Below are 112,425 nucleotides of genomic sequence, written 5' to 3' on the forward strand. Positions count from 1 at the left end.
TACCTGCCGGTGGGCGGGGCGATCGTGGCGGTGGTACTGGCCCGGCGGCCCACCGGGCAGACCCCGCACATGGTCTTCGTCGGCATGATGGCGCTGCTCGGCGTCCTGGCGCTGCGGCAGGGGCTGGCCGCCAACGAGAACCTCCGGCTGGTCGCCCGGCTGCGCGATCTCGCCTACACCGACCAGCTCACCGGCCTGCCGAACCGGCTGATGTTCAACCGCCGGCTGCGCGAGGCGCTGCGCGACGAGGCCCCGGTCGCCGTGCTGTTGCTGGACCTGGACAGCTTCAAGCAGGTCAACGACCGGTTCGGGCACAGCGCCGGTGACACCCTGCTGACCAGCATCGCCGGCCGGATGGCGCGGGCCGTGGCCGACGACGGGAGCATCGCCAGGCTGGGCGGCGACGAGTTCGCCGTCCTCGTCGACGGCGACCGGCAGGTCCGGCCGGAGCGGGTGGCCGAGCGGCTGCTCGCCGCCCTGCAACCCTCCCCCGGGGAGGAGGAGGCGGGCGTGCACCCCTCGGCCAGCATCGGCATCGCCGAGTACGGCCCACAGCACACCTCCCACATCGACCTGCTCCGCGACGCCGACATCGCCATGTACGCCGCCAAGGCGGGCGGCAAGTCCGTGTACCGCACCTGCACCCCGGCCCTGCGGGAGGCGGCGGTGAGCCGGGCCGAGCTGATCGCCGACCTGCGCCGCGTCGTCGACGAGGGGCAACTGCACCTGGAGTACCAGCCGATCGTCGACCTGGCCACCGGCGAGGTGCGCAGCGCCGAGGCGCTGGTGCGCTGGCGGCACCCCCGGCTGGGGCTGCTCCCCCCGGCGCGTTTCCTGCCGCTGGCCGAGGAGACCGGGCTGATCCTGCCCATCGACCGGTGGGTGATCCACGAGGCCTGCCGGGCCGCCGCCACCTGGCGGAACCGCGCCCCGGAGGCGACCGTCGCGGTGAACATCGCCGCCGCGCACCTGCGCCGGCCGGACCTGATCGCCACCGTCACCGCGGCCACCGCCGGCGCCGGCCTGGCCCCCCGCGCGCTGACCCTGGAGCTGACCGAGTCGGCGCTGATCGACGGCAGCGACACGGTGCTGGAGCGGCTGCGTCAGCTCCGCGAGCTGGGCATCCGGATCGCCATCGACGACTTCGGCACGGGCTACTCCTCGCTGAGCTACCTGCACCACATCCCGGCCACCGAGCTGAAGATCGACCGGTCGTTCGTGGCCCGGCTCGGCGAGGACGCCCGGGCATACGCGACGGTGGAGATGGTGACCCGGCTGGCCGGGGCGTTCGACCTGACCGTGGTCGCCGAGGGGGTGGAGACCGACGAGCAGCACGCGGCGGTCACCGCGATCGGCTGCGTCCACGGCCAGGGCTGGCGTTACGGTCGCCCCACCAACCTCGCCGACCTGCGCGCCGCGCTGATCCCGGCGGTACGACCCCGGGGTTGACCCTCACGCGACGGGAGGCGGCAGGCTCGTCACCGGAAGGGAGGGAACCATGGCGTACGCGGTGGGAGAGGTGGCGAAGGCCGCCGGGGTGACGGTGCGGACGCTGCACCACTACGACGAGATCGGCCTGCTCTCGCCGAGCGGGCGCACCCCGGCCGGCTACCGCCGCTACGACGACGCGGACCTGGAGCGGTTGCAGCTCGTCCGCTACTACCGCGAGCTGGGGTTCCCGCTGGAGGAGATCACCGCGATCCTCGACGACCCGGCCGCCGACCCGAAGGCGCACCTGCGCCGGCAGCACGAGCTGCTCACCGGGCGGATCGGGAAGCTCCAGGAGATGGTCGTGGCGATCGAGCTCGCGTTGGAGGCGAGAAGGATGGACATCAGACTGACCCCGCAGGAGCGGTTCGAGGTCTTCGGCGACGCCGACCCCGAGGCGTACGCCGAGGAGGCGGAGCGGCGCTGGGGCGACGGCGAGGCGTACCGGGAGTCGAGCCGACGCACCGCCGGCTACTCGAAGGACGACTGGCTGCGCAACAAGGCCGAGAACGAGGAGTGGGGGCGGCGGATCGGCGCGCTGCTGGACTCCGGCGCGCCGGCCGACGGCCCGGAGGCCATGGCGCTGGCCGAGGAGCACCGGCAGTTGATCAGCCGCTGGTTCTACGACTGCACGTACGAGATCCACACCGGGCTGGCCGACATGTACGTGGCCGACGAGCGGTTCACCGCGCACTTCGAGAACATCCGCCCCGGGCTGGCCGCCTACGTCGCCGAGGCGATCCACGCCAACGCGATCACCCGGGCCTGAACGGGGGCCGGCCTGTCGGCCCCCGACGAGCGGGACCGACGGGCCGGCGGCTGCCCGGTCAGTGCGTCACAACAGCAGGTCGATCAGCAGGACGCCGGCAAAGCCGACCACCGAGATGATCGTCTCCATCACCGACCAGCTCTTGATGGTCTGCCCGACGGTCAGCCCGAAGTACTCCTTCACCAGCCAGAAGCCGGCGTCGTTGACGTGCGAGAAGAACAGCGAGCCGCAGCCGACGGCCAGGGCCAGCAGCGCCACCCCGGGCCGGTCCAGGGTCGCCGCCAGCGGGGCGACGATGCCGGCCGCGGTGATCGTGGCGACCGTCGCCGAGCCGGTGGCGACCCGGATGCCGACCGCGACCAGCCAGCCCAGCAGCAGCGGGGACAGGTTGGCGTTCTCCGCCGCGTCGGCGACCAGGTTGCCCACCCCGGCGTCCACCAGCACCTGCTTGAACCCGCCGCCCGCCGCGACGATCAGCAGGATGCCCGCGATCGGCGGCAGCGAGCCGCCGAGCACCGACGAGACCTGCTTGCGGCCGAACCCGGCCTGGAAGCCGAGGGTGAACATGGCCACGATCACCCCGGCCAGCAGCGCCACGATCGGGGCGCCGACGATGTCCAGGGCCTTGCGGCCGGTGCTGTCCTCGGCCAGGACCAGTTCGCCGACGGCCCGCAGCAGCATCAGCGCCACCGGCAGCAGCACGGTGATCACCGCCGCCCAGAAATTCGGGGCCCGGCGGGCGGTCTCGGTGCCGGAGTCGTCGACCGGCGCGCCGGGGCGGCCGGTGCCGGGGTTGACCAGGTCGTCGTCGGTGAGCAGTTCGCCGTCCACGCCGGCCTGTTGGCGGCCGGCCGGCCCCTGGTCGCGCCCGCTGCTCCCGGCGCCGGGGACGCCGGCCGGCGTGCGGGTCGGCAGCAGCCCCTCGGGGACCGTCGCGGGGACGTACCGGGAGATGATGTTGCCGAAGACCGGCCCGGCGATGATCACGGTCGGGATGGCGATCAGCAGGCCCAGCCCCAGCGTCAGGCCCAGGTCCGCGTTGAGCGAGGAGATCGCCACCAGCGGGCCGGGGTGCGGCGGGACCAGGCCGTGCAGCACCGACAGGCCGGCCAGCGCCGGGATGCCGACCTTCATCAGCGGCACGTCGGTGCGCTTCGCGACCAGCAGCACGATCGGCACCAGCAGCACCACGCCGACCTCGAAGAACAGCGGCAGGCCGATCAGCGCGGCCACCCCGGCCATCGCCCAGGGCAGGGCCGACCCGGAGACCTTGTTGACGATCCGGGTGACGATGCCGTCCGCGCCGCCGGACTCGGCGAGCAGGCCGCCGATCATCGCCCCGAGGGCGATGAGCAGACCGACCCCGCCGACGGTGGAGCCGACGCCGCCGGTGAACGACGTGACGATGGCGTCGGGCGCCACCCCCGCGACGACGCCGAGCACCGCCGCGCCGAGGATCAGTGACAGGAACGGGTGGACCTTGCCCCAGGCGATCAGGACCACCACCGCGGCGATGCCCAGCAGGGCCGCGACGATCAGTTGAGCGTTACCGGCGTCGGTGAGTGGTTCCGCCGGTGCGGCGAGCAGTGTGACCACGGCTATCACGACCTTCGGACGGCGTCCGTGCCAGGAGGGTACGGGCGATCACATGGGTGGGGAGGTTGGCGGTGGCTCCGGCGGCAGGCTCGGGGCCAGCCGTCGCAGCGACGTGAACGTCGGGATGAGCGCGTCGTACAGCTCGGAGAAGAGCGGAAGCAGGGCGGCGTAGACGGCGGCGGCGGTCGGGTCGGGGTGCACGGTCTCGTCGATCTTTACGAGGTCGGCGGCGACGTCGACGGACGCGATCAGGTCGAGGGCCTGCATGCCCAGCAGCGCCGCGCCGAAGCTGGACCCCTCGTGGCCGGCCGGGAACCGCACCGGCATGCCGAGCGCGTCGGCGAGCATCTGCCGCCACAGCGGGCTGCGGGCGAAGCCCCCGCTGGCCCGCACCTCCCGCACCTCGTTGCCGGCGGCCCGCACCGACGACAGCACCAGGGCGAGCTGCTGGCAGACCCCCTCCAGCGCCGCCCGCACCAGGTGCTCGCGGCGGTGGCCGTGGGTCAACCCGACGTACGCCCCGCGCGGCAGCGCGCTCCAGTGCGGGGCGCGCTCGCTGAGCAGGTACGGCAGCATGATCAGCCCGCCGGAGCCGACGGGCGCGTGGGCGGCCAGGTCGAGCAGGTTCTCCTCGAACTCCTCGCCGAGCTCGGGGGCGAGCGCGTCGCCGGCCCACTGCAACACGATCCCGCCGTTGTTGATCGCGCCGCCGACCACCCAGCGGTCCTCGGTCAGCGCGTAGCAGAACACCCCGCCGAGCGGGTCGACGGCGGGGCGTTCCACCATCACCCGCATCGCTCCGCTGGTGCCGATCGAGCAGGCCACCACGCCGGGGTGCACCGCGCCGAGGCCCAGGTTGGCCAGCGGGCCGTCGCCGGCGCCGACCACGATCGGGGTGTCCGCCGGCAGGCCGGTCGCGGCGGCGGCCTCCGCGGTGAGCCCCGGCAGCACGGTGGTGGTCGGAACGAGCTGCGGGAGCTGCTCCTCGGTGATCCCGGCGACGCGCAGCGCCTCGGCGTCCCAGGCGAGCCTCCGGATGTCCATCAGGCCGCTGGCGGAGGCGACGGAGTGGTCGGTGACCAGCGTCTCGCACAGCCGCAGCAGCACATAGTCCTTGATGCTGACCCAGTGGGCGACCCGCTCGAACAGTTTCGGCTCCTGCTCGGCGAACCAGACCAGCTTCGGCAGCGGCGCCATCGGGTGCACCGGGGTGCCGGTTCGCCGGTGCAGCGCCAGCCCCGACGGGACCGCCCGCAGCCGCTCTGCCTGCCGGCTGGCGCGGGAGTCCGCCCAGGTCACCGACGCGGTCAGCGGCTTACCGTCCGGGTCGAGCCCGATCAGGCTGTGCATCGCGGTGCTGAACGACAGCCCGGCGATCGGCCCGGGCAGCTCCGCCACCACCGCGCGGACCGTCTCCACCACCGCGTCGAAGATCAGCAGGGGGTCCTGCTCGGCGTAGCCGGGGTGCGGCTCGTCCAACGGGTAGCCGACGGAGTGGGTGGCGAGCTGCCGGCCGTCCGTGTCGAACGCGACGCTCTTGGTGCTGGTGGTGCCGATGTCGACCCCGATCACGACACGCGGGCGCTGGTCCGGGCCGGTCACGGGTCCCCCCTTCGCGTTGGTGCTGCCGGCGCGGCATCGCGGCCCGGCTGCGGCTGACGTTACCCAGTGATCCACCGATCCACACGGCGTCGCCGAGGACCGCCGAAAGAACGTGAATCGACGCGGCGTCATCCGCTTCTCGTCCGCTCTTGTCCACCGATCAGGTGATTCGCCCGCTTCGCCGGGTCCGTTCGGTCGGTCGGCGCCGTTGATCCGGATGACACCCCGGTTGGCGGCTCGCGCGGCTAAGGAGTCGGCGTGGCGAAGACTGATTCGACGGGTTCCACGTGGCGGTACCGGTGGGCGTACCGGCAGAACGAACGACGACAGCGGACGTACCGCGGCGCCGAGCAGGCGTGGCGGCGGCGCGACGAGGAGCTGCGGCGGCTGCGCGCGGTGGCGGTCGACTTCGGCCGGCGCGCGACGGCAGGCATCGGCCTGCCCCTGGAACTCGCCCCCGGCGAGCTGGTCCACTGGGCGCTGCCCGCCGCGCAACTGGTCGAGCTGCGGCACACCGCCGTGCTCCCCGCCCCCGACCTCAGCGTCGACCCGGCCCGGCCGGCGCTGCACCACCGACGCCCCGACGGGGTCAAGGTCACCGACGCCGGGATCGCCGTGCTCACCGACCGCCGGCTGGTCCTGCTCGGCGGGCGCGGCCGGCGCGACTGGGCGTACGGGAAGATGACCGGGCTGGCCCACGACCCGGCGGCGCCGGTCACGCTGATCCAGGTCCTCGACCGGCGGCGCACCTCTGGGCTGCTGCTGCCCGCCGAGGCCGCCGCCGAGTTCCGGTTCACCCTCGCCCTGGCCTTCGCCGACGCCATCGAGCAGCGGGGAGCCGTGCTCGCCCAGCTCGACGAGCTGATCGCCGAACACGACCAGACCCGGCCGTTCCGCCCTGCCATCGCCACCCCCGGCCAGGCCCGGATCACCGCCGCCGTGCCGGGCGGCCGGCGTACCGTCGCGGTGGCCGCCGCCGCGGCGCTGCTGCTGCCCGCGGTGCTCTTCGAGTCGGACCCGCCGGTGCGGCCCGGCTCGGACGTCGCCGCCGCCGCGACCGCAGCCCTCACCCCGACCCCCGCCCCCGCCACCACCCCGCCCGCGCGCGCGAGCTCCCGTGCCGCCGCCGTCGGCCGGGCCGCCCCCAAGCAGCCCCGGCGCGGCACCGCGTCACCCACCCCGGTGCGCGACGGGTTCTGCGGCGCCCCGGCCAACCCGTTCGGGTACGACTACTGCGGCGGCTCCCGCATCCGCAAGCCGGACGTGCGGGTGTGCGACTACTTCGACTGCGGGCAGGACTTCTGGGCCGGCCGGGGGTACCTGGTGCAGTGCCGCGACGGGGCGCTCAGCCTCACCGGGGGGCGTGCCGACGCGTGCGCCACCCACGACGGGCTCCGCCGCACGGTCTGGACCTGAGCCCGCCCCCGCCCTGCCCCGGCCCGGCGGGGTGGCGCGGGTGTCGCACCATCGGCGACGTGATCAATCTGAAGCGGAACCACCACCGCAAGAAGAAGCGTCGGGGCGACTCCTGCACCGACTGCGACTGCGATGGCCCGGACTGCTGCGACTTCGGGCTGTTCTCGTTCATGCTGACCCTCGGCTCGGTGGCCGCCGGGGCGACCCGCGCGCCCGTCGTCGACCGGGTCGGCCGGGCCGCGATCCTCGGCTACCGGCGCTGGCTGTCGCACCGCTGGCCGGGCCAGTGCCGCTACACCCCGACGTGCAGCGCGTACGGGCTGGCCGCCGTCGAGCGGCACGGCCTTGCGATGGGCGGGCGGATGGCCGCCGAGCGGCTGCGCCGCTGCAAGCCCCACGTGCCCCGGGGCACCCACGACCCGGTCCACTGACCGCCCCGAGCCGCCCTGCCCTGCGCCCCGCGCCGCCCTTTACCGGCCCGCGCCGCCCTCTACCGGCCCGCGCCGCCCTCTACCGGCCCGCGCCGCCTCCACCGCCCCGAGCCGCTCCGGCCGTTTCGGCGGCCGGGGCGGCGTCAGGCGGTGCCGAAGTCGGGGACGGTCAGGGTGCCGTCGGCGGCGAGCGGGAAGCCCGGGTTCCAGGCGATCTCCCACAGGTGCCCGTCCGGGTCGGCGAAGTAGCCGGCGTACCCGCCGTAGAAGGTCTCCCGGGCGGGCCTGGTGACCGTCGCGCCGGCCTCGACCGCCGCCCCGATCACCTCGTCGACCTCCTCGCGGGACCGGACGTTCTGCGCCAGGCTCAGGCCGCCGAAGCCGCCCGCGCCCGCGTCGCCGATGCCGGCGTCGGCGGCCAGCTCGTCCCGCGCCCACAGCACGACGGCGAGGCCGCCGGCCTGGAAGAAGACGGTCTGCTCGACCTCCTGACCGCGCCAGCCGAGCCGCTCGTAGAAGGCACGGGCGCGGGGCAGGTCGGCGACGCCGAGGGTGACGAGGCTGATCCGCTGTTCCATCCCCGCACCGTACCGCCGGCCTGGGGCCGGCTCACTCGGGCTGGTTCGGTCGGGGGACGCCCTCCCAACGCCAGTGGGTGAGTACGGGACGGCCTGGCAGCTCGCCCCGACCGGTGGCCCAGAGCAGCGTCGCCCACGGGTCGGCCCCGCCGGGTCGGCCCCGCCGGGTCGGCCCCGCCGGGTCGGCCCCGCCGGGTCGGCCCCGCCGGGTCGGCCTACCCTCCGTTGGCCCCTATGGAGCTGCCCCGTTTGTGCTACCGATGGAGCGGGCGCGTAGACGGGGCAGCTCCATAGGGGCCGAAGGGCAGGTCCCGACCGGATGCGGGGCGCGATCGTCCGGCCGCCACCCGACTGCCCGGTGCGCGGGGCGGCACGGGGCAGCACGGGGCGACATAGCGGCGACCCTCCCAGGACTTCGCGGGGGAGGAGGCTGGTCATTTCACGTCCAACAAATCGCGTCCATGGTCCGATGGACGTCCCGGCCCTCGGCCGCGACGAGGTCGGTGAGCAACTCGATCACCGTCGTCTTGTCGACGCCGCTCAGGCCGCCGACGCCGCTCAGGCCGCCGGCGAGGACGAACCAGTGGTCAGCGGCCGAACAGCCGCTCGTGCTGGGCCCGGGCCAGCTCCACCAGCCGGCGGCGCACGTGCGGCCACCCGACCTCCCCGAACCGGAGGCTGGCCGGGAAGTCGAACTCGTCGCCGGTCCGCATCGCCTCGTCCAACCCGTCGGCGGTCAGCTCCCCGGCGCTGTGGTCCAGCAGCCGCGCCGGGTCGTACCGGCCCGTGGCCAGCAGCCGGCGCCACTGCGGGGTGCCGGGGTAGGGGCGGAACTCGAAGATGCTCGCCCGGAAGGTGCCGGGCGCGTTCTCGGTCAGGTCCCACAGCTCGCGTACGTGCCGGACGGTCGCCTCCAGCTCGGCGCGCGTCTCGGTGGGCAGGCCGAGGACGAAGTGGCCCCTGACGTTGATGCCCCGGCGGGTGAGCCGGCTGACCACGTCCCGGGTCAGCTCGGGCCTGATCCGCCTGCCGAGGTGGCCGAGCACCCGCTCGCTGCCGGACTCGATGCCGAGCGCGACCTCCCGGCAACCGTTCGCCGCGAGCGTCTCCAGCAGGGCGTCGTCGGCGCGGGCGAGGATGTTGATCCGGCCGGTGGCGTCCCAGACGTACCGGCCGCCGACGTCGGCCTCGGTGAACGCGGGCATGCAGTGCCGGACGAACCGCTCGTAGCCGAGGAAGAGTTCGTCGACGAACCGGAACGCCCGCACGCCGTACCGGACGTTGAGTTCGTCCATCTCCGCGATGATGTTGGCCGGCTCCCGGGTGCGGATGGCGGCGTCCAGGTTGGCGCTGACGGCCGCGCCGCAGAACGAACACTCGTACGGGCAGCCGCGGGCGCCCACCATCGCCGCCTCCCATGGCCCGTCACCCGGTCGGTACGGGTCGGCGGCGAAGAACCGCCGGTCGACGAACGGCAGGGCGTTGACGTCCGGGGTCAGGTGCCAGGCCGTGCCTGGTACGCCGCCCGTGACCGGCGTACCCAGGATCGGGTCCCGCCACATCACGCCCGGAAGCCGTACCCGCTGTTGGTGGTCGTTCAGCAGCTCGACGAGCCGGGTCTCGGCCTCGCCGACGATCAGCGCCTCCAGGCGGGCGAACCGCGGGTCCGCGATGACCGCCTCCGGCCTTGCCTTCGCCTGGTGACCGCCGACCATGATCTGGATCTCGGGGTCGAGGCCGGCGGCGATGCGGGCGCTCAGCTCGTACGTCGGCGCCAGCAGGTTGAACCCCACCCAGCGGGGCGCGGCCTCGTTGACGATGCCCTGGATCTCCTCGACGCTGAGGCCGAGGGACTCCCCGTCGAGGACGCCCACGCTGAAGCCCTGCACGGTGGCGTAGGTGGCGAGGTAGCCCAAGCCGAGCACCGGCAGTGGGGAGTTGTTGACCCGGGGGCGGAGCGTGTAGTCGCGCAGCGGCGCGTTGACCAGCAGCAGGTCGAGCGGCGTGCCCGGCTCGACGCCGAGGATGGGCTGCTGCTCCGACGGCTGCGGACGGCCGGCAGGGGAGGGCGAGGGCGAGGGCGGTGTACCTGCCCAGGTGCTCACCGGTCACTCGCCGTGGGCGAGGAAGGCGGTGACGGCGTACCGGGGTGGCCTGCGCCCGATCGCCATGCCACTCTCGGTGTAGTCATCATCGCTCAGGGTTAGCACACGTTTTGTGGATGGAGAAGGGTGAATGTCCTTCTCATCGGATGGTGCGACCCCGTCCCCGAGAGCGTCGGGCGGGAAGCACGATCAGGCGGCGATCGTCCGGGCGGCGGAGTACATGTCGGCGGGTAGCGGATGGGCCAGCTCCCAGACGATCCGCATCGGCCGGTCCCCGCTGTGCTCCTGGTACGCCATCGGCCCGGCGTACAGGTAGGCCGGCGCACCGAGGTCCCGGTCCGGCACCCGGGTCTCCCGGACGAACAGGTGCACCGTCGACCCCTGCTTCTCGTGGTTGACGTACCGCTGCCCGGTCGTCGACACCGACGACGTGGTGCTCTGCGACTCCCACTGGAACAGCCGGTCCGTGATCGCCCGGTCCGCGTACATGGTGGTGGGGGAGTAGTGCTGCTCCGACTTGACCAGCGTGACGAAGAACAGGTCCGCCCGCTCGGACTCAAGCCACTTCACGCCCTCGCGCAGCGACCCCGGGTTCGGCATCCCGAACGCCGCGCACGCCTCGTTGCGGCTGTACCGGGCGTGCACCCGCAGCGCCCCCGCCCGCGTGGTAACCCGGTGGATCCGCTCTCGTAGCACCTCGGCGACCTGGCGCAGCTCGACGCAGCGCGCCGGCTCCGCCCACAGCCGCGCCACCCGTTCGTCCCGCGAGGCCAGCGACGCGTTCGGCCCCCACAGGTCGAAGTGCAGCATGTTCCAGAGCCGGCCGGCTGCGGGCCGTTCACCGGCCGCGACCCGGGCCAGCAGGTCCAGCCGGTCGGTGTCGTCGAGGTGCAGCATCCGCCCGACCGCCCGCCCCAGCTCGCGGTCGTCCGAGCCGGGCGTCGACGCCTCAAGGCCGGCGAGCCGCCGCAGCCCGGTCCACCCGCCGACCGACGCCGACCGGTACACGTCCTCGATCTCCAGCCCGGTCTCGCGCAGGAACCCGGCCAGGCTGACGTCCCCGAGCTGCCGCAGCTCCGCGACCAGGCCCTTCTTCGAGGTGGGCATGGCGCTCTTGAGGTTGCTCAGCACCACCTCCTTCGCCACCCGGTCCAGCTCGACGTGGCAGCCGCTCGGCAGGGAGGGGAAGCCCTGCTCGACGGCGTCCCTGATCGCCCGCCGGGTCACCCCGGTCAGCGCCCGCCAACGCAGGTCGAAGCGGAAGTTGGCGTGCTGCCCGCCGATGAAGTCCAGCACCGTGAGGCAGGGCTTGTCGTCGTCCAGCCGCAGGCCCCGGCCGAGCTGCTGAAGGAAGATCGTCGCGCTCTCGGTGGGCCGCAGCATCAGGATCGTGTCGACCATCGGCAGGTCGACCCCCTCGTTGAACAGGTCCACCGTGAACAGCACGCGCAGCTTCCCGGCCTTGAACTCCCGAAGCAGCTCGTCCCGCGACCGTCCGGCGCGGTCCGCCCGGGAGGTCACCGCAGCCGACGGTACGCCCCGGCGGGTGAACCAGTCCGCCATGAACTCGGCGTGCCCGATTCCCACGCAGAACCCGAGTGCCCGCATCCGGTCCACGTCGACCTTGTCCCGCACGGCCTTGAGGATGAGCCGAGCCCGCGCCTCGTTGCCGGTGTAGACGCCGCCGAGGTCGCCCAGGTCGTATCCCAGGCCGCGCTTCCACCGCAGGTGCGACAGGTCCACGTCGTCGTGCAGCCCGAAATACTGGAACGGGGCCAGCAACTGCCGCTCAAGGGCCTCCCACAGGTGCAGCTCCACGGCGGCGTGGCCGTCGAACCACCGCCGAACATCGCCGCCGTCGGCCCGGTCGGGGGTCGCCGTCAGCCCGAGCAGTACGCGCGGCTCCAACCGATCCAGCAGTTGGGCGTACGTCGGCGCCTCCGCGTGGTGGAACTCGTCGACGATCACCATGTCGTACGCCTCGGGGTTGATTTCTCGTCGGTGCAGCGACTGGATCGAGGCGAAGACGTGCCGCCAGTCGGTCGGCTCCTTGCCGCCGACCAACAACTCGCCGAAGCTACCGTCGCCCATCACCTGGCGGAACGTCGCGAGGCTCTGCTTGAGGATCTGCTCCTGGTGGGCGACGAAGAGCAGCGAGTCGACGGTCTTGCCGCGATGTAGCCGGCGGTAGTCCAGCGCCGCCACGACCGTCTTGCCGGTGCCGGTCGCCATCACCACCAGGTTCCGGTGCCGGCCGTGCACCTGCCGCTCGGCGTCCAGGTCGGCCAGGATCTCCGCCTGGTACGGGTACGGCCGCACGTCCAGATTCGAGATCTGGGTGACGCCGTCGTCCGACCGCTCGCCGCGCAGCGCCTGCCGCAGCCGCTCGGCGTCCCTGCCCGGCTCGTACGACTCGAACGCGGGGTCGTTCCAGTAGTCCTCGAACGTGGCGGTGAACGTGTCGATGACGTGCGGCTGCTCGATGTTCGAGATCCGGACGTTCCACTCCACCCCGTCGACGAGCGCGGCCTTGGACAGGTTCGACGAGCCGACGTACGCCGTGGTGGTGCCGTTGCCCCGGCGGAACAGCCATGCCTTGGCGTGCAGCCGGGTGGTCCTGGTCTCGTAGGAGACCTTGACGTCGGCGCCCAGCTCGGCGAGCCGGTCCAGCGCCCGCTGGTCGGTGGCGCCCAGGTACGTGGTGGTGATGACCCGCAGCTTGCCGCCTCGGCCGATCAGCTCGCGGATGGCCGGCTCGACGATGCGCAGGCCGTGCCACTTGATGAACGCGCAGAGCAGGTCGACGTGGCCGGCCGACGCCATCTCGTGGGTGACCTCGTGGCCGATCCGGGGCTGGTGGCGGCCGTTGACCAGGAGCGCTCCGGTGGAGAGCGGGGTGGTGGGGCGCTGCGGAAAGGCAGGCTGTGCGGGTGGGGTGGGTGGGGCGGCGATGGCGTGCAGGAGGTTCCGGGCGTCGGCGACCTGATCGTTGGGGCCGGCGGCGTCGGAGTTGAGATCCGCGATGGCGGTGGCGAGGCGGTTGGCCAGGTCGACCTGGCGGTGGATCTTGTCGTCGCCGTTGGGAACGGCTTGCAGGGCGCGGCTGATGAGGGTGGCGAGGTGACGGGTCAGGTGCTCGTAGGAGTCGGCGGGGTCCAGGGGGCGGTGCTGGACGAGGGCAGGATCGAGGTGGTGGAGCTGGCCGCCGAGCTGGTGGGTGATCAGGTGCTCGTAGATGCCCCGCTCAAGATCCGTCACTCCGGCAACCTAACGAGCGAAGACGAGTCGTGCTGTCCCTCCAGCGCTACACACCAGCGGCGAGTCGTCAGGGCCGGGAGTAGTACCGGGTTCGGCAGCTCGCTGATCCGCGCTGCCCGGTCGGTCGGGGTCTGACCCCGTCAAGCCGAGGACGTCACCGTGCTCGGTAAGAGACCGGCCGACGCCAACCGTTCGTAGGCCGTCGTGACGTGTGCTGGAGTGAAGAGGCGGGCCTTGCGTCCGCTCCACGCCCTAACCCGCTCGATCAACACCTCGATCTCGTGCGTGGGCGGATGCGCCTGCGCGGCGTAGTGCACGGTGGCGAGTAGCTCAAGGCTGTACGGTGCCTCAAACCCCTGGACAAGTACGGCAAGTCGTTCGGGAGCGGCCGAGATCGGCTGGCCGGGCACGTCGAACCACGCGTTGACGGCCTCGCTCGTCCCTCCGGTTAAGTGAATAGGACGTAGCTCCTCGACCCGGGATGAACGGTCACCGAACCCAACCAGGTAGTGCCCCTCCAGGCGGTCAAGGACGTGATTCAGGCTCTCCGCGTAGGGTCCGTACCGCCCGCGAGTAAAGGAGAGACGGAACGGCTCTCCAAACACCTGGAGAAAGTAGGCGATCTTCTGGATCTCCAGGGTCGTGATGCCTTCTCGCGGTTCCAGCGCACAGGACTGGTCGAGATACCGCTCGATGGCCCGTAGCAAGGTGGCGCGTCCAGGGGTCAGCGGAGGCTTCGGAGTAGCGACTGGCATATCGGACGGCTCGGGGGCGCCCTCCGGGGGGAACAACAGCACCCGGACGTTGGGCAGCTCGACGAAGGCTTGCTCGATCATCGGTCGGATTTGCTCCCAGTCGAGCCCACCGTTACCGCAGCCGAGTGCGGGCACCGCGACCGAGGAGATTTGGCGTTCACGCACCACACGGACGAGGTCGGTGAGGCCGGCCTCGATGTCCTCCAGCTTCGAGGTTGCCCGCCAGTGGCCCTTGGTAGGGAAGTTGATCACATACCGGCGAGGGCCGAGGCGGGTGGAGTCGAACAGGAACATCTCGCCCAACTGGACTCTTTTTGCAGCACAAGCCGCCCGGTAGGCCGCGTAGTTAGCGGGGTAGGCGCGCTTGAACTGAAGAGCGATTCCCTTGCCCATCACGCCTACGGTGTTGACCGTGTTGACCAGCGCTTCGGCGTCAGCGGTCAGTAGGTTGCCGTGGCTGACGATGATCATTCGCGCACCTCCCTCCGTTGGTATCCGTAGTACCAGTCCGGTCTGACACCAACGTACGCGTCGATGATGCCAGCAGCGCGGAGGACCTGCGTCAACTGTTCCTGTCGTGCTGGCGTCCGTACGGCGTACCCGGTCAGCAGGCCGAGAGGAAACTCACGATGAATCAGGAACTCGGCCATCCTTCTGCGAACACGGTCCGGATCCTCCGGGGTGTTCCTCCAGATCCGCTCCTTGAGTAGCGGCCAGTCGACCAGGTCGGCCAGATCGTTGAGGGCGGGGGAGAACCGAGTGAGGGTGGCGGCGCAGTTGCCGTCGCTCGCGACCCATCCCAGCTCGGCGGCGTGAACCAGCTCCACCGAACTCACGAGATAGACCAACGGGTCGTCTCCGCCCGGATAGCAGCCCACCTTGCCGTCCCTGTGCTCGCAAGCGATCCGGAACATCATGGGTGACTGCGGGGCGAAGTAGAACGGCACGTAGTCAGCGACGACACCGCCGGGCGGGCAGGGGACCGGCCTCGCCCGCCGGCTTGCCTTGATGTCGATGGCACCAACGTTTGTGGCCAGCCAGCTGCCGACCCCGTTGTCGGCGAACAGCCGGCCGGCGGTGAGGACGGCCGGCAGATTGTCGATATGGGTGAAGTGCATGATCAGGTGCTGCTTCGCCGGCCTGGCCGTCCCCGCCATGACTTAGTCCAGGTCGCTTGGGTCGATCCGGGCCTTCACATCAGCGTGTTCGGCGAGGAGGTACAGCAGGTTGGAGCCGTCGATGAGCTCCAGTGGCTTTCCAGAAGCGAACTCGTACGAGGTAGGACCGTAGCCGCTCGTGGTAACCAGGATGCCCTTTGAGGCACCCTCGTTCTGCAGCGTGCCGAACAGGTCCCGCACGGAGGACACGTCGACCGTGTTGCGATAGCGCTTGGCCTGGATGACGACTTTGCCGCCAAAGATCGGCCGCGGGTCGAAGGCTACGCAGTCGACCCCGCCGTCCCGCGATGCCCGGGTCTGCTTGGTGTCGAGGCCCATCTTCGCGAAGAGGTTCTGGATCAGGCTCTCGAACTCGGTCGGGGTGAGCTTCAGCAGGTTCGGTCGTTGGTCGAGGTCGGCTAGCACGTCGACCTCATCGACGAACCGCTTGTCGACCATGTCGAACTCCAGCACTGGCCGAACCGGTGCCAGCTCGGCGGGGCGCTTCGATACCGAGGCGTTGAGGTGCGCCAGGCAGGCGAGGGGCTCGACCAGGCGCAGGTTCAGCTCGGTGAACACCTCACGCGTGGTCCGCAGGGTCACCAGGCACGGCTGCACGGATGCACCGGTCCGTGGATCGGTCGTATCGACGATGCCGTTGAACACCACCGTGTCGACGAGTCCGGACCGGTCAGCCTCGAACAGCTCGTGCACGGTCCTCAGGGTGACCTGCGCGACGAGCGTGGCGTACCGCTCTTTGATCTCCTTGGCAGGGCGGGCGGTAGTGGTGATTTCGTCGCGGGCCTCGACGTAGCGGTACTCGCGGACCGTCGGGATAACGTCCAGAGTCGGTAGGTGGTATTCCACCACCAACTGCCGCGACTCCGGCACGTACGCTAGGCGGTAGTGCTGCGGGAAGTCGTCCGGGTAGACGGAGTTGCCCAGCACCATGCCGAAGTATTCGACGACGACGGTGGGATCGGCAGCGGCGAAGGCCGCCGCGAAGCGGTCGATCTCCGCGTTGTGCGCACTGATCTCGGCGTCGACCTTGGCGCACTGCTGCTGGTAACGCTGGTGGGCTGCGGAGAGCCGCCGCTGCCGGTCGGCCTCGGCGGCGGCGTGCTGGGCCTGCGCCTGGGCGAACGCCTGCTGCGCTCCGGCGAGCTGCTGCTGGTGTCTTGCCTGACCACCGAACATCTTGCTGAGCCCGCTCGGGGCAGGCGGCTCGAATCGCCGCCAGTCGGGCGGCGCCAAGGGGGTGCCGAGTGTGCCGGGGGTGAACGGCCTGTGCTGTGCCGACTTCCGGAGCCTTCTGAGGTCGATGTGATCATCGACGTCGAGCGTGGCAACCAGCAGGGTGTCCAGCTCATCGAGATGGGCCTGGAGGCCCGAGTTGTCGACGGCGATCTCGGCGACACGTGCCTCGACGTACAACCGCTTGCGCTCACGCTCGTTGGCGAGTGCGGTGCGCTGTGCGGCCTTCATTGCGCGCTCGGCCTCTCGGCGAAGTTGCTGGTGGTGCCGGTATGCAGCGGCTTGAGCCTGCGTCTGGGCGCGCACCTGCCGTGCGTGCGCCCGCTGCATCTCCTTGAGGATGCCCACGTCAGTCCTATGTGTTGCGAGGGAAGGCGGAGCCGACACCATAGCCACTACGCGTCCAGTCGAACACCCTGCGCGACGGTGTCCGCGACTCTAGTCAACAGTCCAACGGCTGATTTGCCCCACTTGAGGACTTCTAAATGTCAGATCCCGGACTCAAGGCTCCAAGATGCATTGGGACGCAAGGTGTGGATCTCCCGAGCTACTCGACCTGCGATGAGGCAAGTCAGCCGGCTCGGAGGGCTCACTCGGTCGCCAAGTGGGCCATGGTCACCGGCGGCTCTTGGCCGTGGGCGATTGTGGATGAGGCCTACCAGATGCGGTCGGACGCCTTGTTGCGGGTGGAGGGCAGGTTCGAGCGGGCGTTGTTCGTGGGGGATCCTGGGCAGCTCGATCCGTTCTCGACGGTCGAGACCGCGCGGTGGACGGGGTTGACCTGGGATCCGATGCAGTCCGCGGTGGCGGTGCTGCTGCGGCACAATCCGGAGCTGCCGGTGTCGTGGCGGCTGCCCGCGTCGGCGGCGCCGGTGGTCGCGGCGCCGTTCTACCCGTTCACCGGGTTCCTCTTACGAGACGGATCAGGAATTTCCTCTGGCGCTGGCAGCGCGACCGGGCGCGAGCGCGACACGACGGACTACTGGGTGATCCCCGATAAAGGGGCCGGGCACCCGCCACCAGAGCGGTGACAGGTGCCCGGGGTTGTGCGGGTCAGGTCAGGCGGGGCCGCCCGGCTGGACCACTCCGTTGACCTTCAGCGTGTACGGCGCGTACTGGTTGACCTGCTCGGTCGGCTCGTCGTAGGCGACCACGGCGACGACCTTCGGGAACAGGCTGAGCAGGGCCAGCTGCGCCCGGCTCAGCGTCAGGCTCGACTTGCCGTCGAACTCGAACTGCGCGGCGATCGAGTGCTTCTCGTCGATGCCGATGAGCCGCAGGTTCCAGTTGTTGACGGTGATCGGCTTGATCTCCGTCGGCGAGTCGAACGGGGCGAGGCTGGTGCCGTCGCTGACCGCCGTGCCGCCGACGGTGATGTCGTCGACCAGCAGGCCGCCCTCGTTGACGCCGCCGTCGCTGACGTAGCGGAAGCCGAGCAGGATCGTCTTGCCGGCGTACGCGGACAGGTCGTACGAGTGCGCCTCGAACCCGTCGGTCGTCCCGTTGAGCGCCGGCCCGAACGGCCCGTCGATCGTCTTGTCGCCCGGGATGGCGGTGTAGCTCGCGCCGCCGTCGGTGGAGACGGTGACGTAGCCGTAGTCGAAGCCGAACTCCGCACCGTACTTGGCGGCGAAGCGCAGCGTCGGGTCGGCGGTCGGCACGGCGACCGACGTGACCGCCGCGGAGTCGGTGTTGTTGCCGTTCCCGGACCACAGGACCGGGTTGCCGGGGCGGTCCGGGTCGTTCGGCACGACGGTCCACGACAGCGGCAGCGGCGGCAGCGTCTTGGTGCCCGCGAACGACAGCGACCGCAGGTCACGGCCGCGCAGGAGCTGCCCGTCGGCCTTCTGCAGCGGCACGAAGTCGGCCCCGTTCGGCGCCGCCCCGGGGGTGGCGTTGGCGGCCGGGTTGGCCAGGTTGACCGTGGAGCGCAGGCTCGGCGTGGTCACCCGGCTCTTCGGTACGCCGAGCATGATCCCGCGCCGCGAGTCCCCGACGATCTTGTCGACCAGCGTCATCGTCTGGTAGTCGTGGATGACCTGGTACATCTTGTTGACGCCCTTGGCCTTCAGCGCCGCGTCCAGGCTGGCCAGCCCCTGACGTTCGCCGTCCTTGTGCAGCCGGGAGATGATGTCCGTGCCGTACCGGTCGTACAGGAACTGCATGAACGAGTACGCGTTGCCGTAGTCGGCGAGCACCGCGTTCGGGTTCGGGCTCTCGCCCCACAGGGTGAGCGAGTTCTCCGGGCCGCCGCAGTCCCGCGGGTTGACGTTGTACGGCGTCTGCACCGTGCCGAAGCCCTGGTAGCAGTAGAGGTGGCTGTCGGCGCCCCGGTCGAAGACGGTCGCCGTGGTGTCGACGTAGCCGGTCAGCGTCTGGGCGAAGTCGGCCAGGCCCTCGTTGATCCAGTTTCCCTCGAAGGGGTCGGTGTAGTAGTGCGCCAGGTGCTGCCACTCGTGGGCGAACGTGCCCTCGTAGTTGAAGGGGCGGGCCGGGCGGCTGGTGCACAGGTCGTCGGTGGGCTCGTTGGGCGGGTTCGCCCCGGTGCGGTGGGCCCAGTCGAACGCGTCGATGGTCATGACGTTGCGGTCGAACAGCTCGTTGAACTGGGCCGAGAAGAAGCCCGCGATGTAGGTCGGGCTGGCCGGGAACTGGTAGTAGTTGTCGTCCCGGACGTTGTCGATCAGGGTGACCGTCTTGTTGCCGCCGCCGGTGTAGTCGCCGCCGTTGCCGTTGGCGTCCGGCCCGAGCAGGGCGTTGGTGCCGTCACGGTCCGGCGGCGTGCTGAACGCGGCCGTCTCCTTCGGGTACATGTTGGTGTCGAACTCGTGGACGAAGCTCGCCACCTGCGCGTCGGTGATCTGCGTCGACGAGGGGATCTGGGTGCGGCAGTCGCCGGCCGGGAAGGCGATGTCGTTGGCGACCCACACCTCGACGTTGTTGCCCGAGCCCCGCAGCGTGTAGTCCTTGCGGTAGAGCTGGCCCTGGAGGTCGTCCATCCCGAGCCACTGCCGGACCGTGCCGACCGGCGGCGTCGTACCGGCGGACGTGGCCTTCGAACGCTCCTGCACGCGCGGCTGGTACCGGGCCGGCGTCTCGACCTTGCGGCCGTCCAGCGTGAAGTCCTTGCGGGTCAGCTCCCGGGTGTCGCTGGGCTGAGCCTGCTTCGCCACGGGCTTCGCGGGCGCGGCCGTCGCGGTGGACGCGGGAAGGACGCCCATAAGTGGTAGGACGAGTGTGATGGCTGCTGCACCGGCGATGCGGCTGCGTGCCATGGGCCCCCCTCTGGGGATGATGTGAGTCCGGTTGACGGGGTCGCCGTCACAATCCACCGGGATGACATCCATGTTTGTATTGGCATTGATTGCCTTTGGCAATCGTCCTACCGCGTGGTCCGTCTTCACCGAGTCGGCTCTCCCGCCCCGTGGACGCCGCGTCGTGAGCCGGTGCCCCGACTACTAGAAGAAATTCGGTGCGACCGTGGTGGGCGCCGCGAAGCCGAGGTCGGCGTGTCGCCTGATGCGGAAGGAGAGCCCCTCCGGGAGGAAGGTGACCTCGTTCTCCGTGTCGTTGGCGAAGAACGAGAGCTGGTGCCCGACGGACTTCGGCCGTGCCGTCAGGTAGAGCGCGAAGATGCGGTGGTGCGGCACCACGGCCTCCGTCACGACGTTGCCGTGGATCGTCTTGACCGTGTAGAGCGAGGACGACTCGAGCGCCCCCCGGGTGGCGGTCAGCGGCACGTCGTACACCTCCGAGGGGTTTCCGATCTGCTCGGCGGTCAGTGCAGCGCCGTTGTCGACCCGGCGAAAGTACTCAAGGGCCGCCGTGCTCTCGGTGCGGACCACGGTGAGGGTCTCGGCGACGCTGTTGTTCGCCGGGAACGTGGTGTGGCGCAGCAGCAGCTGGGTCAGGGCGTGCCAGGTGATGACGGCCTGGCGCAGGTGGCGTTCCCGTAGTGCCTCGTCGCCCCTCGGCGCGAGGCCGAGGTACTTAGCCCGCAGGGCGGCGATGTCGTCCTTGGCCACGCTCCAGGGCTTCGCCGTGTCGTTGAGCTGCTTCCAGAAGTAGCTGTCGGGCCCGGGAGCCGTCCGCTGCCGGACCAGGAACTCCTTGACGATCTGCACCATCGGCGCCCACGACGAGTTTTCCACCCCCGAGGCGTACCCGACGACCAGGGAGATGATGTCGTCGGCGTCGCCCGGGAAGGTCTCCCTGATGTAGGTCTCGTAGGCGGCGACCGCCGACCCTTCGCCCCGCAGGGAACCGAACGGACGCCCGTCCTCGCTCGTCAACAGGTACGCGTCGTGGGCTCCTCGCCCCAGCGTCTGGGTCAGCAGCCGGGCGATGCCGGCCCGCTCCATGCCGGTCATGTGCCCGGTGAGTTCGTCGATGTAGGCGGGGCTCCACCTGTCGTCAATCATCTTCTCCCGCAGCGGCATCCGCGACTCCCTCGGCTCGGCACCGGCACGTGCCGGCCCGGTCGAGGATGCGGCCCGTGCGTGCGGTGTGCTGTCGTGAAGTCGATTCGCCGTTGTCCGGATCGCGTCGGTGTCGCCTGTCCACGATTGTCGGGCTCGCCGACGGCGATTCGCGGTGCCGGTAGTGTCCCGGAGAGCGATGGTGGGAGGGGCGTCGATGCTCGGGCTGGAGTTGCCGCCCGCCGTGGAGGCGGAGCGGGTCATCACGTCGGTGCTGGCCGACCTGCGCTCCGGTGACCACCGGGGCGTGGTGGTCGATTCGCCGCCCGGCGCGGGCAAGTCGACGCTCGTGGTCCGCGCCGCCGCCGAGCTGGCCGCCGCCGGTGAGCCGCTGATCATCATCGCGCAGACCAACGAGCAGGTCGACGACCTCATCGACCGGCTCGCCCGTAAGGCCCCCGAGCTGCGGATCGGCCGCCTCTCGGCGACCGACTACAAGCCGACCGAGCGGGTGAAGGGCCACGACACGGTCAAGGTCGCCGCGAAGGTCGCCGACCTGGGTGGGCCGGCGGTCATCATCGGTACGGCAGCGAAGTGGGCCATGATCACCGAGGGTTCCTGGCCGTGGGCGATCGTCGACGAGGCGTACCAGATGCGCTCGGACGCCCTGTTGCGCGTGGCCGGCAGGTTCGAGCGGGCGCTGTTCGTGGGCGATCCTGGGCAGCTCGACCCGTTCTCCACGGTCGAGACCGCGCGGTGGACGGGCCTGACCTGGGATCCGATGCAGTCCGCGGTGGCGGTGCTGCTGCGGCACAACCCGCAGTTGCCGGTGCACCGGCTGCCGGTGTCGTGGCGGCTGCCCGCCTCGGCGGCGCCGGTGGTCGCGGCGGCGTTCTACCCGTTCACCGGGTTCCGCGCCGGCACGGGGCATGGTGAACGGGCGCTGGCGTTGACCGAGGCCGGGCCGGGGGACGCCGTCGACGCGGCGGTGGAGCTGGCGGCGTCGTCGGGCTGGGCGCTGTACGAGCTGCCGGAGCGGCACACCCTGCGTACCGATGGGGAGGCGGCTGCGGCGTGCGCCGCGCTGGCGCTGCGGGTGTTGCAGCGGGGAGCGGTCGCCGTCTCCGAGCACGCGCCGGCCGGCACGCCGGTCACCGCCGACCGGATCGCCGTCGGGGCCGCGCACCGCGACCAGGTCGCGGCCATCCGCGCGCACCTCGGCGAGGCCGGGGCGGGCATCACGGTGGACACCGCCAACAGGCTCCAGGGCCGCGAGTACGACGTGACGATCGTGCTGCACCCGCTGTCGGGGCGGCGGGACGCGACGGCGTTCCACCTGGAGTCGGGGCGGTTGTGCGTGCTGACGTCCCGGCACCGGCACGCGTGCGTGGTGGTGGCGCGGGCGGGGATCGCGGAGCTGCTGGACGCCCACCCGTCGACCGAGCGGGTGCACCTCGACGTCCCGGTCAAGTTCCCAGACGGCTGGCAGGCCAACCAGGCCATCCTCGCCTACCTGCACAGCTCGGAAGGGCCTTGACGTCCTTCGGTCTGTTGGGGGACTGGACGCTCCGGCCGTCCGCTTCCCACCCTGGCCTTTGCCTATCTGTCGGCGTCGGCGTCGGCGTTGGTGAGCAGTCGGGCGGCTAGGGCGCGTATCTCGTCCTTGAGCTTCTCCGGTCGGTCGATCGTGAATGGCCAGCCGAGCCCGGCGAGCAGCTGTGCCGCACCGTCGAGCCGTTCGGCCCGGGCGGTGAGGCGTACCCCGTCGGGCACCTCGGTAAGTGTGCCGACCGACGGCGGAATCCGTTGCTGCGCCCGCGCCAAGCTGGTGTGCAGCACCACGCAGATGTCGTGCTCGTACGGCACGGCTGCCAGACCGGCAAGTACCTGCGTGGCCGGATCGAAGCCGGCCGGGATGTCGAAACTGCCCGGAGTGGGACGGGCTGTTCCGATCCGGTCGAGCCGGAACGTCCGTACGGCCCGGCGGTTGTGGTCGTGACCGGTGACGTACCACCGGCCGGCGTGGAAGACCAGCCCGTACGGGTCGAGCCGCCGCTCGCCGGACCGGCCGCGCCAGTTGGTGTAGGTGATGCTCACCGGTTGCTGATGTCGGGCCGCCTCGGCGAGCACGAGCAGCACCTCGGTGCCGGGTGGGGCGGGCTGACGGACCGGTGTGGTGAAGTCCACGGTGGCCAGCAGCGAATCGATCCGCCGGGCGAGGACAGCCGGCAGTACGCGGCGGATCTTCGCGGTCGTGCTCTCGGTGGCCGCACCTTCGGCGGTGGACAGCCCTGCCCGGGCGGCGGCGATGAGCCCGAGCATGACGGCGACCGCCTCCTCGTCGGTGAGCATGAGTGGCGGCAGTTTGTATCCGGGTGCGAGCTGGTAGCCGCCGTAGCGACCGCGCCGGGCTTCGACAGGGATGCCGAGGTCGGCGAGGTGCGCGGCGTAGCGGCGGATCGTGCGCTCGTCGACGCCTAGCCGACCGGCCAGGTCGGCGAGGGTGAAGCTGCCACCGTTTTGGAGGATCTCCAGCAGCGCCAGTACTCGCGCGGTGGGCCGGGCCATTGATCCGACTCCTTAATCTGGGCGGAATGTGTCCGGTATTGACAGTAGCGTTCGGTGCATGACGACATTCGTACTGGTTCCGGGGTTCTGGCTCGGCGCGTGGGCCTGGCGTCCGGTCGCCGCCGCTCTGCGTGGGCTCGGCCACGAGGTGTACCCGCTGAGTCTGACCGGCCTGGGCGAGCGCGCCCACCTGGCCCGCCCGGACACCGACCTCGGCGTCCATGTCACCGACGTGGTCAACCTGCTGCGCTACGAGGACCTGCATGACGTGGTCCTCGTCGGGCACAGCTACGCCGGCGCGGTCGTGACGACCGCCGCCGCCGACCGCATGACCGACCGCATCGCCCAGCTCGTTTTCGTCGACACCGGCCCACTGCCCGACGGGACGGCCAACGAAGAGTTCAGCCCGCCCGAGGAACGTGAACGCAACGCGGCAATGGTCGCCGAACACGGCGACGGCTGGCGGCTGCCGCCCCCTCCGTGGGCCGAACTGGCGGCGGGAGCAGCAGATGTGGATGAATCGGTCGTCGCGCTGCTCCGTGAGCGGTCGGTAGCCCAACCTTGGGCGACCGCTACCACCCCGGTGCGGCTCACCGGGGCGTGGGAGAAGCTGCCTCGCCTCGGCGTGCTGTCGAGCTTCACCGCCGAGCAGGTACGCCAGATGGCCGCCACCATGCCGCTGTGCCAGCACCTGGCCGGCGACTCGTGGCGGTACGAGGAACTGCCGACATGGCATTGGCCGATGCTCAGCCGACCGGCCGAACTGGCCCAGATTCTGCACCAGGCCAGGCCGACGGCATAGACCCACGGTGCCCGGGTGAGCACACATCGAGGTCACCCGGGCATCGGTGATTCTGGGTAGGGGCGGGAGGCGAAACGCGTTCCTGAGCCCTTGTCGACTGCTTCACCGGCGTCGGCGCTACTTCGGCCCGCAGCTTTCCGTACGACGTGACTGCGCCACGCCGGAGGGAGGTGCCAGCTCAAGTCTTCAACGGACGGATCAGGACGTCGAAGGTCGGAGCGTGCTCCCAGTTCGGGCGGAGCTTGGTGACTCTCTGCCAGCCCCAGGAGCGGTACGCGGCTTGGGCGGGGGAGTTGTCCGGGTTGGCCAGGAGGGTGGCCCGTTCCTCCGTACGTTCGTTGAGTAGTTGTTCGTGCAGGCTCCTGGCGATGCCCCGGCGTCGCCAACCGGGCGTCACCATGAGTTCGCTGATGGCGAAGGTGCGCTTGCCGTCCTCGTGGGGTGAGCCCGGCCGGGACGGATTCCTGGATGCCGGTCCACCATCCGGTTTCGGCGGGCAGTGGGAAGCCGTAGATGTATCCGACCAACTCTTCGCCCATCATGGCAGTGACCAGATCCCACCCGTCTCTCTGCATGTGTCCGCTGAGCTGGCGGCGGTAGCGGTCCTCGTTGTGGAACTCGTCGCCGTCCGCGTACACCTTCAGGTAGAGGCCGACGAGCTGATCAACTAGCCCGGCCGCCTGCGCGGCGGTGTGGTGGCGGAGCTTCATGTTCTCGATCATCGGCCCACCGCCTGGTCGTAGGCATCGGTGAATTCGCGGGTGGCGGCCGTCGACCGTTGCGGCTGTCCCAGGCTCGACCGGACCTGCGCGAGATGACGACTCACCCGCCCGGAACTCACCTGTCCCATTGCGGGCAGAACACTCATGGCTGTGTGCGCTGCATCATCAAGGTCGCCCTGCCGACATTGCGCATCGGCGAGCTGAACCGTGTAGTAGATCTGGTTGCGCCGGAGTGTGGGGGAAGGGTTCTCCGTGATCGTGCGGAAGGCTTGGGCTGCGCGTTCCGGTCGGCCCAGGGCGAGATAGGACAGCCCCTCGATGCCCCTGAGTTCCTGCGGGGTCACGAAGTGCAGGAACGGCATGTCGTCCTCAGTCGTTCCGCGGTCAAATTCGCGGTGGGCCTTGGCCATCGCTCGACTGAAGCTGCTCATGTCCTTCAGGGTGGCGTAGGTGTGGGCGGCCCGCAGGTGCAGCAGGGTCGCCAGCCGAGAGGTTCCCCAGCCGGCGGAGGACCGCAGGGCGGCATCGGCGCTCCGTAGCGATTCGCCGGGGTGATCGTCCCGAATCAGCAGGGAGAGGCAGGCAAGAGCGCGGACTTCCATGCGCGGGTCGTCGGCGATGCGAGCCCGGGTGATCGCCTCGTTGAGGTACGGCCTCGACTCCGGCCGTCGCCCTGCGTCGATTGCGAGCCAGGCGGTCTCGATGGCGAGGTCCGCCAGGGCGGTTTGCAGGGCGTCGCCGACTTCTCGGCTGTAGGTGGCCTTGGTGGCCCAGGACGACAGGTGGGCGTGGACTCGGATGGCGATGTCGCAGAGCTGATCGGCTCCGACGGCCGCGTCGGCGCGGCGGAACTCGTCGACCAGGGAACTGGCGAATCGCACCTGCTCCATCCCGATGATTCTGGGTGCGTCGGTGGGTGTGGCGAGCAGGTCGAGGGAGCCGGTCGCGGCGATGCCCGCGAGGGCGGCCAAGGCGTGGAACTGTCGGCGGTCCGTGGTGCCACCTCCTTCATCCGATGCCGTGGTCGCGGCATCCGCCCGGCTGAGCTGCGCCTGCGTGATTCCGAGCCACCCGGCGACGGCGCTCTGCGGCAGTGGGTTCTGTCCGTGGAACGGGTGGCAGCGGAACGCCCGAATCACCCGCCCGAGGTGTCGCGCGGCCAGCGCTCGCCGCACCGGCTCGTGCTCCCAGAAGTGGGCCGGCACCATCGGCGGCTGGCTCAGTCGGTCCCGCTCGGCGGCCTGGCACGGGGTGCACCGCCCGCTGTCGTTGTCGCGGGCCAGCCGGCCGCCACACCGGGGGCAGTTCGCGTGTGTCACGGGAAACCTCGCCATTCGCGGGTGGCTCCGTCCGTAGCGCCTCGTCGAGCCTACCCATTCAAATCCGTTCCGTGGAGGACCGGTATACGTACCGTGCATATCGAAGCCGCGTTCGCGGACGCCTTCGGTGCGCCCATGACTGGCTGACCATCGCGCCCGCGTCATGGCGCGACGTTGCGTGGGATGCCAGGGAAATCCGTTACAGATGGTCGTGACATGTGTAGGGTTTCCGTGTGGGGTCAGCGGATGAGTCGGGAGCCGGGAGCGATCCGCTCAGCCTTCTCTCAGCCACCTTTAGCTACTCCGAAGCTCTTGCCGCTGGTATCTCTGAGTGGCAGCTGTACCGGCTGCGTGATCAAGGGCTTATCGAGCCTCTCGGACGGGGCCTGTACCGACGCCATGACGCTGGGACGGCGGATCTTGATCTCATTGAGGTTGCTCGCCGTGCGCCGTCGGCCACGCTTTGTCTGACTACTGCACTGGCTCGGCATGGCCTCGCCGACGAGATCCCCGCTCGCATCGATGTCGCACTGCCTCGCGGGCGGCATCGACCAGCCACCATCGCGCCGGTCGCCTGGCACGGGTTCGATCCAGCCACGTTCGAGATCGGGCGTACCGAGTTGCCCATCGAGTCCGAAACCTCGATCGGGCTCTACAACCCCGAACGCAGCATCATCGACGCCATCCGACTGCGGCATCGAGAAGGGCCGGATATGGCGTACGCGGCGCTCAGGCGGTGGCTGAGGCAGAGCGGCGCATCGCCGTCCAGGCTGCTGGGGATGGCACGGAAGTTTCCAAGGGCAGAGCGACCACTCCGAGAGGCGCTGGAGATCTTGCTGTGACCGTACGTCCGACGCGGGCCACTGTTGCCGGCCGCGCTTACCTCGACCTTCAGAGCCTTGCTCGCCGTACCGGTCGGCCCACGGACGAGCTGCACCAGATTTATGCGCTGGAGGGCTTCCTCGCCCGTCTGGTCCCATCCCAATATGCGAACAAGCTCGTCCTCAAGGGCGGGGTGCTGCTGGCTGCCTACGCCACTCGGCGGCCGACCCGGGACGTGGATCTCCAAGGCCGATGGATTTCGAACGACACTGATCAGGTGCTCGACATCGTCCGGCACATCGCGGCTGTGCACCTTGATGACGGTCTGGTGTTCGAGGCGGCGAATGCGACGGCCGACACGATCCGGGACGACGACACCTACTCCGGGGTGCGGGTCAGCCTCACTGGGAGTCTCTCCGCCGCGCGGCTGACCTTCCACGTCGATGTCAACGTTGGTGATCCAATCTGGCCCGAGCCGCAACCGATCAAGCTGCCGCGCCTGCTCGACGGAGAGATCGTGCTCACCGGCTACCCACTTCCCATGGTGTACGCCGAGAAATTGGTGACGGCGTTGCAGCGCGGCGTGGCCAACACCCGGTGGCGCGACTTCGCCGACGTCTACCTGCTCTCGGGTCGACACGATGTCGACGGCGGCGAGTTGGCGGCGGCCATCCAGCGGGTCGCGGAGTATCGGCAGGTGATACGCGAGCCGCTGAGTCGGGCCCTTGACGGCTATGCGGTGCTCGCGCAGTCGCGGTGGGCCTCGTGGCGGCGTAAGCACCGCCTCGACGGTCAGCTTCCCCAGGACTTCGAGGTGGTGTTGCGGCGAGCGTCCGCGCTTGCCGACCCTGCCTTGTCTGGGCTTTCGCAGGGTCAGGCCTGGAGCGCGACGGCCTCGGGCTGGACGGCTGTGTGACTCTCGCTGACGAGGTGCTGGCTAAGGGGGAGGCCGGTGGGCCCGCCTTCGCGGACGCCTACGGTGAGGGGTCGGTGTCGGGGAGGACGAAAGAGTCTTGGTCATCCCCCGGTGCATGATCGTGGCGGCGAAGCCGGACATCCCGGATGCGTGACCTGCTCAGCTTGGCGACGGGTAAGCGCCTGGATCTCGCGGAGTACGACGTCGACTTCTATGCGACCGTCGAAGCCGTCGACGGCCCGATCCTCAAGACCGAGCGGATCCAGACGTTCCGCGAGCCGGGCAGCCCGAGCTGTGAGGCGTACGCGGAGGGTCGGTGGCGGGAGGCGCTGCGCATAGCCGCCGAGCCCAACCCGGAGCTGGTGCGGTTCTTCCGGCAACTGGAGGAACGCGGCTCCGGGCTGCGGCGCCTGCGGATCGTCGAGCCGCCGCTCACCCCGTACCTGATCTGGGAGCTGCACTTCCTCCGCTACCGGGCCGATGCCGGCGAGCAGATCCGGGTGCTTGACGCCAGTCTCGTCGGGGAGATGGAGGAGGAACGCGGCACCGTGCCGGAGCTGATGGTCATCGGTGTACGAGGTCAGGTACGACGAAAGCGGTACCCCCGTCGGAGCGGACAAGTTCGTCGACCCGGCGGTAGTCGAAGACTGCCGAGCGCAGGTCACGGCGCTGCTGGACAAGGCCGAGCCGTTCGACTCGTTCTTCGCTCGCGAGGTCGACGGGACCCGGCCGCCAGCATTCGACGCTCAGTAGCTGCCCGACGCGATCTCACCTGGTGACGCCTGTTGGGAATCCGCCTTCGCGAGAAGGGTCAGCAGCGTGTCAGACAACGCGGGCGCTGCGGCGATCGTCATTGCCGAGAGCGCATCGTGGCTCGTGCCGTCGCGGTCGACCACCGAGGCTCCCGCCTCCCGCGCTATCGCCACTCCTGCGGCCATGTCCCAGGCATGGTTGGACAGGGTCAGCGCCGCGTCGATCCGGCCTTCGGCGAGCCATGCCAGGTCGAGGGCGGCTGACCCGGTCATCCGTACCCGTTGGGCCTTTTCGGCGAGCCGAGCCGTCAGTGCGAGACGCAGCCTGTTCTTTGCGGACGCGTCTGGTCCCACTGCATAGTCGCCGATGGCGACGATCGCCTCGCTCAGGTCCTCGACGGTGCTGGCCTTGATCGACTGGCCGTTGAGGCTCGCCCCATCGCCTCTGGCGGCGGCGTAACGGCTGCCGAGGAAGGGCAGTTCGATGACGCCAAGTACGGCGTCGTCACGGTGAACCAGCCCGAGCGAGACGGCGCACAGGGGGATTCCGCGTACGAAGTTGGCGGTGCCGTCGATGGGGTCGAGAACCCACTGCAACTCTGCTGAACCTGTGCTGCCCTCCTCCTCACCGAGGAAGCCGATGGCTGGTGTTGCGTGGCGGAGGAAGGCGCGCAACTCCCGCTCGATCGTGAAGTCCAACTCGGAGACAAGGTCCCGGTCGCCCTTGACGGTCAGCGATCCCGGTGAGCGTCCCCGCATGGCCTCCGCTCCTCGCCCGACCGCCTCGAAGGCAACCGGGAGCAGTTCGACGTAGCCGCTCACAGCCGCCGCCTTCGCTTCCACTGGACCGGCACCCCGATCAGGGCGGACAACGTCGTCGACCCCGACCTCATCGACGTCTGCTGGACGCAGGTGCTGACGCTGCTTGACGTTGCCGAGCCGATCGATTCCTGCTTCCGTCGGGAGGTCGACGGAGCGCGACCGTCGGTCATCGCCCCTGAGCGACTGCCCGAGGCGGCCTCGGGTGGCGACGTTTGAGGGAGTCCTCCACTTCGCTGACGGTGATGAGCTGCCCAGCCCCGATGAAGCGCCGGGCAACCAACAGACCCGCGTCGTGGGCTGCCTGCCCGCCGTGGCTGGCGGAGGCGTCGGTCACCAGCCAGGGGGTCAGATCCCGCTCGAAGGCGTCCACCGCCGACTTCAGGACACAGCTTTCCGTCGCCACCCCGCAGAAGATCAGGTCTGTCCAGCCCTCCTGCTCCGCCAGGTCAGCTCCTTCCGAGGAGAAGTACGAGTAGATCCGCTTGTCGATGACCGCACGTGCCCGGTCTGTATGCGCTGTCAGCTCCGGCACGATCTCAGTCGCTGGCGGGCCCTGCACGGCGGTCCAGTGGATCAGCCGCTCGAAGGGACTGCCTGGGTAGTTGTGGTAGCGGGTGAAGACCACCGGCCGCCCGGCTGCCTCCCAGCGCTCGACCAACTCCACGACCTTTGGGATGACGTGTCGGCTGCGATCGTTGATGAAGCCGTTCTGCATGTCGATGACGACCAGGGCTGCCCGCGTCGTACTCATGCGCTGACCCTCTCACTCAGGGCCTCGGTCTCCCTGAGCGCAGCCTGCGCCTGAACGAGCCGCTCCGACAAGCCGCTCGTGCGCAGAGCCGCCTGTCGCATCATGCAGTGCTGTGCGGTCTCGCGGACGCGGGCGGTGGCCAGGCGCGAGTGCGCCGCCCGCAGGAACCGCCAGCCGAACCTCGGGGGCATCATCGGGTCGTGGGTTTCCTCGACTGCGCGCTGGATTTGTCGGCAGTAGGCCCAGAGCATCTGGACGTCGATCTCGCAGGCCACCAGGTCATCGACCGGTAACGCACGCTCCGGGGAGAGCGCGTGGTATGCCAATCCGGACCAGCTCGCATAGCCGACCGATACTCCGTTGACGCCGAACGGCTCGACCGCAGCCTGCTCGAACCCCTCGGTCAGCAGCCTGCTCTCGATGTGATTCTCGACCGGTTGCGGTTCTGCGGCCGAATGTCGGTCGACCAGCACCGACGGCAGGCTCATCAACCGGAGCGCATTGTCCAGTTCGTCGCCGGTCCACGCGGATTCGCTAAGGACATACATCGACAGGACGTACTCCGGTTCGACGGCTTTATCAGCGAGGCCGGCGAGCAGGAAGCCGGTGATCTGTTCGGCCGCCCACGGCAGGTCGTCCTCGTAGCTCGTGTAACGCCACGTTGCCAGCGAGCTGAGTCCGGTGAGTTCGAGATCCTGCACCAGGTGCAACACCACCACACCGCAGGCGTACACGTGAGCGGTGCAGCTCCCTTCCGGAGACGGAATTTTGGTCGTCGACACGTCCAGCCACTGATGCGGGCGTGGCGTCAGGGCCGTCACGGAGGCAAGACGTTCCGCCGTTGCCGCGCCCAGGTATGCCGGGATGAACTTGTGGGACTGGACGCGATACCTGCCGGCGGTCTCTCCGCTCGGTTGAGGGCTGTGACCCAGGGTTGTGCTGAACCTGGCTACTGCCTCGTGTGAAGCCCTGCCAAGTGCCGTGTCGAGGGCGGCCTGCATCTCCGGGCGTGGGCAGACGGCGTCCTGCCCGGCCTCCCACTTCGACACGGTGCGCTCGGCCACGCCTAGGTGCGCGGCGAAGTCCCGGATGCTCATCCGCAGCGCATGCCGCAGAGCCCTGGTCTCCCGGCCGGTCCACCGCTGCACCGTCGTCATCGCGCCACCTTCGGTCACGTCGAGCCGCTTACGGGCAGCGTATCGGCAGTAGATGCAGCACGGTTACCGCCTAGGTGCAGTGCGTAGTCGTTCTGGCTGAGCCCGCTCCCGATGATGGTGGACACATGGCCCGGGGCGGGTGCTGGCTCCGGGGATGCGTCCTCCCCCGACGCGTCCCCGCCCCCGCCCGCCCCGGCGCCATTCCACCGATCAACCGGGGCCCTCCCCGCATCGAATCCGATGACGAGGGCTCCTCCTTTCAGCAGGGAGCGTGAGCGTGGCGTACTCGGACGAGGTCGTGCGGGAGGCCGTCTGGCGATGGCTGCGGCTCGTCGCGGCGGACGCGGAGCTGGAGCCGTACCTGGTCGGGGTCGATCTGGGCCGGTTCGCCGACCACCTGGCGGCGACCCTCGGCGCGGCGCTCGACGGGCGCGCGGCGGCGGAGGCCTGGCCGGGGCTCGGGCTGGGGGAGGAGCAGCACCGGCGGCTGGTCGACTACCTCGCCGGGGTGCTCTGGGCGCTCGACGTGCCGCAGGCCGCCATCGCCGCCGCCCGCGCCGTCTTCGCCGGGGAGGCACGTCCAACCGGGGCCGCCGGGAAGGCACATCAGACCGGGGCCGGCCGGTGAGGGACGTCGACCTCGCCGCCTCCTGGGCGGTCACCGTCGCCGGCATCGACCGGGCCGCCGACCACTTCTGGTGCGCCCTCGCCGACCGGATGCCCACCCTGCTGCCCGAACGCGACGCGCCGCTGTTCCTGGCGGCCCTCGGCCAGTTTGCCGCCGGCGACGACGACCGGGCCGGGCGGGCCGCGCTGCTGACCGTACTCGGCCGCGCCTGGCGCGACTGTCACCTCGGGCCGCACCACCAGGCGCTGGTCGGTGACGCCCTGGTCGCCACGGTGGCCCGCCACGCCCGCCCACAGTGGACGGCCGCGCTGGCCGCCGCCTGGGAGCACGCCGCCCGCCGCACGCTGACCGCCGTCCGGCACGCCGCCGCCCGTGTCGGCGACGGCCCGGCCTGGTGGCCGGTCGAGGTGCTCGACCACGACCGGCCCGCCGAGGGCGTCGCCATTCTCACCGTACGTCCCTGGCGGCGGCTGCCGTTTCGCCCCGGCCAGGCCGTCCCGGTCAGCGTGCCCGGCCTGCCCGGCCGGTGGCGCTGGTACTCACCCGCCAACGCGCCCCGCCCCGACGGCACTATCGAGCTGCACGTCCGCGCCGCCGGCACCGTCTCCCGCAGCCTCGTCGACCGGGTACGCCCCGGCGAGCTGCTCTGGCTCGGCCCGCCCCGGGGTGCCGGCCTCACGCTCGCCCCCGACTCGACCACCGACCTGCTCCTTGTCGCCGGGGGCACCGGCCTCGCCCCGCTACGCGCCCTGGTCGAGCAGGTCGCCGCCGAGCAGGTAGTCCCCGAGCAGCCGACCAGGGCCGGCCGGCGGGTGATCCTGGTCGTCGGCGTCCGCGCCTTCGCCGACCTGTACGACCCGATCAGCCTCGACAAGCTCCAGACCGCCCACGACTGGCTGACCGTCGTGCCCGCGTTCTCCCACGACGTGCACGCCGAGCCCGACGAGCGGGGCGACGCCCTCACCGTCGCGCTGCGGCACCACCGGCCGGGCCAGGAGGTGTACGCCTGCGGCCCGCCCGCGATGGTGGCCGGCACGCGGCTGCGGCTGCTCGCCGCCGGGGTGCCCGCCGCCCGCATCCACCTGCCCGACGACTGCGACCGCTGACCGCACCCGGCCGGCCGGGCCTGCCCGGAGTTTCCACAAGCGGCCAGTAACGGGTCAGCGTGTCCACACGCGATGAGTGGCGGGTCAGCGGTCCGGCGATCCGACGCCTACGCTGTGTGGGGGCGCCGGCCGACCGGGAACCTGCGGCGGGCCGGGGCCTTACCTGGCCGCACGAACGATGAGGATTCCCGTGGGTTCCGCAACCCCTCAGGACGACCACACCGCTCGGCTCTCGGACCGATTCGACACCAGCGTGCCCCACCCCGCCCGGCGCTACAACTACTGGCTCGGCGGCAAGGACAACTTCGCCGTGGACCGGGAGTCCGGCGACCGGATCGCGGCGGCGTACCCGGCCATCCGCACCCTCGCCAGGGAGAATCGGGCCTTCCTCCAGCGGGCGGTGCGATACCTGGCCGCCGAGGCCAACGTCCGGCAGTTCCTCGACATCGGCACCGGCATCCCGACGGCCGACAACACCCACGAGGTGGCCCAGGCCGTGGCCCCCGAGTCGCGGGTCCTGTACGCCGACAACGATCCGATGGTGCTGGCCCACGCGCGGGCGCTGCTGACCAGCTCCCCGGCCGGCGCGACGGCATACCTGGACGCCGACCTGCGCGACCCGGAGCGCATCCTGGCCGCCGACGAGCTGCGCCACACGCTGGACCTGTCCCGGCCGGTGGCGCTGCTCCTGGTCGCGGTCGCGCACTTCCTGACCGACGCCGATCGGCCGTACGAGGTGGTCGGCCGGCTGGTCGAGGCGCTGCCGTCGGGCAGCTACCTGGTGCTGAGCCACGTCACCATCGACCTCATGCCCGCCGAGGTCGTCGAGCGGATGAACGTTCAGCTGGCGGCGCGTACGGTCGAACGGGAAGCCGTCCCCCGGTCCCGGGCGGAGTTCGCCCGGTTCTTCGACGGCCTGGAGCTGGTCGAGCCGGGCGTCGTCCCGGTGACGCAGTGGCGTGCCGAGGTCCCCGAGTCCGAGCGCCCGCCGCTGGCCGAGGCGTCGATCTACGGCGCGGTCGCCCGCAAACCCTGACCTCCGGCGCGTCCGCCGTGCTGCCCGCTGCTGCGGTCTCGCCGGTCCTGCGCTGTGTCCCCTCTCCCGCGAATGCCCCGGGAGGTCGCGGTCCCGTGCCGCCCATGCCGCCCGTGCCGCCCGTGCCACCCAGCGCCGCCCGTGCCGCCCGTGCCACCCAGCGCCGCCCGTGCCGTCCCACGCACCGGGCAGTCGGGTGGCGGCCGGACGGTTGCGCCCCGCATCCGGTCGGGGACCTGCCCTTCGGCCCCTATGGAGCTGCCCCGTCTACGCGCCCGCTCCATCGGTAGCACAAACGGGGCAGCTCCATAGGGGCCAACGGAGGGTAGGCCGGTCCGGCCGGGGCCGGTCCGGCCGGGGCCGGTCCGGCCGGGGCCGGTCCGGCGAAGACCGATCAAGCGGGGGCCCATTTGGCGGCGGCACGGCGAGGGCTGAGGGTGTCGGCAGCGTGCGTATCCCTGGGGCCTGCCAAGCCGGAGATCCTTACGGCTCTGCCGGGGCCCTGGGTCGCGGCCTGCCCGATCGGGTCGTCGCGCTCGGCGATGTCACCCCAGGTAGGCCAGGGATTTGCTCAATCAGCATCAATGCGTGTGCGGCGGATCTCCGGTTCCGTGGGCATACACGGATCCGCGATTTCCGCCGCCAGCGAATCCCGTGATTACTGTCGTCGTCCCGATAGAGCGAGCGCTCTGGTGATCTATCCAGGTCGATAGAGTCCCCGGGCAAAGGCCGTCACCGAAAGGCGGGCCATGAAAGCCCTTCCTCCTTCCCTGTCCCGTCGGCGTCTCCTCGTCGGCGCGGCTGCCGCCTCGGCGCTCACCGCCGTTGCCGGGACCGCCGCCGAGGCAGCCCCGTCCAACCCGTCCACCGCGTCCACCGGGCTCGCCGGTGCGCCCGTCGCCCGTGACCGGATCGCCGCCGCCCGCCTTTTGGTGACCGGCGTCGGCCCCGCCACGGCCAACTTCCAGGCCGATCTTCACGACCGGCTCAGCGCCTGGCTGGCCTTCTGGTCGGCCAACTCGCCCCCGTCGTGGAGCGCCCCGGTGGAGGTGGTCGGCGAGCCGACCGTAGCCGGCGACGCCTTCACCCTGCACACCCTGCGCGTACGGCGGGGCGAGCACCTCGCCGACGGCTTCACCGCCGGCCGGCGGGACGCCGCCCACCTGGCCACCGAGGCCAGCCTGCACCACCACTTCCCCACCGTCCGGCGGCTGTCCGGCAGCGGGCTGCGGGTGACCGACGGGGCCGCCGCGTTCACCGGCTCACCCGAGCAGGTCGCCTTCGCCGCGGCGGCGTGCCGCGAGCTGTGGGGCTTCGCGGCGGCGGGCACCACCGACTGGCGGGACCACGCCAACCGGGCGCTGACCCGGGCCGGGCACCGCGCAGACGTCGCCTCCCGCGCCGGGTGGGCGGCCTTCACCAGGGCGAGCCTGCGGCTCGGCCTGGGCACCGAGTCCTACCAGTAGAGAAGAGACAGCAGATGGCACGCAGCGAGTTCCGGTTCGTCGTCGACGGGGTCGACCTCACCGCCGACCAGCAGAGCCTCATCTCCCGGGAGATCCAGAAGGCCGGCCTCAACGCCCTGAGCGTGGCCGGCAGCAAGCTCACCAACCCGCTCACCGTCGGGCACGGCAACATCAAGCTCCGGCCCGAGTGGTACGGGCTTTGGGTGATCAACGGGCCGTTCGCCGACGAGATCGGCCAGAAGATCAACGACCTCGGGTTCTGGATCCAGAAGTGACCCAGCCCCACCATCGGCCGGACCCGCCGGAGCGGATGTGCCCGAGTACGCCGGCGGCCAACGCCACCGTCTTCCTCGGCATGATCACTCCGGCGGGGCGGGTCGCCTACGTCACGCCGCAGCTCCCGGCCGAGGTCGCGCTCGCCACGGTCGCCGGGTCGCCGGAGCCGGTCGAGTCCCGGTACCGGCTCGCCGGCCCCTGCGTCACCTCGTCCTGCGGCTTCTGGACGGGCGACCACTGCGGCCTGGGCGCCCGCGTCGCCGAGTCGTACCGCGAGGTCACCGAGTCGACCGAGGCCGAGCTGCCGCGCTGCGCGATCCGGCACTCCTGCCGGTGGTACGCCGAGCAGGGCGCTGCCGCCTGCGCCGCCTGCTCCCACGTGATCACCGACGCCCGCTGAGAAACTGCCGGCGCACCCGCCGCGAGGCGACCCGCCATCGGGCGACCGCCCGCCGACCGGCCGCCGGAGTCAGGGGCGGGCCGCTCCCGCTGCGGCGACGCGACGTGCGGCCCCGTCCAGCCAGCGGCGGTACCACCCGGCGAAGCCCAGCGGCGTGCTGTCGTCGTCCAGCAGCGGCTCCAGCCCGCCCTCCTCGGCGGTGCCGTCGGCCCACATCGTGCCCCGGGCCGGCCCGGTGACCACCAGGACGTCCCGCAGCGCACAGCCCTTGTGACACAGGTACAGCAGGCCGACGAAGTGCGCCTCGTCGTACATGATCGCGTTGTGCTGCTCCCACCAGGACTCCTCGGCCGTGGCGTACTCCTCGGCCGAGGCGAAGTCGTCCTCCTCGGGCATCTCGGGCACGTCGTCCGCCTGGTTGAACGCCTCGGTGTAGGGGAACGGCCGGACCAGGGAGTCCGGGGTCGTCATGTCGGCGCCGTCGCCCTCCCACTGCCACCGACCGTCGACCCGCCTCGGCGGGAACAGCCCGTACGCCGGGCCCGCGCCGCCCCGGCCGGCCTGGAGCAGGAACGACCGGTACTCCGCCGGCAGCTCCACCTCGAACTGGCCCTCCAGCTCGGCCAACTCCGCCGGGGTCAGCGGCGGCTCCAGCTCCCAGCCGTGCCCGTCCGCCCCGAACACCTCGTCGGCCCCTGGCGCGGCGGCCAGGAGGCCCAGCTTCTGTCGTACGTCAGACCAGTCGTGTCCCGTCACGCCCGGGACCGTACCGGCCCCCACCGACGCTCCGGGTTGTCGGTGCTGTGGGGTTGACTGTGCGCACCGGTCGGCGGCGGGCGCCGATTATGGAGGAGGGCCGCATGGGCGGGGCATCGACGGGAGTGCGCATCGAGCGGTGGGCCGAGGACGACCTCGACCTGCTGCGCCGGCTTAACATCCACGAGGTCCGGGAGCACACCGGGGGCCCGGAGACCGAGGAACAAGTCGTCGCCCGGCACGCCCGCTACGTGGCCGGGCCCGGCCCTGGCAGCGGGAACATGTTCACCGTCGTGCTGCCCGAGCGCGTCAAGGTCGGCAGCGTCGGCTTCTGGGAGCGGGTCTGGCACGACGAGCCGGTGTACGAGATGGGTTGGGCGATCCTGCCCGCGTACCAGGGGCGCGGGCTGGCCACCGCGGCGGTGCGTGAGGCGCTGGCCCTGGCCCGCGCCGAGCGGACCCACCGGCACGCCCACGCGTACCCCTCGGTGGGCAACCCGCCGTCGAACGCCGTCTGCCGCAAGGCAGGCTTCGCGCTGCTCGGCGAGACCGAATTCGAGTACCCGCCGGGCCGGTGGATGCGCTGCAACGACTGGCGCATCGCGCTCACCGGCTGACCGCATCCGCTGACCGCCGGTCGCCCCCGCCGGTCGCCCCCGCCGGTCGGCGGCGCGGGGCGGCGGCGCGGGGCGGCCGGCGGCGTCCCACGCCGCCGGCCGGTGCCGCTACCAGGGCAGAATGCCGTACCCGCCGTCGCCGGTGGCGAGGTGTCCCCAGAGCACCCCGCTCGGGCCGTCGGCCGGCAGCGTCGCCAGGTGCACGCTCGCCTCGGCCCCCTCCTGCGGGCTGCGGGGCCCGGAGTGGCCGTTGAGGTCGGTGGCGCAGTAGCCCGGGTTGGCCGCGTTCACCTTGACCGGGGTGTTCCGCAGCTCCTTGGCGTACATCACGGTGATCATGTTCAGCGCAGTCTTCGACGACGGGTACGGCACCGAGGTCAGCGCGAAGAACGGCCCCGCCGGGTCGGTCATCGTGGCGAGCGAGCCGATCTCGCTGGACACGTTGACGATCCGGGCGGCCGGCGCGCGCAGCAGCAGCGGCAGCATGGCGTTGGTCACCGCCACCACCCCGAAGACGTTCGTCTCGTACACCCGGCGCAGGGTGCCGACGGTGGTGTCGCTGGGCCGCGACCGCTTCCCGTCGCCCAGCAGGATCCCCGCGTTGTTGACCAGCACGTCCAGCCTGTCGTACCGCTCGGCCACCCAGGCCGCGGCGGCGGCCACCGACGCCTCGTCGGTGACGTCCAGCGGCACGAAGGTCGCGTCCACCCCGTCGGCGCGCAGCTTCTGCTCGGCCTCCCGGCCCCGGTCGGCGTCCCGCGCGCCGATCAGCACGGTCATCCCCCGGGCGCCGAGCTGCCGCGCCGTTTCGTACCCAATTCCCTTGTTCGCCCCGGTGATCAGGGCCGTCATCGTCGTCATGCACCGAGCATGCCGCCGTCGGGGGCCGGCTGGGAGAGACCGCCTGACCCTGGGACCAGCAGTACCACCCTCGGCCCGTCCGGCCGGGGCAGACTGGGGGCATGACGACGAGCGGATTGCGACGCGACGAGCTGGCGGCATTCCTGCGCAGCCGGCGGACCCGGCTGCGGCCCGCCGAGGTCGGCCTGCCCGACGGGGTACGCCGACGCACCCCCGGCCTGCGCCGCCAGGAGGTCGCCCAGCTCGCCGGGATGTCCGTCGACTACTACGTCCGCCTCGAACAGGGGCGCGGCCCGTACCCGTCCCGGCAGGTGCTCGCCGCCCTGGCCCGGGCGCTGCTGCTCTCCCGGGACGAGCGGGAGTACCTGTTCCGGGTGGCCGGGGAGAGCCCGCCGCCGTCGCCGGGGCCCAGCCGGGAGGTGTCCGACGGGCTGCGCCACCTGCTCGACAGCATGACGCTGACCCCGGCGTACCTGGTCGACGCGAAGTACGACCTGCTCGCCGGCAACCGGCTGGCCACCTTCTTCGTCGGCGACGGCGTGACCGGGAAGCCGAACATGATCCGCTGGATGTTCGGCCGACCCGACGCGGACACGTCCTGGGACGATCCGGACGTCCGGCGGTTCGTCCGGACATCGGTGGCCGACCTGCGCGCGGCGTACGGCCGGTACCCGGGCGACCGAGGGCTGGCCGAGATGGTCACCGAGCTGCTCGGTGTCTCGCCGCGGTTCGCCGGGCTCTGGGCCGAGCACGACGTGGCCGAGCGCCGACCGGTGGTGAAGCGGGTGCCGCACCCCGAGCTGGGGCCGCTGGAGTTCGAGTGCCGGGTGCTGCACGTGCCCGACGCCGACCAACGTCTCATCGTCTACGTCGCCGCGCCGGGCTCGCCGACCGAGGCCGTGTTCCACCGGCTCGCCGAACGGGTCAGCTCCTGAGCGGCTGTCCCCGCACCACCGGGTGAATCCGCCGGGGCGGAAGGATCGACTGTCTCCCCCCGCCCCGACCCCCCGTGGTTGTCTCCTCAGCTTGTCCAATGGCGGCGAGCCGGCCCAACCTGCCACGGCCGGAGGTGCTGACCGCCTTCGTGCGCGCCTGCACGGGGAGCGAGGAACAGGTCACGAGCTGGTCGGCGGCTCGCGCCCGGTTGGCCGCGAGCAGTTCCCCGGCAACGGTTCCGCCGCCACCGGCACGCCCGGCGGTTCCGCCGGCCACGTGGCGACGTCGCGTGGGGATCGGGGTGGCCGTGCTGGTCGCCGTCGGCGCGATGGTCCTGCTCCGCGAAGAGGAACCGGCCGCGCCGCCGGGTGCGGCTGACGCGTCCACGCCCGCGCCCGCCGGCCCGCGCCTGGCCACCGGAGGAAGCGTGGTGCGGATCCGCCCGGTGGGCGTTCCCGGGTTGTGCCTGACCGAGGGCCGGGACAGCACGGGACAGTACGAACACGCCGTCGTGGTCCAGCGGGCCTGCGCGGGTGCGGAGCCGCCACAGACCATCCTGCAACTCGTGGCCGACGGCCTGCACCAGATGAAGTGGAACCACCCGACCCAGGGCATCGGGTGCCTGACGGTGCGCGATGCCGGCCCCGGGACGGGCCTGGTCGAGCCCTGGACGGACTGCGCGGCCGGCGGTTCCCGGCAACTGTTCCGGTTCGAGCCCGCCGGGGCGAGCGCCTACCGGCTGCGCTCGGTGGCGAACGACGCCTGTTTCGGCATCAAGGGAAACGCGAAGGCCAGCGGCGCGGAACTGGCCCGTCAGCAGTGCACAGCGTCAGACAGCCAGGTCTTCCTGGTCGATGTGGTCGCGCCGGCCTGAGGCGAGCGGCACGGGGCCCGGCCGGCTGCGGAAGCGGGCCCTCCCCACCGGCCGCGAGGGCGGTGACGAGGGCCCGACGCGTCCGCTCTCAGCCGGGGAGGTAGTCGAAGGTGTCCGGGTTCGGCCCCTGCCGGCCCGCCTCGCCCTTGTCCAGGCCGCTGATCCGGGCCATCGTCGCGTCGTCCAGCTCGAAGTCGAAGATCCGGAAGTTCTCCTCGACCCGGCTCGGGGTGGTCGACTTGGGGAAGACGATGTCGCCGCGCTGCACGTGCCAGCGCAGCACGACCTGGGCCACGGTCCGGCCGACCTGCTCGGCGATGTCGAGCAGGGTCGGGTCGTCGAGCACCTTGCCCTGCGCGATCGGGGCCCACGCCTCGGTGCGGATGTCGTGCGCGCTGTCGTACGCGCGCACCTCCTCGTTGCCCAGGTACGGGTGCACCTCGATCTGGTTCACCGCCGGCGTCACGGTCGCCTCGGCGGCCAGCCGCTCCAGGTGCGGCACCTGGAAGTTCGACACCCCGATGGAGCGGGCCCGGCCGTCGCGCTGGAACTCCTCCAGCACCTTCCACGTCGAGACGAAGTCGCCGTCGTAGCGGGTGGGCAGCGGCCAGTGGATCAGGAACAGGTCGATGTGGTCCATCTTCAGCGCCGCGAGCGTGGAGTCGAACGCCCTGCGGGCGTCGTCCGGGCGGTGGAAGCCGTTGTTCAGCTTGCTGGTGACGAAGACCTCGTCACGGCCCAGGCCGGAGGCGCGAACCGCCTGACCCACCTCGGCCTCGTTGCCGTACATCTCGGCGGTGTCGATGTGCCGGTAACCGATCTCCAGGGCCCGGCCGACCGCCTCGGCGGTGTCCTTCGGCTCGATCTGGAACACCCCGAAGCCGAGCTGCGGGATGGTGTTGCCGTCGTTGAGTGCGATGTCGGGAACCGTGTTCGCCATTCGCCTGCCTCTCCCATTCGTCCGGGGCCGGCCGGTGCGGGAGCGTTCCCGCCCGCCGTCCGGCCCGGCCGTGCCACCCGGTTGTCGTACCCCTTCCGGCCGTTCCCTCACGGCCCCGGGTAAGTGATGTGCGACAACCGGGCGGCCCCGGCGGCCGAACGAACGGGCGGGCGGTCAGTTCCAGATCGCGGCGGCCCACTCCGGGTGGTCGATGAACGGGTTGCGGTTGCCCTGCCAGCGGTCGTAGATGACCTGGTTGCGGCGCTGCTCGAAGGCGTCCGGCGGGTCGAGCTGGTTCCAGGAGAGCAGCACCGACAGCTTGCCCAGGTACGGCGCGCTGCCGTTGGACACGGAGTTGTTCATCTCCAGGTTCGGCCAGCCGTCGCCGCCCTCGTACCGGATCGCCATGTACATGATCATGCGGGCCACGTCGCCCTTGACGGCGTTGCGCGGCTCGAACGAGTCGGAGTCGGTGTAGCAGCCGGCGGCCTCCGAGACGGCGCTGCCGCCGTTGTCGAAGTCCTTGTTGCCGCGCGTCGAGTTGACCGAGACGTCCTCGGGGCGCAGGTGGTGCACGTCGGTGCCCGGCCCGGTGGCAGTGCCGAAGTCCCCGTGCGACTTGGCCCAGACGTGCTCCCGGTTCCAGTCGTTGACCCCGCCGCCGTTGGTGGTCTTGCTCTGCGACCGGCCGGTGTAGAGCAGCAGCACGTTGTTGGCGTTCGCCGGGTCCTGGTCGGTGTCCTTCAACGCCTCCCACACCTGGTCGTAGCTGAGCTTCGTCTGCGTACTGACGATGGTGTGCAGCGAGTTGCGCAGCGCGGTGCCGGTCTTGCCGACGGCGTTGAGGTAGTACGTCGAGTCGTACGGGCCGGAGCCGCCGGTCGGGCTGGGCGACGGGGTGGGCGTGGCGGTGGGCGACGCGGTCGGCGTCGGGCCGGGGGTGCTGCCGCCGCCGAGGCTCATCGCGGTCGGGTTCTTCAGCCCGCCGTGGCTGAAGTACGCGGTCAGCGCCCCGGTGGTGGTGACCTGTTTGCCCCGCAGCCCCGGGTTGGTCAGCAGCCCGAAGCCGCTCCGGTACGCGGCGGTCACCTGGACGTAGAGCATCCTGCTCGTGCTGGTCTCGGCGGCGGTGTCGGCGATGGCGATCGCCGTGTCCGCCGTGTATCCGGACGTGATCACCGTGGACGTCGCGGTCGGCTGACCGATGACGTACCCGGTGACGGTGGCCGCGCGGCCGTCCTGGGCGGCCAGCGCCTGAGCGACGGTCAGCGGGGCCGCCGCCGACGCGGAGGTGCTCGCCACGACGGGTGTCACCAGTGCCACGGCCAGTGCGAACGCCGTGATCAGCCGCCCGGACAGCGAGCGGGTGACGCTCTTTGTATTCATGCTCAGCGATGTTAACGGCGGAGGTGTGAACACCGGGAGAGCGCCGGGGAACTTTTACGGGGGTGAATCCGCCGATCGGGGTTCGAACAGCACCGGCCAGGGGCGCAGGCCAGGGGTGAGCGGGTCGGTCGGCGGCGTCGGGCCCGCGTCGGCCAGCACCCCGGCGGCCAGCTCCCCGAAGACCGGGGCGGCGGGGTGGCCGGCGCGCTGCGGCCAGGCCGCCGAGGTGCGCTTCACCAGCGGCGACCCCGCGACCGGCCGCCAGACGACGCGCGGCTCCCGCCGGGCCACCGCCGCCGGCTCGACGGCCACCGCCCCGCCGGCCAGCACCAACCCGAACAGGAACTCCGGGTTCCGGGCCGGCCGCACCCGCCCCGGCGTGAAGCCGTGCCGCCGGCACACGTCCAGGACGTGGTCGTGCCACTGGGGCGCCGTCGCCCGGGGCGCGGCGATCAGGTCCAGACCGGCCAGCGCCGCCAGCTCGACCTCCCGGGGCCGCGCCAGCGGCGACGCGCGGGGCAGCACCACCCCCAGCGGTACGGCCACCACAGGCCCGAACCGCAGCCCGTCGGCGCTGACCGGGTGGTGCAGCAGCCCCACGTCCAGCCGCCGCTGCGCGAGCATCCGGACCTGCTCGGCGCTGGTCAGCTCGTGCAGGTCGACGTCCAGCCCGGGGGCCCGCGCGGCGAGCCGGTCCAGCAGCTCGCGCAGCGTCACCGCCGGGGTCTCCGGCGGCACCCCGGCCCGCAGCACCCCGAGCGTCCCGGCCCGGACCTGGCGCATCAGGTTGCGCGCCCGCTGCTCGGCGGCGAGCAGCTCGTCGGCCTCGCCGAGCAGGAGCTGGCCGGCGGTGGTCAGCCGCACCTGCCGGCGGGACCGGTCGAACAGCTCGACGGTCAGCTCCCGCTCCAGCCGCTGGATCGACTGGCTCAGCGGCGGCTGCGCCATGCCCAGCGTCTCGGCCGCCCGCCCGAAGTGCAGCTCGCGGGCGACCACCACGAAGTGTCGCAGGTGCCGGAGCAGGTCCACGGCCGTCGACCCTACGCCAGCGGCCAGGCCGGGAGGGCGGGGCGGGGAACGGGGCGGCGACACCCGGGACGGCCCGTCCGCGTGACGGCGGCCCGTCCGTCCGCGTGACGGCGGCCCCTCCGCGCGGCGACGGTGGCGGGCCGACGCCCGGGACTCGCCCGCCGGTACGGTGCCGGGGTGACGGTGGGGGAGCGAATCGCGGACGTCTTCGGCCGGGCCGGGGTGGCGGCCAGCCTGCACGTGGTCGACGTCGACGACGACCCGGAACGGGTTCCCGGCGACGCGGACCCGGGGCGGGTGAACTGCGACGCGGACCCGGGGCGGGCGGGCGGCCCGGCCCGCGAGGTGGCGGTGCGCGCCGACGAGCAGGTGGTCATCGCGTCGGTCTTCAAGATCCTTCTGGTGCTGGAGTTCGCCCGGCAGGCCAGCGTCGGGCAGCTTGACCCGACCGAGCGGGTGCTGGTCCGGGCGGCGGACCGGCTCGGCGGCTGGGGGGTGGCCGGCTGCGCCGACGACGCCGAGGTGTCGCTGCGCGACCTGGCGTACTTCGCCATGTCGGTCAGCGACAACACGGCCGCCGACCTGCTGCTGCGCCGGGTCGGCCGGGACGTGCTGCCGATGCTCGCCGCCGAGCTGGGGTTGCCGCGTACCCGGATCGTCGGCGGCCCCCGCGAGCTGGTGGAGACGATGCTCGCCGACGTGGGTGCCCGCACCGAGGCGGAGTTCGCCCGGATCTTCCCCACCCTCTCCGACGAGCGGGTCCGGGCCATGCGGGTGCTCGACCCCGCGCACACCACGTCGAGCACCGCCCGGGAGATGACCCGGCTGCTCGGCCTGATCTGGCGCGACGAGGCCGGCCCGGCGCCGGCCTGCGCGGCGGTCCGGGAGCTGATGGACCGGCAGCTCTTCTGGACCCGGCTCGCCTCCGGCTTCCCGCCCGGCGTGCGGGTCCGCGCCAAGACCGGCACCCTGCCCGGCCTGCACCTGGAGGCCGGGGTCGCCGAGTACCCCGACGGTCGCCGGTACGCGATGGCGGTGTTCGCCCGCACCGAGCGGCTGGCGACCCGCCGCATCGACGTGGACCTGGCCATGGGCGAGGCGGCGCGGATCGCCGTCGAGGCCCTGCGCGACGGCTGATTTTCCCGGCCCGTCGCCGCCGGGAAGGGCCGCTGGGCTGGGCCGATACCCGATCGCGTATCGGCCGTGCGTGCCGTCGATCTTGGACGTGGCCCCGGGCGCGGTGGTGAGGTCGGGGGGTACCTTCCGCACCACCTGACGGGGAGAACCCACCATGCCCGAGAACCACCTCGACCGCCGCCGCCTGCTGCGCGACGCCGCCGCCGGAGCCGCCCTGGTCACCGTCGGCGGCCTCGCCGCCGCCACCGGACCGGCAGCCCCGGCCCGGGCCGCCGCGCCCACCCCGGCCCCCGCCCCCCGCCGCACCGGAGCCGTCAGCTTCCGCTGGTGGGGCACCTCCGGCTGGCGGATCGACATCGGCAACCGGACGGTGCTGGTCGACCCGTACCTCAGCCGGTACGACACTGGGCTGTTCACCGGGAACTTCAACCAGCAGAAGTCCCTCACCGTCGCCGAGGACGTCCTCGACCGGTACGTCGACCGGGCCAGCACGATCCTGGTGACCCACACCCACTGGGACCACTTCAACGACGTGCCCCGGATCGCCGAGCGCACCGGCGCGCGCGTGTTCGGCACGCTCACCGCGTACCACCTCGGGTTGGCGTACGGGCTGCCGGTCGGGCAGCTCAGCCCCGTCAAGGGCGGGGAGGTGCTCCAGTTCGGCGACCACACCGTCGAGGTGGTCGGCTCGCTGCACAGCCGCAACGCGTCGTACTCGATGGCCTTCCCCGGGGTGCGGGTGACCCCGCCGGCCCGGCCCGAGACGATCGCCGACCTGCCGGAGGGCGACACCCTCGCCTACCAGGTGCGGATCGCCGGCGGCCCGGCCGTGTTCTTCATGGGCGCCAGCGACTTCGTCGAGCGCGACCTCACCGGGCTGGCCCCGGACGTGGCGATGATCGCCCTCCAGTCCGGCACCGCCACCGCCGACTACGTGCCCCGGCTGATGGCCGCCCTCGACCACCCGAAGGTCGTGGTGCCGGTGCACTGGGACAACTTCGAGACGCCGCTGGTCAACCCGCCGACGGTCGCCCCGGCCGACCGTGACCGGCTCAACGCGCTGGTCGCGGCGGTGCGCGCGGTGTCCCCCCGCACCCGGGTGCTGGTGCCGGAGTACGGCACGGCGTACCGCTTCTGACGGCCGCCCCGGCCAGGACCGTCGGTGCTAGAGTCTGGCCGGCTCGGCGCGTCCTTGGGGGGGAGGAACTGCGATGGTGGGAGCCTTCCGCGACACCCTGTCCCAGTTGCTCAAGGCCCGCGTCCCGGTGCTCCAGGTCTGCTCGTACGAGGAGCAGCGGGTGCTCGGCGAGATCGCCGCCGTCGCCCACGACATCGCCCTGGTCCGGACCCCGCGCGGGGTCTGGACCTGGTCGGCGACCCGGGGCCTGGTGCCGCCCGACGGCAACCGGCGGCAGGGCACCACCGATCCGATCGCCGCCCTCGACGCGGCCTGGCGGATCGACGAGCCGGCCCTGCTGGTCATCTCCGACCTGCACCCCGCGCTCGGCGCTGGCGGCCGGCCCGCCGACCCGGGGGTGGTCCGCCGGCTGCGCGAGCTGGCCGTGGCCTACCGCAGCGGCCCCGTGCCACGCACCCTGGTCCTGCTGTCCCCGGTGCCGGACCTCCCGGTCGAGCTGGCCAAGGACGTCACGGTCGTCGACTTCCCGCTGCCCACCGAGCCGGAGATCCGTGCGGTGCTGGACGGGATCATCGTCGCCAACGCGGCCACCGGCCGGATCCGCATCGACCTGGACGAGCGGGGCCGGGAACGGTTCGCCAAGGCGGCCCTCGGGCTGACCCTGCACGAGGCGGAGAACGCGTTCGCCCGGGCCATGGTGGACGACGGGGTGCTCGACGCCGGCGACCTGCGGCTGGTGCACGAGGAGAAGCGGCAGGTCGTCCGGCGCAGCGGGCTGCTGGAGTTCCTCGACGCCCCGGTGGCGCTCGCCGACGTCGGCGGCCTGGAGAACCTCAAGCGCTGGCTGGCCAAGCGGGAGGGTGCCTGGCTCGCCGAGGCCGCCGCGTACGGGTTGCCGGCCCCGCGCGGAGTGCTGATCACCGGCGTCCCGGGCTGCGGAAAGTCGCTGACCGCGAAGGCGGTCGCCGCGGCCTGGGGGCTGCCGCTGCTGCGGCTGGACATCGGCAAGGTCTTCGCCGGGCTGGTCGGCTCCAGCGAGCAGAACATGCGCGAGGCGATTCGGATCGCCGAGGCGACCGCGCCCTGCGTGCTCTGGCTCGACGAGATCGAGAAGGGCTTCGCCGGCGGCGCGGGCGGCGACTCGGGCACCTCCGCCCGGGTCTTCGGCTCGTTCCTGACCTGGATGCAGGAGAAGACCAGACCGGTCTTCGTCATCGCCACCGCCAACGACTTCGCCGCCCTGCCGCCGGAGCTGCTGCGCAAGGGGCGCTTCGACGAGATCTTCTTCGTCGACCTGCCGACCCGGGCCGAACGCGCCTCGATCTGGAGCCTGCATGTCGCCCGCCGGCTGCGGCACCCGGCCGTGGCCGGGGAGCTGACCGTCGACTCGGGACTGCTGGCCGAGCTGGCCGGGCTCAGCGACGGCTACTCCGGCGCGGAGATCGAGCAGGCCGTCGTCGCCGGGCTCGTCGACGCGTACGCCGAGCGCCGGCCGCTGCGCCGCGACGACCTGTTGCGCGCACTCGTCAACATGGTTCCATTGAGTATCACCCAGGCCGAGCGGATCGCCGCCGTGCGGAGCTGGGCGGAACACCGGGCGGTCGCCGCGACCGCCGCCGAGGACTGGGACCTCGACCCCCGTCCGGCGGGTGGCCCGGGGCTGCCGGGCGGCGGGCACGGGGGCCGGGCGGTGGAGTTCTGATGCCGGCCCCGCCCCCCGCCATCACCACGACGACGACAGGAGAGCGCCGGTGAGCATCTCGCTGATACTCGTACCCCTGGCGGTGGCCACCGTGGCCGCCGCGCACGCCGCCACCGCCGACCGCGACGGCGAGGGCCGGATGGTCTGCCAGGTGCAGACCCGGATGCGCGACGAGGCGCTGCTCGCCGCCGCGCTACGGGACACCGACGCGGCGGTGACCGTCGCCGCCGACGAGATCACCGCCGACTGGGCCGGGGTACGGGCCGGCTTCCACCGCGGCCCGGACGGCATCTGGACCGCGCACCTCAGCGGCGAGGTCGACGAGGAACGGGCAGTGGAGATCATCCGCTCAATCGACGCCGCGTACGGGCGGCAGGTGCAGGGTGCGGTGCTGGAAAGGCTGCGGGCCCAGGCCCCGGCCGCCGGGCTGCGACTGGAATCGGAGCAGGTCACCGAGGACGCCTCGGTCCGGCTGGTCTTCGCCGTGCAGGAGCGGGACCGGTGACCGGGCAGCCCCGCGTCGTCGTCACCGTCAACCCCGACGGCTCGGTCAGCGCCGAGACCCAGGGACTGCTCGGCGAGAGCTGCCTCGACTACGTGGCCGTGCTGGAGGACCTGCTCGACGCGCGGACGGTGCGCAGCGCGTACACGGCCGACCGCGACCGGGTGGACACCGTCGTCGCCGACGAGCAGCACGATGTCGACCGGGCCTGACGGTTGGCCGCCCGCGTCGGGCCCGGCGGCGTACCCGCCCGATGCCGGCCCGAAGGGGTACCCGCCGCCGCCCGGCCCACCCACCTGGGCCGCCGCGCCGCCGGTGCGCTCGCCCGGGGCCCGCGTCTGGTGGCGGCTGCGGCACAGCTGGTGGGTGCTCTTTCCGATCCTCGGATTCAGCTGCTTCGGCGGGGTCGGCTTCCTCTACGTGGGCATCCGGGCCCGGCGCGCGGCGTGGTGGATCTCCGGCATCGTCTACCTGCTCGTCGGCTGGGGCAGCCTCATCGCATTCGACGTCGCCGAGGTGGACAGCGCCGCCAGCACCTGGTTCGCCGTCCTGTGGTTCCTGGCCTGGGTCGTCAGCGCCGGACACGCCCTCGTGGTCAACGTGTTCTGGTTGCGGTGGCGGGCCGGCCACCGGCCCGGGTACGCCCAGCCCGCGCCGGGCTGGCCCGGGTACGCCCAGCCGGCGCCGGGCTGGCCCGGGTACGCGTACCCGCCGGGGGGCCTCGCCCCGCCCCCCGGCCCGCCGGCGGGCGGAGCTTTCGGCGGCACCGTCTCCGGTTCTCCCGTCGTCGGGCAGCAGGCCGGGTACTGGGCCACCGGCCCGGCCGCGACGAAGATCCCGGGCGACCCGACCGCCGGCCCGCCGCTGCCCATGGTCGACCCGACCTCCGCGCCGCTGGGCTTCGGCACGCCGCTGAGCTTCGGCACACCGGTCTTCGGCCCGCCCACCACCCCGCCGTCCCCGGCCGCGCCGTCCCCGGTGGACGTCAACGCCGTCGGGGCGGAGCAGCTCGCCGCGCTCCCCGGCTTCGACGCCGCCCGCGCCGGGCGGGTGCTCGCCGCCCGGGATGCCCGCCGGGGGTTCGGCAGCGTCGCCGAGTTCGCCGCCGCCGCCGAGCTGGCCCCGCACGAGTACGCCCACCTGCGCGACCTGCTGGTCTGCGTGCCGCCCGCCGGCCCGCCCGCCCACCCGGGGATGTCCGGTGGACGCGTACTCGATTTCTGAGACCGGCCCGGTGCGGCGCTCAGCCGCCGGGCCGGAACTGGTGGCGCTGGCCCGGTTCCTCGCCTCGACCCGGGCCGAGGGGCCCGGCGAGCGGACCGCCCTGTGGGTGCAGGGCTGTGCGATCCGCTGCCCGGGCTGCTTCAACCCCCAGCTCTGGACCTTCCGGGGCGGGGAACTCGTCGCGCCGACCGAGCTGGTCGAGCGGGTCCTCGCCGCCGGCACCGAGGGGGTGACCCTGCTCGGCGGCGAGCCGTTCGACCAGGCCGGCGCGCTGGCCGAGGTGGCCGCCGGGGTGCGCCGGGCCGGGCGGTCGGTGATGACCTTCACCGGCTACACCCGCGACGGCCTGCGCCGCGCCGTCGACAGCGGACGCGAGGAAGTGGCCGCCCTGCTGGCCGAGACCGACCTGCTGGTCGCCGGGCCGTTCCGCGCCGACCTGGTCGACACCGACCGGCCCTGGGTGGGCTCCACCAACCAGGAGTTCGCGCTGCTCAACGACCGCTTCCCGGAGCTGCTCGACGAGCTGCCCCGGACCCCGGACCGGGTCGAGGTGACCGTCGACGCCGCCGGCCGGGTCTCGGTCAACGGCTGGGCCGAGGTCGACGCGCTGGACGAGCTGCTCGCCTCGGTGGGCCGCCCTCAGCGCCGGTCGGCCAACGCCGAGCGCCGGTAACCGTAGAGCCCGTAGACCAGCGCGCCGAGCAGGAACCACACCCCGAACCGCAGCCAGGTCACCGGGTTCAGGAAGGTGATCAGCCAGATCGAGAACAGCGCGCCGAGCGCCGGCACCACCGGCATCCCCGGCAGCCGGAACGTGCGCGGCGCGTCCGGGCGGCGGTAGCGCAGCACGATCACCGCGACGCAGACCACCACGAACGCCAGCAGGATGCCGATGTTGGTCAGCTCGGCGGCCTGCCGGATCGGCAGGAACCCGGCGATCAGCGCCGAGCCGACGCCCACGATCCAGGTGACCCGGCTGGGCACCCGGCGCACCGGGTGCAGCTTGCCGAACCAGGCCGGCATCAGGCCGTCCCGGCTCATCGAGAACCACACCCGGGTCACCCCGAGCATGAACGTGAACATCACCGTCAGGATGCCGATGATCGCCCCGACGGCGATGACGCTGGCCAGCCCGGACAGCCCCACCGACGCGAACGCCGAGGAGAAGCCGCTCTCCGGATCGATGTCCCGGTAGTTCTGCATCCCGGTCAGCACCAGCGTGGCCAGCACGTACAGCACCATCGAGATGGCCAGCGACCAGACGATCGCCTTCGGCATGTGCCGGCGGGAGTCCTTCGCCTCCTCCGCCGCGGTGCTCATCGCGTCGTACCCGAATACGGCGAAGAAGACAGTGGCCGCGCCGGTGAACGCCCCGCCGACCCCGAACGGGAAGAACGGCGAGTAGTTCGCGGTCTTCACGTGGAAGAAGCCGACCACGATCACCAGCAGCACCACGGCCACCTTCAGCCCGACCACGAACGTCTCGAACCGGGCCGCCGAGGAGATCCCCCGGTTGAGCAGGAACGCGATGAGCAGGCAGAGCAGCACCGCGAACAGGTCCACCACGTGCCCGTCGCCGGTGCCCGGCGCGCCCAGCACCCAGTCGGGCAGCGCCAGGCCCAGCTCCCCGAGGAGGAAACCGAAGTACCCGGAGATGCTGATCGCGACCACCGCCACGATCGCCGTGTACTCCAGCAGCAGGTCCCAGCCGATGAACCAGCCCACGGCCTCGCCGAGCACCACGTACCCGTAGGTGTAGGCCGAGCCGGCCTTCGGGATCATGCCGGCGAACTCGGCGTACGACAGGGCCGCCGCCGCGCTGGCCAGGCCGGCGATCAGGAACGAGAGGAGCACGGCCGGGCCGGCCGTCTCGTGCGCCACCGCCCCGGCCAGGGCGAAGATGCCGGCGCCGATGATCCCGCCCACCCCGATCGCGGTGAGTTGCCACAACCCGAGGGACCGGGACAGCCCCTCGTCGGTCTCGTCGGCGATCTCCTCGACCGACTTGCGCCGAAAGATCCCCGTGCCGCCGCCCGGCGCACTCTCCCTGGAGGTCATCGTCGGTCCCCTCTCGTTCCGGCCACGTCGCCGTCGGTGGAGAACTGCCTCCGTATTGTGACGGACGTAGATGTCCAACGAGAAGCTCCGCGCGCGGATGCGGGGACATTTCACCCCGGGGCCGCCCGCCGGGTCAGCCGCCAGTACTGCCGCTTCTCCTCGTCCCGCACCACCACCCCGAGCCGGGCCAGCTCCCGCCGCAGGTCGTCGGCGTCCCCGCGCCGACCCCGGTCCACCGCGTGTTGCCGCGCCCGCAGCAGGGCGTCCGCCCCCGCAGGCAGCCCCGGCAGCCCCTCCACCCACCGCCGGTACGCGTCCCGGTACGGGTCCGCGTCCGCCCACGGCCAGCCGTGCCCCCGGAACGCGGCGGCCAGCCGCCCGGCGCTCACGTCGCCGCGCTCCCGGGCCAGCTCCTCCTCCCCGTCGCCCAGCAGCACCAGGTCCCGCCGGTCGACGAATACCACCCGCACGGATCGGCGGGTGATCTCCCGGTCCTGCCCGTCGCGGCGCAGCCGGACCCGGTCCGCAGTCACCTCGACCCGCAGCCGCTCCCGGGTGCCGATCCCGGCCACGACGAGCCCGGCCAGCGCGCCGAGCGCCACCGCCCCGGCCGTGGCCCGGGGCTCGGGCAGCTTGGCCAGCAGCTCGAACCAGCCCTGCGCGGGCACCCACGGCAGCCCGGCGACCGGGCCGGCGACGGCGGTGAGCAGCCAGCCGGCGCCGGCCCCGACCAGCGGGAAGCCGCCCCACATGACCGCCAGCTCGCCCGCCCCGCCGTCGACCCGCGTCGGCGCGTCCCCGGCCCCCACGGTCAGGACACCTCCCGGCGCAGCGTGCGGACGAGCCCGGCCGCCAGCGGCAGCACCGCCCAGACCAGCACCGACACGGCCATTCGCCCCCACTGGCCGGCGGTCACCTCGGGACCGAAGAGCGGCTCCATGGTGACGCTGGTGTCCAGCCAGCGGGCCGGCTCCCGCAGCGCCGCGACCATGCCGGCCAGCACCGCCCAGACCGTGGGCAGCAGCAGGTAGGTGACCACCGCCAGCGGGGTGTTCAGCAGCAGCAGGCCGAACGCCGCGCCCATCAGCACCCCCAGCACCTGCAGGACCACCGCGTGGAACAGCCGGGCGGCCTCGAACGACCAGTCGCCCGACCCGCCCGTCGCCTTCGCGACCAGCGTGCCGACCGCGGCGACGGCCAGGGTGACCAGCACCGACGCCAGCGCGGCCAGCACCACCGCGGCGAGTTTCGCGGCGATCACCCGCTCCCGGCGGGGCACCAGCGCGTACGTGGTCAGCGCGGTGCGCTGGGACCACTCCCCGGTGATGGACAGGATGCCCAGTATCGGCAGGAGCAGGCCGGCGGGCAGCAACTGCGGGACGAAGAACGCGGTGAACGTCTGTTCGTCGTCGGCCAGCACCCACAGTTGCACCACGACGATCGCGACGGAGACCAGGCCGATGCCGACCAGCAGCCACCGGCCGGCCCGGGTGTCGACGAGCTTGCGCAGCTCCACGGCGGTCAGCCGGGGCAGCGACGGTCCGCGTACCCCCGGGTGAGCCGGCGGGGCGACGGCGGGTGCGGTGGGGGCGGTGCTCGCGCTCATGCCGTGGTCTCCTTCGTGGACGTGCCGCCGGTGAGGGTGAGGAAGAGCTGTTCCAGGCCGCCGGCACCGGCCGGGCGCAGCTCGGTGAGGACGACCCCCGCGTCCGCCGCTGCCTGCCCGACCACACCGGGCTCGGCCTGGACCAGCAGCCCGCCGCCGGGCGACGCGGCCGGGCCGGTGGCGCCCGTCGCGGCGAGGCCAGCCTCTGCCAGCGCCCGCCGCAGGGCCTCCCCGTCGCGGGCCCGGACCAGCGTGCCGGCGTCGGCCAGCAACTCGTCCGTGTCGCCGGAGGCGACCACCCGACCACCCCCGATCACCACCAACTGGTCGGCCACCGCCTCCACCTCCCGCAGCAGGTGGGAGGAGAGCAGCACGGCGCCGCCCCGGTCGGCGAAGTCGCGCAGCAGGCCGCGCATCCAGAAGATGCCCTCCGGGTCCAGGCCGTTCGCCGGCTCGTCCAGGATCAGCACCCGGGGGTCGCCCAGCAGCGCGTGCGCCAGGCCGAGTCGCTGCCGCATCCCCAACGAGTACGCCCCGACGCGCCGCCGCGCGGCACCCGCGCCCAGCCCGACCTGGTCGAGCTTCACGTCGACCTCCCGCCGGGGCACGCCCATCGTGATGGCGGCCAGCGTCAGCACCTCCCGCCCGGTCCGCCCCGCGTGCTGCGCCGAGGCGTCCAGCAGCACCCCGACCTCCCGGCCCGGATTCGCCAGCCGCCGGTACGGCACCCCGCAGACGGTGGCGGTGCCCGCGCTCGGCGGGGCCAGCCCGCAGATCATCCGCATCGTGGTGGACTTGCCGGCCCCGTTCGGGCCGAGGAAGCCGGTGACGCTGCCCGGCGCGCAGGTGAAGCTGACGTCGTCGACGGCGGCGTGGCCGCCGTACCGCTTGGTCAGGTGCTCAACTTCGATCATGGGTCGAGCCTGCCCGCGCCACCCGGCCGGGCGCTGCGGTCACCGGTCGAGAACCACGTCGACCTCCGGCCACGGTCGGCGTCGACTTTGGTAGCTGTCGGCGGGGCCGCGGCCTTCCTAGCATGGGGTGGTGACCAGCGCCGCCGTACCGGATCATCCCTGGCTGCTGCCGGGCGCCCTCGCCGACGTGGCGTCGTCCGGGGCGCGACCCCGACGGACCGCCCGCGACTGGCTGGTGGACGTCCACCTCTTCCTGTTCGCCCTCGGCTGGGCCGTCTCCGTCGCCTGGGACGCCCGCCAGCCCGACCCGGAGCTGGCCGGGCGGCTGCCGTACGAGTGGTTGCAGGACCTAGACACGGTGCTCGGGCTGCTGGCCTGCGCGGCGCTGTGGCTGCGCCGCCGCTGGCCCTTCGGCCTGGCGGTGGCCATCCTGCCGCTCGGGCTGTTCTCGGCGACCGCCGGGGTGGTCCTCGTGGCCATCATGTTCACGGTCGTGGTGCACCGGCCGTTGTCGCAGATCGCGCTGGTGTTCGGCGGCAGCGCGCTGACCAGCGTCAGCTACGCGATGCTCCGCCCCGACCCGGTGATCGGATTCTGGGGCGAGCTGGCCTGGGCGGCCGTCTTCACCGGCTCGGTGCTCGCCTGGGGGATGTTCGTCCGGGCCCGGCGGCAGCTCATCCTGTCCCTGCGCGACCGGGCCGACCGGGCCGAGGCGGAGCAGCAGCTCCGGGTGGCGCAGGCCCGGCAGCTGGAGCGCACCCGGATCGCCCGGGAGATGCACGATGTGCTGGCGCACCGGATCTCCCTGCTCAGCCTGCACGCCGGCGCGCTGGAGTTCCGGCCGGACGCGCCGCCGGAGGAGGTCGCCCGGGCGGCCGGCGTGATCCGGGAGAGCGCCCACGCCGCCCTCCAGGACCTGCGCGAGGTCATCGGCGTCCTGCGCGCCGACGACCCGCCCCCACCCGGCCCGGCGTCGTCGGGCCAGGTGCCGGCCGGGTCGGCCCGCCCCGGACCCGCCCCCGCCCCGGCGGCCCGGTCGGCGACGACGCCGCAGCCGGCCGCGGTGGAGCGGCCACAGCCCACCCTGGCCGACGTACCCACACTGGTCGCGGAGTCCCGGGCCGCCGGCATGCGGGTGGAGGTGGTCGACACCGTCGAAGCGGCCGGGACCGCGCCCGTCGCGCTCGGGCGCGGCGCGTACCGGATCGTCCAGGAGGGGCTGACCAACGCCCGCAAGCACGCGCCGGGCGCGGCCGCCACCGTCCGGCTCTCCGGGGCGCCCGGCGATGGGCTGACCGTCGACGTTCGCAACCGCTGGCCGGTGGGGGCCGGGTGGCAGCCCGTCATCCCCGGCACCGGGACCGGCCTGGTCGGCGTCGCCGAGCGGGTCAGCCTGGCCGGCGGGCACCTGGAGCACGGGCGGGACGGGTCCGGCGACTTCCGGCTGACCGCCTGGCTACCCTGGCCGGCATGACCGGGCGGGAACACGACACGGGTGCCGGGGCGGCTCGTCCGGAGCCCGTGCGGGTGCTGATCGTCGACGACGACGCCCTGGTCCGGGCCGGCCTGTCGATGATCCTCGGCGGCGTGCCCGACCTGCGGGTGGTCGGCGAGGCCGCCGACGGCGACCAGGTGCCGGCCGCCGTCGCCGCCTGCGCGCCCGACGTGGTGCTGATGGACATCCGGATGCCCCGGGTGGACGGGCTCGCCGCCACCGAGGCGCTGCGCGCCCAGCCCCGCCCGCCCGAGGTCCTCGTCCTGACCACCTTCGACGCCGACGACCAGGTGCTGCGGGCACTGCGCGCCGGGGCGGCCGGGTTCCTGCTCAAGGACACCCCGCCCGCCGAGATCGTCCGGGCGGTGCGCCGGGTCGCCGCTGGGGAGGCCACTCTCTCACCGACGGTCACCCGGCAACTGATCCGGCACGTCACCGCGTCCGGGCCGGCCGGCGTCGATCCCCGCCGTGAACGGGCGCTGCGGTTGCTGGCCGGGCTCAGCGAGCGGGAACGGGAGGTCGCGGTCGCGCTGGGTCAGGGCCGGACCAACGCCGAGATCTCCGCCGAGCTGTTCATGAGCGTGGCGACGGTCAAGGCGTACGTCTCCCGCCTGCTCACCAAGCTGGACCTGAACAACCGGGTCCAGGTCGCCATCCTGGTCCACGACGCAGGCCTCGCCTGACCCGGCCATCGCCGCAGCTCCCTACGCCCCGCGTGCTTCCTCGTGGGCCGTCTCTTGATCCGGTGGCGGCCGGACGATTGCCTCCCGCATCCGGTCGGGGACCTGTCTGTCGGCCCCTATGGAGCTGCCCCGTTTGTGCTACCGATGGAGCGGGCGCGTAAACGGGGCAGCTCGAAAGGGGCCGACGGAGGGTGGACTGACTGTGATGAGACACGCCAGCCGCTAACTGGCGGTCAAGCCATCACCTACGGACCGACCAGGTCAGCCTCACAGTCAGTCCTCGCGGCCGGGCCGACGGTGTCCCGCCTGGCGGCTCCGGTCAGTCGCTGCCGGCGCCGATCCCGCAGTCCGGCGCGGACCAGACGGTCGTGTTCGATGTCTGGTCGCTGTTGTTCTCCCGGCGGGAGTCCACGTGGACGTGGTCGTCGTGGTCCGGGTACCCGGGGCCGTAGATGCCGCTGAAACCGTGGTCGCGGGCCGCGCGGGCGGCGTCGCACAACGACGAGTCGCGGGGGACGAGGTCGGCGGCGGTGCCGTAGAGGTGCTGGCTGTCCGATGCCCCACCGACCTGCTGGTTGCACTCCTTGCTACGGAAGCCGCTGGTGACGAGCACCGGCTTGTCCCCGAGGTCGCGCCGCAGCGCCTCCAGCTTCCACATGGTGCGCAGCGCGTTGGCCTTCGTCTTCGTCGCCGACAGCGGGCCTCCGCTCCAGCCGCCCCGCCCGCAGCCGTCGTCCAACTCCTGGTAGCTGAAGTGACGTGGGGTGCAGTCGTTGTCCTGGAGCGCGTACAGCTTGGTGTACGTCTGCGGCCCGGCGACCCCGTCGGCCTTCAGCCCGTACGCCGATTGGAAGCGCTTGACCGCGGCGGCGGTCTTCGGGCCGTACCGGCCGTCGTTCTCCACGATGTCCCGGGTGCCGGCCCACCCGGCGACCCGGATCTGGAGCTGGCGGACGTCGTCGCCGGAGCGCCCCTGGTACAGGTTGCGTTTCCAGGTGTAGCAGCCGTCGGCATGGGCCGGCGGGGCGGCCACCACCGTGGCGATCGCGGCACCCGGCAACGCCAGGGCGAACGCGACCATGGCCCGCTTCAAGGTTTTGGCACGCACGGAAGTCCTCCCGTAAGGAGAGCGAATGGGGTGAGCCGGGTCCGTCGGCCGGGACGTCCCGTCCGTTCCACCCTCGCATCGTGGCGTCCTCTTGGAGGCAAATAACCGGAATTGTTCTCGGTTTGGCTCGCGCCCGGGGATCTGCCGGGAAAGAAGGGCGAAATGGGTACGCCCCATTGCGCGCCGCCGATGCACAGAGCGGCCGAAACGGTACGCCGGGCGCGGCGCGACGGAAACGTGAATCGGATCCGACGGAGGGTGACCGTCGGGGCGCGGGCGGCCGGCGGGTAACGTCACCGGAGGGCTGGGAGGTGGCTGTGGCACGCGGTGGCGTCTTCTGTGTCGAGGGGCAGTGGCACCGCGACCTCAACGAGCGCGGATCGGTCCTGCCGACCCTCGAACTGCTCGAACGGCTCGGCAAGATCCGGTTCATCCACAAGGACGCGGCCACCCGGGACGAGCTCTTCTACTTCCTCGACCGCTGGCTGCTCAAGCAGTACGCCGACTACCGGGTGGGCTTCTTCGCCATGCACGGCGAGCCGAGCCGGCTCTGCCTCACCGACTGGGACTCCGTCGATCTCGCCGACGTGGCCGAGCGGATCGCCGGCCGGTGCGACGGCCGACGGCTCTACTTCGGCAGCTGCTCGGTGCTGCGGGCGTCCGACGCCGTGCTGCGCGACTTCCTCGACGTCACCGGCGCCGCGCTGATCTGCGGCTTCACCCGCGAGGTCGACTGGGTGGAGTCCGCCGCGTTCGAGACCGTGCTGCTCGACGTGCTCGCAAACGGGCACCGGCACAACGCGGCCGAGTTGCGGATGGGCTCCGCACACTGGGCGCCCCTGGCGGCGTACCTGGGCTTCCGGGTGATCTACGCCAACGGCCGGGCGTGGCGGCCGACCGTGCGGCCCCGGGTGCCGGCCCAGCCCACGGGACGGACCGCAGCCCGCCCCCGCTCGGCGGGGACCGGCTAGACGATTGTCGGCACGAGGCTCGGCGTCGGTGAGCCGGAACCCGGCGGCTCAGTATCCGGCGGTGAAGCGCATGTTCTCGAAGCGCGGGTGCTCGATCTCGTCCACGACGGCGACGGCCAGGTCCTCGTAGCTCAGCACCGCGCGGCCCCGCTCGTCGGTGACCGGCTCTTCCGTGCCGGTCCGGTAGCGGCCCGTGCGCTCGCCGGGGTGGAACTCCAGCGGGGGTGGGGAGACGTACGTCCAGGTCACCCCCTCGGCCGAGGACCGGTACCAGGCCAGCGCGTCGGCCTGGCCCAGCGCGGCGTCCCGGTACTCCTCGGGGAAGTCCGGCTCCTCAACGAACGGGACACCCCTCGGGCCGAGCAGGGTCGCCCCGCCGCCGACGTGGATCACCCGGGGCGGATTCGGCAGGTCCCGCAGCACCGTGATCAGGTTCTCCGCCGCGTCCCGCCACAGCGCCCGTTCCCCGCCGCCGACCGCCACCACGATCGCGTCCGCGCCCGGGGCCAGCTCCCGTACGCTGCGCGCCGAGGTGGCGTCGCCGGTGACCAGGTCGACCCCGGCCGGCAGGTAGCTGACCGCCTCCGGCCGGCGCACCGCCGCGGTCACCCGATGACCCCGGTTCACCGCCTCGGCGGTGATCCGCGAACCCGCCGTGCCGCCGGCCCCGAACACCACGATGTCGCTCATCGCCTGACCGCCTCCCGCGCCGCACGACCGTCGTCGTCCGTCCCCAGGCTAGGGAGCCGAGCGCCCCGGCGGTGCCGTTCCGGCGATCCCGGGCGGGGAGACCACGGCTCGCCGCTCGCCGCTCGGCGATCGGCCGCCTTCTGGAGGCGGCCCGACCGGGCTCAGTCGACGAGGGCGGAGTAGACGAGCTGGCGCAGCTGCGACCGCAGCGGGTAGGTGCTCGACGGCAGGAGCTGGGTGAACAGCAGCGCCGTGATCTCCTCCACCGGGTCCACCCAGAACGCGGTGCTGGCCATCCCGCCCCAGTAGTACTCGCCGACGCTGCTCGGCACCCGGGCCGGGACCGGGTCCTGCACCACGGCGAAGCCGAGCCCGAACCCGATGCCCTCCAGCACCGTCTCGGCGAACCCGGACGGGGAGAACGAGGCCAGGTCCCGACCGCCGGGCAGGTGGTTGCGGGTCATGAAGCGCACCGTCCGGGGCCCGAGCAGGCGTACGCCGTCCAGCTCGCCGCCGCGCAGCAGCATCTGGGTGAACCGGTGGTAGTCGGCGGCCGTCGAGACCAGCCCGCCGCCGCCGGACAGCCACGACGGCTCGGTCAGCGCGGCCCGGCCGATCGCGTCGGCGCGGAACGTCTGGCCGGTCGCCGGGTTCGGGGCGTACAGGGCGGCCAGCCGCCGGGTGTCCGGCTCGTCGACCCACCAGCGGGTGTCGGTCATGCCCAGCGGGCGCAGGATCCGGTCGGCGAGGAACTGGTCCAGCCGCCGTCCGGAGACGACCTCGACGAGCCGGCCGAGCACGTCGGTGGAGACCCCGTAGTTCCAGCTGCTGCCCGGCTGGAAGAGCAGCGGCAGCCGGGCCAGGGTCCGCGTGGCGGCGGTCAGGTCGGCCCCGGCGGGCACGCTGAGGTCGAAGCCGGCGGCCCGGTACAGGCCGTCGACCACGGAGACCTGGGCGAAGCCGTACGTCAGCCCGGCGGTGTGGGTGAGCAGGTGCCAGATCCGGATCGGCTCGGCCGCCGGCACCGTGTACGGACTGGTCACCGGGCCCCTGTCGTAGACCCGGGCGTCGGCGAACTCCGGCAGCCAGCGGCTGACCGGGTCGGTCAGCTCGAACCGGCCCTCCTCCCACAGCATCATCGCCGCGACGGAGGTGATCGGCTTGGTCATCGAGTAGATGCGCCAGAGGGTGTCCGGCTCGACAGGAATGCCCGCCTCCCGGTCCCGCAGGCCGTAGGTCGAGGAGTGGGCGATCTCGCCCCGGCGGGTGACGACGATCTGCCAGCCGGCGAGCCGCCCCTCGTCGACGTACCTGCCGAAGTGTTCGTCGATCCGCGCCAGCCGGGCGGGATCGAAGCCGAGCCGGTCGGGGTCGCTGCTGCGCGCCACACTCACCCGTCGAACCTACTGTCCGGTACGGGCTGTGCGGAAGACGCCGGCTTGCCCAGTAGGCTGACCAGGTGCTGGAGCCGACCGAGGACGCCACTTTCCGCCACGAGGACTGGTACGGCGAGGAGTTGGTCGACCGGCACTTCGTGCGCTGCGAGTTCTTCCACGTGGACCTGACCGAGGCGGTCAGCCTGGGCGCCGTCTTCACCGACTGCACCTTCGGCAACGTGGCGTTCAACGCCTCCCGGCACACCGACTCGGCCTTCACCCGCTGTGTCTTCAAACGGTGCAACCTCTTCGACGCCGAGTTCACCGGCTGCAAGCTGGTCGGCAGCAGCTTCGAGGAGTGCGACCTGCGTCCGCTGCGGATCGACGGCGGGGACTGGTCGTTCGTGGCACTGCCGGGGGCCGACCTGCGTGGGGCGCGCCTGACCGACGTGCGGATGCGCGAGGTGGACCTGACCGGCGCCGACCTGACCGGTGCCACGGTCACCGGCGTCGACCTGTCCGGGGCCCAGCTGCACGGCTCCCGGCTGTCCCGCGCCGACCTGCGCGGCAGCGACCTGTCCGCGCTCGACCCGACCGAGGTGGAGCGGGCCGACGCGCTGATCGACGCCGAGCAGGCGCTGTTGCTGGCTCGGGCGCTCGGCTTCCAGGTCGGCTGACCCCGGCCGGTCCTGAGCGCCCGGGGGGACAGTTTGTCCGTCGCGCCGCCGCGGAGCGGCCGTACGTTTCTGCTGTCCCGGTCCGTCCATCCTCTGTGGAGGCTTAACCGATGAGCAGCACCGCCACCCGTACCGTCCGTCCCGCGACCCCCCTCGGTGCCGAGGAGTCGGGGGAGACGCTCCGGGAGATCCCGCTGCCGCCGTACATCACGGGGGAGGACGCGCAGTTCGCGGTGCGCGCGGTGGTGGTGCACGCGCCCCGGCGCTGGTCGGGCGGGACGGTCTGCCGCAACGACGCGAGCCCGCACCCGTGCCGGCTGCACCGCTGGGGCCGGCGGGTGCTCACGCTGCGCGGCCTGCGGTCCGCCGAGATCGACGCGCTGATCGAGCGGGGCGACCCCACCGTGACGGTCCGCCAGCCCGACCGCCCCGGCGCCTGAGGACGCGGCGGGCCCGCCTCCCGTCCCGGCGGGCCCGCCGCCCCGTCTCCCCGTCACACCAAGCCTGCCGTCCCGCCCCGCCAGGCCCGCCGCCCCGCCCAGGCCCCGTGGCGCACCTCGTGGCCAGCGGCCCGGGCCCCTTCCTTCGCACCTGGAAGGGGCCCGGGTCGGTCAACAGGTGATCGGCTTCACCCAGGAGCACTCCCGGCCCTCGGCGGTCCGTGGCGTGTCGGGCGCGGCCGGCGGCGCCTGCCGCGCCGCCCCCGGATCCCTCTCGGTGTACGACGCCAGCGTGATCGCGATCTGGTCCTCCAGCCCCTTCACCGACGAGGCGAGGTAGTTGTTCAGCACGACGGAGAAGGCCAGCAGATGCCCGTCGGCGTCGGTGACGTAGCCGGAGAGGCTGGACGCGCCGGTCAGGCTGCCGGTCTTGGCGTGCACGTTGTCCGCCGCAGCGGTGCCGCGCATCCGGCTGCGCAGGGTGCCGCCCACGGAACGGTCGGCGTTGCCGGCGACCGGCAGCGCGGCGTACCAGGCGTCGAACCACGGCTCGGTGCGGACCGTGGCGAGCAGGGCGGCGAACTGGGCCGGCGGGATCATGTTCCGCCGGGACAGCCCGGAGCCGTCCCGCTGGCGCAGCGCCCCGGTGTTCATCCCGGTGTCGGCGACGTACTCGCTGATCGCGGTGAGCCCGGCCGGCCAGGTCCCGGAGCCGGAGAGGATGCGGCCGATCTCCTTGGTCAGCACCTCGGCGTGGCCGTTGTTGGACAGCTTGAGGAACGGCACCATCAGTTCGGCCAGGGCCATCGAGTCGTGCCGGGCGACCGGGGTGGCGTCGGCCGGGGTGGCCCGCCCGGGCACCGTCCGGCCGAGCACCCGGACGCCGTGCCGGCGCAGGGCGGCGCGGAACACGTCGGCGGCGTACCCGGTCGGCTCCCAGACGGTCACCCACTCGCTGGCCGGGTCCGCGCCCACGGCGATCTGGCCGGTGACGACGACGGTGTTGCTCCCGTGCGCGCGTTCGAAGGAGAGGGTGGTCTCCCCGGTGGCCACGGTCTCGGCGCGGTTGTCGATCCGCAGGTACCCGTTCGGCGGGGTCATGGTGACCGCCGGCTTCCCACCGGCCGTGGTGGCCGGCGTGGCGTGCACGATCGCGGTGCCCGCGTCGTAGTCCGTGTCGGGGGCGACGGTCAGCGCGGAGACCTGTGCGCCGTAGTAGTAGGGCTCGTCGTCCGAGGTCCAGTCCGAGCCCAGCCGGGCGTCGTCGTAGCGGGTGTCGTCGGCGACCAGGTCCCCGGTCACCACCCGCACGCCGGTCGCGGCGACCTGGGTGGCCAGGTCGTCGTAGTCGGCGGCGAGCATGGTGGGGTCGCCGCCGCCGCGTAGGTAGAGATTCCCGGAGACCAGCCCGGCCCGCCGCCGCCCGTCCGTGCTCACCGTCGTGCTGAACCGGTGGCCCGGGCCGAGCAGTGCCAGCGCCGCCGTCGAGGTCAACAGCTTGGTGTTGGAGGCCGGTACCAGCCGGCGGTCACCGTTGCGGTCGTAGAGGGTCTCGCCCGTCGCGGTGTCCACCACGACCACCCCGGCCTGTGCGCCGGCGAGCCGGGAGTCGGCCAGGATCGTGTCGATGGTCGCGGTGAGGCGCGTCCGGGCGGGGGTGGGCGCCTCGGCGGTGGCGGTGGGGGCGCCGGCCGTGGCCGCGACGGCGACCAGCGCCGCCAGCGCGAGCGCCCGGGGGAAGAGACGACGATGCATGCGCTGATGCTGCCATGCAGTTTTCTGCCGGGAAACCCCATCGGGTGAAGGTTAATGCCAAACCGGGCAGGTCGGGGGTTCGCGCCGTGCCGTCCCGGCAGGCCGGCAGCGGGCCGCCGGGCAACTCGGCCACATGCCGCCTCTCGTCGCCCATGGGCCCAGCGTAGGGAGTATCGGGGCAGCTGGAAGGCGGTTTTGCTGCGAGGTGTCGGTCGAGCACGGTCTATTTGACGGATGCCCCGACAGGAGGCAACGTAGGCAGGGAGGGGCGTGCGACCTGCCCCGTTTCGTATGGCGACGGGCTTTTCGTCGCCCAGCTCCCCCGCGTGCTCGCCTGCGGGTCGAGCCCGGCCTGCGCCGACCGCGATCCGGAACAATCCACGAGGAGCCCACCATGCTGACCATGACCGACAACGCCGTGCTCGTGATCCGCGACCTCGCCGCCCAGGAGGACGTCGCCCAGGACGGCGGCCTACGGATCGCTGCCGATGCCGACGCCGGCTCGCTCACCATCGAGTTGGTGCCCGAGCCGGCGCAGGGCGACCAGGTGGTGGACACCGAGGGGGCCCGGATCTTCCTCGACCCCGACGCCGCCGAGCTGCTCAGCGACACCTCGGTCGACGCCAGCATCGACGACGAGGGGGTCGTCCAGTTCGGCTTCACCGACAAGGAGTAGCCGTTCCGGCTTCACCGACAAGGGAAAGTTGCCGTTCCGGCTTCACCGACAAGGGGGAGTTGCCGCTCGGGCTTCACCCGCGAGGAGTGGCGGCCGCGACTCAGTCGGCCCGTCCGGCCTCGCCGCCCCGGTACGGTCGGCCGGGGCGGCCACGCTCCGGGCCGCCGCGCCACCCGCCGGTCCGGCGCTCGCCACCCGACCACGCGCGGTCCTCCCCGCCGGGCCGCGTCCCGGGCCGCCGGTCGTCCACCGGCCGCGCCCCGTCCGGTCGGCCCAGGTCGAACAGCACCCGCGCCAGGTGGTGTGAGGTGCTCCAAGCCGCCCAGTTCGTCGTCGACCCGGCCCCGGCCATGCCCCGGGACCGACGCAGGATCTCGTGGTCGCCCCAGGAGAAGCCCGCCCCGCCCGCCGGCCAGTGCGGTGCCGACACCAGCGTCCGGCACAGGTCCGCCACCCGCTCGTCGCCCCGGCCGCCCCGTCGCGACCAGCGGTACACCCACCACGCCCCGTCGGTCGTGTAGCGGACGGTGGGCAGCCGGTCCCCGGCGGCGTCCGCCCCGGGCACCGCGCAGTCGACCCCGTAGTCGCCGTACCCGACGCCGAGGTCGGCCAGCCGCCGCCAGAGCAGCCAGTCCCAGCGGTCCAGGCGTACCGGCTCGTCGGCGGGAAGCCCGGACAGCGTCGGAGGCACCCCGCCGGCAGCCACGGTCACCGCCTGCCAGGCGTGCCGCCGGGCCCAGTCCACCAGCCGGCGGACCCGCGGCTCAGCCGACCGGACGTCGGCCGGGCAGCAGACGTCCCCGGCGTCCACGAGGAGTTCGCACTGTTCCGGGGCCAGCCGGGTGAGCCGCCAGATCCGCTCCACGGCGGCCGTCGTCGCGTCCGGGCCCGACCGGTCGAGGCCCGCCCGCAGCCGCACCACCAGCCGGCCGGCGTACGCCCGGGCCGCCAGGCCGTGGGCCGTCAGCCGTGCGTCGCTCTCCGCGAGACCGGCCACCGGGACCAGCGGTACGCCCCAGCGGGCCAGCTCGCCCCCCGCCCCGTCGGGCAGTGCGGTCACGTCGACCGCCGGCAGCAGCCCCGGCGGCAGCCGGGTGAAACTGTCCGAAAGGGAAGGGTCCGTCGTGGACACGACGAGCACGGGGGCGAGCAGGGCGGCCGTGGCGCCGTCGAGGTGTCGGAGCGCCTCCAACGCGCCCCGTCGACCGGCGAGGACGGGGCGGTAGACCGGCTCCGCCGCTCGGTCCCACTGCGCGGGCACCATAGTTCAATGTAGCGACACATGAGCGCTCGTCACAGGGATTCCGCCAAATGCGAGCACGCGCGTGCGTCGGCCGCTATCATCCCCGGGATGTCCGGCACCCCCATCCGCTACCGCTCGCCCGACGAGGACAGCGCCCGGTGGCGCGGTTTCCCCTTTCGCGACGGCGACATCGTCATCAGCACCCGGTCCAAGAACGGCACCACCTGGATGCAGATGATCTGCGCCCTGCTGGTGTTCGGCACGCCCGACCTGCCGGCGCCGCTGCCGGAGCTGTCGCCCTGGTTGGACTGGCTGGTCGAGCCCCGCGACGAGGTGTACGCCCGGCTCGCCGCCCAGCCGCACCGCCGGTTCGTCAAGACCCACACCCCGCTCGACGGGATCCCGCTGGACGACCGGGCACACTACGTCGTGGTGGCCCGGCACCCGCTGGACATGGCGGTCTCCCTCTGGCACCAGAGCGGCAACCTCGACCGGGAGCGGATGGCGGAGCTGACCGGCCAGCCGGCACCGCAGGGGCCGCCCGCCCCGCGTACCCCGTTGGTGGAGGCGCTGGGGCGCTGGGTGGACCGGGAGGTCGACCCGCGCGAGGAGATGGACTCCCTCCAGGGGGTGATGTGGCATCTCGGCGACGCCTGGGCCCGCCGGGACCGGCCCAACGTGGTTCTGGTGCACTACGACGACCTGGTGGCTGACCTGGCCGGGCAGATGCGCGCGCTGGCCGGCCGGTTCGGCATCGAGGTGCCCGCGCCGCGCTGGCCGGAGCTGGTCGAGGCCGCCACCTTCGACCGGATGCGCCAGCGGGCCGACCGGCTCGTCCCCGACCCGGCGGGCGTGCTCAAAGACCGGTCTGCCTTCTTCCGGCGCGGGCGCTCCGGGCAGGGCCGGGAACTGCTCGACGCGGCGACGCTGGCCCGGTACCGGGCACGAACCGCCGCCCTCGCCCCGCCGGACCTGCTCGCCTGGCTGCACCGCGACGGCTGACCCTGCTCGCCCGGCCGCCACGCGACGGCTGTGGCGACGTATGCGCAGCTCGATGGCCTGATCACATAGCCGAGAGTCCATGATTGGACAGCTCCTGCGCTGGCTCTGGATGGGCGGCAGCGATTAGCGTTTGCCTTATAAAGGGTATTGATCAGATTGAACCGGCAAGTGGCATCTGATCGGTATTTATCTCCCTTTCACCCCTCTAGCTCGTCGCCCCTCGCAGGCGGCAGTCAAGGAGCCACCATGTCCACCGCCGCCAAGCAGCCCGCCGATCAGCCCGCCGCGAGCGCCAGCGACCGCACCGAGGCCAGTGCTCAACTCGTCCCCGCGACCGTCGCCGGGATGCCACCCACCGCGCAGCTCTTCTGGGCGGTGATCGAGTCCACCGGGGTGCTGGTCCGTGGCTTCGGGGCCGCCTCCGCCGCCCGACTCGGCGTCGGCATCTACCAGGTCGTCTTCGCCCACGACGTGTCCCAGTCGGCGTTCGTCGGGACGATCGGCCTGACCGGCAGCGTCGGCAGCTCGCCCAGTGGCGAGATCGCGGTGGTCGGCCGCGCCGGCGTGCCCAACGGGGTCTTCGTCCAGACCTTCACCTCGGCGGGGGTGCCCGCGGACCGGTCGTTCCACCTGACCGTCTCGTCCTGACCCCTCGAAATCCGGTCCCCGTCACGTCCGGTGGCGGGGGCCGGTCGGGTGTCGGGCCCGGACACGGGCGCACGGCGCCGCCGCGACCCGGGGGTCGTAACGTCGCCGCGCTCCGGCCGTCTCCCACCACCGCAGCCGTACGGCGGTACGCCAGCGGGGACTTGGCTCGACCGGCCCGGTTGCGCCGGCTGATGCTCTCGATGCCCGGTGCGGGCGGGCCCAAACCCCGGATCAGTGAGGATTTCCATCATCTGTCGTTCCCGGCGTGACGGGCGCCGCCAGCGGGTATGTGCCCGGCATGGAGCATTTCACGATCGCGACCGTCGCCGAGAAGAGCCCGGATTTCCGGCGGGTGCAGTGGACCGGTGAGCACACCCAGCTGGTGATCATGACCATCCCGCCGGGCGGCGAGATCGGCGAGGAGGTCCACGAGGGCACCGACCAGATCCTCACCTTCGTCAGCGGCACCGGCGAGGCCCGGGTGGGCGGGGAGAAGAAGGAGGTCACCCAGGGTGACCTGGTGGTCGTCCCGGCCGGGACGAAGCACAACTTCGTCAACACCGGCCCCAACCCGCTGGTCCTCTACACCGTCTACGGCCCGCCCGAGCACGCCGACCAGGCCGTGCACCGGACCAAGGAGGAGGCCGACGCGGCGGAGGCGGCCGGCAAGGACGAGCCGCCGACCTCCTGACCGGCCCGGCCCGGCCGGCGGGGGCCCTCGCGCCCTCGCCGGCCTGATCGGGGCGGGCGCGGGTACCCGGCGCGGGTGGACCAACCGCCGATCTCCGACTACGGGTTTCTGTCCGACTGCCGCTCCGGCGCGCTGGTCGGCCGGGACGGCTCGGTCGACTGGTGGTGCCCGGACCGGTTCGACGGCGCCTCGGTCTTCGGCCGGCTGCTGGATCCGCGGGGCGGGCACTGGCGGCTCGCGCCGCTCGCGCCGGCCCGGGTGGAACGGGCGTACCGGCCGGACACGCTGGTGCTACGCACGGTCCACCACACACCCTCCGGCAGCGTCGCGGTCACCGACGCACTCTCCGCCCAGATCGGCGCGCGTGGCCACGAGGTGGGGATGGGCTCCCCGGCCGTGCTGCTGCGGGTGGTCGAGGGGCTCACCGGCCGGGTCCGGATGGGCCTGGAGTTCGTTCCGCGCCCCGAGTACGGCCTGCTCACCCCGTACCTGCACGAGCAGGACGACGGGGGTGTGCTGGCCGCCGCCGGGCCGGTCACGCTCGTGCTGCGCGGCACCGGGCCGGCCCTGCGCGCCGACCAGGACCGGGTCCGGCAGGAGTTCGAGGTCGCCGCCGGGCAGCGCTTCGGCTTCGACCTGGCGTACGCGCCGGCCTACCGCGATCGGCCGGCCCGGCTGGACCCGGTCGTCGCGCTCGCCGAGACGGTGCTGGCCTGGGAGGGGTTCCGGGAGACGCACCGCTACGACGGCGCGTACGCCCCGCAGGTGCGGCACGGCGCGACCGTCCTCACCGGTCTGACGTACGCCCGCAGCGGCGCGGTCGCCGCGGCCCTCACCACGTCGTTGCCGGAGCGGATCGGCGGCGACCGCAACTACGACTACCGCTTCTCCTGGCTGCGCGACTTCTCGATGACCATGAACGCCCTCTGGGTGGCCGCCTGCCCGACCGAGGCCTCCCGGCTCTTCGCCTGGGCGGCCCGCTCGATCGGCCGGGTCGGCGGGACGCCGGTGCCCGTGCTGTTCGGGCTGGAGGGGGAGCGGGACCTCTCCGAGCAGGACTGCACCCACCTGCGCGGGTACGCCGACAGCCGACCGGTCCGGGTCGGCAACGACGCCTGGCGGCAGCGCCAGCTCGACGTGCCGGGCGAGGTCATCTCGGCGGTCTGGCGGCTGCGCGAGCAACTCGGCGAACCGTTCGCGGAAGAGCTGCGGGAGATGGTGGTGGGGCTCGCCGAGCAGGTCGCCGCGACCTGGCGGCTGCCCGACCGGGGGATGTGGGAGACCCGGGACACCGACCGGCACTACCTGTCGTCCAAGGTGCTGTGCTGGACGGCGCTGGACCGGGCGGTCGTGCTGGCCCCGCAGCTCGGCGACCGGGCCGACCCCCGCCGCTGGGCGGCGATCCGGGACGAGATCCGCGCGACCGTGCTCCGCGAGGGCTGGAACGACCGGGTCGGCGCGTACACCGGGGCCTTCGGCTCGACGGAGCTGGACGCCTCGGCCCTCTTCCTGCCGGTGGTGCACTTCCTGGAGGCGTCCGACCCGCGGATGCGCGCCACCATCGCGGTGGTCGAACGCGAGCTGGGCACCGACGACGGGCTGGTGCGGCGCTGGAACACCGACCCGGCCGGCTTCCTGCTCTGCTCGTTCTGGCTGGTGGAGTGCCTGGTGCTGGCCGGTGAGCCGGAGCGGGCCCGGCGGCTGTTCGAGCGGGTCCTCGGGCACGCCAACGACGTGGGGCTGTTCGCCGAGCAGATCGACCCGCGCACGGGGGCCCAGCTGGGCAACTTCCCGCAGGCGCTGTCCCACATCGGCTTGATCAACGCCGCCTGGCGGCTCACCGACCCGGCGGCGGCCTGAGCGGGCCGCGCGCGACCGGTCGCGGGCGTGCTGCCCGGGTTGGGCATGGTCGGTGGGATCGTGGGTAGAACAGCCGCCATGGACAGCCTCGACGAGCCCACCGCACTGCTCCCCGGCGATGTGCGGATGCCGCTGCTCGGCTTCGGCACCTGGCAGGCCACGGGCCAGGCCGGGTGCGACGCCGTGCTCGCCGCCCTCGACGCCGGTTACCGGCACCTCGACACCGCCACCATGTACGGCAACGAGGAGGAGGTGGGCCGGGCGGTCCGGGAGAGCGGGCTGCGCCGGGAGGACATCTTCATCACCACGAAGCTGCCGCCGGACCGGGTGGGGCGGGAGCGGGAGACGATCGAGGCGAGTCTCCGCGCGCTCGGCACCGACCACGTCGACCTCTGGCTGATCCACTGGCCGCCGTCCACGCCGGGCGACAGCATCCCGATGTGGCGGGAGCTGCTCGCCGCCCGGGACGAGAACCTGACCCGGGCGGTCGGGGTGAGCAACTACAGCACGGCGCAGATCGACGAGCTGATCCAGGCCACCGAGGAGAACCCGGCGGTCAACCAGATCCGGTGGAGCCCGTCGCTGTACGACCGGCAGCGGCACCTGGAACACCGGGACCGGGGTGTGGTGCTGGAGGGGTACAGCCCGTTCAAGTCCAGCGACCTGGCGGACCCGGTGCTGACCCGGATCGCCGCCGCGCACGACGTGTCGCCGGCCCAGGTGGTGCTGCGCTGGCACATCGACCACGAGACCGTGGTGATCCCGAAGTCGGTCACGCCGGAACGGATCAGGGCCAACGCCGATATCTGGGGGTTCTCGCTGACCGCCGAGGAGATGCGCGACATCGACGCCCTGGGCACCTGAGCCCCGCCGGTGTCGCCATCGTCGCGTCGGGCCTCCTGCCGCCGGCCCCGCCTCGACGGACACGATCAACGAATCCACACACGCCCTTCCGGAAAGCAGTGTCGACAGCGCCGGCATGGACGTCGACGTGAGGATCCAAGCGTTCGCTCGCCCGCTCTTTCACGGAAAGAGTGGTCATCCCGGCCGGGATAACCACTCTTTCCGTGAAGTTGCGCGCAGGTGCGCCCGCCCTCGGCGGGTCGGCCGTGACCGGGGGGAGCGGTCCCGCGAGATCGGCGGCACTTTGGCCAGGGCCTCGGTCTCGCCTGTCCTCAGGATCGAAATGACGTCGACTGTGGTGGGCCGGACTGGTACACCTGTTGACGGTGAAGGGGCGCGGGTGGAAGCGGAATTGATGCTCGGTGTGCTGGACGGGCCGGTGCCTCGGCTCGACGAGTTGGCCCGCCAGTTGGGCCAGGTTCTCGGCTTCGACCTGAATCGGGAGGGCTCGGGCGAGGAAATGTACGGCGGTGCGAACAGTTTGTGGCGGGTGTGGCTCACCTTTGACCCGGCGGACCTGGAGCCGTTCAAAACCCATCCGTACACGCTGGAAATCGGTTTCCTCGGGCATCCTGCCCTCGATCAGGTGGAGTCGTTGTACGAAAGGCTGGCGGCGATCGGTCGCTACCGGATCATGATGGCTGTCGACTATAGATGTATTCGGTCGACACACACGCTCTGTGAGGACTACTGACACCCGTCGCTTTCCCCGAAAGCTGAGACTTGATTGCGGGTGGAGTGGAAGAAGCCCGTCCTCCGGCCGAGCAAGCCGACTACGGCGATCTTCGTGACCGGTTGCTCGCCTCCGGCCCCAACGGCCACGAACTGGACTCGCCGTGGAGCACGTACGCGCAGGACGCCCTCACGTGCATCGACGCGGCCTTGGTCGCGTCGTCGCTTTCGGCTGAGGAGTTTCGCGACGTCTGGATCGAGTTCGCCGTGGAGCCGATGGTCGCGTCGCTCAACGCGCGTGGCTACGACGTCTGGCACGAGCCCGTCCCGGCCGGTGGCAGCCCACTCCAGGTCGAACTCGACAACGTCGTCGAGTTCCTGACCGAGGCTGCCGTCAGGCTGTCCCGGTCAGACGAGGTCACTTCCTCGGACTACGCCGAACTGATCCGGGAAGCGGCAGTGATCCGGCCACCATTCGACAGGTAGCCGGGTGCGTGGAGGGGTGGAGGCCGCACCGGCCCATCCCTCCACGCACGTTCGGCGTCAGCGCCGCGTGCAGGTCTGGCCGTTGAGCGTGAAGCTGGTCGGCGAGGAGTACGTGCCGTTCAGCGTCCCCTGGTAGCCGAAGCTGGCGGTGCCGCCCGGGGTGAGCGTCCCGTTGTGGCCGATGTTCCGGGCGGTCACCGCCGACCCGCTCTGGGTCACGGTGGCGTTCCACGAGCCGGTGATCTGCTGCCCGGTCGGCAGGCTGTACGCCAGCGTCCAGCCGTTGACCGTCGACGAGCCGGTGTTGGTGATCTGCACGTCGGCGGTGAACCCGTTGTTCCACGAGTTCGGCGTGTACTTCACCGCGCAGCCGCCCCCGGCCGGGGGCGTGGTCGGAGGCGGGGTGGTGGGCGGGGTGCCACCGGTGTTCACCGACTGCGAGAACGAGTTGACCGCCAGCCCCGCGCCGCCCTGCCACGGCTCGAAGCCGGCCTGGATGCTGGTCAGGTACCAGGAGCTGGTGATCGCCCCCCGGTTGCGCGTGTCGTTGATGAAATCCAGGACGTCGAAGTTCATCGACGGGATCGCCGACGGGGCCAGGTAGGAGATGACGTTGTTGCCGCCGTTGTTGCCCCGCCAGACCTCCCAGGTGCGGCCGGCGACGGTGGCGCTGCCCACCGGGGAGCCGATCGGCTGGATCGAGCCCTGTCGGTTGAGCCAGATCATGATCTCCATCTGGTTCACCCCGTCCCGCTTCGGCGACGGGTCCAGCCAGATGTCGTACGAGGCGTTGTAGGTCGCCCCACTGACGTAGTTGTAGCTGATGCTGCTGGGCGCGCTGCTGATCTGGCTCACCTGGACCGGCAGGTTCGTGCCGGGGGAGCAGTTGGTGTAGTGGCAACCCACGAAGATCGACGGGTACGACACCGGCGCTCCGTTGGTCGGGGCCGAGCCCTGCTGGCTGGTGATGCCGAACCCGCTGCCGGTGGCGTTGATGCACTGTTGGGCGCTGGTGCCCCAGCGGTTGTTCTGCACGACGTACTTCCCGCCGACGACCGTCGAGCCGTACTGCTCGCAGATCTGGGTGTCGGCGGAGGCGCTGCCGCCGAGGGCGACGGCGACGAGCGAGCCTGCGGCGAGCAGGCCGGCGGCCGCGAGGGCGCGGAGTGGACGCTTCATGATGCTCCTTGGCTTCGGCGTCGGATGGGTCCTGAGGTGGGGCGGGAGCGCTCCCATGCTCTGTAAACACATTCACATGCTTGAAACCCTTGCGCAACCGGGACCGGCTCGTTTTCGTCCCCGGCCGCATTCGTCGGCGTGAATCACGCCCCGGCGGGCGCCTGGCCGGCCGGGCGCCGGGCCCCTCCGGTGATCGACACGGTCCCGTCGGGGGAGGTGACCCGCCCCGGACGAACGGCCCTGGCGTGCCCCGATCGCACCGAGTAGTGTCTTGCCTCCAGCGCGTGCCGAACTCCCCTCCGGAGGCGTACACCACGATGGGTGGCTCTCCCCTGCGCATTCTCGTCGTCGGCGCGGGCATCGCCGGTCTGGCTGTGGCCCGAGCGCTGCGGATGGCGGGTTTCCGGCCCGACGTCACCGAGAAGCTGCCCCCGTCGGAACTCGTCGACACCGGCCTCTACCTGCCCGGCAATGCGGCGCGGGCGCTGCGCCGGCTGGACCTCGACGGCCCGGTGCGCCCGCTCGGGCAGGTCGTCCACCGGCAGCGCTTCCTCGACGCCTCCGGCGCCCCGCTGTGCGAGGTCGACCTGGACGCCCTCTGGGCCGACGTCGGCGAGTGCCGGGCGCTGCCCTGGTCCGAGCTGTACCGGGTGCTGCTCACCGGGGCCGGCGGCGCGGTCCGGCACGGGGCCGAGGTGTGCGGGATCGAGCTGCTGCCCGCTGCCGTCGGCGTCACCTTCGCCGACGGCACCGCCGCCGAGTACGACCTGGTGGTCGGCGCGGACGGCCCGCGCTCGGCGGTGCGCTCCCTGGCCGCGCTGGGCGGGCCGTCCCGGCCGGCGGGTCAGGTGGTCTACCGGGCCGTGGTCCGGGGCGGCCCCCGGGTCGACGAGTGGACCGCGCTGCTCGGCCAACGGGCCGGCTTCCTCGTCGTGCCGCTCGGTGCCGGGCGGCTCTACTGTTACGCCGACGAGGCGGGCACGGTGCCGCCGGCCGACCCGCAGGCCCGGCTCCGCGAGCTGTTCGGCGGGTACGGCGGGCCGGTGCCGGAGGTGCTGGAGGTGCTGGAACGGGTGCACGTCGGCACCACCGAGGAGGTCGAGCTGGGGCGCTGGTCCCGGGGGCGGGTGCTGCTCGTCGGCGACGCCGCCCACGCCACCGCCCCGACCCTGTCCCAGGGGGCGGCCATGGCGCTGGAGGACGCCGTGGTGCTGGCCGACTCGCTGAAGGGGGCCGACACCGTCGAGGCGGCCCTGATGGCGTACGAGAGTCGCCGTCGTCCGCGTACCCGGTGGGTGCGGGACCGGACCAGGGACCGCAACCGCACCCGCGACGTCCCGCCGGCGCTGCGCGACCCGCTGCTGCGCGGGCGCGGCGCGCGGATCTTCGGCGAGCACTACCGGTTGTTGGTCGACCCGCTCTGAGGGCTCGCCGCGGGGCGGTCATCGTAGCCGCCCACCCCACGCGGCACCCCCACCTGCCGGGGACTATCCTTCCTCCGGATGACGGCTCGTAGATAACCACGCGTGCCGAGCGGCACAACCCAGAACCGGAGGCCACTCGTGACCACCGTCGCACCCAAGCCGGTCGTGACCCGGCCCTGGCCGGTACGAGAGCCGGTCAAGGGGTCGGCCTTCTCGCGGCTGCTGCGCACCACGGACGCGAAGCAGATCGGGATCATGTACATGATCACCGCGTTCGTGTTCTTCATGGTCGGCGGCCTGATGGCGCTGATCATGCGGGCCGAGCTGGCTCGCCCCGGGCTGCAGTTCCTGTCGCCGGAGCAGTACAACCAGCTGTTCACGATGCACGGCACGATCATGCTGCTGTTCTTCGCGACGCCGGTCGTGTTCGCCTTCGCGAACTATGTGGTGCCGCTCCAGATCGGCGCCCCGGACGTGTCGTTCCCGCGACTGAACGCCTTCGCCTACTGGCTCTACCTGTTCGGCGGCCTGATGGCGACCGGCGGCTTCCTCACCCCGACCGGCGCGGCGGACTTCGGCTGGACGGCGTACACCCCGCTGAGCTCGGTCGAGCACTCGCCGGGCATCGGCGCCAACATGTGGGTCGTCGGCCTGGCCATCTCCGGTCTGGGCACGATCCTCGGCGCGGTGAACCTGATCACCACGATCCTGACCCTGCGCGCGCCCGGCATGACCATGTTCCGGATGCCGATCTTCACCTGGAACATGCTGGTCACCAGCCTGCTGGCGATCCTGATCTTCCCGCTGCTGGCCGCCGCGCTCTTCGCGCTCGCCTCGGACCGGCTGCTCGGCTCACACGTGTACGACCCGGCCACCGGCGGGCCGATGCTCTGGCAGCACCTGTTCTGGTTCTTCGGGCACCCCGAGGTCTACATCATCGCGTTGCCGTTCTTCGGCATCATCTCCGAGGTCATCCCGGTCTTCTCCCGCAAGCCGATCTTCGGGTACAAGGGTCTGGTCGCCGCGACCATCTCCATCGCTGCCCTGTCGATGAGCGTGTGGGCGCACCACATGTTCTCCACCGGCCAGGTGCTGCTGCCGTTCTTCAGCTTCCTGAGCTACCTGATCGCCGTCCCGACCGGTATGAAGTTCTTCAACTGGCTCGGCACCATGTGGCGGGGCCAGATCACCTTCGAGACGCCGATGCTGTTCGCGGTCGGCTTCCTGGTGACGTTCCTCTTCGGCGGCCTGACCGGTGTGCTGCTGGCCAGCCCGCCGCTCGACTTCCAGGTGCACGACTCGTACTTCGTGGTGGCGCACTTCCACTACGTGCTCTTCGGCACGATCGTGTTCGCCGTCTTCTCCGGGATCTACTTCTGGTTCCCGAAGATGTTCGGCCGGATGCTCGACGAGCGGCTGGGCAAGATCCACTTCTGGCTGACGATGATCGGCTTCCACACCACCTTCCTGGTGCAGCACTGGCTCGGCGCCGAGGGCATGCCCCGCCGGTACGCCGACTACCTGCCCAGCGACGGCTTCACCACGCTGAACACGATCTCCACGATCGGCGCGTTCATCACCGGCATCTCGACCCTGCCGTTCATCTGGAACTGCTGGAAGTCGTACAAGACCGGCCCGGTGGTCGAGGTCGACGACCCGTGGGGTCACGGCAACTCGCTGGAGTGGGCGACCAGCTCGCCGCCCCCGCTGCGCAACTTCGACCGGATGCCGCGGATCCGCTCCGAGCGCCCGGCGTTCGACGCGAAGTTCCCGGAGCTGGCCGCCGGCCAGAGCCTGGCCGGCCCGCCCGAGGGCGGCGCGAAGCCGCTGACCAGCGAGTCCAACGGTGGCGCCAGCTACCAGGAGGACACCGCCGGGAACCTCGACCAGCGCTGACCCACACCGCACCGTACGACGGGCGCCGCACCCCACCGGGGGTACGGCGCCCGTCGTTTCTTCCCGGGACGAGTTGTCACGCCGTGCCACCCCGGCGACTCGCGAGTCGGTCGACGGAACCGGAGGCCAGATCGCCTGAAACTGGCAGTTCGAGGGTGAGCAGCGGCTCCGCGAACACCGGCGCTGGCGCGTCGGGGTCTGCGGCGACAGCCTGCTCCAGCCGGCGGAAGCCGGCGTCCAGTTCGTCGGGACCGAGCTGCGCGAAGAACGAGAGGGTGCGCAGGCGCAGCCGTTCGAGCATGTCGGCGCGGGTGCCCGAGGGCGGCTCGGTGACCGTGCCGAAACCAGCAACGCGCCAGCCGACCGAGGTGAACGTCGCGATGGCCTCGTGCAGCGGCTGAAACAGCGCGGCGTCCGCCTCGTAACCGCGTGGGAAGTGCTCCAGCCACCATGGTCGGGGATGGTGGTCGCTGAAATTCGCGCGCAGTAGCAGCCGCCCGCCGGGCCTGAGCACCCTGGCCAGTTCCCGGGCTGCTCGGGGCTTGTCCTGGACGTGGTGCCAGGACAGGAACATGAGAGCGTAGTCGGCGCTGCCGGACGGCACCGGCATGTCCTCGGCGGCGCCTGCCAGATATCGCACACCGGGATGCTGGGACCGCGTCTGCGCGACCTCGCGCATGCGGACCGACGGCTCGACACCGGTGACCGGCCCGAACGCTTGGGCCAGCGCGGGGGTGAACCGGCCGGTCCCCGAGCCGACGTCCAGCCCCACCAGCGGACGCCGCTCGGGCAGCACCGCTCTGAAGGCGCTGATCCACACGCCAAGTTGCCGCTGGGTGAGCGCGCGGCCCTGCGCGTAGTCCTGGTGCTGCTCCGTGTCGTAGTCGATCGACCTCATCGCACCTCCCGCGTCAGCCGGGCGACCGCAGGCCCTCCGCCCGATATATCGGCTCGATATATCGGACGATATCCATTGCCGCGCCACCCCACAAGGCGCGCAGCTTTCCCGACACCGTCAGAAGGGCCGGGCCAGCTCGCCGACGCCCGCGGCGGCCGGGGCCGGGGCGGGGGTGCGGCGGTGGCGCAGCTCGGCGGGGAGCACGGCGGCGGCGACCAGCAGGCCGATCGCGCCGGTCACCACGAACCCCCACCAGGGCGCGGAGGCGTCGATCACCGCACCGGCCAGCGGGGCGCCGAGCGCGATGCCCACGGTCACCGCGGAGCCGTGCACGCCCATCGCCTCACCGCGCACGGCGGCCGGGACCAACTGGCTGACCGCGTCGGCGGTGGCGGCGAGGGTCGGCGCGCAGAGCATGCCGGCCGGGACCAGCGCCAGGCTGAGCAGCCACCAGTGCCCGCCGCCCAGCCCGACCGGAAGAGTGCACAGGCTGAGCGCGGCCACCAGCGCCAGCGGGGACACCTGCCGGCTGACCGCGCCGTACGCGAAGCCGCCGACCAGCGAGGCGACCGCCCACGCGGCGAGCACCGCGCCCGTCCAGCCGACCTCGCCGCCGGCCCGCAGCACGGCGACCACCGCGACGTCGGTGCCGCCCAGCACCAGCGTGGCGGCGAGGCTGGCCACCAGCACGGCGACCAGCCGGGCCGTCAGCCACTCCCGGCGGGGCACCCGGCGATTCTCGCGGGCCGGCTCTTCGGCGGCGCGGGTGGGCGGGTTCAGCAGCCAGAGGGCGATGCCGGCGCCGACGACGCCCGCGCCGACCGCGTACAGGGTGAACCGGGCGGACACGGCGGTGGACAGGGCCACGGCGAGGGCCGGGCCGACCATGAACGACAGCTCCATCGACATCGAGTCCAGCGCGTACGCCGGGCGGCGCCGCTGTGGCGGCACCAGCGCCGCGATCGACTGCCGGATCACCGAGAAGATGGGCAGGGCGAGCAGCCCGGCGACGAACGCGGCCGGCAGCAGCACCGGATAGGGCAGCGCCGGCGCGGTGGACCAGAAGACCCCCTCGGCGACGGTGGTCAGGGCGAGCACCGGGCGCAGGCCGTGCCGGTCCACCAGCCGGCCGAGCAGCGGGCCGCCCAGCGCCGCGCCCACGGTGGTGGCCGCCCCGACCAGGCCGGCCGCGCCGTACCCCCGGCCGAGGTCGAACACCACGTGGAAGGTGATGGTCACCCCGGTCGCGGTGAGCGGGACGCGGGCGAGCACCGCGACCAGCAGCAACGACCGGAGACCGGGCAGGGCGAGCACCTGCCGGTAAGGCTTCATGTTCACGACGGTCCGTACCTCCCGGGCGACATCCTCGCCCCCGGGTACGACACCCGCCAGCGGTTTACCGCCTCAGGCGGCCCGGATCACCGGCTCGCCGTGCATGGCCACCCCGGCGCCCTCCATCGCGCGCAGCGCGACGTCCAGCGTCTCCGGCGCCACGGCGGCGGTCAGGTCGAGCAGCACGGTGGTGGCGAACCCCTCCCGGGCGGCGTCCAGCGCGGTGGCCCGGACGCAGTGGTCGGTGGCGATGCCGACCAGGTCGACGCGGTCCACCCCCCGGGCGCGCAGCCAGTCGGCCAGGCACTCGCCGTCGTCGGCATGCCCCTCGAAGCCGGAGTACGCCGCCGCGCGCTCGCCCTTGTGGAAGATCGCCTCGACCGGGCCGGTGGTCAGCTCCGGGTGGAACTCGGAGCCGGCCGTGCCGACGACGCAGTGCACCGGCCAGGAGTCGATGTAGTCCGGCGGGTCGCCGAAGTGCGCGCCCGGGTCCACGTGGTAGTCCTTCGTCGCCACCACGTGGTCCCAGCGGTCCGGCTCGGCGGCGAGCAGCCGGGAGATCCCGGCGGCGACGCCCGCCCCGCCGGCCACCGCGAGGGACCCGCCCTCGCAGAAGTCGTTCTGCACGTCGACGATGATCAGCGCGTTGGCCATGTCAGGGGTGCTCCTTCGCGGTGCGGGTGGGCGGGCCGGCGGGGCAGCGGCGGGCCGTCGGGGGCGGGTCAGCCGGCGGGGCGGCGGGTGCGGGTCAGCCGGCGGGGACGACGGTCACCGGGACCGCCGGGTCGCCGGCGGAGAGCTTCAGGCCCTCCCACGGGATCGAGATCAGGCACTGCCGAAGGTGCTCCCGCGACTCGTCCAGCGTCGGCAGGTCGACCGGCCCGCCGCCAACCACGTACGACCGCTGGAGCAGCCGATCGTGCGGCTGCCGGTCCGGCACGCCCTGCGGGACGACGATCTCCTCGGTCGCGGTGCCGGTCGGCTTGTGCCGGCGGACGGCCACCTTCCGGCCGCCGATGGTGGCCTTGTGCTCCGAGCGCTTCACCACGGGCCGCCCCGCCACCTCGACCAGCTTGTAGACCAGGCCGGCGGTGGGCGCCCCGGAGCCGGTGACCACGGCCGTGCCCGCGCCGTACATGTCGACCGGCTCGGCGGCGAGCGCGGCGATGGCGTACTCGTCGAGGTCGCCGGAGACGATGATCTTCGTCTCGGTGGCGCCGAGGGAGTCGAGCAGCTCGCGGGACTGCTGGGCGATCACCGTCAGGTCGCCGGAGTCGATCCGGACCGCGCGCAGCTCCGGCCCGGCGACCTCGATCGCGTTGCGGATGCCCTGGCTGATGTCGTACGTGTCGACCAGCAGCGTGGTGTCCTTGCCCAGCGTGGCGACCTGGGAGGCGAACGCCGCCCGCTCGTCGCCGTGCAACAGGGTGAACGCGTGCGCGGCGGTGCCGGCGGTGGGGATGCCGTACCGCGCGCCGGCGGCCAGGTTCGAGGTGAACCGGAACCCGGCCAGGTACGCGGACCGCGCCGCGGCGACCGCCGCCTCCTCGTGGGCCCGCCGGGAGCCCATCTCGATCAGCATCCGGCCCCGGGCCGCGGTGACCATCCGGGCGGCCGCCGCGGCCACCGCGCAGTCGTGGTTGAGCACCGACAGCACCAGCGTCTCCAGCACCACGCACTCGGCGAAGCCCCCGGAGACGGTGAGGATGGGGGAGCCGGGGAAGAACAGCTCCCCCTCGGCGTACCCGTCGATGTCGCCGGTGAAGCGGTAACCGGCCAGCCACTCGGCGGCGGCGTCGTCGACCACCCCGGCGCGGCGCAGGAAGTCGACCTCGTCGGTCGAGAAGCGGAAGTCGCGGATCATGTCGATCAGCCGGGCGGTGCCGGCCACCACGCCGTACCGGCGCCCGGTGGGCAGCCGGCGGCTGAAGACCTCGAAGACGCACGGGCGGTCGGCGGTGCCGTCCCGCAAAGCGGCGCTGACCATGGTCAGCTCGTAGTGGTCGGTCAGCAGCGCGGGGCGGAAGGTGCTCACCCGCCCAGCCTAGAGTTCACTGCGCGGGCTCGCCCTCCTGGCCCGGGTACGACCGCAGCGCGGAGCGCAGCTCGGTGCGCCCGGTCACCCCGAGCTTGCTGTAGACGTGTTGCAGATGGTTGTCCACGGTCCGGCTGGACAGGAAGAGCCGCTCGGCGATGGCGCGGCTGGTGGCACCCTGCGCGGCGAGCCGGGCGACCTCCCACTCCCGGTCACTGAGGGCGGGCTTCCCGAGCCGCAGCGCCGGGGTGTCGACCTGGTCGCACCGGCCGAGGAGCTCGCCGAGTCGTGCGTGGGCGGCGGAGGCCGAGCTGGACCGGCGCCGCCGCAGCCGTCGAGTCGCCGCCGCGGTGGCCTCTGCGGCGTACACCCGCAGGTCCAGCCCGGCGAAGTTGTCGGCCACCGCGAGCAGCTCGTCGGCCGAGTTGTCGGCGACGGCCCGGGCGCACCGGGCCAGCAGCGGCGGCAGCGGGCCGTCGACCTGCTCGGACAGCTCGGCCAGCCGCTGAGCCACCGTCCGCCGTCCGCCGTCGACGCAGGTCGGCCCGACCAGGGCGGTCGCCTGGCCCAGCCGGACCAGGTCGTGCAGGACGAGCACCTCGTGCCCGGCGAACCCGTCGTCGCGGAGCCGGTCGGCCAGAGCGGCGAGGTGCTTGGCGGCACCGGCCGGGTCGCCGGCGCAGGCGAGCACCGCCCCACGGGCCTGCTCCAGCCAGGGGTAGAGCACCGCCATCCCCGGGGCCTGGGTGCGGTCCGCCTCGGCCATCGCCTCGGCGGCGTGCGCGGCGTCGCCCCGCAGCGCCGCCGCCTGGGCCCGCTCGGCGTGCGCCAGGCCCGCGTACACCCGGCTGGTGGCCAGCACCGCGCACGCGCCGAGGCTCGTCTTCAGCGCCATGCCGCTCTGGCCGCGCAGCCGCGCCGCGTACGCCTGAAGGATGACCAGGTAGCCGGTGCCGAGCCGGAAGTCGCCCGCCCCGGCCAGGTCGGCGAACTCGTCGGCCACGATCGCGTCGATGCCGGCCAGGTCGCCGGCGAGCGCGAGCCGGGTGCCCCGGGCCAGCTCAAGGGCGAGTTGGAGGTAAGGCATGTCGCCGCGCCAGCGGGCCGCCTCGGCCTGCACCTGGTGGATCGCCGCGCCGCTGCGGGTGAGCTGCCCCTGGGCGGCCTGGAGATGCGCCAGGGTGCACCGGGCGAGCTCGCGGGCGGCCACCCCGGCGGCCGGGCGGTCCAGCACCGCCCGGGCCAGCCGCACCGCGGCGTTGGTGTCCAGCCGGTGCAGCCGCATGATCGCCTCGAAGGCGTTCACCCGGGCCTGGTCGGTGGCGTCGGGCAGCTCCCCGGCCCACGCCGCGACCTCGTCCACCGTGGACTCCCGGCTGAGACCCCAGTAGCTGACCATCCACCGCACGGTGAGCCACCGGCTGCGCCGCCCTGCGCCCGCCGCGTCGTCGGCGACCGCGTCGAGCATCACGATCGCCTCCTCCGGCCGGTCGGCGAACATCAGGAGGGTGGCCAGCAGCTCTGCGGCATCGAAGCCCTCGTCGGCAGCCAGCGCCGCCCGGGCCAGCCGAGTCGCCAGCGACACGTCGTACCGGGCGAACGCCTCTGCGGCCGCGTCCAGCAGCGACGCCGGGTCCTGCGCGGTGCCGGAGTTTAGCCGCCACACCGCCACCCGCAGCAGGTCGTCGCGGCGCCGCGTGCCCACCGCCTCCACCAGCTCGGCCAGCCGGGCCTGCAACCGTCGGGTACGGCTGACCGGGCAGCGCCGCCGCATCATCTCGCCGTAGAGCGGGTGCGCCAGCCGAACGTCGGTGCGGCGGTCGTTGTGCTCCACCGCGATCAGGCCGCGCTCCTCGGCGGTCTCCACGTCGGCCGGCTCCACCGCCTGCCCGAGCAGGTGCAGACCGAGCGGCTCGCCGAAGGCGACCAGCTCCAGCACCGCCCGGACCCCGGAGGTGAGCTGCCCGATCCGGGTGTCGATCAGCTCGGTGAGGGTGGGCGCCAGCGTCAGCCCGCCGGTCCACCGCCACATCCCGTACGTGCAGGTCAGCTCGCTGGGCGGGGCGGCCATGACCAGCTCGCGCAGGAGCAGCGCGTTGCCGCCGGAGAGCCGCCACAACCGGTCGGCAGAGCACGGCTCGATCGGCCCTTTGAGGATGGCGGCGAGCAGGTCGGTGGTGTCCGCCAGCCCCAGCGGGGCCAGCTCCACGTGGTCGACCAGGCCGTCGGTCCACAGTGCTCCGATCGGCAGCGGCAACTGCTCGCCGTCGCGCAGCGTCCCGATTACGGCGGCGTTCCCCGCGCGGCCGATCAGGTGCACGAGCGCGGCCGACGGCGGGTCGAGCAGGTGCGCGTCGTCGACCGCCAACACGATGTGCCGCCCGGCGGCCTGCTGCTGCACCTGCTGCACCGCCCAGCGCAGCACGCCCGCCGGGGAGAGGCCCTGCGGCTGCTCGGCCGGGAGCAACTGGACCAGCCCGCCGAACGGCAGCGCCACCGTCGTGGCGCTGGCCGCGATCGTCCAGACGGCGTACTCGTCGGTGGGGATCCCGGCCAGTGCCTCGTGCAGCAGCCGGCTCTTGCCGACGCCGGCGGACCCGCTGTAGAAGAGCCCGCGCCCGTCGGCGCCGGTCGCCGCGGCCAGCAGACGGTCGAGTTCATCCCTGCGGCCGACGAACTCCCACCGACTCATCGGGGCAGCATATCGACCGAAGCCGGTGCGCGTGCGCGCGGTGACGCTCCGAAGTTGAGTAATCCGTCGATCAGCGCTGAGTACTCGCTTTGTGCGGTTCACGTTCCCGCCGGCCGTAGTCTTCCCGCATCCGGAGGTGTCCCCGCCGGACGAACCGCGCGGCCGGGTCCGAGCACGGCCGCCTCACCGGGAGGCAGCCTGATGCAGCCGGGTCCGCTCCCCTCGGTCGACGTGTCCGACGAACCGAGCGGGCCGACCGGCCCGCCGCGATGCGGCCCGACGCCCACCCAGCTCGGGGTGACCGAGCCTCGACCGGACGACCCGCTCGCCGTGGTCGCCGCCGGCCCGGCCGGCGCCGCCCGGCGTGACGTGCTCGCCTCCCTGCTGGGGCTCGCCCCGGGGATGCTCGCCGTCCCGCCCGGGAGTTGGCTGCTGGTCGACCACGCCCGGGTGCCGACCCGGGCCGCCTACGTGCCCGGCTACCGCCAGCCGCACGCGTACGCGCCGGACCAGTCGGCGGCGGGCCCGGCGTTGGCCCGGCCGCCGCGCCGGGTCGAGCTGACCGTCGCCGAGCCGCTGCTGCGGCACTTCACCGTCGTCGACACGCCCGACACTGGCACGTTGGGCGTCGCCGGCGGGCGGGTGCTGCTCGACGCGGTCGGCCGGGCCGGGGCGCTGCTGTTCGTGATCGCGGCGGGCCAGGCGTTCACGGCCGCCGAGTTGCACCTGCTGGCCGAGGCCGCCCACGCCGCGGCCGAGGTCTTCTTCGTGGTGACGCCCGGCGTCTCGGGCTGGACCCTGCCCCCGGACGGGCGGCCGGGTGCCGGTTCGGGCCGATCGGACGGGCCCGGGGCGCGGGGACGGGTGACGCGCAGCCGCCGGGACCCGGCGTGGACGGACGGCACGGGGGCTTCCGTCCCGACGGGTTCCGGCGGCCGGGTCACCCGGCCGCCGACGCGGTCCGCGCGGACGGGCGGGCCGGTGGATCCGCGGCCCGCCCGTCCGCCGGCCGACGCGGCGGGCCCGGCCGACGCGGCGGGCCCGGTCGACGCGGCGGGCCCGGTCGAGGTGGTGCTGGCCGCGCACCGTGCGGCGCTGCTCGCCGCCGTGCCGGCCCTGGCCGGTGCCCACTGGTACCCGGCCAGGCCGGAGGACGTCGGCGCGCTGCGGCGGGCGCTGGTGGGCTGGGCCGCCGACGAAGGGCTGCGCCGGGCCAGCGCCCAGCCGCCGGTGCTGCCCGGGGCGCACGGCCGGGTCCCGGTGTCGCCCGGGGCGGACGCGACCGGGTGGGCCGACCGGCTGGACCGGCAGGCCCGCTCCTGCGCCCAGCGGATCCGCCAGGACGTCGCCCTGGAGCTGGCCAACACCCACCTGCGGGTGGTGCAGGAGATCGTCTTCGGGGTCGGCTGCGCCGGCCTGCCGCAGCTGCTCGACCGCGAGTTGGAGGCGATCTCCCTGCTCGCCACCGCCCAGTGCGACGCGGCGGTGCGGGCACTGCTCGACGATGCCGCAGGGCGGGTCCTGGGCGTCCCGGTGCCCGAGGGGGTCCGGCGGCGGATCGGCAACGCCGTCCGCTGGGGGCTCGCCGACCACCCGACCGGCCGGGACCTCGACCGGGTGCTGCTGGTGACCAGCACCGCCGGGGTGACCGGACTTTCCGGCGCCGGTGCGGTGGACGCGGTCTCCGGCTACCCGGCCCGGGAACGTGTCGAGGTGCTCCCGCCGATTGCCGTGGCGCTCTCCGGTGGCTGCTGGCAGCACTGGCGCAGCCCCGACAACGACGACCCGGGCGGCGCCCGGTCCTGGGCGCAGCGGGCGCTGCGCGAGGTCGAACTGGAGCTGACCCGGGACGTCTCCCGACGCTTCGAGGCCGTCCGCCGCTCGCTCGGCTCGGTGCTTTCCGGTGCGGTCGATCACGGCGCCCTGCTCGCCTGACGCCGGCCCCGACCGGCCGGTGGAGCCCCGACGAGGTCCTGCCGGGCCGGCCCGCGCGCCGGTCGTCGGGGCGGCTCCGGCCGATGATCCGGGCCCGTCCGGCGTTCCGGTTCATCGCTTCCCGGCAACCGGTGGCACGATGGGGGGCATGGCGGCTCCGCAGGTTGCACCGGTCGAGACGCCGGCCACCGAAGAGGTGCCGGCCTCCGACCGGCCGTGGGTGACGATCGTGTGGGACGACCCGGTGAATTTGATGTCGTACGTGACCTGGGTCTTCCAGAAGTTGTTCGGGTACAGCCGGGAGAAGGCGGAGAAGCTCATGCTGGACGTGCACCACAAGGGCCGGGCGGTGGTCTCCAGCGGCGCCCGGGAACGGATGGAGCACGACGCGGCGCAGCTGCACGCGTACGGGCTGTGGGCCACGGTGGAGCGGTCGTGAGCATGTTCCGGCGCCGGGGCGACCGGTACGTCGCCACCCTCGCCGTCGACGAGGTCCGGGTGCTGCGCAAGGTGGCCTCCGAGGTGGTGGGGCTGCTCACCGACGGCTTCGACCACTCCGACCCGGTGCTGGGCCGGCTCTTCCCCGAGGTCTACCCGGACGACTCGGCCGGCACGGCGGAGTTCCGCCGGTACACCGAGGGTGACCTGAAGACCGGCAAGATCGACCAGGCCGGGGCGATCCTCGCCGCCCTGCCGGACTCCTCCGGCGGCGAGGTCCAGCTCGACGCCGAGGCGGCCGAGGCGTGGCTGCGGGCGCTCAACGACGCCCGCCTGGCGATGGGCGTCCGGCTGGAGGTCAAGGACGGCACGGACCTCGGCGCGGAGCTGGACGAGGCGGTCGCCGCCGACCCGTCGTCGAGCCGGGTGTTCCAACTGTCGGTCTACGCCTACCTCGGGTACCTCCAGGAGTCCCTGCTCAACGCCATGCTCGACTGAGCGTGACCGTCGCCACCCTCGTGCGGGCGGGCGGAGGGGCTAGGCTGGACGGCGTGCTGAGCATCGACCGGCCGATCATCGACGCGATCGTCGCCCACGCCCGCCGGGACCACCCGGACGAGGCGTGCGGCGTGGTCGCCGGTCCCGCCGGCAGCGACACCCCGAGCAGGCACATCCCCATGGCGAACGCGGCCCGCTCCATGACGTTCTACGAGTTCGACTCGATGGAGCACCTGCGGCTGTGGCGGGAGATGGACGACCGCGACGAGGAACCGGTCGTCATCTACCACTCGCACACCGCGACCGAGGCGTACCCGTCGCGCACCGACGTCTCCCTCGCCGGCGAGCCTGGCGCGCACTACCTGCTCGTCTCCACCCGCGAGCCCGACACCGAGGAGATCCGCTCCTACCGGATCGTCGACGGCGTGGTGACGGAGGAGCCGGTCCGGATCGTGGATGCCGCAGTGGACCCGAACGCCGTCCAGTCCTACATGTTCGGGCAGAGCCCGGCGACGGTCGACTACGAGTGTTCCGACCGCTGATCCCAGCGGCACCGCGACATTCCTTCCTTCCCGTCACCGAGCAACCGCACATCCGGACAAGGAGCACGACACCATGGCCATCGAGGTTCGCATCCCCACCATCCTGCGCAGCTACACCGGCGGCGCGAAGATCGTCGAGGGCGCCGGCGACACGGTCGCCGACCTGCTCGCCGACCTGGACTCCCGGCACGCCGGCCTGCGCGGCCGGCTGGTCACCGACGCCGGCGTGCTGCACCGCTTCGTCAACGTCTACGTCAACGACGAGGACGTCCGCTTCCTCGGCGCGCTCGACGCCAAGCTCAACGACGGCGACAGCATCACCATCCTGCCGGCCGTGGCCGGCGGCGCGTTCGGCTTCGCCGCGGCGGCGGCGATCGCCTCGCACACGGTAGCCACGCGCGCCGCCGCCGCCCGCTGAGGCGGGGCGGCGATGGCGCGGTACGACAGCCTGTTGGACGCCTGCGGCGGCACGCCACTGGTCGGGCTGCCCCGGCTCTCACCGACGGTGCCCGAGGGGGCGCCGCCGGTGCGGCTCTGGGCCAAACTGGAGGACCGGAACCCGACCGGCAGCATCAAGGACCGGGCGGCCATGTTCATGGTCCGCCGGGCCGAGGCCGACGGCCGGCTCCGCCCGGGCGACACCATCCTGGAGCCGACCAGCGGCAACACCGGCATCTCGCTGGCCATGGTGGCGAAGCTGCGGGGGTACCGGCTGGTCTGCGTGATGCCGGAGAACGTCTCGACCGAGCGGATCCAGTTGCTCCGGATGTACGGCGCGGAGATCATCTTTTCGTCGGCCGCCGGCGGCTCCAACCAGGCCGTCGCCACCGCCAAGCAGATCGCCGCCGAACACCCCGACTGGGTGATGCTCTACCAGTACGGCAACGAGGCGAACGCCCGGGCGCACTACGAGACCACGGGCCCGGAGCTGCTCCAGGACCTGCCCACGATCACCCACTTCGTGGCCGGGCTCGGCACCACCGGCACCCTCATGGGCACCGGGCGCTACCTGCGCGAAAAGGTCGAGGGAATCCAGGTCGTGGCCGCCGAGCCCCGCTACGGCGAGTTGGTCTACGGGCTGCGCAACATCGACGAGGGGTACGTCCCGGAGCTCTACGACGCCACCGTGCTGTCCCGGCGGTTCTCCGTCGGCACCAGGGACGCGGTGCTGCGTACCCGGCAGCTCGTGGAGGTGGAGGGGATCTTCGCCGGCTTCTCCACCGGGGCCATCCTGCACGCCGCCCTGGCGGTGGCGCACGAGGCGGTCCGGGACGGGTGCCGGGCCGACGTCGCGTTCGTGGTCTGTGACGGCGGCTGGAAGTACCTCAGCACCGGCGCGTACGGCGGCACCCTCGCCGACGCCGAGGAGGCCCTGGAGGGGCAGCTCTGGGCCTGAGGGCGAGACTGACGGCGCGGACGGGCCGGGACCGGGTTGACCGGTCCGGCCCGTCCGCCGTTCTCGGGACCGGTGACGGCTGCGGGTGTCACGTTGATGACAACTTGCACTAGATGATTCTTGCCCCGGCGCGCGCCAGCGTAGGCTGCGCAGCGTGTCGTACACGTCGATGAAGATCATGGGCGGGACGGCGGCCGACGTGACGACTACGGTTCGTGACAGCGGGACAACCTCATGCGACTGACCGTCCTCGGCTGTGCCGGGAGCTTCCCCGGCCCCGACTCCCCCTGCTCGGCCTATCTAATCGAGGCCGACGGGTTCCGGCTCCTGATCGACTTTGGTTCTGGCGCGCTGTCCACCCTCCAGCGCTACGCCGGTCTGCACGCTCCGGACGCCATCCTCCTCACCCACCTGCACTGCGACCACATGCTCGACGCGGTGGCATACGTGGTGGTGCGCCGGTACGCCCCGGACGGCCCATGCCCGGCCCTGCCGGTGTACGCCCCCTCCGGCGCGCCGGACCGGCTGGCGTTGGCCTACGGGCAGGAGGACAGCACCGTCGAGGACGTCTACCAGTTCTACGGCCTCGAACCGGGCACGTTCCCGATCGGCCCGTTCACCGTCACCGTCGACCGGATGAACCACCCCGTCGAGACGTACGGGGTGCGGCTGGAGCACGACGGCCGGGTGCTCTGCTACTCGTCCGACACCGCGCCGTGCGAGGCGCTGCTGCGGCTGGCCCAGGACGCCGACGTCTTCCTCTGCGAGGCCAGCTACCTCGACGGGGTGGACAACCCACCGGACCTGCACCTGACCGGCCGGGAGGCCGGCGAGGCGGCCACCAAGGCGGGGGTGGGCCGGCTGCTGCTGACCCACCTGGTCGCCGCGTGGGGCAGCGAGGCGCTCACCGTCGAGGAGGCCGGCGCCGCGTACGACGGGCCGCTGGAAGTGGTCCGCTCGGGCGGCTGCTACGACGTCTGACCGGTTTCGGCAGGCGGCTGGCTCGGGCAGCGGGACACCCCGGGGCCGTGCGATCACCGCACCACATAGGGTGCAGGCATGGCGCGACCTGACGGGCGGCGGCCCGACCAACTCCGACCGGTGACCTTGACTCGGGGCTGGAGCACCCACCCGGAGGGCTCCGTGCTCGTCGAGTTCGGCGAAACCCGGGTGCTCTGCACGGCCAGCGTCACCGAGGGGGTGCCCCGCTGGCGCAAGGGCTCCGGGCTCGGTTGGGTGACCGCCGAGTACGCGATGCTGCCCCGGGCCACGAACACCCGCTCGGACCGGGAGAGCGTCAAGGGCCGGGTGGGCGGGCGGACCCACGAGATCTCCCGGCTGATCGGCCGCAGCCTGCGGGCCGGCATCGACCTCAAGGCGCTCGGCGAGAACTCGGTCGTGCTGGACTGCGATGTCCTCCAGGCCGACGGCGGCACCCGCACCGCGGCGATCACCGGCGCGTACGTGGCGCTGCACGACGCGGTGAGCTGGCTGGCCGACCGCAAGTCGCTGGCCGGGAAGCCGGAGAAGGTGATGCACCGCTCCGTCGCCGCGGTGAGCGTCGGCGTGATCGCGGGCGAGGCCCGGCTGGACCTCTGCTACGAAGAGGACGTGGCGGCCGAGGTCGACATGAACGTGGTCTGCACCGGCACCGGCGAGTTCGTCGAGGTGCAGGGGACGGGGGAGTCCGGGGTCTTCGCCCGCGACCAGCTCGATGCCCTGCTCGACCTGGCCGTCGCCGGCTGCGCGGAACTGGCCGAGGCCCAGCGGAAGGCTCTCTCATGAACAAGGTGCTGCTCGCCACCCGTAACCGGAAGAAGCTGATCGAGCTCCAGCGGATCCTCGACGGCGCGCTCGGCGCGCACCGGGTCGCCCTGCTCGGCCTCGACGACGTCGAGGAGTACCCGGAGCTGCCGGAGACCGGCCTGACCTTCGGCGAGAACGCGCTGATCAAGGCGCGGGAGGGCTGCCGGCGCACGGGCCTGCTCACCATCGCCGACGACTCCGGCATCGCCGTCGACGCCCTGAACGGGATGCCGGGGGTGTTCAGCGCCCGCTGGGCCGGCCGGCACGGCGACGACCGGGCCAACTTCCAGCTCGTGCTGGACCAGATCGCGGACCTGCCCGACGACAACCGGGGCGCGTCGTTCGTCTGCACGGTGGCCCTGGTGCTGCCCGGCGGCAAGGAGCACCTGGTCGACGGCCGGCAGGCCGGCCGGCTGCTGCGCGCGCCGCGCGGCGAGGGCGGCTTCGGGTACGACCCGATCTTCCTCGGCGACGGCCAGGACCGCACCAACGCGGAGCTGACCCCGCCGGAGAAGGACGCGATCAGCCACCGGGGCAAGGCGCTGCGCGAGCTGGCCAAGCTGATCGCCAAGGTCATCCCGCCGGCGGCCTGACGGCGGGCGACGGACCGACCGGGGTGGCCCGTGCCGGGTGTCCGGCACGCGCCACCCCGAAATGGTCAGCCGAGCGGGCCGATCTCCCGCTCGATGGCGGCCCGCAGGTCCGGCCCGGCCAGCACGGCCCGGGCCGCCTCCATCAGCGGGGCGAGGAACACGTCGGGCCCGGGCTCCCCGGCTGCCTCGCCGAGCGCGGCCAGGGCGGCCCGGCCGGCCGGCGACGGCGTCAGCGGGGCGCGTAGCTGGAGCCCGCGTACGGCGGCCAGCAGCTCCACCGCGAGCAGGCTGGTCAGGTTGTCCAGCACGGTGAGCAGCTTCTTCGTCGCCGCCCAGCCCATCGAGACATGGTCCTCCTGCATCCCGCTGGTGGGCAGGGAGTCCACCGACGCGGGGGCGGCCAGCCGGCGGTTCTCCGCGACGATCCCGGCGGCCGTGTACTGGGCGATCATCAGCCCGGAGTTGACCCCGGCGTCGGGGGAGAGGAACGCCGGCAGCTCCCGGGACCGGGTCACGTCGAGCAGCCGGTCCACCCGACGCTCGGAGATCGCCCCCACCTCGGCGGCGGCGATGGCCAGGAAATCGGCGGCGAAGCCGAGCGGGGCGCCGTGGAAGTTTCCGGTGGACTCGACCCGGCCGTCCGGCAGCACCACCGGGTTGTCCACCACGGACACCAGCTCCCGGTCGGCCACGGTCCGGACGAAGTCCAGGGTGTCCCGGGCCGCCCCGGCGACCTGCGGCGCGCAGCGCATCGAGTACGCGTCCTGCACGGCGTGCGCCAGGTCGTCGCGGTGCGAGTCCATCACCGCCGACTTCTGGAGCAGCCGGTGGATGTTCGCCGCCGACGCCGACTGGCCGGGGTGCGGGCGGATCGCGTGCAGCTCCGGCAGGAAGGGCCGCTCCGAGCCGAGCATCGCCTCGATGGCCAGGGCGGCCGTCACGTCGGCCATGGCGAACAGGTGCGCCGCGTCGTTGATGGCCAGCAGCAGCATGCCGAGCATGCCGTCGGTGCCGTTGATCAGCGCCAGCCCCTCCTTCGCGGCCAGCTTCACCGGGGTCAGCCCGGCCCCGCGCAGCGCGTCGGCGGCGTCGATCCGCTCGCCGGCCGGGCCGAGCACCCAGCCCTCGCCGAGCAGCACCAGTGCGCAGTGCGCCAGCGGGGCCAGGTCGCCGGACGCGCCGAGCGAGCCGTGCTCCGGCACCCACGGGGTGACGTCGTGGTTGAGCAGGTCGACCAGGGCCTCGGCGACCAGCGGACGGACCCCGGAGTGGCCCAGCGCCAGCGAGCGGACCCGCAGCAGCATCATCGCCCGGACCACCTCGCGCGGCATCGGCGCGCCCACCCCGGCGGCGTGCGAGCGGATCAGCGCGTGTTGCAGCTCCGCGCGCCGCTCCGGCGCGACGAAGGTGTTCGCGAGGGCCCCGAATCCGGTGGAGACGCCGTACACGGGCCGGCCAGCGGCCTCGATACGGTCCACGATGGACCGACTGGCCGCCATCGCGTCCACGGTGGACGGGGCGAGGGCGACCCGGGCGCTGCCTCGGGCCACGGCGAGCACGTCGGCGGGGCGGATCCCGGTGGGCTGGACGGTCACGATCGACATTGCGGCACTCCGTTGTGCAGAACCTGGCGGATCAGGGGGACACCGGGCCGGTAGGCCAGGTGCAGGTACGACGGGGCGTCGAGGATCATCAGGTCGGCGCGCGCGCCCCGCGCGATCCGCCCCACGTCGCTGCGGCGCAGGGCCGCCGCCCCACCTGCCGTCGCGGCCCAGACCGCCTCCGCCGGGGTCATCCGCATCTCGCGTACGGCGAGTGCGATGCAGAACGGCATCGACGAGGTGTACGACGAGCCGGGGTTGCAGTCTGTCGCCAGGGCCACGGTGACGCCGGCGTCGAGCAGCCGGCGCGCGTCCGGGTACGGCGAACGGGTGGAGAACTCCGCCCCGGGCAGCAGCGTGGCGACGGTGGTGGTGTGCGGGCCGTCCGGGCACATGCAGCCGACCCGGCGCGACGCGAGCGCGTCTATGTCGGCGTCGGACAGGTGGGTGCAGTGGTCCACGCTGGCCGCGCCCAGCTCCACGCCGAGCTGCACGCCCGGCCCGGGGCCGAGCTGGTTGGCGTGGACCCGCACGCCGAGCCCGACGGCCTGCCCGCAGGCGAGGATCGCCCGAGCGTGGTCCACGTCGAAGGCTCCCCGCTCGCAGAACACGTCGATCCAGCGGGCGTACGGGGCGGCGGCGGCCAGCATCGGCCCGCACACCATGCCCACGTAGTCGTCGGGACGGTGGGAGTACTCGGCGGGAACCACGTGCGCGCCGAGGAAGGTGGTGTCCTCGGTGAACTCGGCGGCGATCCGCAGCGAACGGGCCTCGTCGGCGACGGTCAGCCCGTACCCGCTCTTGACCTCGATGGTGGTGGTGCCCTGCCGCATCGCCTCGCCGACCAGCCGGCGCACGGTGGCCCGCAGCGTGTCGTCGGAGGCCGCCCGGGTCGCGCCGACCGTGGTCCGGATGCCGCCGCCGGTGTACGGCTGGCCGGCCATCCGGGCGGCGAACTCGGCGGCCCGGTCCCCGGCGAACACCAGGTGGGCGTGGCTGTCCACGAACCCGGGCAGCACGGCCGCCCCCTCGGCGTCGATCCGCCGGTCGGCGGCCGGGGCGTCCCGGGCCGGCCCGACCCAGACCACCTGCCCGTCCTCGACCAGCACGGCGGCGTCCCGGCGGATACCCAGCGGCCCGCCCTCGCCGCTGATGTCGTTGGTGACCAGCTCCCCGATCTTGTCGATGAGCAGGCTGCCGGTGTTCCGCGGCGCCGGCCGGACCCGATCGCCCGGCCCGGCCGGCCGGTGCTGCCAGTTGCCCGGGCTCACGAGGTCACCGCCTGGATGGCATGCCGCAGCTCCGCCGGCACGTCCACGGTCAGGTGCCGGCCGTCGGCCACGACCGTCCGCCCGTCGACCACCACGTGCGTCACGTCGGCGGCGGTGGCCGCGAAGAACGCGCCGACCGGCGGCACCCCGGCGGTCCGGGCGCTGTCCAGCCGTACCGTCACCAGATCGGCCCGGTCGCCGACCGACAGCCGGCCGGCGTCGCCCCAGCCGAGCGCGGCGTGCCCGGCGACGGTGGCCGCGCCGACCAGCTCGGCACCGCTGAAGTGCCCCCGGCGTCGGGTGCGCAACCGCTCGTCCAGCTCCACCGCGCGGGCCTCCTCGAACAGGTCGATCACGGCGTGGCTGTCGCTGCCCAGGCTCAGCGCGACGCCCGCCTCGGCCAGCCGGCGGGCCGGCCCGATCCCGTCGGCGAGGTCCCGCTCGGTGGTGGGGCAGAGGCAGACCCCCGTGCCCGTGTCGCCGAGCAGCGTCACGTCGGCGCTGGTGGGGTGCGTGGCGTGTACGGCGACGGTGCCCGGGCCGAGCACCCCGTGGTCGGCCAGCAGCCGGGCCGGCGTGCGGCCGTGCGCGGCCCGGCAGGCGTCGTTCTCGGCGGGCTGCTCGGACAGGTGCAGGTGCAGCGGCGCCCCGCGCCGGTCGGCCCAGCCGGCCACGGTGGCGAGCTGCTCCGCCGGCACCGCACGGACCGAGTGCACCGCCGCCCCGACCAGCACGCGCCCGGTGCCGCCGGTCCGTTCGGTGCTGCCGGTCCGCCCGGTGCCGTCGGTCCGTTCGACGGTGTCGGCGAGGGCCGAGGCCCGGTCGGCCCAGCGCAGCGCGTCGCCGTCGCCGAACCGCCGCTGCGGCCCGGTCAGCGGCTCGCCGTCCACGGTGGCGGTCAGGTAGCAGGTGTCCAGCAGGGTGAGCCGGATCCCGGCCTGCGTGGCGGCCTCGACCAGGGCCGCGCCCATCGCGTTCGGGTCGGCGTACGGTGTGCCGTCGGGGCCGTGGTGCAGGTAGTGGAACTCGCCGACGCAGGTGATCCCGGCCAGCGCCATCTCGGCGTACGCGGCCCGGGCCAGGGCCAGGTAGCTGTCCGGGTCGAGCCGGGCCGCCACGTCGTACATGACGTCCCGCCAGGTCCAGAAGTCGCCCCGGCCGCCGTGGGTGCGCCCGCGCAGCGCCCGGTGGAACGCGTGCGAGTGGGCGTTGGCCAGCCCGGGCAGGGTCAGCCCGGGCAGCCGCGTGGCGTCGCCGAGCACCTCCACCCCGGCTGTGGGCGTGCCCGTTCCGCCGAGCGGGGTGACGGCGGTGATCCGGCCGTCCTCGGCCTCGATCAGCACGTCGGCGGTCGGCTCGGCCCGGTCGGGCAGCCAGGCGTACTCGGCCAGCCAGCGGATCGGGGTCACCTCTTCCGCCCCATGTGGAGCTGCCCCGTCTGTGCGGGCAGCTCCATAGGGCCCAGGGTGGGCGGGCGGGCCGGCGTGCGCGGGCCGCCTCGGGTGGGGTTCGCGCCGGCCGGGGTGTGCGGCTGAGCCACGCCGTCCCCGCCGGCCGGCGTGCGTCGGCCCGGCCCTGGGTTCGTAGCCGGCCCGGCCGTCGGAAGCCCCGGCCCGGCCGTCGGAAGCTGGATCAGACGCATGTCAGCTCCTTCAAGGCCCGGGCCAGGGCGGTGACCCCGGCGGCGCAGTCGGCGTCGGTGGCCGCCTCGGCGGGGGAGTGCGACACCCCGGTCGGGTTGCGCACGAACAGCATTGCGGTGGGCAGGTGCCCGGCCAGCACCCCGGCGTCGTGACCCGCCCCGGTGGGCAGCACCGGCGCACCCAACAGCGCCGCCAACCGTCCGCCGAGGCCGCCGTCGAAGGCGACCAGCGGGGTCGCCGACTCCTCGGTGAGGGTGACCTCCGTGCCGTCCCGGCCGGCCCGCTCGGTGGCCTTGGCGCGCACCGCGTCGACCAGGCCGGTCAGCGTGTCCGGCTCGGCCGCGCGGGCGTCCAGCCAGCCGGTCACCTTCGACGGGATCGCGTTGGTGGCGTTCGGCTCGACCCGGACCCGACCGACCGTGGCGTGCGCGCCCCGCAGCCGGGCCTCCTTGTTCGCCGCGAGCACCGTGAACGCGTACGTGAGCATGGGGTCGCGGCGGTCGGCCATCAGGGTCGTACCGGCGTGGTTGCCCTCGCCGTGGAAGTCGAAGCGCCAGCGGCCGTGCGGCCAGATGGCGCTGGCGACCGCGACCGGCGCGTCGCGCTCGACCAGCGCGCGGCCCTGCTCGACGTGCAGCTCCACGAAGCACGAGAACCCGCCCAGCAGGTCGGGCCGGGCACCCGCGGGCCGGTCGCCCAGCGCCTCGGCCAGGCTCACCCCGTCGGCGTCGCGCAGTCCGGCCGCGCGGCCCGGGTCGAGCGCGCCGGTGAGCAGCCGCGACCCCAGGCACGGTACGCCGAACCGGGCGCCCTCCTCCTCGGCGAACGCGGCCACGACGAGGGGACGGACCGGGGTGGCCCCGGCGGCGCGCAGCTCGTCCACGGCGAGGAACGCGCTGACGATGCCGAGCGGCCCGTCGTACGCGCCGCCGTGCGGCACCGAGTCGAAGTGGCTGCCGGTCAGCACCGCGTCCCCGGCGGCCGGGTCGCCCCAGCGGGCGAAGAGGTTTCCGTTGCCGTCGGCGGTGACCGGCATGCCCCGGCTGGCGGCCTGCGCCCGGAACCAGTCGCGCAGCGCCAGCTCCGGCTCCGTGAACGCGTACCGGAGGTAGCCGCCGCTGCCCGGGTCCCGGCCGACCGGGGCGATGGAGTCCCAGAGCGCCCGGAACCGGCCGGCCAGGTCCGCGTGGTCCGCGTGGTCCGCCGTCATGCCCGGCCCTCGGCCATCGGCACCCGTACGCCGGTGTGGTCGGCGACCTCGCGGGCGGCGTCGTAGCCGGCGTCGACGTGCCGGATGACGCCCATCGCCGGGTCGTTGGTCAGCACCCGCTCGATCTTCTGCCCGGCCAGCGCGGTGCCGTCGGCGACGCAGACCTGGCCGGCGTGGATGGACCGGCCGATGCCGACCCCGCCGCCGTGGTGGATGGACACCCAGGACGCCCCGCTGGCGGTGTTGACCAGCGCGTTGAGCAGCGGCCAGTCGGCGATCGCGTCGGAGCCGTCGGCCATCGCCTCGGTCTCCCGGTACGGGCTGGCCACGCTGCCGCAGTCCAGGTGGTCCCGGCCGATGACGACCGGCGCGCTCAGCTCACCGGAGGCGACCATCTCGTTGAACCGCACCCCCGCCTTGTCGCGCTCGCCGTAGCCGAGCCAGCAGATCCGGGCCGGCAGGCCCTGGAAGGCGACCCGCTCACCGGCCAGCCGCATCCACCGGGCCAGGGACTCGTTCTCCGGGAACAGGTCCAGGATCGCCCGGTCGGTGGCGGCGATGTCGGCCGGGTCGCCGGAGAGCGCCGCCCACCGGAACGGGCCCTTGCCCTCGCAGAACAGCGGCCGGATGTACGCCGGCACGAAACCGGGGAAGTCGAAGGCCCGCTCGTACCCGCCGAGGCGCGCCTCGCCCCGGATCGAGTTGCCGTAGTCGAAGACCTCGGCCCCCGCGTCGAGGAAGCCGACCATCGCCTCGACGTGCCGGGCCATCGACGCCCGGGCCCGGTCGGTGAACTCGGCCGGCTTCGCCTTCGCGTAGTCCCCGGCGTCGGCGGGCTCAATGCCCTCCGGCAGGTACGACAGCGGGTCGTGCGCGCTGGTCTGGTCGGTGACGATGTCGATCTCCACGCCCCGGCGCAGCAGCTCGGGGAAGACGGTGGCGGCGTTGCCCACCACGCCGACGCTGAGCGCCCGGCGGTCCCGCTTCGCGGCGAGCACCCGCCCCACCGCGTCGTCCAGGGAGTCGGCGACCTCGTCGAGGTAGCGGTCGTGGACCCGGCGGTCCAACCGGGTGCGGTCCACGTCGACGATGAGGCACGCGCCGCCGTTCATGGTGACCGCGAGGGGCTGGGCCCCGCCCATCCCGCCGCACCCGGCGGTCAGCGTCAGCGTCCCGGCCAGCGTCCCGGCGAATCGTTTCGCGGCGACGGCGGCGAACGTCTCGTACGTGCCCTGGAGGATGCCCTGGGTGCCGATGTAGATCCACGACCCGGCGGTCATCTGTCCGTACATGGTCAGGCCGAGCTGCTCCAGGCGGCGGAACTCCGGCCAGGTGGCCCAGTCGCCGACCAGGTTGGAGTTGGCCAGCAGCACCCGGGGCGCCCACTCGTGGGTGCGCAGCACCCCGACCGGTCGGCCGGACTGCACCAGCATCGTCTCGTCCTCGCGCAGGTCGGTGAGCGTGCGCACCAGCGCGTGGTACGACGGCCAGTCCCGCGCGGCCTTCCCGGTGCCGCCGTAGACGACGAGGTCGTCGGGGCGCTCGGCCACCTCCGGGTCGAGATTGTTCATCAGCATCCGCAGGGCGGCCTCCTGCGGCCACCCCCGGGCGGTCAGCGCGGTGCCGCGGGCGGCGCGGACGGGCTGGGGCATCTCGGTTCTCCTCTCAGCCGAGGAACAACTGGCGGCGGGCGGCGGAGGACTCGAACGCCTCCAGCCGGCGCTGGGTCTCGGCGGGCGCGGCGTCGCAGATGGCCTGGAGGACCACCATCGCCAGGGTCATCGGGGCGGTGTGCAGGTCGAACACGAGATCGGTGCCGACGGCGGCGGGGAGCACCACCTCGGCGTGTTCGGTGGCCGGGCTGACCGGTGAGTCCGTGATGGCCACCACGGTCAGCCCGGCGGCCCGCGCCTCACGCAGCGCGTCCAGGGTCTCCCGGGGGTAGCGGGGCAGCACGAACGCCAGCAGGGCGGTCGCCCCGGCTGCGGCCGCCTGCTCAAGGCGATCGGTGAGCAGGCTGCCGCCGTCGTCGAGCACCCGCACGTCCGGGTGCACCTTGGCGGCGAAGTACGCGAAGTAGGCGGCCAGCGGCGCGGCGGCCCGCAGCCCGAGCACCGGCAGGGGGCGGCTCGCGGCGAGCAGCTCGCCCGTCTCGGCGATCCGGCCCCGGTCGGCGAGCTGTCCGGCCAGCCGCTCCAGGTTGCCCAGCTCGGCCCGGACGGCGCGTTGCAGCTCGTTGCCGCCGCCGGAGGGCCCGCCGGTGGCGGCGCCGGTCAGCTCGCGCAGCCGGCGGCGCAGCGCCGGGTAGCCGTCGTGGCCGAGTGCCACGGCGAACCGGGTCACCGACGGCTGGCTGACCCCGGCCAGCTCGGCCACCTCGGCGGCGGAGAGGTACGCCGCCGTGGCGGCGTGCTGCACCAGGCTGTGCGCGATCCGGCGCTGGGTCGGGGTGAGCCGGACGCCCCGGAACAGGTCGACCACCCGGTCGGTGGGCGCCCCGACGGTGCGTCCGTCATTCATTCGTCGACTCTATGCATCAAAACTTTCAGAGGCAACCCGTGAGCACCGCCGTTGTCGCGCCGTCTCTGTACTATCCGCACGGCGGGTGAGCAGAGGAGTGGGGCATGCAGCCGGAGGGCGCGTACAAGTTCACCGAGGCCGTGGGGGCTTGCCAGGTCGGCCGGGCATGGTCCGCCGTGGACGGTCAGGGGCGGCCGGCGCTCGTGGTGGTGCTGGACGGCGTCGCGGCGGCGGACCAGCGCTGGCGGGAGGCCTTCGCGAACGTGGCGAACACGCTCGCCCAGACGGCCGACGGCCACCGCTACCTCGCCGCCGACTTCTCCGCCGCCCACCCCTGGGTGGCATACCCGCCGACGGAGGCCGGCGCGCCGCAGCGGCTGTTCCAGACCCTCGGCATGGACTACCGGCCCGTGGCGGGCGGGTCAACGCCGCCTCCACCGCCCCAACCGATGTCGCCCCAGCCGATCTCGGCTCAGCCGATGTCGGCTCAACCGATGTCGGCCCAGCCGGTCTCGCCCCAGCCGATCTCGGCCCAACCACAGCCCACGTCGGCGCCGCCCCAGCCGGTGTCGGTGCCCCCGCAGCCGACGTCGGGCCCGCCCCAACTGCCCTGGGTGCCCCAGCCGTGGGCGGTGACGCCGCAGCCGGTCTCCGGAGCGCCGCTCTCACCGGCCGCCGAGCCGACGCCCGGCAGCTCCCCGCCGTACGACACGTTCTCCGCGCCCGGCCGGCGGATCGCGCCGGTGGACCCGCCCCGGCGCAGCCGCACCGGACTCTGGGCCGCCATGGTGGTGCTGGCGGCGGTCGTCGCCGGCGGCGCCGGGGTGTTCGTCGGCACCACCCTCGATGACGACGGGGCCGCTCCCGGCCCGGGCCCCTCGGCCAGCCCCACCGTGGCGCCGTTCGAGGCGAACCAGTTCTCCCTCAACAAGCCCAAGTTCGAGGGCGACCTCGCACCGCTGGCCGAGCCGTGGCTGGCCCGGATGGGCGGCTGCGCGGCCGACACCGAGGCCGGCGGGCCCAAGCGGCCGGCCGACGAGAAGCGGCACGTGTTCTGCCGCTACGGCGGGCTGTCCCTGCACTTCGGCCTCTACGAAGCCAGGTCCACGAAGGACACCGCGCGGGCCTACCGGCAGCAGCTCAACCTGGCCGGCGGCTCCCTCGCCCCCGGCCTGCGGGAGGCCACCCGGACCACCGGCGGCGTCAGCGGGGCCGCCGGCAGCTACATCGAGTACGCCTTCAAGGGCGACGACGGCCGGACGATCTGCGGGGTGTGGTGGGACCGCGACGACGGGCTCGCAGCGCTCTACCTGGAGACGCTCTGCGAGGCCGGCGTCGGCGGGAACTGGGATGCGCTGCGGGACCTGTGGCGGCGCACCAGCTGACGGTCGTCGCGGGAGTTGACAACGGCTGCGGCGGCGTCATTAATGGACACGGCCGTCGGGGGACCGGTGTGACACCGCCCGCCCAGGCGGGTTCTTGGGCGCCCGGTCCGAGGTGGCGCACCGTGTCCCTGGGGAGCATCGGGTTGGGCGACAAGTCATGACGTCGGTCGAGGACGCCGGTCCCGTGTCGGCCCCGCACGTCGGCCCGCCGCTGTTGGCCGGGCGCTCCGTCGCGCTCGTCCACGAGTGGTTCAGCGCGGCCGGCGGGTCCGAGAACGTCTTCCTCGCCATCGCCGACCTGGTCCCGCACGCCGACCGGTTCGTGCTGTGGGCCGAGTCCGACGTCCCCCGGGACCGGCTGCGCCTGCGGGAGTCCTGGCTGGCCCGGACGCCGCTGCGCCGCAGCAAGGCCCTCGCGCTGCCGTTCCTGCCGCTGGCCTGGCGTGCCGCCGCCCGTCCCGCCGGGTACGACGTGGTGATCTCCTCCAGTCACGCCTTCGGCCACACGGCCCGGTTCGGTCCGCCCGAGCGGACGCGGCACCTGAGCTACGTCCACTCTCCGGCCCGGTACGTCTGGAGCCCCGACTTCGACGGGCGCGGCGCGGGGCGGCTGCTGAGCGGGCCACGCCGGGCGTTGCAGGCGGTGGACGTCCGGCTCAGCCGGCACGTGCACGCCTACGCCGCGAACTCCCGCGAGGTCCAGGCCCGCATCCGCCGGTACTGGGGGCGCGACGCGGTGGTCATCCACCCGCCCGTCGACGTCGACTTCTTCGCCGACCCGCCGGCCGCCCAGCGCGACCAGGCCCGCGAGTACCTGCTCGGGGTCGGGCGGTGGATCCCGTACAAGAACTTCGATTTGATGATCGCGACCGCCGACGAGGCGGGCCTGCCGCTCGTCCTCGCCGGGGGCGGCCCGGAGGAGGCCCGGTTGCGCCGGCTGGCCGCGCGGGCGTCCGTCCCGGTGACGTTCGAGTCGCGGCCCGGCCGGGAGCGGCTCCGGGAGCTGTACTGGGGCGCCCGAGCCCTGCTGTTCCCCGCGCACGAGGACTTCGGCATCATCCCGGTCGAGGCCCAGGCGTGCGGCACCCCGGTCGTCGGGCTGCGCGCCGGCGGGCTGCTGGAGACCGTCGTGGAGGGCGAGACGGGATTCCTCGTCGCATCGCGGGAACCGACCCGCCACGCCGCGGCCCTGCGCCGGCTCGACGGGCTCGACCCCGACCGGGCCCGCCGGCACGCGGCCGGGTTCGGGCGGGACAGCTTCGCGGCCCGGATGGCCGAGTGGGTCGCGCATGAGTCCGGCTGAGCGGGTCGACACGACCGTCCTCGAATGCTGCGGCGTCGGGGACGGCGGGATCACCCGGGTGCTCACCGAGGTCGTCCGGCACTGGCCCGGCCCGCAGCGGCTCCGGGTCGTCGCCGCGCCACCCGCCTGGGTCGTCCCCCCGACCGACCCGGCCGTCCAGGTCGAGGTGGTCAGCCGGCAGCCGGCCGACCGGGCCCGGGCGATCGCGTCTGCGGCCACCGCCCTGCGCGGCGTCACCGGCCGCACCGACCGGGGTGCCGCCCCCGCCACCAGGGTGCTGTCGCTGAGCCCGTCGCTCGCCGTGCGGGGCAGCCGGTTGCCCGTCACCACCGTCGTGCACGACCTCGCGTTCCGGCTCTGGCCGCACGGCCTGTCGGGTGCCGTCCGGCAGTACCGGCGGGTCAGCTACGGCACCGCGATCGGCCGGTCCGCGCGGCTGCTCTGCGTCAGCGCCCGCACCCGGCACGATCTCCTCGGCCTGTACGGCGTCCGGGACGACCGCACGGCGGTCTGGCACCCGGGCAGCAGCCTCGACACCGCCTCCGGCCCGCTGCCCGCCCCGCTGGCCGCGCGGGTCGCTGGCGGTGGGCGCTACCTGGCCGTGGCCGGGCACGCCGCGCACAAGGGCGTCGAGATCGCGGTCGACGCCCTGCCCGACCTGCCCGGGTACGTGCTCGCGGTGCTCACCGGCGGGCAGCGGGTGCCGGAGTTCGAGGCCGCCGTCGCCCGCTGCGCCGCGGCGGAGCGGGTGCTGTTCCTGGACCGTCTCCCCGAGGACGGGTACGCCGCCACGATCGCCGGCGCCGCCGCGTTCCTGATGCCCAGCCACTTCGAGGGCTACGGGCTGCCGGCGGCCGAGGCACTGCGGCTCGGCACGCCGGTGGTCGTCTCCCCCGACCCGGCCCTGCACGAGGCCACCGGCGGGCGGGCGGCCCGGATGACGACCTGGACGCCGCGCGCCCTCGTCGACGCGGTGACCGAGGCGACGACAGCGCCCCGACCGCCGGTGGGGGAGTGCGGCCGGTCCTGGCGCACCGCGACGGCCCACCTCGCCGACCTGCTCGCCGGGGCGCCGGCGGCCACCCGACCGGCGGGGCGGTGACGGCCGTGCGGATCGCCATGGTGCACTCCGGCTTCGCCGTCCGGGGCGGCGCGGAGCGGTACGTCCGGGACCTGTCCCGGGCGCTCGCCGACCGTGGCCACGAGGTCCGCGTCTACAGCCGGACGCCCGACGCGGAGCACCCGGAGGACCGGCCGGTCGGCGAGCGGGTCTCGGCCCGCCTGGCCCGGCTCGCCCCCCGGCTGGCCAAGCTCTGCACCCACCTGGGCGACCTGGTCGACCCGACCGGACTGGGCCCGGACGACCTGCGCGACTTCGACCCCGACGTGGTGCACCTGCACAACTGGCAGGGGCTCGGCGTCCGGCCGGTGGCGCGGCTGTCGCGGCGGTGGCCCACCTGCCACTCCGTGCACGACCACGCCGTCCGCGACCCCAACAACGCCCTGGGCAACCTGGGCCGCTCGACCGCCGTGGACGCGCTGCTGCGGCTGCGGTCCCGGTGGGTGCTGCGGCAGTTCCGGCGCTGCACCCTGCTGTTCCCGTCCGAGCGCACCCGCCTGCGGGTCCTGGCCGGCGCTTCGGGGGCGCGGCCGGCAACCCGGCTCCTGCCGCTCGCCGTGCCGCTGCCGGCCGGGCCGCGCGACTGGCCGCCCGGCGACCGCCGCGTCTTCCTCTACCTCGGCGCACTGGACCGGCACAAGGGCGTGGACCTGCTGCTCGACGCCTGGGCGGAGGCCGCCGACGCGGTCGGCGGCACGCTGCTCGTCGGCGGCGACGGCCCGCTGCGCGCCGAGGTCGAGCGGGTGGCCGAGCGGTCGGACTCCGTGCGGTACCTCGGCTACCTCGACGCCGAGGGCAAGCGTGCCGCGTTCCTGCGGGCGGGCTGGCTCGTGTTCCCCAGCCAGTGCGCCGAGACGTTCGGCCTGGTCTGCGCGGAGGCGCTGATGGCGGCGCGGCCCATCCTCGCCAGCGACATGGCCCGGCCGCCGATGGCCGGGGACGCCTCGGTCCTGGTCTTCCGCACCCGGGACGAGCTGGCTCAACTGCTGCGCCGCGCCGTCCGGACCCCCGACGACGAGTACGCGGCGATGGCCGCGTCGGCCGCCGCCGACGGGGCACGCCTCGACTGGGACCGGCACGTCGACGCCGTCGTCGAGACCTACCGGACGGTCGGCGCCCCAGCCGGTGCCGGCCAGCGACCCGAGGTGACCCGCCGATGATTCCCGACACCGGGCGCCGGCCCGACGCGACGGCACCCGGAACGGCCCCGGCCCGCCGCCGCCCGCCCACCCCCTGGCTGGTCGCCGGCGCGCTGCTCCTGCTGGCCGTCGTCGGCTGCGCGCTGGCCGGCGTCTCCCCGGTGGCGCCCCTCTTCCTGGCCGGCCTCGGCGTCGTCGCGGCCCGCCCGGTGCCCGGCCTGGTGTACGTGCTGATCGTCCTCAACGCCCCGCTGGGGCTGTGGATGACCGGCGTCCAGTGGCTCGTCGGCGACGCGTTCGGCGGCCGCGAGTACGTGCTCAGCGTCTCCGCCGCCGCGGTGGTCGGCGTCCTCTTCACGCGTACCGCGCTGCTCGGCCGGTGGACCCGGACCCGGCTCCTCACCGGCGCGGCGGTGCTGCTGGTCGTGGCGGTGTGGAGCCTGATCGGCGTCGCCCACCACGGTGCGGCCCAGACCCTCGTCGGCGTCCGGCTGACCCTGGTCCCGCTGCTGCTGCTCGTGGTGCTCGCCGCGCTGACGCGGCCCCAGGTGCGGACGGTGCTGACCGCCCTGTCCTGGCTGCTCGTGGCCAACGCCGTGGCGGCGGTCGGGGAGTTGGCGGTCGGTCCGGCCCGGCTGGTGCGGTGGGGCTTCGAGGAGGACCGGGCGGTCCGCTACATCGGCGACACCTTCCGGGCGCCCGGCCTCACCGAGTTCAACGGCGAGCTGGGCATCCTGGCCGGCGCGTACCTGCTCGGCTACGTGACCCTGTGGCTGACCCGGCGTGCCCGGCGCGCCCCGTGGCCCTGGCACGCCGGAGGGGTCGCCGCCGTCGCCTGCCTGGCCCTGAGTACCAGCCGGTCGGGGGCGCTGCTGGTGGTGGCGGGGGTGCTCGCTGCCGTGCTGCTCGACCGCTCCGGCGGGGCCGCCGGGCGACGCCGCGCGCGGCTGGTGGGCCTGGGCGTGGTCGCCTGCGTGGCCGTGGGCTTCGCGGCCGTCGGCGCCACCGGCGCCCGCAGCCTCTTCGAACGGTTCGACGTCTGGGCCGGGCTGCTCGGGGGCGGCCTGCCCCTCTGGGGGTACGGGATCGGCGGGGTCGGCGCGGCCACCACGTCCCGGGTGACGGCCGGCCCGCAGGTCTTCGTCGACAACTACTTCGTCAGCGTCGGCCTCCAGTACGGCCTGTGGGCGATGGTCGTCCTGGTCGCCGGCATCGGGTACGGGCTGGTGCGGCTGTGGCGGCGCACCGCCGCGCACCCGGCGTCCGTGCTGCACGTCGCGGTGCTGGCCGGCCTGGCCGCCTCGTTCCTGGTGATCGAGGCGTGGGAGTACCCGGGCGCGATGATGTGCCTGGCCGCGTTCGTGGCGTACGGCCTGCGCCTGGACGACCCACCCGTGGCCGCCCCCTGGCCCGCTGCCTGGCCCGTCGCCTGGCTCGCCCCCACCCCTGCCGACGCCCCCGCCTCCGACGCGCCGGCCGTCCATCCCGCGCCCGACGCCCCCGCCTCCGCCCCCGACGAGCCGGCCGTCCACCCCGCGCCGGACGCCCCCGACGCCGACGCGCGGCGGGCCTGAGCCGTGCGGCCACTGCTCGCCGTCGGAGCACGGTTGCAGGGCTCGCAGCTGTCGGTGCAGGCGCTCACCCGGCTGTGCAGCGTGTACGTCTTCCTGCTGGCGTCCTGGGCGGACACCGACCGGCTGCCGGCGGTGGCGTTGCAGGGCGCGCTGCTTGCCATCCCGTACACGCTGTTGGAGGCTCTGGTCGGCCGGCCCCTCTCCGCCGGCCTGGTCCCGGGAAACTGGCACGTGGAGAGCTGGGCGGGCCGCGTCGCCGCCGCGACGCTCGCGCCGGTCGCCGTGGTGGGCTACCTGTGCGCCACGGTGGCGCTGCCGGACACCGGCGCCGCCGACCGGTTGATCCTGCTCGCACCGGTGCTCCTGCAACTGCCGCTCGAGGCGTTCTTCTGGGCCACCGCGGGCACCCGCACGCCCCGGCGGGCGAACCTCGTCCCGCAGTTGACCGCAGTTGGGACCCTGCTCGGCGGCGCCGTGTTCGTCGCCCTCGACCTGCGGGTCGACGTCGTCGCGGTGCCCGCGCAGGTCGCCGTCCTGGCCTGGGTGCTGCTGCGCCGCCCCGTCGCCGCGCCCGCGGCTGTCCGCCCGGGCCTGCGGCGCGGGTTGGGGGTGGGGTCGGTGTACTGCGTCGCCGCGGCCGTCGACCTGTCGTACACCGTCACGCTGCCCTCGGTGGCCGGCGCCGTGGCGGGACCGGTCGCCGTCGTCGTCCTGCGGGCGATGGACCTGGTCTTCGGCCCGTTCCACGTCGTGCTGTCGGCCAGTGTCCGGGAGGACGTCGTCGCCGGCCGGCGCGGCCGTTGGCGGACCGGCACCCGGGCGTTGACCGTGGTGGCGCTGGTGGCGGTGTCGGCGGTGGTGCTCGCCAGCGGGCCGCTGCGGGCCCTCGTCGCCCCCGACCTGGCCACCGTCGGCGTCGGGGTGATCGCCCTGTACTGCGGCTACAAGGCGCTCCTCACGGCGGCGACCTGGCTGTCCACCCGGCACATGGTCTGGGCGGCGCCGCGCCGCTACCTCGTCTCGGCCGTCGGGTCGCGGGTCGTCGCGTTCGGCGGGCTCGCGGCGTCCGCCCTCTGGGTCACCGGGGTCGCCGGCCTGGTCGGTCAGCTGCTGGTCGCCGAGGCGTTGGTGGTCTGCTGGTTCCTCGCCCGGATGCGGCCGTGGGCCGCCGAGGGGCCCGTCGCGGAGCCGGCCCGGGACCGGGACCCGGTGCCGACCGGGGGCGCCGCCGGCCCTTGAATCGCACCCCGGCCCGCCTGCCGTTCTGCCCGTGGCCCCCGGCCCGTCATTCCTTCCGTCCGTGCCCCGGTCCGTTTGCGGTTTCGCCCGTGCCCCGGCCCGAGCCGGGGATCAGGGCTCGGCCGCGAGCACCTGCACCGCGCCGCTGGGGAACAGCGCGCACAGCTGCGTCCGGCCACCGACGTCCCGCGCGAAGACGCGCACCGAGCCGTCGCCCGGGCGGGCCGGCTCGGCCTCGGCACGCAGGTCGAACGCGGGCCGCACCACGAGGTTCTTGTCCGGGTGCCCGAGGCCCTGGGTGATCTCGACCAGCGTGGTCGGCGCCGGCGTGCCGATCCAGCCGCGGCCGGTGCCGGGGATCACCCGGCCGTCGGCGTCCACGGCACCCGGCTGGGACAGGCTCACCCGGACGCTGGACAGCCCCCGCTCCGCGCCGAAGTCCACGGCCGCCGTGCCGCAGTTCACCACCTTGCTCTCCACCAGGCAGCCGGAGGGCTCCTCGGGCTGGACGCCGGGCACGAACTGGATCCCGATCTCCGGGTGCGGGTCGGTGTGGTTGTAGCCCAGCACCAGCCCGCCGATCCAGCGGATGTCGTTGCGGGAGATCCGGACGCCGACCCCGCCGTTGAGGTCGGCGTAGCAGTTGGAGCAGCTGATCCCGCTGGCCGCCAGGTCGAACGAGATGTTCTGCTTGATCCCCCAGGCGTGGCAGTTGACCATGGACGTGCCCATCGAGTCGCCGGCCAGCCGGAACCCGCTCGCCCCGTTCTCGAACGTCAGGCAGTTGATGAACATCGAGTCGTGCGGGCCGTGGAAGTTGATCCCGTGCCCGTCGTTGCCGTGCGTACGCACCGCCGACAGCCGGGCCTCCATCTGGTGCGAGGGCGCCGGCAGTGCCCCGGCCGGCCCCCACTCGCTGACGATGCCGTCGTTGCGGCAGTTGAAGACGATGACCTCGGAGATCTCGTAGCCGTAGCCGTAGACCCGCAGCCCGTACCCGCCGGAGGGGTTCTGCTCCTTGTTGCCGTCCAGGGTCAGGTCGCGCACGCTGAACAGCGTGATCCCCTGGTCGGACCGGGTGCCGGCGAGCCTGGAGAACCCGTCCGACTCGAGGATGGCCGAGTTCGCCCCGGCGCGCAGCCGCAGGGTGGTCGCGTCGCCGCCCGAGCCGCGCAGGTGCACCCGGGAGCGGAGGGTCAGCCGCCCGGTGAGGTACGTCCCCGGCGGGAAGAAGACGATGCCACCGTCCCGGCCCGCGGCGTCGATGGCCCGTTGCAGGGGCGCCGTGTCGTCGCTGCGGCCGTCGCCCCGCGCGCCGTGCTCGCGGACGTCGACCACGCCCTGGCCGCCGGAGCCGTTCGACGACCAGGGGCCCAACGCGGCGACGCCCACCGCCGCGGTGCCCAGGCCGGCGGCGACGGCCCCGCCGCGCAGCAGGGCATTCCGCCGGCTGACGCCCGATGTCCCCGACGCGCCGTCGAGGTCTCCGTGGGCCATCTGGTCCCTCCCGTGAACCGGCCTGGTCAGCGGTGTGGACCGGCCCGGATCGATGATCCCACGACCCAGGCGGGGCCCCGGACGGGCGGCACCCACCGTCAGTGCCGGCCGCCGCGGAACACCTCCGCCACCGTACGGAGGATCACCTTGACGTCCAGCCACAGTGACCAGTTCTCGATGTAGTAGTTGTCGAAGCGCGCCCGGTCGGAGATCGGGGTGTCCCCCCGCAGGCCGCTCACCTGCGCCAGCCCGGTCAACCCGACCGGGACCCGGTGGCGCATCGCGTACTGCGGGTACTGCGCCGAGAACTGTTCGACGAAGTGCGGCCGTTCGGGGCGCGGCCCGACCACGCTCATGTCGCCCCTGAGGATGTTCCACAGCTGGGGCAGCTCGTCCAGGGACGTCCGGCGGAGGAACCGGCCGACCGGGCCGACCCGCCGGTCGTGGGCGATCGACCAGGTGGTGCGCGACTCGTCGTCGTCGACCGGGCGCATGGAGCGGAACTTGACGACCCGGAAGAGCCGACCGTGCCGGCCCACCCGCTCCTGGAGGAAGAAGATCCCGCGCCGGTCCTCCAGGAACGTGGCGAGGGCGCAGAGCAGCAGGACGGGGCTCAGCGCCACCAGCGCGACCGAGGCGATCACCACGTCGGAGGCCCGCTTGACCGCCCACTTCGGACCCGAGAACGTGGTGTCGCCGACCTTGACGATCGGGATGGCCCCGATGTGGTCCGGATTGCCGTCGTGGGTGCGGGACCCCCACAGCCGGGGCACCGCCCACAGGTCGCACCCGGAGCTGGCCGGGCGGCGGAGCAGCTCCATCAGGGACGGCTCCGAGCAGGACGGGTCGGCGATGATCAGCACCTCGCACTCGACCAGCTCGACGAGCCGCTCCAGGTCGTCCAGCGTGCCGATCACCGGCAGTCGGCCCGGCGCGTACGCTCCCGCGGCGTCGTCGACGCAGCCGACGAAGCGCAGGCCGTACCGCGGGTAGCGGCGCAGCATCCGGGCCAGCTCCGCGGCGACCGGCCCGCTGCCGATGACGAGCGCGTTGTGCTCGACCCAGCGGCGCCTGCGGGCCATGTCGGCGAGGGTGCGGGTGACCGCCCGGCTGACGATGACCAGGCCGGCGGAGATCCCCACCCGGCGCATGAATCCGGCTGCGTCATCCGCCGAGTCGTGCCGCATCGCCGCGATGATGGCGACGACCGCCCCGCAGGCCAGCAGCCGTCCGGTGAGGCTGGGCAACTCGTCCAGGAGGCTGGTGTGCCGGCGGGCCCGGTAGAGCCCGCCCACCGCGAAGACGGTCACCGTCAGGGCGGCCATGACCAGGGTTCCGCGCCAGAACTGCGTGGTCAGCAGCAGCGGAGCCAGGAGCGCGGCCAGGTCGGCCGGGCCGGTGATCATCCAGGCCCGCAGCGTTCGGGTGCGCCGCGACGCCCGCGATCCCGCGTACGGCAGCACCGCCGTGGTGTCCAGGCCCGGCCGGCCCGGGGCGGCCTCCGCCGGTCGGGACGCGCCCGACCGGTCGCCAGGCGGCGGAGGCTCGGCGTCGGCACCCTCGCCGGCGACGGGCGGCGCCCCGGCCGCCGGTGGCCTGCCGTCGGCGTGGGCGGCGGCCGCAGCCTCCCGGCTCACCGCAGGCTGGCTGGACATGATTGCGTGACCTCCCCCGTCACGGCCACGGCATCGACAGCGATCCGTCAGGCCGAAGGCAGGATACGGCCGGCCATCGCCGGTCGCCATACCCGAAGGGCGATCCGATCGCTACGCCCCAGCCTTGAGGATGTCCGGCACCGAGTCCCGGCGGACCGCGTCGAAGAAGGACCGGGCCTTGGCGGTGTCGGCGAACACCACGCTCTCGCTGCCGACCCGGCCGGTGCCCCGGGTCGGGCAGGTGAAGAAGCCGAGGTTGCCGCTGCGCAGGTGCCGCGTCTCCGTGGCCAGGTCCACCAGGGACAGCGACTTGTCGACGGACACGGCGTCGGTGGTGGCCCGCACGAACGCGTTGAGCCGGGCCGGGTTCGTCAGCAGCCCGCCCGAGGCCGCCTTGTCCAGGATGGCCTTGATGACCTGCTGCTGGTGGCGGATGCGGGCGAAGTCGCCGTCGGGGAAGGCGTAGCGCTCCCGCGCGTAGTCGAGCGCGGCCGCACCGTCGAGGGTCTGCCGGCCCTGGGCGAAGGTGCGCCGGCTGTCCGGGTTGAGGGAGTGGGTCGAGGTGAAGCCACGCTCGATGTCGACCTCGATGCCGTCCAGCGCGTCGACGATCTCCTTGAAGCCGGCGAAGTCGACCATCGTCACGTGGTCGATCCGCACCCCGGTGAACTTCTCCACCGTCTGCACCATCAGCGGCACCCCGCCCCAGGCGAACGCGGCGTTGATCTTCGCCTCCCGGCCGCCGTGCCGGCCGTCCTTCGAACGGGGGACCGACACCCAGGTGTCCCGGGGAATCGAGATCAACTGAGCGCTCGACCGGCCCTTCGGCAGGTGGGCCAGGATGATCGTGTCGGTCCGAGAGCCGCCGCTGTTCTCCGGGTCCCGGGAGTCGCTGCCCAGGATCATGATGTTCAGCGCGCCTCGGACCACGGGCTCGGGCCGGGCCTCCTCCGGCACGTCGGTGAACGCGTCGACCCGGTCGATGCCCTGCTCGACCGACCGCAGCCACAGCATGCCGGCGACCGTGCCGCCCGCGCCGAGCAGCGCCACCACCAGCACGGTCACGAGCGCGATCCGCCGCCACCGCCGCCGCTTCGCCGGCCGCACGGCCGGCTCCGCGCCGGCACCCGCCCGCGTCGAACCGACCGGGCTCTCCGCGGCCGGCTCCGCGACCTGCTTGGGACGAGACATGGCGGCGATGCTACTGATTTCGCGCCCGGCCGGCGTGCCCGGCCCGGGTGTCGGCCCGGCCCGGGTGTCGGCCCGGCCCGGTCCGTTGGCGCGCGACGGTGGCACGGGCCCCGGCGACGGCCGGCGGGTGAATGGAAACTTTCCTCACCCCGCGTTCTTCTGAACCTGGTACGACCCTCACGTGGACGCGACGAAGCTGCGGCGGGCCATCGCCCGCACCCTGGTCGTCGGCGACTCCACCGCCTCGATCGAGGCCCCCGACCGGCCCGTCGACCTCTTCCTGCACGACAGCGACCACGGCCGGGCGCCCGACGAGCGCGAGTTCGACGCGGTCGAGCCGAGGCTCGCGGCTGTGCACACGTACCCGGTCAAGGGCTGCCACCGCCTCGACCACGACGGCGCCCGGGTCGAGCCGTGGGGCCTGGCCGGCGACCGGCGTTGGACGGTGGTCGACGCCGACAGCGTCGGCGTCACCCAGCGGGAGGCCACCGCGCTGGTCGGGCTGCGGGTCGCGCCCCGCGACGGCGGCCTGGTGCTGCGCGCCGCCGGCCACCCCGACCTGGGCGTCGCCGAGCCGATCGGGGTGGAGCCGCTGCCCGTGCGGGTGTTCCGCAACCGGCTGCCGGTCCCCGCGCTCCCCGCCGGGCCGGCCGCCGACGACTGGCTCGGCGCCCTGCACGGCCGTTCGGTCCGCCTCGTCCACCTGGCCCGGCCCGCCCGGCACCTGGCGCCCGGCGACCGCGCCCACGACACCGGCGACCGGGTCAGCTTCGCCGACGAGTACCCCCTGCTGCTGACCGCCACGGCCTCCCTCGACGCGCTCAACGGCTGGCTGGTCGAGGCCGGCGAGGTGCCCGTGCCGATGAGCCGGTTCCGGCCCAACCTGGTCGTCGAGGCACCCCCGCCTGGGCCGAGGACGGCTGGGCCGGCCGACCCGTGTGGATCGGCTCCGCCCGGTTCCGCGCCGCCGGGTCCTGCGGCCGCTGCGTGGTCACCACCACCGACCAGGAGACGGGGGTACGCGGAAAGGAACCGCTGCGCACCCTCGGACGGCACCGCACCATCGACGGGAGGCTCCCCTTCGGACTGCACCTCGTCCCCGACGGCCCGGGCGTGGTGCGGGTCGGCGACCCGGTGACGGTGGCGGACTGACCGGTCGTGCCGCCCGGCGGTCCACGCGGAGCGATCGGCAGAAAGTCACGGTCGATCGCGCGCGGTGCCCGACAGGAACGTCGCGAGGCGATCGGCTTCCTGGGCGACCGCGGTGCGTTCGGCGCGGGTGAAGTCACGCAGTGGTGTGACGCTGATGGTTCCGGCGGTGCCGGCCCAGGTGGCGGCCACTCGGCCGTCGACGAGGACAAGGCGCTCCCCGGCCACGGACAGGCCCCGGTGGCTGTCGTCGATGATGCGACTGCGGTCGTGGTAGCCGAGGACGACGTTGTCGAAGGCTGGTAGGAGACGGACGGGTGCGGGCGTGTCGGGCTCGGGTCGTGGGGCGTCGGGGAGGTCGAGCAGTTCGCGGCCGCGGTGGTCGCGGAAGCTGATCAGCTCGTCGCGGATCGCGGTCACGGCCTGGGGCAGCCCGGCCAGTCCGCACCAGGCGCGCAGGTCGGCGCCGGCGGCGGGGCCGAACGCCCGCAGGTATCGGCGCACCAGGTCCTCACCGGCCGGGTCGGCACGGCCGGCATCCGGCGGGGCGGGGCGGCCGAGCCAGGTGGACAGGGGCAGATACAGCGCGCCGGCGGTGCTGCGCCAGGTGCCGCGCGGCGGGATCTGAACCGTCGGCACGAGCGCGGCGACGACGGCTTCGCCCAGTACGCGAGGTGCCGGTCCTGGTCGGTGCCCGGCCAGGGCACGTCCGACGTCGCCGAGTGAGCGGGCCTGACCGTCGGCCATGAGCGCCTGTGCCCGGACGGCGAGGTCGTCCAGGTCGAGCCCGGTGAGCTCGCGGCGGTAGGTCCCGAGGGTCCGCTGCCGGAGCAGGGCG

Annotated in this window: 102 protein-coding genes and 3 pseudogenes (2 of these 105 cut by a window edge); 59 read left to right on the forward strand and 46 right to left on the reverse strand. The window is 73.1% G+C overall.

Going from position 1 to position 112,425, the window contains the following annotated elements; genetic code table 11:
* Nucleotides 1-1,449, forward strand: the 3' portion of a protein-coding gene (locus GVV04_RS11665; protein ID WP_328822318.1) for a putative bifunctional diguanylate cyclase/phosphodiesterase. 771 nt of this gene lie to the left of the window's left edge; 1,449 of the gene's 2,220 nt are visible here — the last part of the coding sequence; its start codon lies beyond the left edge, outside the window; the stop codon is at nucleotides 1,447-1,449.
* 49 nt (nucleotides 1,450-1,498) lie between these two features.
* Complete coding sequence (locus GVV04_RS11670; protein ID WP_161687443.1) at nucleotides 1,499-2,257, forward strand: MerR family transcriptional regulator; 759 nt, start codon at nucleotides 1,499-1,501, stop codon at nucleotides 2,255-2,257.
* Nucleotides 2,258-2,323: 66 nt separating this feature from the next.
* On the opposite strand, the gene GVV04_RS11675 is transcribed toward GVV04_RS11670, so the two are convergent.
* Together GVV04_RS11675 and GVV04_RS11680 are read right to left on the reverse strand one after the other, a co-directional pair.
* A complete protein-coding gene (locus GVV04_RS11675) occupies nucleotides 2,324-3,853 on the reverse strand; it encodes a GntP family permease (protein WP_161687445.1) in 1,530 nt (509 codons plus the stop codon).
* 48 nt (nucleotides 3,854-3,901) lie between these two features.
* On the reverse strand, nucleotides 3,902-5,455 hold the full coding sequence (locus GVV04_RS11680; protein WP_328822319.1) for a gluconokinase: 1,554 nt from the start codon (nucleotides 5,453-5,455) through the stop codon (nucleotides 3,902-3,904).
* A 258-nt stretch (nucleotides 5,456-5,713) separates the two neighbouring features.
* On the opposite strand from GVV04_RS11680, the gene GVV04_RS11685 reads away from it, so the two are divergent.
* Both GVV04_RS11685 and yidD read left to right on the forward strand, forming a co-directional pair.
* Entirely contained in the window at nucleotides 5,714-6,871 is a 1,158-nt protein-coding gene (locus GVV04_RS11685) for a hypothetical protein (protein WP_161687449.1), read from the forward strand.
* 59 nt (nucleotides 6,872-6,930) lie between these two features.
* Nucleotides 6,931-7,302 (forward strand): membrane protein insertion efficiency factor YidD, encoded by a 372-nt coding sequence (gene yidD, locus GVV04_RS11690; RefSeq protein WP_328822320.1) that lies wholly within the window; start codon nucleotides 6,931-6,933, stop codon nucleotides 7,300-7,302.
* Nucleotides 7,303-7,445: 143 nt separating this feature from the next.
* On the opposite strand, the gene GVV04_RS11695 is transcribed toward yidD, so the two are convergent.
* The 6 genes from GVV04_RS11695 to GVV04_RS11720 all read right to left on the reverse strand — a co-directional run bounded on the left by GVV04_RS11695 (nucleotide 7,446) and on the right by GVV04_RS11720 (nucleotide 16,757).
* Entirely contained in the window at nucleotides 7,446-7,880 is a 435-nt protein-coding gene (locus GVV04_RS11695; RefSeq protein ID WP_161687451.1) for a VOC family protein, read from the reverse strand.
* 587 nt (nucleotides 7,881-8,467) lie between these two features.
* Nucleotides 8,468-9,985: a B12-binding domain-containing radical SAM protein gene (locus GVV04_RS11700; RefSeq protein WP_328822321.1), complete on the reverse strand. Its 1,518-nt coding sequence runs from the start codon at nucleotides 9,983-9,985 to the stop codon at nucleotides 8,468-8,470.
* Nucleotides 9,986-10,174: 189 nt separating this feature from the next.
* Complete coding sequence (locus tag GVV04_RS11705; protein ID WP_161687453.1) at nucleotides 10,175-13,243, reverse strand: DUF3427 domain-containing protein; 3,069 nt, start codon at nucleotides 13,241-13,243, stop codon at nucleotides 10,175-10,177.
* Nucleotides 13,244-13,383: 140 nt separating this feature from the next.
* Entirely contained in the window at nucleotides 13,384-14,469 is a 1,086-nt protein-coding gene (darG, locus tag GVV04_RS11710; protein ID WP_161687454.1) for a type II toxin-antitoxin system antitoxin DNA ADP-ribosyl glycohydrolase DarG, read from the reverse strand.
* The gene (darT, locus tag GVV04_RS11715; protein WP_161687455.1) at nucleotides 14,466-15,155 is read right to left on the reverse strand and encodes a type II toxin-antitoxin system toxin DNA ADP-ribosyl transferase DarT; all 690 of its coding nucleotides are present in this window, start codon (nucleotides 15,153-15,155) and stop codon (nucleotides 14,466-14,468) included. Before darT ends, darG begins: the two co-directional genes overlap by 4 nt.
* Nucleotides 15,156-15,158: 3 nt before the next feature.
* Nucleotides 15,159-16,757, reverse strand: a complete 1,599-nt coding sequence (locus GVV04_RS11720) for a restriction endonuclease (RefSeq protein WP_161687457.1) — start codon at nucleotides 16,755-16,757, stop codon at nucleotides 15,159-15,161.
* Nucleotides 16,758-17,005: 248 nt separating this feature from the next.
* On the opposite strand from GVV04_RS11720, the pseudogene GVV04_RS11725 reads away from it, so the two are divergent.
* Nucleotides 17,006-17,338, forward strand: a pseudogene (locus tag GVV04_RS11725) (helicase); the annotation flags it as partial.
* 129 nt (nucleotides 17,339-17,467) lie between these two features.
* Here GVV04_RS11725 and GVV04_RS11730 read toward each other — a convergent pair.
* Nucleotides 17,468-19,630, reverse strand: a complete 2,163-nt coding sequence (locus tag GVV04_RS11730; protein WP_161687459.1) for a M6 family metallopeptidase — start codon at nucleotides 19,628-19,630, stop codon at nucleotides 17,468-17,470.
* Nucleotides 19,631-19,867: 237 nt separating this feature from the next.
* Nucleotides 19,868-20,848, reverse strand: coding sequence for a hypothetical protein (locus tag GVV04_RS11735; RefSeq protein ID WP_161687461.1), 981 nt, complete (start codon nucleotides 20,846-20,848; stop codon nucleotides 19,868-19,870).
* Nucleotides 20,849-21,044: 196 nt separating this feature from the next.
* On the opposite strand from GVV04_RS11735, the gene GVV04_RS11740 reads away from it, so the two are divergent.
* The gene (locus tag GVV04_RS11740; protein WP_161687463.1) at nucleotides 21,045-22,364 is read left to right on the forward strand and encodes an AAA domain-containing protein; all 1,320 of its coding nucleotides are present in this window, start codon (nucleotides 21,045-21,047) and stop codon (nucleotides 22,362-22,364) included.
* 62 nt (nucleotides 22,365-22,426) lie between these two features.
* Here the strand turns inward: GVV04_RS11740 and GVV04_RS11745 are convergent, their stop codons facing one another.
* On the reverse strand, nucleotides 22,427-23,395 hold the full coding sequence (locus tag GVV04_RS11745; protein ID WP_161687465.1) for a helix-turn-helix transcriptional regulator: 969 nt from the start codon (nucleotides 23,393-23,395) through the stop codon (nucleotides 22,427-22,429).
* A gap of 58 nt (nucleotides 23,396-23,453) precedes the next feature.
* Between GVV04_RS11745 and GVV04_RS11750 the strand changes: the two genes are divergently transcribed.
* Nucleotides 23,454-24,197 (forward strand): alpha/beta fold hydrolase, encoded by a 744-nt coding sequence (locus GVV04_RS11750; protein WP_161687467.1) that lies wholly within the window; start codon nucleotides 23,454-23,456, stop codon nucleotides 24,195-24,197.
* Nucleotides 24,198-24,375: 178 nt separating this feature from the next.
* Here GVV04_RS11750 and GVV04_RS33030 read toward each other — a convergent pair whose 3' ends face one another.
* The gene (locus GVV04_RS33030; RefSeq protein ID WP_235965965.1) at nucleotides 24,376-24,597 is read right to left on the reverse strand and encodes a GNAT family N-acetyltransferase; all 222 of its coding nucleotides are present in this window, start codon (nucleotides 24,595-24,597) and stop codon (nucleotides 24,376-24,378) included.
* On the opposite strand from GVV04_RS33030, the gene GVV04_RS33035 reads away from it, so the two are divergent.
* Entirely contained in the window at nucleotides 24,596-24,868 is a 273-nt protein-coding gene (locus tag GVV04_RS33035; protein ID WP_235965967.1) for a hypothetical protein, read from the forward strand. The two genes, GVV04_RS33030 and GVV04_RS33035, sit on opposite strands and share 2 nt — an antisense overlap.
* A 47-nt stretch (nucleotides 24,869-24,915) precedes the next feature.
* Here the strand turns inward: GVV04_RS33035 and GVV04_RS11760 are convergent, their stop codons facing one another.
* The gene (locus GVV04_RS11760) at nucleotides 24,916-26,127 is read right to left on the reverse strand and encodes a hypothetical protein (protein WP_161687469.1); all 1,212 of its coding nucleotides are present in this window, start codon (nucleotides 26,125-26,127) and stop codon (nucleotides 24,916-24,918) included.
* A 344-nt stretch (nucleotides 26,128-26,471) separates the two neighbouring features.
* Here GVV04_RS11760 and GVV04_RS11765 point away from each other — a divergent pair, with 344 nt between their 5' ends.
* The 4 genes and pseudogenes from GVV04_RS11765 to GVV04_RS34785 all read left to right on the forward strand — a co-directional run bounded on the left by GVV04_RS11765 (nucleotide 26,472) and on the right by GVV04_RS34785 (nucleotide 28,729).
* Nucleotides 26,472-27,080: a type IV toxin-antitoxin system AbiEi family antitoxin domain-containing protein gene (locus GVV04_RS11765; RefSeq protein WP_161687471.1), complete on the forward strand. Its 609-nt coding sequence runs from the start codon at nucleotides 26,472-26,474 to the stop codon at nucleotides 27,078-27,080.
* On the forward strand, nucleotides 27,077-27,976 hold the full coding sequence (locus GVV04_RS11770) for a nucleotidyl transferase AbiEii/AbiGii toxin family protein (RefSeq protein WP_161687473.1): 900 nt from the start codon (nucleotides 27,077-27,079) through the stop codon (nucleotides 27,974-27,976). The genes GVV04_RS11765 and GVV04_RS11770 overlap by 4 nt, the downstream gene beginning before the upstream one ends.
* 146 nt (nucleotides 27,977-28,122) lie before the next feature.
* A pseudogene (locus tag GVV04_RS34780) lies at nucleotides 28,123-28,521 on the forward strand (DUF6879 family protein); the annotation flags it as partial.
* A gap of 25 nt (nucleotides 28,522-28,546) precedes the next feature.
* The gene (locus tag GVV04_RS34785) at nucleotides 28,547-28,729 is read left to right on the forward strand and encodes a DUF6879 family protein (protein WP_407938796.1); all 183 of its coding nucleotides are present in this window, start codon (nucleotides 28,547-28,549) and stop codon (nucleotides 28,727-28,729) included.
* Here the strand turns inward: GVV04_RS34785 and GVV04_RS11780 are convergent.
* The 3 genes from GVV04_RS11780 to GVV04_RS11790 form a co-directional block, all read right to left on the reverse strand.
* Entirely contained in the window at nucleotides 28,723-29,550 is an 828-nt protein-coding gene (locus GVV04_RS11780) for an inositol monophosphatase family protein (RefSeq protein WP_161687477.1), read from the reverse strand. The two genes, GVV04_RS34785 and GVV04_RS11780, sit on opposite strands and share 7 nt — an antisense overlap.
* A gap of 166 nt (nucleotides 29,551-29,716) precedes the next feature.
* Nucleotides 29,717-30,301: an isochorismatase family cysteine hydrolase gene (locus GVV04_RS11785; RefSeq protein ID WP_161687479.1), complete on the reverse strand. Its 585-nt coding sequence runs from the start codon at nucleotides 30,299-30,301 to the stop codon at nucleotides 29,717-29,719.
* Nucleotides 30,298-31,458: a helix-turn-helix domain-containing protein gene (locus GVV04_RS11790; RefSeq protein ID WP_161687481.1), complete on the reverse strand. Its 1,161-nt coding sequence runs from the start codon at nucleotides 31,456-31,458 to the stop codon at nucleotides 30,298-30,300. Before GVV04_RS11790 ends, GVV04_RS11785 begins: the two co-directional genes overlap by 4 nt.
* 277 nt (nucleotides 31,459-31,735) lie before the next feature.
* Here GVV04_RS11790 and GVV04_RS11795 point away from each other — a divergent pair, with 277 nt between their 5' ends.
* The 6 genes from GVV04_RS11795 (at nucleotide 31,736) to GVV04_RS11820 (ending at nucleotide 36,370) form a co-directional block, all read left to right on the forward strand.
* Complete coding sequence (locus GVV04_RS11795) at nucleotides 31,736-32,086, forward strand: globin family protein (RefSeq protein WP_328822322.1); 351 nt, start codon at nucleotides 31,736-31,738, stop codon at nucleotides 32,084-32,086.
* Nucleotides 32,083-33,192: an FAD-binding oxidoreductase gene (locus GVV04_RS11800; RefSeq protein ID WP_328822323.1), complete on the forward strand. Its 1,110-nt coding sequence runs from the start codon at nucleotides 32,083-32,085 to the stop codon at nucleotides 33,190-33,192. Before GVV04_RS11795 ends, GVV04_RS11800 begins: the two co-directional genes overlap by 4 nt.
* 178 nt (nucleotides 33,193-33,370) lie before the next feature.
* The gene (locus tag GVV04_RS11805; protein WP_161687483.1) at nucleotides 33,371-34,228 is read left to right on the forward strand and encodes an SAM-dependent methyltransferase; all 858 of its coding nucleotides are present in this window, start codon (nucleotides 33,371-33,373) and stop codon (nucleotides 34,226-34,228) included.
* A 749-nt stretch (nucleotides 34,229-34,977) separates the two neighbouring features.
* Complete coding sequence (locus GVV04_RS11810; protein WP_161687485.1) at nucleotides 34,978-35,694, forward strand: hypothetical protein; 717 nt, start codon at nucleotides 34,978-34,980, stop codon at nucleotides 35,692-35,694.
* A 14-nt stretch (nucleotides 35,695-35,708) separates the two neighbouring features.
* Entirely contained in the window at nucleotides 35,709-35,969 is a 261-nt protein-coding gene (locus GVV04_RS11815; RefSeq protein WP_161687487.1) for a hypothetical protein, read from the forward strand.
* On the forward strand, nucleotides 35,966-36,370 hold the full coding sequence (locus tag GVV04_RS11820) for a hypothetical protein (protein ID WP_328822325.1): 405 nt from the start codon (nucleotides 35,966-35,968) through the stop codon (nucleotides 36,368-36,370). Before GVV04_RS11815 ends, GVV04_RS11820 begins: the two co-directional genes overlap by 4 nt.
* A gap of 69 nt (nucleotides 36,371-36,439) precedes the next feature.
* On the opposite strand, the gene GVV04_RS11825 is transcribed toward GVV04_RS11820, so the two are convergent.
* The gene (locus tag GVV04_RS11825; RefSeq protein ID WP_161687489.1) at nucleotides 36,440-37,126 is read right to left on the reverse strand and encodes an SMI1/KNR4 family protein; all 687 of its coding nucleotides are present in this window, start codon (nucleotides 37,124-37,126) and stop codon (nucleotides 36,440-36,442) included.
* 104 nt (nucleotides 37,127-37,230) lie between these two features.
* Here GVV04_RS11825 and GVV04_RS11830 point away from each other — a divergent pair, with 104 nt between their 5' ends.
* Nucleotides 37,231-37,743 (forward strand): GNAT family N-acetyltransferase, encoded by a 513-nt coding sequence (locus GVV04_RS11830; RefSeq protein WP_201753305.1) that lies wholly within the window; start codon nucleotides 37,231-37,233, stop codon nucleotides 37,741-37,743.
* 108 nt (nucleotides 37,744-37,851) lie between these two features.
* Here GVV04_RS11830 and GVV04_RS11835 read toward each other — a convergent pair whose 3' ends face one another.
* Nucleotides 37,852-38,604, reverse strand: a complete 753-nt coding sequence (locus tag GVV04_RS11835) for an SDR family oxidoreductase (protein WP_161687493.1) — start codon at nucleotides 38,602-38,604, stop codon at nucleotides 37,852-37,854.
* Between the two features lie 101 nt (nucleotides 38,605-38,705).
* On the opposite strand from GVV04_RS11835, the gene GVV04_RS11840 reads away from it, so the two are divergent.
* Nucleotides 38,706-39,539, forward strand: a complete 834-nt coding sequence (locus GVV04_RS11840; RefSeq protein WP_161687495.1) for a helix-turn-helix transcriptional regulator — start codon at nucleotides 38,706-38,708, stop codon at nucleotides 39,537-39,539.
* Between the two features lie 290 nt (nucleotides 39,540-39,829).
* Nucleotides 39,830-40,414, forward strand: a complete 585-nt coding sequence (locus tag GVV04_RS11845; RefSeq protein WP_161687497.1) for an RICIN domain-containing protein — start codon at nucleotides 39,830-39,832, stop codon at nucleotides 40,412-40,414.
* 88 nt (nucleotides 40,415-40,502) lie between these two features.
* On the opposite strand, the gene GVV04_RS11850 is transcribed toward GVV04_RS11845, so the two are convergent.
* The 3 genes from GVV04_RS11850 to GVV04_RS11860 all read right to left on the reverse strand — a co-directional run bounded on the left by GVV04_RS11850 (nucleotide 40,503) and on the right by GVV04_RS11860 (nucleotide 43,769).
* Nucleotides 40,503-41,354, reverse strand: a complete 852-nt coding sequence (locus GVV04_RS11850; protein WP_161687499.1) for an aldo/keto reductase — start codon at nucleotides 41,352-41,354, stop codon at nucleotides 40,503-40,505.
* 174 nt (nucleotides 41,355-41,528) lie between these two features.
* Nucleotides 41,529-42,740, reverse strand: a complete 1,212-nt coding sequence (locus tag GVV04_RS11855; RefSeq protein WP_161687501.1) for an endonuclease — start codon at nucleotides 42,738-42,740, stop codon at nucleotides 41,529-41,531.
* Between the two features lie 54 nt (nucleotides 42,741-42,794).
* Nucleotides 42,795-43,769, reverse strand: a complete 975-nt coding sequence (locus GVV04_RS11860; protein WP_161687503.1) for a LysR family transcriptional regulator — start codon at nucleotides 43,767-43,769, stop codon at nucleotides 42,795-42,797.
* Nucleotides 43,770-43,946: 177 nt separating this feature from the next.
* Here GVV04_RS11860 and GVV04_RS11865 point away from each other — a divergent pair, with 177 nt between their 5' ends.
* From GVV04_RS11865 to GVV04_RS11895, 7 genes are all read left to right on the forward strand, one after another.
* The gene (locus tag GVV04_RS11865) at nucleotides 43,947-44,906 is read left to right on the forward strand and encodes a serine hydrolase (protein ID WP_161687505.1); all 960 of its coding nucleotides are present in this window, start codon (nucleotides 43,947-43,949) and stop codon (nucleotides 44,904-44,906) included.
* A 154-nt stretch (nucleotides 44,907-45,060) separates the two neighbouring features.
* Nucleotides 45,061-46,044 carry an MBL fold metallo-hydrolase gene (locus tag GVV04_RS11870; protein ID WP_161687507.1) on the forward strand — a complete coding sequence of 328 codons (984 nt, stop codon included), beginning with the start codon at nucleotides 45,061-45,063 and terminating at the stop codon, nucleotides 46,042-46,044.
* 73 nt (nucleotides 46,045-46,117) lie between these two features.
* A complete protein-coding gene (locus GVV04_RS11875; protein ID WP_161687509.1) occupies nucleotides 46,118-47,746 on the forward strand; it encodes an AAA family ATPase in 1,629 nt (542 codons plus the stop codon).
* Between the two features lie 49 nt (nucleotides 47,747-47,795).
* Nucleotides 47,796-48,251: a hypothetical protein gene (locus GVV04_RS11880; protein ID WP_161687511.1), complete on the forward strand. Its 456-nt coding sequence runs from the start codon at nucleotides 47,796-47,798 to the stop codon at nucleotides 48,249-48,251.
* The gene (locus GVV04_RS11885; protein ID WP_161687513.1) at nucleotides 48,248-48,460 is read left to right on the forward strand and encodes a DUF2997 domain-containing protein; all 213 of its coding nucleotides are present in this window, start codon (nucleotides 48,248-48,250) and stop codon (nucleotides 48,458-48,460) included. Before GVV04_RS11880 ends, GVV04_RS11885 begins: the two co-directional genes overlap by 4 nt.
* The gene (locus GVV04_RS33040) at nucleotides 48,444-49,472 is read left to right on the forward strand and encodes a helix-hairpin-helix domain-containing protein (RefSeq protein ID WP_161687515.1); all 1,029 of its coding nucleotides are present in this window, start codon (nucleotides 48,444-48,446) and stop codon (nucleotides 49,470-49,472) included. The genes GVV04_RS11885 and GVV04_RS33040 overlap by 17 nt, the downstream gene beginning before the upstream one ends.
* Nucleotides 49,450-50,145: a 4Fe-4S single cluster domain-containing protein gene (locus tag GVV04_RS11895; RefSeq protein ID WP_328822328.1), complete on the forward strand. Its 696-nt coding sequence runs from the start codon at nucleotides 49,450-49,452 to the stop codon at nucleotides 50,143-50,145. Before GVV04_RS33040 ends, GVV04_RS11895 begins: the two co-directional genes overlap by 23 nt.
* On the opposite strand, the gene GVV04_RS11900 is transcribed toward GVV04_RS11895, so the two are convergent.
* From GVV04_RS11900 to GVV04_RS11915, 4 genes are all read right to left on the reverse strand, one after another.
* Nucleotides 50,112-51,530, reverse strand: a complete 1,419-nt coding sequence (locus tag GVV04_RS11900) for an amino acid permease (RefSeq protein ID WP_161687517.1) — start codon at nucleotides 51,528-51,530, stop codon at nucleotides 50,112-50,114. The two genes, GVV04_RS11895 and GVV04_RS11900, sit on opposite strands and share 34 nt — an antisense overlap.
* 110 nt (nucleotides 51,531-51,640) lie before the next feature.
* Complete coding sequence (locus GVV04_RS11905; protein ID WP_328822329.1) at nucleotides 51,641-52,339, reverse strand: YqeB family protein; 699 nt, start codon at nucleotides 52,337-52,339, stop codon at nucleotides 51,641-51,643.
* Between the two features lie 2 nt (nucleotides 52,340-52,341).
* Nucleotides 52,342-53,136 carry an ABC transporter permease gene (locus GVV04_RS11910; protein WP_161687519.1) on the reverse strand — a complete coding sequence of 265 codons (795 nt, stop codon included), beginning with the start codon at nucleotides 53,134-53,136 and terminating at the stop codon, nucleotides 52,342-52,344.
* Nucleotides 53,133-54,050 (reverse strand): ABC transporter ATP-binding protein, encoded by a 918-nt coding sequence (locus GVV04_RS11915; RefSeq protein ID WP_161687521.1) that lies wholly within the window; start codon nucleotides 54,048-54,050, stop codon nucleotides 53,133-53,135. Before GVV04_RS11915 ends, GVV04_RS11910 begins: the two co-directional genes overlap by 4 nt.
* Before the next feature lie 130 nt (nucleotides 54,051-54,180).
* On the opposite strand from GVV04_RS11915, the gene GVV04_RS11920 reads away from it, so the two are divergent.
* Together GVV04_RS11920 and GVV04_RS11925 are read left to right on the forward strand one after the other, a co-directional pair.
* Nucleotides 54,181-55,524, forward strand: a complete 1,344-nt coding sequence (locus tag GVV04_RS11920; protein ID WP_161687523.1) for a sensor histidine kinase — start codon at nucleotides 54,181-54,183, stop codon at nucleotides 55,522-55,524.
* Nucleotides 55,503-56,228, forward strand: a complete 726-nt coding sequence (locus tag GVV04_RS11925) for a response regulator (RefSeq protein WP_407938797.1) — start codon at nucleotides 55,503-55,505, stop codon at nucleotides 56,226-56,228. Before GVV04_RS11920 ends, GVV04_RS11925 begins: the two co-directional genes overlap by 22 nt.
* A 319-nt stretch (nucleotides 56,229-56,547) precedes the next feature.
* On the opposite strand, the gene GVV04_RS11930 is transcribed toward GVV04_RS11925, so the two are convergent.
* Entirely contained in the window at nucleotides 56,548-57,336 is a 789-nt protein-coding gene (locus tag GVV04_RS11930) for a D-Ala-D-Ala carboxypeptidase family metallohydrolase (RefSeq protein ID WP_161687527.1), read from the reverse strand.
* Nucleotides 57,337-57,653: 317 nt separating this feature from the next.
* Between GVV04_RS11930 and GVV04_RS11935 the strand changes: the two genes are divergently transcribed.
* The gene (locus tag GVV04_RS11935) at nucleotides 57,654-58,307 is read left to right on the forward strand and encodes a DUF6642 family protein (protein WP_161687529.1); all 654 of its coding nucleotides are present in this window, start codon (nucleotides 57,654-57,656) and stop codon (nucleotides 58,305-58,307) included.
* Between the two features lie 48 nt (nucleotides 58,308-58,355).
* Here GVV04_RS11935 and GVV04_RS11940 read toward each other — a convergent pair whose 3' ends face one another.
* On the reverse strand, nucleotides 58,356-58,997 hold the full coding sequence (locus GVV04_RS11940) for an NAD(P)-dependent oxidoreductase (protein WP_161687531.1): 642 nt from the start codon (nucleotides 58,995-58,997) through the stop codon (nucleotides 58,356-58,358).
* Nucleotides 58,998-59,158: 161 nt separating this feature from the next.
* The gene (locus tag GVV04_RS11945; RefSeq protein ID WP_161687532.1) at nucleotides 59,159-60,391 is read right to left on the reverse strand and encodes a serine hydrolase domain-containing protein; all 1,233 of its coding nucleotides are present in this window, start codon (nucleotides 60,389-60,391) and stop codon (nucleotides 59,159-59,161) included.
* 65 nt (nucleotides 60,392-60,456) lie between these two features.
* On the opposite strand from GVV04_RS11945, the gene GVV04_RS11950 reads away from it, so the two are divergent.
* Both GVV04_RS11950 and GVV04_RS11955 read left to right on the forward strand, forming a co-directional pair.
* On the forward strand, nucleotides 60,457-61,050 hold the full coding sequence (locus GVV04_RS11950; RefSeq protein ID WP_161687534.1) for a pentapeptide repeat-containing protein: 594 nt from the start codon (nucleotides 60,457-60,459) through the stop codon (nucleotides 61,048-61,050).
* Between the two features lie 110 nt (nucleotides 61,051-61,160).
* The gene (locus GVV04_RS11955) at nucleotides 61,161-61,490 is read left to right on the forward strand and encodes a hypothetical protein (RefSeq protein ID WP_161687536.1); all 330 of its coding nucleotides are present in this window, start codon (nucleotides 61,161-61,163) and stop codon (nucleotides 61,488-61,490) included.
* 171 nt (nucleotides 61,491-61,661) lie between these two features.
* Here GVV04_RS11955 and dacB read toward each other — a convergent pair whose 3' ends face one another.
* Entirely contained in the window at nucleotides 61,662-63,245 is a 1,584-nt protein-coding gene (gene dacB / locus GVV04_RS11960; protein ID WP_161687538.1) for a D-alanyl-D-alanine carboxypeptidase/D-alanyl-D-alanine endopeptidase, read from the reverse strand.
* Between the two features lie 394 nt (nucleotides 63,246-63,639).
* Here dacB and GVV04_RS11965 point away from each other — a divergent pair, with 394 nt between their 5' ends.
* On the forward strand, nucleotides 63,640-63,921 hold the full coding sequence (locus GVV04_RS11965) for a HesB/IscA family protein (protein ID WP_161687540.1): 282 nt from the start codon (nucleotides 63,640-63,642) through the stop codon (nucleotides 63,919-63,921).
* A 100-nt stretch (nucleotides 63,922-64,021) separates the two neighbouring features.
* Here GVV04_RS11965 and GVV04_RS11970 read toward each other — a convergent pair whose 3' ends face one another.
* The gene (locus GVV04_RS11970; RefSeq protein WP_161687542.1) at nucleotides 64,022-65,185 is read right to left on the reverse strand and encodes a beta family protein; all 1,164 of its coding nucleotides are present in this window, start codon (nucleotides 65,183-65,185) and stop codon (nucleotides 64,022-64,024) included.
* An 87-nt stretch (nucleotides 65,186-65,272) separates the two neighbouring features.
* Here GVV04_RS11970 and GVV04_RS11975 point away from each other — a divergent pair, with 87 nt between their 5' ends.
* From GVV04_RS11975 to GVV04_RS12005, 7 genes are all read left to right on the forward strand, one after another.
* On the forward strand, nucleotides 65,273-66,166 hold the full coding sequence (locus GVV04_RS11975) for a sulfotransferase domain-containing protein (RefSeq protein ID WP_161687544.1): 894 nt from the start codon (nucleotides 65,273-65,275) through the stop codon (nucleotides 66,164-66,166).
* Nucleotides 66,167-66,412: 246 nt separating this feature from the next.
* Nucleotides 66,413-66,814: a hypothetical protein gene (locus GVV04_RS11980; protein ID WP_161687546.1), complete on the forward strand. Its 402-nt coding sequence runs from the start codon at nucleotides 66,413-66,415 to the stop codon at nucleotides 66,812-66,814.
* Nucleotides 66,815-67,112: 298 nt separating this feature from the next.
* Nucleotides 67,113-67,505: a cupin domain-containing protein gene (locus GVV04_RS11985; RefSeq protein ID WP_161687548.1), complete on the forward strand. Its 393-nt coding sequence runs from the start codon at nucleotides 67,113-67,115 to the stop codon at nucleotides 67,503-67,505.
* Between the two features lie 75 nt (nucleotides 67,506-67,580).
* Entirely contained in the window at nucleotides 67,581-69,365 is a 1,785-nt protein-coding gene (locus tag GVV04_RS11990) for a glycoside hydrolase family 15 protein (RefSeq protein ID WP_161687550.1), read from the forward strand.
* Between the two features lie 78 nt (nucleotides 69,366-69,443).
* A complete protein-coding gene (locus tag GVV04_RS11995) occupies nucleotides 69,444-70,229 on the forward strand; it encodes an aldo/keto reductase (RefSeq protein ID WP_161687552.1) in 786 nt (261 codons plus the stop codon).
* A 379-nt stretch (nucleotides 70,230-70,608) separates the two neighbouring features.
* The gene (locus GVV04_RS12000) at nucleotides 70,609-70,962 is read left to right on the forward strand and encodes a hypothetical protein (protein WP_161687554.1); all 354 of its coding nucleotides are present in this window, start codon (nucleotides 70,609-70,611) and stop codon (nucleotides 70,960-70,962) included.
* Between the two features lie 44 nt (nucleotides 70,963-71,006).
* Entirely contained in the window at nucleotides 71,007-71,426 is a 420-nt protein-coding gene (locus GVV04_RS12005) for a hypothetical protein (RefSeq protein WP_161687556.1), read from the forward strand.
* 57 nt (nucleotides 71,427-71,483) lie between these two features.
* Here the strand turns inward: GVV04_RS12005 and GVV04_RS12010 are convergent, their stop codons facing one another.
* Complete coding sequence (locus tag GVV04_RS12010; RefSeq protein ID WP_161687558.1) at nucleotides 71,484-72,605, reverse strand: GH12 family glycosyl hydrolase domain-containing protein; 1,122 nt, start codon at nucleotides 72,603-72,605, stop codon at nucleotides 71,484-71,486.
* A gap of 317 nt (nucleotides 72,606-72,922) precedes the next feature.
* On the opposite strand from GVV04_RS12010, the gene GVV04_RS12015 reads away from it, so the two are divergent.
* Nucleotides 72,923-74,029 carry an FAD-dependent monooxygenase gene (locus GVV04_RS12015; protein ID WP_161688379.1) on the forward strand — a complete coding sequence of 369 codons (1,107 nt, stop codon included), beginning with the start codon at nucleotides 72,923-72,925 and terminating at the stop codon, nucleotides 74,027-74,029.
* Nucleotides 74,030-74,167: 138 nt separating this feature from the next.
* Nucleotides 74,168-75,925, forward strand: a complete 1,758-nt coding sequence (gene ctaD, locus GVV04_RS12020; RefSeq protein ID WP_161687560.1) for an aa3-type cytochrome oxidase subunit I — start codon at nucleotides 74,168-74,170, stop codon at nucleotides 75,923-75,925.
* Between the two features lie 76 nt (nucleotides 75,926-76,001).
* Here ctaD and GVV04_RS12025 read toward each other — a convergent pair whose 3' ends face one another.
* The 5 genes from GVV04_RS12025 to GVV04_RS12045 all read right to left on the reverse strand — a co-directional run bounded on the left by GVV04_RS12025 (nucleotide 76,002) and on the right by GVV04_RS12045 (nucleotide 82,882).
* The gene (locus GVV04_RS12025; protein WP_161687562.1) at nucleotides 76,002-76,823 is read right to left on the reverse strand and encodes a class I SAM-dependent methyltransferase; all 822 of its coding nucleotides are present in this window, start codon (nucleotides 76,821-76,823) and stop codon (nucleotides 76,002-76,004) included.
* A gap of 117 nt (nucleotides 76,824-76,940) precedes the next feature.
* The gene (locus GVV04_RS12030) at nucleotides 76,941-78,155 is read right to left on the reverse strand and encodes an MFS transporter (RefSeq protein WP_161687564.1); all 1,215 of its coding nucleotides are present in this window, start codon (nucleotides 78,153-78,155) and stop codon (nucleotides 76,941-76,943) included.
* 72 nt (nucleotides 78,156-78,227) lie between these two features.
* The gene (locus GVV04_RS12035) at nucleotides 78,228-78,809 is read right to left on the reverse strand and encodes an isochorismatase family protein (RefSeq protein WP_161687566.1); all 582 of its coding nucleotides are present in this window, start codon (nucleotides 78,807-78,809) and stop codon (nucleotides 78,228-78,230) included.
* Nucleotides 78,810-78,903: 94 nt separating this feature from the next.
* Nucleotides 78,904-80,190 (reverse strand): nicotinate phosphoribosyltransferase, encoded by a 1,287-nt coding sequence (locus GVV04_RS12040; RefSeq protein ID WP_161687568.1) that lies wholly within the window; start codon nucleotides 80,188-80,190, stop codon nucleotides 78,904-78,906.
* A gap of 16 nt (nucleotides 80,191-80,206) precedes the next feature.
* Nucleotides 80,207-82,882 (reverse strand): helix-turn-helix transcriptional regulator, encoded by a 2,676-nt coding sequence (locus GVV04_RS12045; RefSeq protein ID WP_161687570.1) that lies wholly within the window; start codon nucleotides 82,880-82,882, stop codon nucleotides 80,207-80,209.
* A gap of 297 nt (nucleotides 82,883-83,179) precedes the next feature.
* On the opposite strand from GVV04_RS12045, the gene GVV04_RS33045 reads away from it, so the two are divergent.
* The 9 genes from GVV04_RS33045 (at nucleotide 83,180) to rdgB (ending at nucleotide 90,090) form a co-directional block, all read left to right on the forward strand.
* The gene (locus GVV04_RS33045; RefSeq protein WP_407938785.1) at nucleotides 83,180-84,817 is read left to right on the forward strand and encodes a hypothetical protein; all 1,638 of its coding nucleotides are present in this window, start codon (nucleotides 83,180-83,182) and stop codon (nucleotides 84,815-84,817) included.
* Between the two features lie 148 nt (nucleotides 84,818-84,965).
* Nucleotides 84,966-85,256, forward strand: a complete 291-nt coding sequence (gene clpS, locus GVV04_RS12060) for an ATP-dependent Clp protease adapter ClpS (protein WP_161687572.1) — start codon at nucleotides 84,966-84,968, stop codon at nucleotides 85,254-85,256.
* Between the two features lie 2 nt (nucleotides 85,257-85,258).
* Nucleotides 85,259-85,753 (forward strand): DUF2017 domain-containing protein, encoded by a 495-nt coding sequence (locus tag GVV04_RS12065; protein WP_201753431.1) that lies wholly within the window; start codon nucleotides 85,259-85,261, stop codon nucleotides 85,751-85,753.
* A 53-nt stretch (nucleotides 85,754-85,806) separates the two neighbouring features.
* Complete coding sequence (locus GVV04_RS12070) at nucleotides 85,807-86,295, forward strand: Mov34/MPN/PAD-1 family protein (RefSeq protein WP_161687576.1); 489 nt, start codon at nucleotides 85,807-85,809, stop codon at nucleotides 86,293-86,295.
* A 73-nt stretch (nucleotides 86,296-86,368) separates the two neighbouring features.
* Nucleotides 86,369-86,713, forward strand: a complete 345-nt coding sequence (locus GVV04_RS12075) for a MoaD/ThiS family protein (RefSeq protein ID WP_161687578.1) — start codon at nucleotides 86,369-86,371, stop codon at nucleotides 86,711-86,713.
* Between the two features lie 12 nt (nucleotides 86,714-86,725).
* Nucleotides 86,726-87,691, forward strand: coding sequence for a PLP-dependent cysteine synthase family protein (locus tag GVV04_RS12080; protein WP_161687579.1), 966 nt, complete (start codon nucleotides 86,726-86,728; stop codon nucleotides 87,689-87,691).
* Nucleotides 87,692-87,925: 234 nt separating this feature from the next.
* Nucleotides 87,926-88,672 carry an MBL fold metallo-hydrolase gene (locus tag GVV04_RS12085; protein ID WP_161687581.1) on the forward strand — a complete coding sequence of 249 codons (747 nt, stop codon included), beginning with the start codon at nucleotides 87,926-87,928 and terminating at the stop codon, nucleotides 88,670-88,672.
* Between the two features lie 78 nt (nucleotides 88,673-88,750).
* Nucleotides 88,751-89,476 carry a ribonuclease PH gene (gene rph / locus GVV04_RS12090; protein ID WP_161687583.1) on the forward strand — a complete coding sequence of 242 codons (726 nt, stop codon included), beginning with the start codon at nucleotides 88,751-88,753 and terminating at the stop codon, nucleotides 89,474-89,476.
* Entirely contained in the window at nucleotides 89,473-90,090 is a 618-nt protein-coding gene (rdgB, locus tag GVV04_RS12095) for an RdgB/HAM1 family non-canonical purine NTP pyrophosphatase (protein ID WP_161687585.1), read from the forward strand. Before rph ends, rdgB begins: the two co-directional genes overlap by 4 nt.
* 65 nt (nucleotides 90,091-90,155) lie before the next feature.
* Here rdgB and hutH read toward each other — a convergent pair whose 3' ends face one another.
* From hutH to GVV04_RS12125, 6 genes are all read right to left on the reverse strand, one after another.
* Nucleotides 90,156-91,694, reverse strand: a complete 1,539-nt coding sequence (hutH, locus tag GVV04_RS12100; RefSeq protein ID WP_161687587.1) for a histidine ammonia-lyase — start codon at nucleotides 91,692-91,694, stop codon at nucleotides 90,156-90,158.
* On the reverse strand, nucleotides 91,682-92,884 hold the full coding sequence (gene hutI, locus GVV04_RS12105; RefSeq protein ID WP_161688381.1) for an imidazolonepropionase: 1,203 nt from the start codon (nucleotides 92,882-92,884) through the stop codon (nucleotides 91,682-91,684). The genes hutH and hutI overlap by 13 nt, the downstream gene beginning before the upstream one ends.
* 74 nt (nucleotides 92,885-92,958) lie before the next feature.
* Nucleotides 92,959-94,371 (reverse strand): formimidoylglutamate deiminase, encoded by a 1,413-nt coding sequence (locus tag GVV04_RS12110; protein ID WP_161687589.1) that lies wholly within the window; start codon nucleotides 94,369-94,371, stop codon nucleotides 92,959-92,961.
* Nucleotides 94,372-94,594: 223 nt separating this feature from the next.
* Nucleotides 94,595-95,815: an allantoate amidohydrolase gene (locus GVV04_RS12115; protein WP_161687591.1), complete on the reverse strand. Its 1,221-nt coding sequence runs from the start codon at nucleotides 95,813-95,815 to the stop codon at nucleotides 94,595-94,597.
* The gene (gene hutU, locus GVV04_RS12120; RefSeq protein WP_161687593.1) at nucleotides 95,812-97,467 is read right to left on the reverse strand and encodes a urocanate hydratase; all 1,656 of its coding nucleotides are present in this window, start codon (nucleotides 97,465-97,467) and stop codon (nucleotides 95,812-95,814) included. Before hutU ends, GVV04_RS12115 begins: the two co-directional genes overlap by 4 nt.
* 13 nt (nucleotides 97,468-97,480) lie before the next feature.
* On the reverse strand, nucleotides 97,481-98,335 hold the full coding sequence (locus tag GVV04_RS12125; RefSeq protein ID WP_161687595.1) for a MurR/RpiR family transcriptional regulator: 855 nt from the start codon (nucleotides 98,333-98,335) through the stop codon (nucleotides 97,481-97,483).
* A gap of 104 nt (nucleotides 98,336-98,439) precedes the next feature.
* Between GVV04_RS12125 and GVV04_RS12130 the strand changes: the two genes are divergently transcribed.
* The 6 genes from GVV04_RS12130 to GVV04_RS12155 all read left to right on the forward strand — a co-directional run bounded on the left by GVV04_RS12130 (nucleotide 98,440) and on the right by GVV04_RS12155 (nucleotide 106,095).
* Nucleotides 98,440-99,720, forward strand: coding sequence for a hypothetical protein (locus GVV04_RS12130; protein WP_161687597.1), 1,281 nt, complete (start codon nucleotides 98,440-98,442; stop codon nucleotides 99,718-99,720).
* A gap of 157 nt (nucleotides 99,721-99,877) precedes the next feature.
* Nucleotides 99,878-101,023 carry a glycosyltransferase gene (locus GVV04_RS12135; RefSeq protein ID WP_161687599.1) on the forward strand — a complete coding sequence of 382 codons (1,146 nt, stop codon included), beginning with the start codon at nucleotides 99,878-99,880 and terminating at the stop codon, nucleotides 101,021-101,023.
* Nucleotides 101,010-102,125 carry a glycosyltransferase gene (locus tag GVV04_RS12140; protein WP_161687601.1) on the forward strand — a complete coding sequence of 372 codons (1,116 nt, stop codon included), beginning with the start codon at nucleotides 101,010-101,012 and terminating at the stop codon, nucleotides 102,123-102,125. The genes GVV04_RS12135 and GVV04_RS12140 overlap by 14 nt, the downstream gene beginning before the upstream one ends.
* Nucleotides 102,126-102,130: 5 nt before the next feature.
* Nucleotides 102,131-103,303 carry a glycosyltransferase family 4 protein gene (locus GVV04_RS12145; RefSeq protein ID WP_328822331.1) on the forward strand — a complete coding sequence of 391 codons (1,173 nt, stop codon included), beginning with the start codon at nucleotides 102,131-102,133 and terminating at the stop codon, nucleotides 103,301-103,303.
* Nucleotides 103,300-104,856, forward strand: coding sequence for an O-antigen ligase family protein (locus GVV04_RS12150; RefSeq protein WP_161687605.1), 1,557 nt, complete (start codon nucleotides 103,300-103,302; stop codon nucleotides 104,854-104,856). Before GVV04_RS12145 ends, GVV04_RS12150 begins: the two co-directional genes overlap by 4 nt.
* Nucleotides 104,857-104,889: 33 nt before the next feature.
* Nucleotides 104,890-106,095 carry a hypothetical protein gene (locus GVV04_RS12155; RefSeq protein WP_161687607.1) on the forward strand — a complete coding sequence of 402 codons (1,206 nt, stop codon included), beginning with the start codon at nucleotides 104,890-104,892 and terminating at the stop codon, nucleotides 106,093-106,095.
* A gap of 111 nt (nucleotides 106,096-106,206) precedes the next feature.
* Here GVV04_RS12155 and GVV04_RS12160 read toward each other — a convergent pair whose 3' ends face one another.
* The 3 genes from GVV04_RS12160 to GVV04_RS12170 form a co-directional block, all read right to left on the reverse strand.
* Nucleotides 106,207-107,592, reverse strand: a complete 1,386-nt coding sequence (locus GVV04_RS12160; protein WP_161687609.1) for a glycosyl hydrolase family 28-related protein — start codon at nucleotides 107,590-107,592, stop codon at nucleotides 106,207-106,209.
* Between the two features lie 98 nt (nucleotides 107,593-107,690).
* The gene (locus tag GVV04_RS12165) at nucleotides 107,691-108,998 is read right to left on the reverse strand and encodes a sugar transferase (RefSeq protein ID WP_161688383.1); all 1,308 of its coding nucleotides are present in this window, start codon (nucleotides 108,996-108,998) and stop codon (nucleotides 107,691-107,693) included.
* Between the two features lie 360 nt (nucleotides 108,999-109,358).
* Nucleotides 109,359-110,438 (reverse strand): LCP family protein, encoded by a 1,080-nt coding sequence (locus GVV04_RS12170; RefSeq protein ID WP_161687611.1) that lies wholly within the window; start codon nucleotides 110,436-110,438, stop codon nucleotides 109,359-109,361.
* Between the two features lie 352 nt (nucleotides 110,439-110,790).
* Between GVV04_RS12170 and GVV04_RS12175 the strand changes: the two are divergent.
* Nucleotides 110,791-111,590, forward strand: a pseudogene (locus GVV04_RS12175) (MOSC domain-containing protein).
* 45 nt (nucleotides 111,591-111,635) lie between these two features.
* Here GVV04_RS12175 and GVV04_RS12180 read toward each other — a convergent pair.
* Nucleotides 111,636-112,425: the 3' portion of a winged helix DNA-binding domain-containing protein gene (locus GVV04_RS12180; RefSeq protein WP_161687613.1), read on the reverse strand. The gene runs 287 nt beyond the window's last position; the window shows 790 of its 1,077 coding nt (coding positions 288-1,077); its start codon lies off the right edge, out of view; its stop codon occupies nucleotides 111,636-111,638.

The sequence above is a fragment of the Micromonospora rubida genome, assembly GCF_009908295.1.
GTDB lineage: Bacteria > Actinomycetota > Actinomycetes > Mycobacteriales > Micromonosporaceae > Micromonospora > Micromonospora rubida.

What these genes read in the sequence shown, in the direction of transcription:
- GVV04_RS11735 (WP_161687461.1), bottom strand. Translation starts at nt 20,848, where the DNA reads ATGCCGCTGCGGGAGAAGATGATTGACGACAGGTGGAGCCCCGCCTAC.
- GVV04_RS11910 (WP_161687519.1), bottom strand. Translation starts at nt 53,136, where the DNA reads ATGAGCGCGAGCACCGCCCCCACCGCACCCGCCGTCGCCCCGCCGGCT.
- GVV04_RS11900 (WP_161687517.1), bottom strand. Translation starts at nt 51,530, where the DNA reads ATGACCTCCAGGGAGAGTGCGCCGGGCGGCGGCACGGGGATCTTTCGG.
- GVV04_RS33040 (WP_161687515.1), top strand. Translation starts at nt 48,444, where the DNA reads ATGTCGACCGGGCCTGACGGTTGGCCGCCCGCGTCGGGCCCGGCGGCG.
- GVV04_RS11995 (WP_161687552.1), top strand. Translation starts at nt 69,444, where the DNA reads ATGGACAGCCTCGACGAGCCCACCGCACTGCTCCCCGGCGATGTGCGG.
- GVV04_RS12135 (WP_161687599.1), top strand. Translation starts at nt 99,878, where the DNA reads ATGACGTCGGTCGAGGACGCCGGTCCCGTGTCGGCCCCGCACGTCGGC.
- GVV04_RS11810 (WP_161687485.1), top strand. Translation starts at nt 34,978, where the DNA reads ATGAAAGCCCTTCCTCCTTCCCTGTCCCGTCGGCGTCTCCTCGTCGGC.
- GVV04_RS12035 (WP_161687566.1), bottom strand. Translation starts at nt 78,809, where the DNA reads ATGGCCAACGCGCTGATCATCGTCGACGTGCAGAACGACTTCTGCGAG.
- GVV04_RS11970 (WP_161687542.1), bottom strand. Translation starts at nt 65,185, where the DNA reads ATGGTGCCCGCGCAGTGGGACCGAGCGGCGGAGCCGGTCTACCGCCCC.
- GVV04_RS11965 (WP_161687540.1), top strand. Translation starts at nt 63,640, where the DNA reads ATGCTGACCATGACCGACAACGCCGTGCTCGTGATCCGCGACCTCGCC.
- GVV04_RS12030 (WP_161687564.1), bottom strand. Translation starts at nt 78,155, where the DNA reads ATGAAGCCTTACCGGCAGGTGCTCGCCCTGCCCGGTCTCCGGTCGTTG.
- GVV04_RS11745 (WP_161687465.1), bottom strand. Translation starts at nt 23,395, where the DNA reads ATGGCCCGGCCCACCGCGCGAGTACTGGCGCTGCTGGAGATCCTCCAA.
- GVV04_RS11760 (WP_161687469.1), bottom strand. Translation starts at nt 26,127, where the DNA reads ATGGTGCCGGCCCACTTCTGGGAGCACGAGCCGGTGCGGCGAGCGCTG.
- GVV04_RS11750 (WP_161687467.1), top strand. Translation starts at nt 23,454, where the DNA reads ATGACGACATTCGTACTGGTTCCGGGGTTCTGGCTCGGCGCGTGGGCC.
- GVV04_RS11870 (WP_161687507.1), top strand. Translation starts at nt 45,061, where the DNA reads ATGCCCGAGAACCACCTCGACCGCCGCCGCCTGCTGCGCGACGCCGCC.
- GVV04_RS11815 (WP_161687487.1), top strand. Translation starts at nt 35,709, where the DNA reads ATGGCACGCAGCGAGTTCCGGTTCGTCGTCGACGGGGTCGACCTCACC.
- GVV04_RS12140 (WP_161687601.1), top strand. Translation starts at nt 101,010, where the DNA reads ATGAGTCCGGCTGAGCGGGTCGACACGACCGTCCTCGAATGCTGCGGC.
- GVV04_RS33030 (WP_235965965.1), bottom strand. Translation starts at nt 24,597, where the DNA reads ATGGTGACGCCCGGTTGGCGACGCCGGGGCATCGCCAGGAGCCTGCAC.
- GVV04_RS12085 (WP_161687581.1), top strand. Translation starts at nt 87,926, where the DNA reads ATGCGACTGACCGTCCTCGGCTGTGCCGGGAGCTTCCCCGGCCCCGAC.
- GVV04_RS12170 (WP_161687611.1), bottom strand. Translation starts at nt 110,438, where the DNA reads ATGTCTCGTCCCAAGCAGGTCGCGGAGCCGGCCGCGGAGAGCCCGGTC.
- GVV04_RS11985 (WP_161687548.1), top strand. Translation starts at nt 67,113, where the DNA reads ATGGAGCATTTCACGATCGCGACCGTCGCCGAGAAGAGCCCGGATTTC.
- GVV04_RS11975 (WP_161687544.1), top strand. Translation starts at nt 65,273, where the DNA reads ATGTCCGGCACCCCCATCCGCTACCGCTCGCCCGACGAGGACAGCGCC.
- GVV04_RS12065 (WP_201753431.1), top strand. Translation starts at nt 85,259, where the DNA reads ATGTTCCGGCGCCGGGGCGACCGGTACGTCGCCACCCTCGCCGTCGAC.
- GVV04_RS11695 (WP_161687451.1), bottom strand. Translation starts at nt 7,880, where the DNA reads ATGGAACAGCGGATCAGCCTCGTCACCCTCGGCGTCGCCGACCTGCCC.
- GVV04_RS11730 (WP_161687459.1), bottom strand. Translation starts at nt 19,630, where the DNA reads ATGGGCGTCCTTCCCGCGTCCACCGCGACGGCCGCGCCCGCGAAGCCC.
- GVV04_RS11850 (WP_161687499.1), bottom strand. Translation starts at nt 41,354, where the DNA reads ATGGCGAACACGGTTCCCGACATCGCACTCAACGACGGCAACACCATC.
- hutU (WP_161687593.1), bottom strand. Translation starts at nt 97,467, where the DNA reads ATGCCCCAGCCCGTCCGCGCCGCCCGCGGCACCGCGCTGACCGCCCGG.
- GVV04_RS12130 (WP_161687597.1), top strand. Translation starts at nt 98,440, where the DNA reads ATGCAGCCGGAGGGCGCGTACAAGTTCACCGAGGCCGTGGGGGCTTGC.
- GVV04_RS12075 (WP_161687578.1), top strand. Translation starts at nt 86,369, where the DNA reads ATGGCCATCGAGGTTCGCATCCCCACCATCCTGCGCAGCTACACCGGC.
- GVV04_RS12080 (WP_161687579.1), top strand. Translation starts at nt 86,726, where the DNA reads ATGGCGCGGTACGACAGCCTGTTGGACGCCTGCGGCGGCACGCCACTG.
- GVV04_RS11830 (WP_201753305.1), top strand. Translation starts at nt 37,231, where the DNA reads ATGGGCGGGGCATCGACGGGAGTGCGCATCGAGCGGTGGGCCGAGGAC.
- GVV04_RS11980 (WP_161687546.1), top strand. Translation starts at nt 66,413, where the DNA reads ATGTCCACCGCCGCCAAGCAGCCCGCCGATCAGCCCGCCGCGAGCGCC.
- GVV04_RS11670 (WP_161687443.1), top strand. Translation starts at nt 1,499, where the DNA reads ATGGCGTACGCGGTGGGAGAGGTGGCGAAGGCCGCCGGGGTGACGGTG.
- GVV04_RS12165 (WP_161688383.1), bottom strand. Translation starts at nt 108,998, where the DNA reads ATGATCACCGGCCCGGCCGACCTGGCCGCGCTCCTGGCTCCGCTGCTG.
- GVV04_RS12115 (WP_161687591.1), bottom strand. Translation starts at nt 95,815, where the DNA reads ATGACGGCGGACCACGCGGACCACGCGGACCTGGCCGGCCGGTTCCGG.
- GVV04_RS11740 (WP_161687463.1), top strand. Translation starts at nt 21,045, where the DNA reads ATGCTCGGGCTGGAGTTGCCGCCCGCCGTGGAGGCGGAGCGGGTCATC.
- rph (WP_161687583.1), top strand. Translation starts at nt 88,751, where the DNA reads ATGGCGCGACCTGACGGGCGGCGGCCCGACCAACTCCGACCGGTGACC.
- clpS (WP_161687572.1), top strand. Translation starts at nt 84,966, where the DNA reads ATGGCGGCTCCGCAGGTTGCACCGGTCGAGACGCCGGCCACCGAAGAG.
- darG (WP_161687454.1), bottom strand. Translation starts at nt 14,469, where the DNA reads ATGATCATCGTCAGCCACGGCAACCTACTGACCGCTGACGCCGAAGCG.
- GVV04_RS11790 (WP_161687481.1), bottom strand. Translation starts at nt 31,458, where the DNA reads ATGACGACGGTGCAGCGGTGGACCGGCCGGGAGACCAGGGCTCTGCGG.
- GVV04_RS11785 (WP_161687479.1), bottom strand. Translation starts at nt 30,301, where the DNA reads ATGAGTACGACGCGGGCAGCCCTGGTCGTCATCGACATGCAGAACGGC.
- GVV04_RS11805 (WP_161687483.1), top strand. Translation starts at nt 33,371, where the DNA reads ATGAGGATTCCCGTGGGTTCCGCAACCCCTCAGGACGACCACACCGCT.
- GVV04_RS11875 (WP_161687509.1), top strand. Translation starts at nt 46,118, where the DNA reads ATGGTGGGAGCCTTCCGCGACACCCTGTCCCAGTTGCTCAAGGCCCGC.
- GVV04_RS11855 (WP_161687501.1), bottom strand. Translation starts at nt 42,740, where the DNA reads ATGAATACAAAGAGCGTCACCCGCTCGCTGTCCGGGCGGCTGATCACG.
- GVV04_RS12010 (WP_161687558.1), bottom strand. Translation starts at nt 72,605, where the DNA reads ATGAAGCGTCCACTCCGCGCCCTCGCGGCCGCCGGCCTGCTCGCCGCA.
- darT (WP_161687455.1), bottom strand. Translation starts at nt 15,155, where the DNA reads ATGGCGGGGACGGCCAGGCCGGCGAAGCAGCACCTGATCATGCACTTC.
- rdgB (WP_161687585.1), top strand. Translation starts at nt 89,473, where the DNA reads ATGAACAAGGTGCTGCTCGCCACCCGTAACCGGAAGAAGCTGATCGAG.
- GVV04_RS12025 (WP_161687562.1), bottom strand. Translation starts at nt 76,823, where the DNA reads ATGAGGTCGATCGACTACGACACGGAGCAGCACCAGGACTACGCGCAG.
- hutH (WP_161687587.1), bottom strand. Translation starts at nt 91,694, where the DNA reads ATGTCGATCGTGACCGTCCAGCCCACCGGGATCCGCCCCGCCGACGTG.
- GVV04_RS12125 (WP_161687595.1), bottom strand. Translation starts at nt 98,335, where the DNA reads ATGAATGACGGACGCACCGTCGGGGCGCCCACCGACCGGGTGGTCGAC.
- dacB (WP_161687538.1), bottom strand. Translation starts at nt 63,245, where the DNA reads ATGCATCGTCGTCTCTTCCCCCGGGCGCTCGCGCTGGCGGCGCTGGTC.
- GVV04_RS12015 (WP_161688379.1), top strand. Translation starts at nt 72,923, where the DNA reads ATGGGTGGCTCTCCCCTGCGCATTCTCGTCGTCGGCGCGGGCATCGCC.
- GVV04_RS11940 (WP_161687531.1), bottom strand. Translation starts at nt 58,997, where the DNA reads ATGAGCGACATCGTGGTGTTCGGGGCCGGCGGCACGGCGGGTTCGCGG.
- GVV04_RS33035 (WP_235965967.1), top strand. Translation starts at nt 24,596, where the DNA reads ATGAGTTCGCTGATGGCGAAGGTGCGCTTGCCGTCCTCGTGGGGTGAG.
- GVV04_RS12045 (WP_161687570.1), bottom strand. Translation starts at nt 82,882, where the DNA reads ATGAGTCGGTGGGAGTTCGTCGGCCGCAGGGATGAACTCGACCGTCTG.
- GVV04_RS12160 (WP_161687609.1), bottom strand. Translation starts at nt 107,592, where the DNA reads ATGGCCCACGGAGACCTCGACGGCGCGTCGGGGACATCGGGCGTCAGC.
- GVV04_RS11955 (WP_161687536.1), top strand. Translation starts at nt 61,161, where the DNA reads ATGAGCAGCACCGCCACCCGTACCGTCCGTCCCGCGACCCCCCTCGGT.
- GVV04_RS11915 (WP_161687521.1), bottom strand. Translation starts at nt 54,050, where the DNA reads ATGATCGAAGTTGAGCACCTGACCAAGCGGTACGGCGGCCACGCCGCC.
- GVV04_RS12150 (WP_161687605.1), top strand. Translation starts at nt 103,300, where the DNA reads ATGATTCCCGACACCGGGCGCCGGCCCGACGCGACGGCACCCGGAACG.
- GVV04_RS11835 (WP_161687493.1), bottom strand. Translation starts at nt 38,604, where the DNA reads ATGACGACGATGACGGCCCTGATCACCGGGGCGAACAAGGGAATTGGG.
- GVV04_RS11840 (WP_161687495.1), top strand. Translation starts at nt 38,706, where the DNA reads ATGACGACGAGCGGATTGCGACGCGACGAGCTGGCGGCATTCCTGCGC.